Here is a 113,383-nt window from a genome sequence, read left to right on the forward strand (position 1 = left end):
CAAAGAAACGCACCAACGCAAAGGTCAGCCGGGGCGCCCGTCTCGCAAAATAGAATATCGTGTCCCAAAGCCCGTTAAAACAGATCGAAAACCTGCTCGCCTCCATCACGGCCAAGCCAGGCTTCACGCTTGTGCTGAAGGTAGTGCAGTTGTCAGCGGTCGCTGGCGTGCTTCTGTTCCTGTCCGGCAAACTGGGGCATATCGGGTGGGACAAAGTGATGGCCAGCCTGCCCACCACACCCTGGTTCTATTTCTTCTTCACCATCATGTATCTGGCCTACCCGATCGCCGAGCAACGGGTGTATCGCCTTATCTGGGCCGGTGAGACAGGGCCTGAACTGGGTGTTTTCCTGCGCATGCGGGTCTATAACTTCGCGGTTCTCAGCTATGCCGGGGAAGCCTTTCTCGGCCTTTGGGCACGGAAAAACCTGAAGCGCAAAAGTGGCCTGATCTTCTCCAACATCAAGGACAGCAATATCCTCTCGGCACTGGCATCAAACAGCTTTACCATCTTACTGCTTCTTGTCTTGTTCTCAAGCGGGCAGCTGCACCTGATTACCGATGCAGATGCCGACTTCCGCTACTATCTTGGCTTGGCTGTGCTTGTGGGCATAATCCTGATCCCCACCGTCATTCATTTCCGCGATCACCTGATTGCACTGGACGGCAGCACCGCCAAAGCCGTTTTCCTGACGCACCTGACCCGCCAGGTCGTGGTCCTTCTGGCGCAGGTGGCCATGTGGGCCGTGGCTGTGCCTGAGGTGCCGATGAGTGCCTGGCTGCTGCTGTTGACCGCCCAGATGGTACTGACACGCGTGCCTTTCCTGCCAAACACGGACCTGCTGCTGGCAGGGCTTGGGATCACACTGATCGGGTACCTGGCGGCCCCTGAAGGCAAGCTTGCCGGGATGTTTTTCGCCGCAGGCGTCCTTTCACAGGCTTCAAATCTGGTAGTTTTTGCACTGGCTTCCCTGCCAAAAACTGCATTGCGCAGGCGCGCGCGCGCCAAACAGGCCTGAGCCAAGCCTGTTTACCAATTCTTTGAATAGGGTATGATAGCTTCGCGACTCAATCAGAACGAGCGTTTGGATAGGATATACTGTCTTGCTGAAGCTGGATCATAGCATCCTGCCCCCTGGCACGGAATTCGGTGAATTTACAGTTCACGGTGGCGCCGATCTTGTGGGCAAAAACAAGATTGCCGATTTCTTCTATGATTATTGGCTTTCCAAGCATGATGGCGACCATTTGCCATGCCGCGCCGACATCAGGCCTACCGACATCCGCCAACATCTGGATCACCTCGTGATTATGGATATCGGTCGGGACAAGCAGCCCTTTTCGCTTAATGTGCGGCTGATCGGCACTCATGTTGCCAATTTCTATGGCGAGATTTCCGGCAAGGACATCAATGAGATGACCAACCAGATTGCCGCCGCCCGCATCTATCACACCAGCGCTTTGGTGTTGGAGCAAAGCCTGCCACAGCTTTGTATCACGCCAGCCGTTTCACCTGACCGCCAATATCTCGAGGCCTACGCACTATATCTGCCGCTTTATGATTCGTCCCGTGAAATTGAGAAAATACTCGTCGCCGTCGATGTTGCTTCGAAGCGTACAGGCCGTTCCCTTTCGGTCTGAATAGGGCTGAAACCTGTTGGAAATCAGCAGCAAAAATGCTTAACTGACCAAAGAGTCAGGATTGTCCGTTTGATCGGGCACCGACCTCCGGTTTATGACACAGTGGAACCCTGCCTGCGGGCGGGGGTTTTTATGCCAGCAACAGGAATTCATAGGGTCAAAGGTAGGAATCTGGTGTGACGGTTAAAGCGATCAAAGGGGCGATATTTCACCTGCTGGACGACCCCGAAACAATCGGGGCAGACCAGGCGACACAGTATTTCGCCGATGGCATGCTCATCCTTGAGGACGGTTTTGTGCGTGCCTGCGGCAAGCGCGCGGACCTTGAACCTGGGCTGGGCACTGGGGCGGAAATTGTAGACCACAGCGGCAGCCTTATTATGCCCGGCTTCATCGACACCCACATCCACTTCCCACAACTGGATATGATCGCTTCCTTCGGTGAAAAGCTGCTCGACTGGCTGGAGCGCTATACCTTCCCTGAAGAAGCCAAGTTCGCAGACCCGGCCCATGCCGAGGAATGCGCCAACTTTTTTCTTGAAGAACTGCTTCGGAACGGCACCACAAGCGCACTCGTATACGGCACGGTTCACAAGGAATCCATCGATGCCCTGTTTGGGGCTGCCTATAAGCGCGGCATGCGGATTGTGGCCGGCAAGGCACTGATGGACAGGAATGTACCCGAAGCGGTGCGCGACACGGCCGAAAGCGGGGACCTTGATAGCCGTGAGCTGATTGAAAAGTGGCACGGCAAAGGCCGCCTCGGGTATGCTGTGACGCCTCGTTTCGCCCCTGCCTGCTCCGATGACCAGCTCACTCGTGCTGGCAAACTGCTGGCTGAAATCCCGGACCTGTTAATGCATACCCATATGGCGGAAAACACCAGCGAGATGGACTGGGTGAAAACCCTCTATCCGGACGCCAAAGACTATCTGGATGTCTATGCCAAATTCGGCCTGCTGACCGACCGCAGCGTATTTGCCCACTGCATCCATACGGGGGGCGAGGTATTCCAGCGCATGGCAGAGCATGGCGCCGCCGTCAGCCACTGCCCGACATCGAACCTGTTTCTTGGGAGTGGTCTCTTTAATCTCAGGGAAGCGGAGAAATATGGCGTCAAGGTCGGCCTGGGCACTGACGTGGGCGCAGGGACCAGCTTCTCAATGCTGCAGACGCTCAACGAAGCCTACAAGGTAAGTCATCTGAAGGGCCACGCCCTTGACCCCTATAAGTCTTTCTTCCTTGCCACCCTTGGCGGTGCACGCGCGCTCAATATGGCGGACAAGGTGGGAAATTTCGAAGATGGCAAAGAAGCTGATTTCATTGTCCTCGACATGGCCGCGACACCGCTTCTGAAGCGGCGACTGAAAACCTGCACCTCTATCGACGAGACACTTTTTGTCCTGTCGATGCTGGGTGACGACCGCACTATCAGTCATACCTATATCGCGGGCGAGTGCCGCTACTCAAAATAAGTGCCCAAAATAAGTACAAGGCATACATTGCCCCTTAATCAAGTTACGTTATAGTGAACCTTTGACCACTGCATATGGGCGGGAATATAGTTGTTCACTGCATTTGCCTTACTTTCGACTGTTCTTTTGCAGTCTGCAGACGCACCCCCAACGCTCGAGCTTTATACCGAGCATAACCCGCCCTTTACCTACAAACAGGAAGAAACCGGGGAAATCGCTGGCGCCACTATGGCAGTCGTCAGGGAACTCATGCAGCGCGCAGACGTCCCTTACACGGTGGAGCTTATCCCCTGGAAGCGGGCCTATTCCGAAACACTTCGCCAGAAGAATGCCTGTGTCTTTGGCATGAACCGCACCCCTGAACGGGAGAAGAAGTTCCTTTGGGTGTCGCCTCTATTTGAAGGCCCCTGGTCCTTTTTCAAGCGGCCCGATGCCGCAATTGAGCTGACGTCCCTTGCAGATGTAGCGGCCTATAAAGTGGTCGCGACAAGTGGCTATGCGTCCGCGCTGGCGCTTCAGCAAACCGGGCACCAGAAAGTCCTGATGGCAACCAGCAACGAACGCGCGATGCAACTGCTATTTCATGGCAGGGTCGACCTGATGCTGCTCGGTGACTTTGAGGCGCCCTATGTGGCAAAAGCGGCAGGCCTACCCACTCCGACAAAAGCACTGCAGTTCAAGGAGGCCTTTACCGGCATGGGCTGCAATTTAGGGACTGACCCATCGATTATCGCCAAACTGCAGGCCGCAAACGCCACCATGGCCGACTTTCGCAAGAAAGCCTACAGCAACATCGACTATTAAAGCCATGTCGTGACCGGGTGGCGTGCTTCGTCTCTGGTGTCACTCTCAAAAACATGTAAACTGATTACCGGATGGGACAACAACAGCTGGAGCACTTTGTGTTCGCTGCCTTCGCCTTTGCTGCAACTGTAACCGCTGCTGAGCCAGTGCCCGCACCACTGCCTGAGGCACCGCAGCTGAGCCTCTATACCGAGCATAACCCACCCCTCACTTACCTGTCCGCAGACAGCCAGAAAATTGAAGGCCTGGTTTTCATCATTGTCGACGAAATGCTGAAACGGGCCAATATCAACTATACTATTGAGCTCTTGCCCTGGAAGCGCGCTCTGTCTTTAACGCGGCGCTCACCGAACACTTGCCTGTTTGCTATGGACCGCACCCCCGATCGCGAAAACAAATTCCTGTGGGTCTCTCCCCTTTATGAGGGGCGTTGGGCCTTCTTCAAACGACCGGATTCCCCCTTGGAGCTTGAGAGCCTGGCGGATATCGCCCCCTATCAGATCGCCACTGTATCTGGATACGCATCCGCAAACGCGCTTCAGGAAACCGGCCATGAAAGAATCCTGAATGCGGGCACAAATGTGGATGCTGTGCGGCTTCTTTTTCATGGTCGAGTCGACCTTTTGTTGACCGGCGCCGTTGAAATTCCCTACATCGCCAAGGAAGCAAACACACCTTTGCCGCTAGAAGCCTTGCCTTTTAAAAATGTATCCACAAGCATGGGCTGCAGCCTGGACACTGACCCTGACCTTATGCGTAAGCTTCAACAGATCAATGAAGAAATGACGGACTTTAAAAGACAAGTCATGGGACAGGCCACCCCGACAGATTAAATCTCCAATGTGACCTGCTCGCTTGCCTTCAGGTGGTATTCCACGCAGTTGTCATCATCCGCGATCCGGTCAATCACCAGAAAATCACTGATATCCTCAAGCGCGAGCGAGAAATGATGCCAGGTACCAGCATGATAGTTCACACCTTGATCGCCGCTTGCCAGAAAGGCCCGCATACCCCGCGCTTCAAACGGTCCCTTCGGCGCCACAACCACCAGATAGGATCGGGCGGAAAGCGGCACAAACGCCTGTGACGACTTGGGGTGATATTCCATCACCTCAATCATGATCGGCATCGGAAGCGGTGCCGAGCGAAAGATGCTGATGCCAGCCTTCGCACCGTCCGCCGTTACATTGATGGTCGCCAGATCATGAAAGCGCGTAGTGTTGCCGTAATTGATTGTGTGCTTTTCGGCATCATCGGACGCCTCAATCACATCGCCAAAAGGCGCAAAAGCTTCACGTGTCAGTGGTTCGACCTTTAGTTTGCGCATGGCTTACCTTCTCGCTCCGTCTTCGATCCATTTGCCAAGAAGCGCGCGTTCCTCGTCCGTCATACCCGTCTCGTTGCCAAGCGGCATGATATCGGACATCACAGCCTGCTCCATGATCTTGGGCGCATATTGAACCACCTGATCAGCGGTGTCGAACATCACGCCGCCCGGTGCTTCCGGGAAAAATTCGTGGGTTGGCGCCGCCGCGTGGCACATATTGCAATGCTTCCCCAGAACCGCCTGAACCTGCCCGAACGTCACAGTCTCTTTCACCTCCACACGACTTGCTTTTTCAGCCTCTGCGGCAAAGAAAGCAATGGCGAGGAAAAGCACCACCGAGGCCACAACAAGCGCCGGGCTTGTCTTGCCCTTGTGGCGCAAGTTGAAGAAATGCCGCACCATCACACCCACAAGGCCAATGGCCGCCACAACCACCCAATTGTAAGGACTTGAGAAGGTCATTGGATAGTGGTTGGAGATCATCAAAAACAAGACTGGCAGAGTCATATAGTTGTTATGCAAGGATCGTTGCTTGCCCATCTGGCCAAGTTTCGGGTCCGGCGTCTCTCCCGCCGTCAAGGCGGACACCACCTTCTTCTGGTTCGGGATAATCACCATGAACACATTGGCCGCCATGGCGGTGCCCACAATGGCACCGATATGGATGAAGGCCGCCCGGTCAGAAAAAATATGCGTCAGCGCATAGGCCGCAGCGGTCAGGGCCGCGAACCAGATGATGCCCGTAAGCGTATTGTTCGTGCCAAGGGGTGACCGGCAAAGGCCATCATAAAACACCCAGCCGCCAACCAGGAAAGCCAGGCTGATACCGATTGCCTCAAACTGCGTCAGGTCCATCTTTGATTTGTCGATCAGGAACAGATCAGCGCCCAGATAATAAATCACGGCCAGAAGCGCAAAGCCGGACATCCAGGTGAAATAGGCTTCCCATTTGAACCAATGCAGGTTTTCGGGCATCTGTTCCGGCGCTACGGCATATTTCTGCTTATGGTAAAAGCCACCGCCATGCACAGACCACAGCTCACCCGACATACCTTTCTTGGGCTCTTTCGGGCTTTCAAGGTGGTTATCCAGCCAGATGAAATAGAAACTGGAGCCAATCCAGGCGATGCCGGTGATGAAATGCAGCCAGCGAATGGCCAGATTAAGCCAAGGAGTAAAATCGAATTCCATCGTCCCGTCTTTCCTTCATACTTCTGGCAAACCACCTGTCGCCCGAGCGGGCCGTTACAGATGCTGCAACAGCTGTGCGGCGATGCCGGCGGCGATAATCTCGGGTTCCTTACCCGTGACACCTTCAACCCCAATAGGGCAGATGAGCCTCAGCAAGTCTTCTTCCGCGATCACACGTTCCTTGAGCATGCGGTTTTCAAACCGCGCGCGTTTGGTCTTTGACCCAATCAGCCCGCAATAGCGTGCGTCACCGCGCCCCAGTACCGCGGCCGTGATGGCGTAATCCAGCTGGTGGCTGTGGGTGAAAATCAGGAACAGGCTGCCTGGGGCTGCGCTTTCCACCACTTCGACGGGGTCGCGGTCTGTCACCCTTTCTGCATGTTTGGGCATAAAACTTGGGAACTCATGCGCGCGCGCGTCCACCCAGGTCACCTGAAACGGCAGCTTGTGGATCGCAGCCATCACGGCCTTGCCCACATGCCCTGCGCCGAACATATAGAGCGGTGTCCGTGCGCGGCGGTCGGTCATCAAAGCCATGCGCTCACTGAGCGGTTTTTTGGTGAGTTTCAGCGTCACGCTGCCGCCACAGCATTGTTCGAGCAAAGGGCCAAGCGCGTAATTCTGGCTGAGTTCAGTGAGCGCATCATCCGCCAGCAGCTTATGCGCCTGTTCAATCGCCTGATATTCGAGGTTGCCGCCGCCGATGGTGCCCTGGATGCCGCGTGCATCCACCCACATGGTCGTGCCCGCCTCACGCGGCACTGAGCCTTTGGTCTCCTCGACAACAATCAGAACGCCATACTCGCTACTCACCGGCCTACCCCTTAAGTGCCCGTACCGCCATCAGCACCTCTTCAGGCGTGGCGGGCGCGTTTAGCTTTGGCGAAACCTTATAGTCACCTACAGACGCTACCGCGTCGCGGATCGCCAGGAACACACTGTTCGCCAGCATGAACGGCGGTTCGCCGACCGCCTTTGACCGGTGGATCGTGGCTTCCACATTGCGACCTTTACTGTAAAGCTCGATATTCATCACTTCCGGCCGGTCGCTGCAGGCTGGGATTTTGTAGGTGCTGGGGGCGTGGGTCCGCAGGTTGCCCTGCCCGTCGAACACCAGCTCTTCGGTTGTCAGCCAGCCCATGCCCTGGATGAAGCCACCCTCGATCTGGCCCTTGTCGATCGCCGGATTGAGCGACCGGCCGGTGTCATGCAGGATGTCAACTTGGGTAACCTTATATTCACCCGTGAGCGTATCGATCATCACCTCACTCACAGCCGCACCGTAGCAGAAATAAAGGAACGGCCTGCCTTTGTGGGCCGCGCGGTCATAGTGGATCTTGGGCGTTTTATAGAAACCGGTGGCGGACAGCGACACCCGGTTCAAATAGGCCGCTTTCGTTAGCTCCTCAAACGCCAGTTCGTTGTTTTCCACGTAAACCTTGTTGTTCCTGAAGGTCACCCGATCAGTCGGGCAGCCATACCTCGAGGCCGCGAAATCCACAAGCCGCGCCTTAATTTTGCGCGCGGCATCCAAGGCCGCCATGCCGTTAAGGTCAGACCCACTTGACGCCGCCGTCGCCGACGTGTTGGGCACCTTCGCGGTCGTCGTGGCAGTGATTTTGATCTTGTCCACGTCGATCTGGAATTCTTCGGCCACCACTTGGGCTACCTTCACAAACAGGCCCTGCCCCATTTCCGTGCCGCCATGGTTCAGGTGCACACTGCCGTCGGCATAGACATGCACCAGCGCGCCCGCCTGGTTAAGGTGGGTCGTGGTGAAGCTGATGCCGAACTTCACGGGTGTCAACGCCATGCCTTTCTTCAGCACCGGGCTCGCGGCATTGAACTCCCGGATCGCCGTCCGGCGCGCCTTATAGTCGGCGCTTTCTGCTAGCTCAGTGATCAGCTCCCCGGCGATATTGTCTTCAACCGTCATGCCGTAAGGCGTGATATCCCGGCCTTCGCCGTAAAGGTTCGCAAGCCGCACTTCCGTGGGGTCCTTACCCAGCGCGCGAGCGATATCGTCGATGACATACTCGATGCCGATCATGCCCTGCGGGCCACCGAAGCCGCGGAAGGCGGTGTTCGACACCGTGTGGGTTTTCAGGCGGTGCGACCTGATCGTGCTGTCCCCAAGGAAATAGCAGTTGTCAGCATGGAACATGGCGCGGTCGTTGATGGCGGGCGACAGGTCGGTGGACCGGCCACAGCGCGAGGCCATCTCAATCTCAATGCCGAGGATGTTGCCGTCGTCGTCGAAGCCCACGTCATACCCGTACTTGAAATCATGACGCTTGCCGGTCATAACCATGTCGTCGTCGCGGTCGAGCCTCAGCTTGGCAGGCCGTCCTGTCTTCACGGCAACGAGCGACGCCATCGCTGCAAACATGGCCGGGTGGGTTTCCTTACCGCCAAAGCCGCCGCCCATTCTGCGCACTTCAACCGTCACTGCATTCGTCGGGCGGCCAAGAACCTGGGCCACCAGATGCTGCACCTCTGATGGATGCTGGGTACTGGAAAACACATGCACATCGCCGTCTTCCTGTGGGGTCGCGTAGGCGATCTGGCCTTCAAGATAGAAATGGTCCTGCCCGCCAATACGGAAGCTGCCCTGAAGCCGGTGGGGGGCGGAGCCAAGCGCCGCTGCAGCATCACCCTGCCCCATGGTCTGCATGGGCTCTATTGCACTTTCCGCTTCCAGCGCGTCATCGATGGTGATCAGCGCAGGCAGTTCCTCGTAGGTCACATCCGCCAGCTTCGCGGCGGCGCGGGCAAGGTCAACGCTTGTGGCGGCTACGGCGAAAATCGGCTGGCCAACATATTCCACAAGGCCTTCCGCGAACAGTGGATCATCGCCCGCGAAGGCGCTGACGTCATTGTGGCCGGGAATATCCTCAGCCGAAATCACGCAAACCACACCTTTGGCCGCCTTCACCGCGCTAAGATCCATTGCTGTAATGCGGGCGTGGGCCTTCTTGCTCATGGCCACATAAAGATGCAGCAGGTCCTTCGGCTCCGGCAGATCGTCGATATAGCGTGCCTCACCAGAGACATGCTTGTGCGCGCTGTCGTGGCGTAACTCCTTGTGCACGGCACCCTTGATATCCGAAAGCGTATCAGACATGCGCAAGTACCTTATCGCCCACCAACCGCGTCGCGATATCTGTCGTAGTCTCAAGATAGGCCCGCATCAGCAGGTTCTGGGCCACTTGCATGCGGTACTCAGCACTCGCCCGCATGTCGGAAATCGGCGCATAGTCCTGGCGCATCGCTTCCATCGCGGCTTGGGCAGCTTCCAGGGACCATTCCTTGCCCACGAGCGCTGCCTCTGTCGCGGTCGCGCGCTTCGGGGTCGCAGCCATGCCACCAAAAGCGATGCGGGCGTCCTCGACAATGCCGTCCACAATAGTCAGGCAGAAAGCCCCACACACGGCAGAGATATCCTGGTCGAACCGCTTGGAGATTTTATAGGCCCTGAATCGGCGATTCTCCTGGGGTTTCGGCACAATGATGCGCACTAGGAACTCGCCTGGGGTGCGGTCCTGCTTGCCGTATTCGATAAAATAATCCTCAAGCGCGATGGTGCGTTCATCCGTGCCTTTCCTGAGAACCAGTTCAGCCCCTGCCGCAATGAGGGCAGGTGGGCTATCCCCGATGGGTGAGCCGTTGGCGATGTTGCCGCCGATGGTGCCGCTGTTTCTGATCTGCACACTGGCGAAGCGGCGATAAAGCTCCCCCATATCCGGATAGTATTTCGCCAGGACGTCCATGCCGTCAGAGACACTGACACCCGCGCCAATCTCAATCGACTCGCCAGACTCGCGAGTCTCCTTCAGGGCCGCCACCGCGCCGGTATAAATCACAACCGACAGTTCCCGGTGCTGCTTCGTGACCCACAGGCCAACGTCCGTCCCGCCCGCCAGGATCGTAGCCTTTGGATACTGCTCAACCAATTCTGCCAGCGCCTCAGTTGTTACTGGAGCGAAATATTTTTTTTCAGCCCCGGAAACCGGGTCTTTTGCTATCAACTCCAGCGTCTCGTGCCGCTTAAGCGCCATCAGCCCTTCGATCTTTTCCTTCAGCGCCATATGGTCCATAGGGACACGCGCTTCCTGTGCCCGCATCCCGGCCTCAAGGAGCGGGCCATAGCCGGTGCAACGGCACAGGTTGCCCGCAAGCGTGTCATTAAGCCCCTCGCGCGTTGCGGTAACACCGTCCTCATACAAGGCATAAAGGCTCATCACGAAACCCGGCGTACAGAAGCCGCATTGGGAGCCGTGAGTATCCACAATCGCCTGCTGCACAGGATGCAGCGTGCCATCAGCACGCTTCAGGCTTTCAACCGTAATCAGCTCCTTGCCGTCCAGCGTGGGCAGGAAAAGGATGCAGGCGTTTACCGCCCGGTAGCGCATTTCCTCGTCAACCACTTCACCAAGCACTACCGTGCAGGCGCCGCAGTCGCCCTCCGCGCAGCCTTCCTTGGTGCCGGTGCGCGCCAGGCGGTAGCGCAGGAACTGGAGCACCGTTTCCGTGGGATCCGGGTTCACAAGCTCATGCAGTTCACCATCCAGAAGAAATCTGACTGTGCCGTACATCAGGCCAAAAACTCCCTAACTGCCACGATAGGTGCTGTAGCCAAAGGGCGAGATCAGGAGCGGCACATGATAGTGCGCGCCCGCGTCCGCAACACCAAAACGGATTGGCACGACATCAAGGAAAGCCGGATCAGAAAGCCCGGTGCCGCGCGCACGGAAATAATCGCCCGCTGCGAATTCCAGCAGATACTCACCTTTGGCGAAATCGGCCCCTTCCAGAAGCGGTGCATCCACCCGACCGTCATTGTTGGTGACAGCTTCCCTCAAGAGCGTCATGCCATCAGACTTGAGCGCATAGAGCTTGATATGAATGCCTTCTCCCGGACACCCATTTGCCGTGTCCAGGACATGGGTGGTAAGCCTTCCCATATTGCCCTCGTGAAGTCAGTTGAAATTCGTCATGCTCAACCCTGACCGAAGAATCAGGATTTGTAAAGTAGATCATCGACACTTTTGATATGAAATTGTTGACAATCTTGCCAAATACGCGACAATCCAAAGGAATTTGGTGCCAAGAAAGCCCCTAAGGCGCCACTGAAGCTACCGACAATGGATCACAAAATTATGTCAAAGAGCACAGCCTTTACCGAAGAGGATGTCTGCAAAGCCATTCGTGACCGTGTGCTGGAACAGCGCCTGGCGCCCGGCACCAAGCTGACGGAAGATTCGCTTTGCTCCATCTTCGGCGTGGGACGGACCACCGTCCGCCGTGCCTTCCTTTTGCTGACCCGCGACAACATCATCGAACTGCAGAAAAACAAGGGGGCCGTGGTCGCAACGCCAAGCCCCGAGGACGCCCGGCAGGTGTTCGAGGCGCGCATCGTGCTTGAGCGCGCCATGCTGGAAAAGGCGACGGCGAATGCGACCACTGATGACATCACCCGCCTGCGCGCCCACCTGGCAGATGAAGAACAGGCCTTGAAGGACGCAGATATCGCCCGCTGGATCCGGCTGACAGGCAAATTCCATATCCTGCTATCGCAGCTTTCGAAAAATGACCTGATGTGCAATTTCCTGGAGCAGCTGGTGTTCCAGACCAGCCTGATCATCGCGCTTTATGGCCGCACAGGCACCGCCCCCAACTGCAAGGGTGGCGACCATGAGCGGCTTGTCGATGCGATCGAGAACCGCAACGCAGTTGAGGCCGGTGATATCCTGACACGCCACCTGGAATCCATTGAGGCCCAGCTGGTGTTCGAAGCCCGGTCGGGTGATCAGGACCTGCACACAATTTTCGCCACCGCGAACGATTGAGGAAACGGCGATGACCGGCGACTATCCACGCGATCTTGTTGGCTACGGCCAGAATGTACCCCAGGCTTCCTGGCCCGGCGGCGCGCGCATCGCAGTGCAGATGGTATTGAACTATGAGGAAGGCGGCGAAAACTGCGTCCTGCACGGTGACAAAGGCGCGGAAACCTTCCTGTCGGAAATCATTGGCGCGCCAACCATTGAAGGCGCCCGCCATATGAGCATGGAATCGCTCTATGAATACGGCAGTCGGGCTGGCGTATGGCGGCTTCTGAAACTGTTTGACGACCACGACATCCCGATCACGGTGTTTGCTGTGGCGACCGCGCTTGAACGACACCCGGATGTAGCACGCGCAATTGTTGCAGCAGGCCATGAAGTCTGCAGCCACGGCTATAAATGGATCAATTACCAGGATGTGCCAGAGGAAGTGGAGCGCGAGCATATCGCCAAGGCGGTCGATATATTGACCAATCTGACCGGGGAACGCCCGCTTGGTTGGTATACAGGCCGCACCGGCCCCAACACCAGCCGCCTGGTGGGTGAATATGGCGGTTTTCTTTACGATTCCGACGACTATTCAGACGACCTGCCCTTCTGGAAGGAATTCGCGGGCGAGCCACAGCTGATCATTCCCTACACACTGGACGCCAACGACATGCGCTTCGCCAGCCCACAAGGTTTCAACTGCGGCGACCAGTTTTTCACCTATCTCAAGGACACATTCGACACGCTGTATGAGGAAGGCGAAACCCACCCAAAGATGATGTCTGTGGGGTTGCACTGCCGCATTGTCGGGCGCGCCGGACGATTCCAGGCACTGAGGCGCTTCATTGAATACGCCAAAAGCCATGACGCTGTCTGGTTCACCCGCCGGATCGACATCGCGCGCCACTGGCGCAAGGTTCATCCCTACAAGGGAACTGATGAAAGGTCTGGCGCATGACAAGCATGAAGCTCAGGGCCAGCCAATGTGACAAGGCCACCTTCATGGCGGCTTATGGCCATATCTATGAGCATAGCCCCTGGGTCGCGGAAGCGACGTGGAAAACAAACGATCCGCAAAACCTCGATACACTCGAAGACCTGTCCGCGGCCATGGCAGCCGTGGTGGACGGTGCAGACGAGGCCGCAAAAATGACGCTGATTTGCGCGCACCCGGATCTGGCGGGCAAGGCTGCGCTCAGGGATGAGCTAACAGCGGAATCCCGGTCCGAGCAGGCTGGCGCAGGGCTTGACCAGTGCAGCGCCGAGGAACTTGAAGAATTCACCCGGCTCAATAGCGCCTACAAGTCCAAATTCGGTTTTCCATTCATCATCGCGGTGAAGGGGCTGGACCGGTATGACATTCTGGCCGCCTTCCGCGCGCGCCTCAATCATGACCGGTCGCAGGAGTATGATGCCGCGCTTGAGCAAATTCACAAGATTGCCCGGCTCCGCCTGGCCGAACTGACATAGTTTTGAGGATCAGCCGATGACACGCATGGATTTCAGCAAGCTCGTTAATCTGGCGCAGCCACGCCTGGGTGCCAAAGTCACCTTTGCTACCGACGATTTCTTCGCCGACAAGGCGCGCCTGATCGACCCGGCGGACCCGGTTTTCATCCCCGGCAAATATGACGATAACGGCAAATGGATGGACGGATGGGAAAGCCGCCGCAAACGCGGCATGGGCCATGACCATGCCATCGTCCGGCTTGGGCAGGCGGGCATCATCCATGGCGTGGATATCGACACCAGCCACTTCACCGGCAACTTCCCGCCAGCCGCGTCCATTGATGCCTGCGTGGCAGAGGGCGATATACCGGGTGAAGATACAGCATGGACAGAAATTGTACCTGCCACGAACCTCAAGGGTGATAGCCACCATATGATCGCGGTCTCATCCGACCAGCCATGGACGCATTTGCGGCTGAACATATTCCCCGACGGCGGCGTGGCGCGCCTGCGCGTGTTTGGCATGATGCACAAGGTCTGGGGCCAGGCGGACAAGGGCAGAACCGTTGACTTGGCGGCCCTAGAAAACGGTGGCCGACCCGTGGTGGCCAATAACGAGCATTTCGGCGTGCTGGCCAACATCATGGCGCCTGGCAGAGGTATCAACATGGGGGATGGCTGGGAAACCCGCCGCCGTCGCGAGCCCGGCAATGACTGGGCCATCATAGCGCTTGGCCACAAAGGCACCATTGAGGACATTCTGGTGGATACTGCCTTCTTCAAGGGCAACTATCCCAGCCATGTCTCGCTGCAGGCAGCGCTGGTGACCGGCGGAACGGACGAAAGCCTGACGGTGGAAAGCCAGTTCTGGCCGGAGCTGATGTCCAAACAGGACTTGCGGGCAGATGACGAACACCCCTTCAAGCCAACAGCAGAGCTTGGGCCCATCAGCCATGTGCGCATCAATATTTTCCCGGACGGCGGGATCAGTAGACTTCGCCTGATGGGAAAACCACATCTGGACTAGGTGACCTGGCGTTCACCGCCCCTTCATCTGGACTGCTTATCATCAATCTCCTGTTCGTGCGTTGTCATGTGCTTTTGTCAGCGTTATGGTATCGACCTGACATGGTTAACAGCGTGATGGAGATCCCGGTGTTCAGAGCATACAGCTTGATTACAGCTCTTCTTTTAGCGACGCTTGGCATGCCCGCCAAGGCGGATGAAATCTTTATCACCGATGATAAGTTCACCACATACATGAAAGACGCCAAACCGGGCGATGTCTTTATCATCGCGCCAGGCCGCTACACCATCAAGCGCTATATCGAACTGACGGCAAATGGCACAAAGGCAGAACCGATTACCATCAAACCATTTGAAGGCGGCAAAGTAATCATTGAGACCGTCGGCGCCATCGGCTTCAAGATCAGTGGATCCAACTGGATCATCGAGGGGCTGGAGTTCAATGGAACCTGCGGCAATCACCAAATGTGCGAACATGCGCTGCAGATCGCCAGCAAAGCCGACAACACAATTGTCCGCCGCAACAAATTCGTGGATTTCAACGCTGCAATCAAAGGCAATGGCGAAATCATCGACGGCCGTCAATATTTCCCGGACGACGTGCTGATCGAAGACAATATTCTATATAACACCACACCGCGGATCACCAACACGCCCGTGACACCGATTGATGTGGTGGGTGGCAGACGCTGGGTGGTCAGGGGCAACTTCATTGCCGATTTTGCCAAAGTTGCCGGATCACCGATAAGCTATGCGGCGTTCCTGAAGGGCAACTCGGATCACGGCCTGTTTGAGAGAAACCTGGTCATCTGCGAATGGCGCCACAGCGGTGGTGTCCGGTTGGGTCTTTCCCTTGGCGGCGGCGGGGTGACTAACCCGGATTATTGCCAGGGTCGGTCCTGCAAGATTGAACACTATAAGGGTGTCATTCGTGGCAATGTCATCATGAACTGTCCGGCCGATGTGGGTATCTATCTGAACAACGCTGCCAGCACCGAAATCACCAACAACACTCTGGTCAACACCGCTGGGATCGATGTGCGTTTCAACGGCAGCTTTGCCACCATCGTCAACAATGTGATCGAGGGCCGCATAAAGGAACGCGACGGCGGTCGTTTTCGTGGATTCGGCAATGTTGTCGTCGAGGATATCGAAGATATCTTTCCCCGCGCAGAGTATTACGATCTGACACCGGAAGATATTGATGATCTTGAAGAGGCCGCATTCGGTTTTGAAGGCCGGGATTATTGCACCGGAAAGCCGCTCGAGAAATGGGTCGGTGCGTTTGACCAGCCGATGAGCTGCAAAATTGCAGATATTTTGCAACGGATTGGCGACGAACGATAAGTTGACCCACCAACCCGTATAAAAAACACTTTCGTCGATTTTCCTGCTTTACCTCTGGAATCGCTCTTTCTAGAGTATCGCCATGATGGGGGCGTTTCAAAAAGGCATCAGGAAAAACTGGCGGTGGCTGTCCATCGCGGCAGGCGCGGCTATTTTGCTGTTCGGCGCGGCCTACTGGTGGAATGATGCCCGCCACAACACACCTGAGGAAGCGGCCTCCACGGAAACCGTGAAACTTAAAGCGCCGCTCCCGGACACAGACCTTGGCCGCCGCATCGACAAGATGCTGGATAAGGGCGATTATCAGCGCGACTTGCCGGAAGTACCGAAACCCCAACAACGCCAGAAGTCCAGCCCGATGCCCGCCTGGCTTGGCAAAGCCATTCTCTATACGCTGGTGGCTCTGGGTATTTTCGCCATCGCAGTATTGATCTGGATTCTCGCAACCGGCAGCACCGCGCCAAAAACCAGAAACTCGATGAGGCAAAGGCCCAGCGCAAAGCCACAAACGCAAGCGACCGGCTCTCACGCCCTGGCACAGCCCGCCTCTCTTGAAGAGGCTGAGCAAGCTGCAAAGGCTGGCAATTTTGGTGAGGCGGTTCGGATGCTGCTGGCCACCGCATTGCTCAGCCTTGCCAAGCGCGAACTGGTGCGCCTTAGGCCCTGGATGACCGGTCGCGAAATCGTGCGGGAATCGAAGCTTGCGACAAAGCCAGCCGATGCGCTGCATTGTCTGGTAGCCACGGTTGAAGCCTATGCCTTTGCCGGCCATACCATTTCACAGCAGACCTATGAGACCTGTTTCCAGCATTATCAATTGCTGATCGGGACCGGAAAGGAGGCGGTGTAATGCAGGCGAACACCAACCAGGCAGCTCCCTTTTCCAACAAGGCCCTTTTCTGGATTCTGTTCCTGGGGATTCTGGCAACTCTTGGTCTGGCAGTCACATCCGTGTTCCAGGGAGACGGTCAGTATGAAACATCTAGCGGCGCCAACAGCTTTTCCAAATCGGCAATAGGCCATGCCGCCTTCGCAAGCCTCGCTGAAAGCGAAGGCTGGCACAGCCTGAAAAGCCAGGGCAACACCAGTGACAAACTTGGCACAGACACGACACTCCTTCTTCTGGAACCCCAAGGCAACAACCGGTCGGGCGAAAGAATTGAGACGTTGATCGACTGGGCCCCGATGCTGGTGGTACTGCCAAAACGGAGAGGTGCGCCTCACCCCTTCAAGGCAGGATGGATTGGTGCGGAATTCCTGATGTCCATGGCCAGCCCACAGAGGGTGGCAGGCTTTCTTGCTGAAGACATCGACGTACTAAGACCTGAAGAGTCCATCAGTGACTGGCAGCACAGCTTTGACCCACAGGCCACACCAGACATCGACAATCTGCAACTTCTGAAATCCGATGCCATCACGCCCATCATCTGGAACGAACACGGCATATTGTTCGGTCGGCTGAACCGGGAATATGAGGAGGAACCAGTCTGGATTCTGGCGGACCCCGACCTGATCGCAACACACGGCCTCGCGCGCGGCTGGAATGCCGCTCTGGCGCTTGACGTGCTTCGCACGGTTTCAGAAGGACGCCAGAGCCTTGTGATCGACGAAGTCATCCACGGCTTCCAGCGCGACCCAAGCCTGGCGCGCGCCATGTTCAGCCATCCCTTTGTTTACGCCACTGTTGCCGCCCTTCTTGCGCTTATCGTGTTCCTTCTGGCGCTCACACGCAGGTTTGGGGCGCCCTGGCGGCGGATGGCTGATGTGAACGACACAAAGGCTGTCTTCATTGAAAATGCTGCCCGTATCCTGCATATCGCGGAAAAAGAACAGGAAGCCCTTGTGCGTCTTGTCGATGACCAGGCGCTTGCAGTTGCACAACACCTGAATGTGCCAGCCGACCTGGCCCGCAACCAGCTGGACCGGTGGCTGGACGAACAATCATCCAAGCGCGGGGTCAACCCCGGCTTCACTACCATCAAACGGCGTATTCTGAGGGTGCGAGACGACGATGACACCAAAAGAAACCGCCTCCTTAATCTTGCCAATCAATTTTACACCTGGAAACAGGAGATCATGAATGACACCAAGTGACATCAAGGCTGCCGGCGAAAGCCTGCGCTATAACGTGAAGAAGGTCATTGTCGGCCAGGACGACGCCGTGGACCTTCTGCTGATCAGCCTGCTTTCAGAAGGCCATATCCTGTTCGAAGGCGTGCCCGGTGTGGCAAAGACCCTGCTCGCACAGGCGTTCTCCGCCAGCCTCGACCTGAAGTTCGGCCGTATCCAGTTCACCCCGGACCTGATGCCCGGCGATGTGCTCGGCACCAACATCTACAGGTTCGAAACCAATGAATTCGCGCTCACCAAAGGCCCGATCTTCACCGACCTGCTGCTCGCGGATGAGGTGAACCGGACACCGCCGAAGACCCAGGCGGCACTGCTGCAGGCGATGCATGAACGCGAAGTCACAATCGACGGCACGGCCTACAGCCTTGGTGACGGTTTCATGGTGATCGCTACCCAGAACCCGATCGAGCAGCAAGGCACCTACCCGTTGCCGGAAGCCCAGCTGGACCGGTTCCTGTTCCAGCACATCCTGGAGTATCCGGACCGCAATGAAGAACGCCGCATTCTAGGCCTGCATGGCCACCGTGCGACCATGCCGTCGGTATCGGAAATGAATGTACATCCAGTCCTCAATCTTGAAAGCCTGCAGGCCATGCGCCGCACCATCGCCGGGCTACAGATCGCTGCCGAGCTTCTCGATTATATCGTGGATCTGGTGCGCGGCACGCGGGAGCATCCGGCTGTACGAGTCGGCGCCTCACCGCGCTGTGGCACCATGATCGCCCGCGCCTCCCGCGCCTCAGCCGCCCTTGACGGCCGTGACTATGTCATCCCGGACGATATCAAACGCATCGCCCTGCCCGCCCTCAGGCACCGCCTGGTCCTCAGCCCTTCGGCAGAGATTGAAGGCATCCGCGCCGGCGATGTGGTCCAGCAACTTCTGGAACAGGTGAAGGCACCCCGCTGATGCGCCCTACCCTCAGGACATTCTGGCTGATCCTGGCTGCGGTCCCGCTGGCGGTGACCCTGCTTGCGATCTCGCCGAGCCTTGTGAACCTGACGGGCTATTATCTTGCACTTTTGGCGTTTCTTTTCCTGATCGACTGGCTCTCCTGCCCACGATCTTCAAAAATCAGCTTCTCGATAGAGGAGCCTGCACAGATCTTTATCGGCGACAGCCGGCCGCTGGTGGTCAGTGCCGAGCGCCACGACGGCACCCCGCTCCCGAAAGTGCAGGTGGCCGTTGAGGTGAGCGATATCCTCGACCAGGAAGCACAAAAGCCGGTGACCATCCCACCCGGCGGCGGCTGGGCTGAGGTCAGCCTGATCCCGCTCAGCCGCGGTACAGCAGTGATCCCCACTGTCTGGTTCCGCTGGTGCGGCCCGCTTGGGCTGGTGCAGCGACAGGTTATGGAAGAACCGGACCTGAAAATTCCGGTATTGCCGAACTTCCAGCTTGCCGCCAAGGGCGCGCAGGAACTGATGGGGGCGGCCTCGGAAGATTTCGGGCCCCGCCCTCACCCGCGCCAAGGCGACGGCAGCGAATTTTCATCGCTTCGGGAATATGTCGCGGGGATGGACCCCAGAACGGTGGACTGGAAACGCTCCGCACGCTATCGCGGGCTTCTGGCCAAGGAATTTGAAGCCGAGCGCAACCACCAGATCATTCTGGCGTTCGACACCGGCCATTTGATGGCGGAACGGCTGGGTGGCCTGACCCGGCTTGACCATATGGTAAATGCAGGCCTTGTGCTGGCTCACTCGGCGCTCAAGGGCGGCGACAGGGTCGGCCTCTTTTCGTTCGACAGCCAGGTTCGGTCATTCGTCAAGCCACTGTCTGGCATTACATCCTTCGCCCATTTGCAGCATTATATGGCAGCCATGCAGTGCGACGTGAGCGAAACCAATTATACGCTGGCGATGACCCGGCTTGCGGAACATCTGACCCGCCGGACACTGGTGATCCTGTTCACGGACTTTGTCGACACCACAACAGCAGAGCTGATGCGCGAAAACCTGAGCCACCTGGCGGTGCATCATTTTGTCGTGTTCGTGGCGCTCAAGGACCCTTATCTGGAACGCGTGTCAAACCGGCCGGTCGAGGATGTGAAGGATATCTCCCGCGCGGCCACCGCAGCCGAGCTTCTGAAGGAAAGAAGACTGCTGTTTTCCAATCTCAGGCGCCAAGGCGTGCTGTGCCTGGAGCCTGAGGCCGCCCATCTTGTCGGTGACGTGATTAACCAGTATCGCACAATCATTAATCAGGAGCTGGTCTGATGGCGCTTGAAGGGACCAAAAGCTTCCAGTTCAGGCAGGAGCGTGAAGCCGGGTGGCAACAGCTCGAAAAGCTGGTGATGCAGGCCGAAAAAAAAGGCATCCGGTCCTTAAGCGCGGCGGATGTGTTTGAACTGCCGCACCTCTATAAAGGGGCGCTTTCAAGCCTGAGCGTGGCGCGGTCGATCTCGCTCGACAAGAATGTGGTCGACTATCTGGAGAATCTCACCACCCGCGCCTATTTCCTTTTGTATGGCCACCAAAGGCCCGCCGGAAAGGCTTTCGCGCGGTTGATGCAATTCTCGGTGCCCGACGCGGTGCGGTCCCTGAAGCAGGAATTTATTGTTGCCTTTGTCGTGATGTTCCTGGGCGTCATGGCCGGCTTTTTCCTGGTGCTACAGAACCCTGATTGGTTCTTCACCTTTATGAACAGGGAACTGGCGGACGGTCGGGTGCCCCGCGCATCGGCGGAAGAGCTAAAGGCCGTCATCTACCCCGCGGAAGACAAGCTGAACAGCCTGGACATTTTCGCCACACAGCTTTTCACCCACAACTCCCAGGTCGGGCTGCTGGCGTTCGCTCTTGGCTTCGCGCTTGGGCTGCCCACTATCTGGCTTCTGTTCCAGAACGGCACCATGCTGGGTGCCTTCCTGGCGCTCCACTATGAAAAAGACTTGCTTTATGAGCTGGGCGGCTGGCTGATCATCCATGGTTCTACCGAGATACTGGCCATCATCCTGTGTGGCGCCGCAGGGCTTGCCATCGCCCGGCACTATGTATTCCCCGGGAAACTGAGCCGAATGGAATCCCTTGCCATATACGGCAAGAAAGCCGCACTCGTGGCATTTGGTTGTATCCTTATGTTCCTTGTCGCTGGCCTTCTCGAGGGCTTTGCCCGGCAGCTCGTCAGCAGTGATACGGGTCGCTACACGATCGGCCTTGGCTTCTTGTTTATTTGGGCACTCTATTTCCTAGGCGTGGGCCGCAACGCGCCCGAAGATGCGTCTGATGATATTGGTGGAAAAGCCTCATGAGCAGGAAACAGCGCAGCTACCGCCCGGCCAGAAAGTCGCGCCGCATCCTGACACCGGAAGGCGTGGCGCTGAATGTGGAACTGGCAGACCGCGGTGACCGGGCAGGCGCCGTGGTGATCGATCTTTTGATCTTGTTCGGCATCATGATTTTGGGGTCGATCGCAATCGCCATCACCACCGGCTGGGCCAACCTTGGGCGGTTCGGGATCATCATGTTCCTGTTGTTCATCTTTGCGCTGAGGAACTTCTATTTCATGTTTTTCGAGCTGAAATGGCAGGGCCAGACACCGGGGAAACGACGCCTGGGCATCAAGGTGATCGACCGGTTCGGCAAGCCGCTTTCATCCGAGGCCATTTTCGCCCGCAACATGATGCGCGAAATCGAAATTTTCCTCCCCATGGGCATTGTCTTTTCAGGCGGCGCGACGGGCGTCTCCGGCGTGATGCAGTTGTTCGCCTTTATCTGGGCTATGCTACTGGTTTTCCTGCCCATGATGAACAAGGACAACCTGCGCGCAGGCGACCTGATCGCTGGCACCATTGTTGTGCGAGAGCCCAAAGTGCTGCTGGCCACCGACATGCTGGATGCTGACGAGAAAATGGCAAGCGCCAAGGAAGCCTACAGCTTTACCACCGCGCAACTGAACGCTTACGGCATCTTTGAACTTCAAACGCTTGAGGAGCTATTGAGGAACCAGTCGGCAGGTGCGTCTGAGAAGCTGAAGACCGCGGGGGAGACCATCATCAAAAAGATTGGCTGGGAAGACCCCGTACTGCCACACCAGATGGACGCTTTCCTATCGGCCTACTATCACGCGCTTCGGAAACACCTTGAAGGCAAGCTTCTGATGGGCAACCGCAAGAAAGACAAGTTCGACACCGGTAATAAAACGACCGACCGCACCTAACGATCAACTGAAGACGTCTTCGATATCCTTGCCGCCTGAGCCGAATTTTTTCCGGTATAGCGACACATAGAGACTGCAGAGCACAGCGGCCTCAAGTGACGCAAGCAAGACAACTAGCACAAGGTCCCGTGCCTGTGCGAGAAAGGGTGTCCACATCATCTTCACCAGAAGCGCTGAGCCGAAGAACATTAGTATCCGCAGGACAAGCAAAACCGCCAGAATGCCGAACACGGGCCAGCCATAGCCCGACACCATCTGCCATGACCACAGACGCCCTCCCCGCCGCCGGTCACCCGATACCAGGGCGGGGATAAGGACGGCTGCGAAAGTCGCGATCATCAAGCCTGGAACAACAAAGAAAACCAAACCAAGCGCCAGTGCAATCTTGTAAATCAGCAGTACCCCAAGCCCAGGCAGCAAATACTGCAGCCCCTGCATCAGTTTTTGTCCGGTAGTTTGGTCCGTCTGGCGCATGGCGTCGAGGCACCATACCGACGCAAAGACCAGATAGGCTGCTTCAAGTAGAGCCCACTGAAGCCCGCCGCCACCGCTGGCCACAATCTGGACAATGGCCGGCATCGAAAGCCCCGGGCCCTTGAAGCTGTCCAGGAAATAGACATAGGAGGCCGGCAGGTAAATGATGAGTGCAAGTCCAATCAGCACGGGAAATACAGACCCGTAGAGTGCCCAGGCTTCCGCGAAAACTGTGCCGATCCGAAGCGGGCCGCCTTCGCCCTCTGCCGAAGCATAGGGCTTGAAGGTGGTTTCCCGCCTGATCTTGCGCTGCACCGGCGGCGGCGCGTCCGGATCTCGAATCTGATCAAGAAAACCTGTGCTCATGCTATTGCTCCGGCTTAGGCAAACACGCTGGCGATTTCGTCAACCGACGTGCCTTCCTTGGCTGCCCGCAAATTGGTGTAAACAGCCGCAACAGCCGACCCCATCAAGCCGTAGACCAGGCTGCCCATGGCGATAGAAATAATCATTATAACCACCGCCAGCGCCGAACCGCCACTGCCCCCAGCAGAGGCCGTCGTACCTAACCCAACCAGGAGCATGCCCAGAAAAATCTGGAACAGCCAAATGGCAATCATGACCACAATAAACGCGCCAAAAACCTGCCACTTGAAGCCGGTCGTCAGATCCTGACTGCGCTTCAGGCCATCAGCCATGCCAAGTTTCTCAGACACGATGGCCGGCACGGTCACCGACAGCATCAGCCAGATAATGATACCGGGAACGAGCAGGAAGATGGACCCGATAAACACAAACACAGACATGACCACGGTAGCAAGGACAACCGGAATTGCAGACCGGACGCCAGCCTTCATCATACCCACTACGGAAGCAGCCCGACCGGCCTGATGCTCGACCGCACCAAAAGTGATGCTGGCCTGGATAACCGCTGCCGCAACCATCATGAGAAGAAAGTTCAGAAAAAACTGACCGGGTGCAACAAGTGGATTAGCGGCCGCTGATTGGCTGATCATGAGGCCGCTTCCCGTGATCAGTCCCACACCGCCAATGATAACCACATAGCCAATGAAGCTTACGACCAGGAACTTGAAGAAGTTGCCAAAATAGGTACCGAATGTTTGCGAAAGGACCTCGCCAATGCGAAATTCCGGTTTTACAGACTCGGCTGAAACGGAGTCGGTCATCGTCTTGTCTCCCCCTGCGACAGAAGACGAATGTTCCCCCCTCGTCTTCGTGTATATTTAACATAACCAAAAAAAGCTTAGGCAGATGTTACAGGATTGGCAAGGGCCCTATGGGCAGGCCGCCTTCACGGCTTCGCGCTTGACGAAAAGGAGCATCCGCAGGTTAAACACATGCGAACCATCTGTTGCGCTCTGGAACGCTGCTCATATTAGGGTAAATACAGCCATGCCACCCAGGCCCCAAGGCAGAGGAAGGGCCCGAAGGGTATTTTTGATGTCGCAATGGGCTGCTTGGTGGCAAACGCAAGGCCGCCGCCATACAGAAGCCCAGCGATAGAGGCCACCAGCAGGACAGGCGGCAACAAGGCCCAGCCCAGCCACATTCCGATGCCCGCCAACAGCTTGGCGTCCCCAATGCCTATGCCATCCCGGCCGCGCACTAATTTGTAGACAGCATTGACCGCCGGAAAAAACACCAACCCGACAACCGCACCGATGAAATGGTCCCAGACAAAAAGACCTGGGCTGGTCGCCACATACATGGCGCCGGTTATGAAAAGGGTCAGTGTCAGAAGGTTTGGCAGGCGAAAGCTGACCAGATCATAGCAGGCTAGGACCCAAAGATTGAAAAACAACAACAGCGATGGCAGCCCGGGAGGGGCTGCCTGAAAGAACAGTAGGCCCGGCAACAGGCATATTAGGCCTGGAACGATTATGACGCCACTTCCCCACCTTGCTTCTGTCATGAATATTCCCTGCGTGACCTGTGTGCCTTTGGTAGCCAGCTTAGACGCTATAAGAAAGCATGAAAACCCTTAGACCCGGCATCGAGTGTGAACAGCACTCACTCCACTAACCAATTCTGACAATTAATGATTATTGGGAAAAATGGCGCACCCGAGAGGATTCGAACCTCTGGCCTCTGCCTTCGGAGGGCAGCGCTCTATCCAGCTGAGCTACGGGTGCGCGGACAGGCTTATATCGGCGCGGACACTACACTCCCCCCCTAGCCGTTGCAAGCCTAAATGCGCTTGCCCGCCAACCTCCGCCGAATCTTTGCGCCATCCCGCCAACAACCGCTCACTCGAAACAGCTGAATCATTTTAACGACTGTCATTAATTTAAAGTTTTACGCGGGGAATCACCCTATTCCGGGCGCATAATACAGGCGTGAGACCAATTTTTTATTCAATCAATTCAGTGCCTTGCACCCAATTTTCCCCATTGGATAAAATTTTATCTTTTTTATTACCACTGGTTAACGGGCTATCACTATAACACACGGTTAAATATCGCGGTTTTCAGTCTTGCTCGTGAGGCCGCATGGAACATTCTAGAATAATGGATGGAAACATGTTGAAGAATTTTAGCACTTTCTTGGTTGCGACCCTGGTTCTGAGTTTCACTTTCGCGTCTGCGCCTGCATCGGCCGCTGACGACATGAAAAGCTGGAAGATCGCGGTGATCAAAGCGGTCGCAAAAAATCAGCGTTACCCACGTTCCGCCATTGCGCGGGAAATCGAAGGCAAGGCAAAGGTTCGCCTCGTTGTTTCTGCGGACGGCACGATCACCAGCCACGAAATTCTGGAAGAAACCGGCCAGAGCATTCTGGACAGTGAAATCCCGAAACTGGTTGAAAAACTGAATCCGCTGCCTGCGCTGCCTGGCGGCGAGCAGGAACTGTCCTTCGTTCTGCCTCTGAACTGGACACTGAACTAAGATTTTTCGTTCCGAGTAAAAATACTATTCGTTTCGAGTAGAAAATGGCTTCCGGTTCCGGGAGCCATTTTTGCGATCCCTCCCCCAAAGGCCGCTTTGAAAAATTCAGCGGCACAGTAGTGAGTATACCCAAATGTTTGTTACCAACGCCCTTAAATCTGCCGTTGTGGCGGCAACAGTCCTGGTCGCCGTCAGCTCTCAGGTGACAGCCGCCGACACCATGCAAAGCTGGAAAGTCGCCCTGCTGCGTGCCGTCTCCCAGAACCAGAGCTACCCTCGTGCCGCACTGATGCGCGAAATCGAAGGCAAAGCCAAAGTCCGCCTGATCGTCGCGGCAGATGGCACCATCACAGCCCATGAAATTCTTGAAGCCACCGGCCAGGACCTTCTGGACCGTGAAATCCCGAAACTGGTTGCCAAGCTGAACCCGCTTCCAGCGCTGCCGGAAGGCCAGACCGACATGAAAATCGTTCTGCCACTTGAGTGGGCGCTGCAATAAAGCGGTAGCCTACGGGCACAAATGATTAAGGCCCCGCCCGGTGTTCCGGGTGGGGCCTTTTTTCATACCGTACAGATCGCGGCACGGCAGGAGGTCAGGCAAGGATCACTCCGGCGAAGAAGAGCCAATTTCCTCAACGCTGACCTCGCCTTCCTTACCTGAACGCCGACGTTCCTCTATCGTCTTCAGATATTCGACAACATGAATAGGGAACCTGCCGCCATACTGGCTCTGTCCCTGCAGGTATGGTGTGACCCCGGCTGCAAACACGGCTCCATCATTTGCGACGTATGACGTCGGGCCAAAGTGGCCTTCGGCCGACGTCCCATCATCTCCCGCTGAGCGAATGGCGCCTAAAAGCGCTGCAGGGTTGGTGCTGACAGAGGTTCCGCGCCCCTTGTAACCGTTATAGATATCCGCAATGCCATAGTTGGTGATGCTCGGTGCAAACCGCGACGCCGATTTGACTCGTTCCTGGTAAACGTCATCCGCATAGCGCCGTAGGTGCCGCCGCAGATCCGCATCCCAGTTAGGAAACAGATCCCGGTTGACCTCATAGAGGTGCGAGACCTTCATCAGGCGGTCACGCCGATGCATGCCCCGGTTCGAATTGACGAACTCTTCGGCATTGTCCGTGAGCTGCGCCATAACACGCGGGCCCTCAAAGGCCTCGGGGCGAATGTTGGGCCCCCCGGCAAAGCCCTGGAACAGGCCGTACATAACGAGCGGGTTCCGGTATTTGGGCACCAGAATCTTGTGGTGGATGTCGTTGAGCGATAACGGCACACCGGCAACCTTCAATATCTTCTGGTCCCATATCGAACGGCTGCCACTGTAGTGGCGCTTCAAACGCGTTTCGGGATAGATGGTGGCAATCTGTTCGATCACCGTCACATTATAAAGGTTAAGCCAATAGGCCAGTTGTTCGTCCCGGGACAGCATCTTGAGCGGCAAAGTGTCCGGCACGGCTTCAAGACTTTTTCTGATGGCAATCAGAACGGCCAGGTTTCGGTCTTCCTCAAAGGCGGAGAACATCACGCGGTTGCCTTCAAGCGAATAGTGGCTGTTTGAAGCCCGGATGATATGCGATGCCGCCGCCGGCTGCGCCCGCGAGCCCCGTGACCGGTCCGAACGCCCTGCCTCCAGTACCACCGCCTCTAAGACCTGGCTCAGGTCATCATACCGGATGCTCAAGATCGAGGCAGGATCATCCCCCCGGAACGGAGTCGGTACATGCGTTTCATCGGCAGCTATCGCGGGCATGGACAGCCCAAGAAACAACACGCAAAGCGCGGAAAAAAATACACGAAATCTAAGAATAAATGCCTCCCCTGACATGATGGGAGGCCAAACCGAACGCCAGCCCCCCTAATCTTTAGGACAGGGAGGCGAAAGCAATTCCTCAGCAAAACTTAGGAAATAAGTTCAGCAGTTCGGTAAAACCCGCCAAGGGGTATCACTTTCGTCCCTATAGGGGAGCAATTGGTTTTCATCTACGCAACCCGGTCCGAGACCGCATGCCCGAACGGGATCAATGTGGTGTCACGCGGCTCGTCGGCAAGCTTCGGGTAGTCAGCCGTAAAGTGCAGCCCACGGGATTCCTTGCGCATCTGGGCGGACCGCACGATCAGGTCGGCCACCGTCACAAGGTTCCTGAGCTCCAGAAGATCTGCCGTAACCCGGAAGTTACCGTAATATTCCTGGATTTCCGCAGCCAAGAGATCCACCCGCCGTTTGGCGCGCGCCAAACGCTTGTCGGTGCGCACGATGCCCACATAGTCCCACATGAAGCGGCGAAGCTCCTTCCAGTTGTGGGTCACGACAACCATCTCGTCACTGTCCGATACCTGGCTTTCGTCCCAATCGCGGGCGATAGCCGCAGACGGCAGATCATCAATCTTGTCCAGAATATCATCAGCCGCCGCATTGCCGAGCACCAGACATTCAAGAAGACTGTTGGAGGCCATGCGGTTGGCGCCGTGCAGCCCGGTGTGGGAGCATTCCCCGGCGGCATAGAGCCGGTCGAGCCCAGTGCGCGCGTGCATATCCACATGGATACCGCCACAGGTATAGTGGGCCGCCGGCACCACCGGAATCCAGTCCTTGGTGATGTCGATGCCAAGCCCCAAACAGTGGCGGTAGATGGTCGGGAAATGCGAAATGACGAAATCCGCATCCTTGTGGGTGATATCAAGCCACACGCATTCCTCACCCGTACGTTTCATCTCACTGTCGATCGCGCGGGCGACAATGTCACGCGGCGCAAGTTCCTCGCGCTTGTCATAGCCGGGCATGAAGCGCGTACCGTCCTTCAGCCTCAGGACCGCTCCTTCACCGCGCATGGCTTCCGTGATCAGGAAGGTCTTGGCATCAGGGTGATAAAGGCAGGTCGGGTGGAACTGGTTAAACTCCATGTTCGTAACCCGGCACCCCGCGCGCCACGCCATGGCGATACCGTCACCGGTGGAAGCATCAGGGTTCGAGCTATAGAGATAGACCCGGCTGGCGCCCCCGGATGCGATGATGGTCGCGCGCGCAGAGAAAGTCTCAACGCGGCCTTTTTCCAAGTTCAGCACATAAACGCCGTGCGCCTGATCATCATAGCTACCTGGGTTCTTCAGGTGCCGGTTGGTGATCACGTCGATAGCGATATGATGCTCATACACATCGATATTGGGCTCATCCAGCACGCGCTGGTTCAACGTCTTCTGCACCGCCTTGCCAGTGGCGTCCGCTGCATGGATGATCCGCCGGTGGCTGTGGCCGCCTTCGCGTGTCAGATGATAGTCATAGCCGTCTTCGTGAACCGAATTCGCCCTGTCAAACTCGACACCCAGGTTGATCAGGCTCTCAATCGCATCCCGACCCCGTTCGACCACAAACCGAACGGCTTCTTCGTCACAAAGGCCCGCGCCCGCCACAAGCGTGTCGTCAATATGGCTCTGGATACTGTCAGTGGCTTCAAGCACGGCCGCGATGCCGCCCTGCGCCCAGCGCGTGGACCCGCCTGACATCTCGCCTTTCGAGAGAACAGCAACGCGCATATGGGGGGCAAGCTTCAGCGCCGCCGTCAGACCCGCCGCGCCAGAGCCTACAATCACTACATCATAGATGCGTCTCATTCCGCTGCGTCCTTCGCCTTGCTGCTGGTGAGCTGCAGAAAGATGTCCTCAAGGTCTGTCTCGTTGGTGGAAATATCGGTAATTGTCAGCCCGGCTTCCTGTACCGCGGCCAGAACTTGGCCGACATTGGCTGTTGCCTGGCTGATCTGCACCGCCAGCTTGTGGTCGCCGCGCACGTCGCTGTTGAAGGGTTTGAGCACATCCGGCACGCCCGAGAGCTTCTCGGACACAGAGATGACAATCTCCTTTTCGTCGATGCGCTTCAGAAGCTGGTCCGTTGGCTCACAGCAAACCACATCACCATGGTTGATGATGGCGATGGTGTCGCAAAGCTCTTCAGCTTCTTCCAGATAATGGGTGGTCAGCACAATGGTAGTGCCGCGCTTATGGAGCTCGCGCACATATTCCCACAGCATTTGCCGAAGTTCGATATCCACACCGGCCGTCGGCTCATCCAGCACCAGGATTGGCGGGTTATGCACCATGGCCTTGGCGATCAGGAGCCGCCGTTTCATGCCACCAGACAGCGTGCGCGAATAAGCGTCGGCCTTGTCAAACAGATGCACCGCCTTCAAGAGTTCTTCGGTGCGGCGCTCTTCCTTGGGCACGCCATACATGCCAGCCTGCACCTCCAGCATCTCGCGCGGGGTGAAGAAGGCATCAAATGTCAGTTCCTGCGGCACGATACCGATATTGGCGCGCGCGTTCCGTGGGTTGTCGTCAATGTCGAAGCCCCAGATTTTGGCGCTGCCTTCGGTTTTGTTAACAAGGCCCGCGAGAATATTGATGGTGGTGGACTTGCCGGCACCGTTCGGCCCCAGAAGGCCAAACATGGACCCCTGCGGGATATCGAGATCGATCCCCTTCAGGGCCAGCTTGCCGCCGCCTTTCTTGCCACCGTAAACCTTTTTCAGTCCCCTGATTTCAATCGCGTTTTTTGTCACAAATCGATCCTGCTTATTTTTGCGTCCGACAATATTACCGTCTTTTCGGACATTGTACCACGCTGCCGCTTGTTCGCGGGGCTCACCCCCGCTATATAAGGCTAAATCCCAATTTGAGTTGGGGCAAATTCAACCAGACCCAAGCCAAAAGAGACGCATCATGACGGCAGACGCACCCGAAACAAAACTGGTCTCCACCAAAAAAGTCGCCTGCGACGGCGACGAAGGCGCCCTCGGCCACCCACGTGTATATCTGACGATGGACGACGAAGGCAAAGTAGAATGCCCATATTGTGATCGACTTTATATTCTGCAAGGCGGTCCGTCAGACAAATCTAAGTGATCTGACTGCCTTTTTTCTTATCTGACCGCCAAACAAATTTATTCCGGAAAGCCATATGCCCGAACACACAGATCAACAGAAACACCTCTATCTGATCGACGGTTCGGGCTATATCTTCCGCGCCTATCATGCGATGGCCTATTCAAAGCGCCCGCTGACACGCGCTGACGGTACGCCCGTGGGCGCCGTGTATGGCTTCTCCAACATGATCATGAAGCTTTTGCGCGACCTTTCAGACGCGGAGCGACCAAGCCACCTGGCAGTGATCTTCGACGCGTCAGGGCGGACATTCCGGAATGATATCTACCCGGACTATAAAGCGCACCGGCCGCCGGCACCCGAAGACCTTGTGCCCCAATTCCCGATCATCCGGGAAGCCACTGAAGCCTTCGGCCTGCCCTCGATCGAGATGCTGGGCTATGAGGCCGATGACCTGATCGCCACCTACACCAAGCAGGCGCGCGAAAAAGGCTGGAAGGTCACCATCGTCAGTTCTGACAAGGACCTGATGCAGCTTCTGGACGCTGAGACCGACATGTTCGACACCATGAAGAACAAGCGGACACGCGCCGAAGACGTACCGGAAAAATTCGGCGTCGGGCCGGATAAAGTTGTTGATGTTCAATCACTTGCGGGTGACAGCGCGGACAATGTACCGGGCGTGCCCGGCATTGGTGTCAAGACCGCCGCCCAGCTGATTGAAGAATTTGGCGACCTGGACACGCTCCTTGAACGCGCGGGCGAGATCAAGCAGAACAAGCGCCGCGAAAACCTGATCGAATTCGCGGACCAAGCCCGCGTCAGCCGCCAGCTGGTGACGCTGGAGCGCGACGTGCCGATCGAAGTTGGACTCGATAGCTTCGAGGTCAAGGACCCTGACCCCGCAACACTTGTTGAGTTCCTCGACGCACAGGATTTCCGGTCCCTGAAGGCAAAGGTCATCAGCGCCTGGGACGGCGACATCCCTGAGGATATGGTCACAGAAGCCGTGACGGTTGAAAAGGCGGCTTACGAGTGTGTGACGGACATGGACACACTGAAGGCCTGGATCAAAAAAGCCTATGACGTTGGCTATGTGGCGGTTGACACCGAAACCACAGGCCTTAACCCGGCCAAGGCGGACCTGGTGGGCATATCCCTGTCATGCGAGCCCGGCAAGGCCTGTTATATCCCGGTAGGACACGGCACCAACAGCGACGACCTGCTGGCGGAAGTGCCGAAGCAGATCGCGAAAGCGGATGCGGTTGATGTACTGAAGCCACTCATGGAAGACCCGTCGGTCCTGAAGATTGGCCAGAACCTCAAGTATGATATGTCGATCCTGGCGCGCGAAGGCATCACCCTTCACCCCATCGACGACACCATGCTGATGTCCTACGCGCTGGACGCGGGCGTTCACGGCCACGGCATGGACGAGCTGGCGAGCATCCACCTGGACATGACCCCCATCAGCTTCAAGGAAGTGGCTGGCACGGGCAAGAACCAGATCACCTTCGACAAGGTGCCGCTTGATAAGGCGACCGACTATGCAGCTGAGGACGCGGACATCACGCTTCGTCTCTGGCACGTGCTGAAGCCGCGCCTGGCAAAGGAAAAAGTCACTACCGTTTACGAGACCCTTGAGCGCCCGATGGCGGCTGTGCTTTCGGCCATGGAACGCGAGGGCATCAAGGTGGACGGCAGCGTCCTCAACAAGCTGTCGAACGAATTTGCCGTGGGCATCGAACGGCTCGACCGCGAAATCCAGGACCTTGCGGGCCGCCCCTTTAACGTGAACTCGCCCAAGCAGTTGGGCGAAGTGCTGTTTGACGACATGGGGCTTGAAGGCGGAAAAAAATCGAAGAAAACCGGCGCCTGGCAGACGAACGTGGATGTGCTGGAAAAGCTTGCGGCTGAAGGCCACGAACTACCTGCCAAGGTCATGGAATATCGTCAGTTTTCCAAACTGAAGAGCACCTATACAGACGCGCTTCAAAATGAAGTGAACCCGCGCACGGGCCGCGTGCACACCAGCTATCATCTGGCGGCAACCACCACCGGACGCCTGTCGTCAAATGACCCGAACCTTCAGAATATCCCGATCCGCACCGAAGAAGGCCGCAAGATCCGCCGGGCGTTTGTGCCAGAGGACGGCAATATCCTGATCGCTGCTGACTATAGCCAGATCGAGCTTCGCGTGCTGGCGCACATGGCGGATATCGACGCGCTCAAGAAAGCATTCGCCGACGGCACGGACATTCATGCCATGACTGCAAGTGAGGTGTTCGGCGTGCCGATTGAAGGCATGGACCCGATGGTCCGCCGGCAGGCCAAGGCAATCAATTTCGGCATCATCTACGGCATTTCCGCTTTCGGGCTGGCCCGCCAGCTGGGCATCAGCCGCACGGACGCCCAGGGCTATATCGACGCTTATTTCGAGCGTTTCCCGGGCATCCGCCACTATATGGACACGACCATCGATTTCGCCCGCGAACACGGCTATGTGGAAACCCTGTTCGGCCGCAAATGCCACATCACGGCGCTTGCGGACAAGAACCCGATGAAGCGCGGCTTTGGTGAACGGGCGGCAATCAACGCGCCGATCCAGGGCACTGCCGCGGACATTCTGCGCCGGGCGATGGTGCGCATGCCTGGGGCGCTTGAAGAAAATGGCCTCACGGACGTGAAGATGCTCTTGCAGGTGCACGATGAACTGGTGTTTGAAGCCCCCGAAGGCCGCGACGAAGCCGCGATTCCGGTGATTGAGGACATCATGGCAAACGCCTGCCAGCCGGTGCTGGAGCTTTCGGTGCCGCTGGTGGTCGACAGCGGCATCGGCAAGAACTGGCAAGAAGCGCACTAAGCGCTACTCCCAATCCAGAAACGGGCACACATAGGGGCACCATAGTGCCCCTGTGGCACAAAAGGGCACACCCATAGGGCCCAAAAGTGCCCTAAACAGATCAACCAGACATTATAAAACACCGGACGAAATCCCCTTGGCCGATTCCATTGATCAAAACCTGCACGGGTATGGTCGATCATCGCACATTGTTGACATGTTATAATATTTCACATACCTTCCTCCAGGTAGTGTGTGCCTTACCTTAACACTGTGAGGGGGTTTCATGCGTTTCCTGCTTTTCATCCTTTGTCTGGTTTGCACCAGCACCGCCGCCATGGCTGGGCAACTTTCCGCCAATATCCGTATCGCCAGTAAGCACCTGGGGTACCACCTGCAATATTGGGTTTATTATCCCACAGGCGTTAAGACCACAGACAAACTGCCAACCTTATATCTGGCAGATGGACAGCTGTATCTGGAATACGGCAAACTGCACGGCCTGATCGATAAAGAAATCAAAGCAGGGCGGATCAAACCCATCATTGCTGTTTTCATCGACCCACGTGACCCGACCTACCAACAAAATAACCGCCGCGCTCATGAATTTGTCTGCAACCCGGACTATGTGAATTTCTTCAAGGATGAATTGATCCCGGCCGTGGAGCGCCAATTCCCCGTTAGTACCAGACGCGAAGATAGAGTGATCGCTGGCCTGTCTCTGGGTGGCCTGAACGCTGGCTGTTTCGGTCTGATGGCATCAGATAAATTTTCAGGCATCGCCATGCAATCCCCTGCCTATTATCCCTTCTCGGATTTGAAGGAAAGATATGAAGCCGCCCCTGTGCAGCCCATCAAAATTTTCTTCAGCGTGGGCAGAAAGGAAACAAGCAACACCTCAGCACGCCGACTACGCAAGGTGCTTGACGACAAGGGTTACGATTTGATCTACCGCGAAGTTCATCATCGGCACGACTGGAAAAACTGGGGGCCGCTGCAGGACGATATTCTGCGTACCTTCTTCGCCCCTGCCCGGTGATGTTGCGCTGATCGCGACATGGTGTTGCCGCATGCGCGCTTGAGGATATATCCAGAAGCATGCTAGGCCTTTACCGTCGGTCATGCCTTCGGTGTGGCCGGTCCCTGTTTCATACCATGAGTGCCCGATGATACTGAGCAGCAAAAATACAGTCGGCCTGGCGCTGATCCTGGGCAGCGTCACGGCGATGACGCCGCTTGCGGTTGATATGTACCTGCCTGCCTTCCCCACCATTGCCGAGGACCTGAAAGCCCCGCCTGCGGGCGTGCAGCTCTCGCTGACATCCTTCTTCATCGGGCTTGCGGTTGGCCAGCTATGCTATGGCCCGGCGGCGGACAAGTTCGGCCGCAAGATACCTCTGCTTGTTGGCCTCATGATCGCTGTGTTGGCGTCGCTTCTGTGCGCCACAGCCCCCACCATCGATGCGCTGATCGTCTACCGCTTCCTGCAGGCGCTGGGTGTGTGTTCGGGCGCCGTGATCGCGCGCGCCATCGTCCGGGATGTTTTCGAACCCCGCGAAGGGGCGCGCTTCTTTTCGCTTCTGATGGCCATCATGGGTGTCGCCCCGATCCTGGCGCCCCTGGCGGGGGCAGTTGTGGCCAGCACACTGGGCTGGCCCTGGATTTTTAACCTGATCAGCGCCTTCGGCTTTTTGGCCCTGATCGCGACAGCCCTTCTTTTGCCCGAAACCCATGCAGGCAATTCAGGCGTCCGGTTCAGCCGCGCCTTCCATACCTATGCCGATATCCTAAAGAACCGGTCTTTCCTGAAGTATGCGCTCGCGGGCGGCATCGCCAATGCCGGCATGTTCGCCTATATCGCCGGGGCCACCCTGGTGATCCAAGGCTATTACGGCATGTCAGCAGATTTCTTTGCAGTGGCCTTCGGCTCCAACGCCTTTGGCCTGATCGCGCTGACGCAGTTGAACCGGTATCTGCTGAAGCGGCATCCTTTTTCAGCCATCCTGAAGGTTGGCTTTACCATTCTGCTGGTGGCAGGGCTTGCGCTCTTGGTCGCAGGCGCGCTTGATGCGCCGCTCTATATCTTCCTGATGCCACTCTTTTTGTTCCTGGCGTCCCTGGGCATGGTTATGCCCAACAGCATGGCTGGTGCGCTGGCAACGGAAGATACGCGGGCTGGGGCTGCATCGGCCCTTTCGGGCGCGCTGACCTTTTCGTCCGCCTTTGTCTCGTCCGCCGTTGTCGGTATGGTCCCGGACAAGACCCCCCTGGCGCTTGCGTCCGTGATGGGCGCCTGCGCCGTGATCGCTTTCCTGGTGTCCCGCCTGCCGGAAAAGGTACCTCCCGAATAAAAAAGGCGGCCAAGGCCGCCCTTTCATGTCGTTATAGCCCGCCCCTAGAAGGCGTTTATCATGGCGTAGAAGAGTGCGGCAGACAAAAGACCAGAGGCCGGCACCGTAATCACCCAGGCTGCCGCAATGGTCAGAAGCTCACGCCGACGTACCAGGCGGCGATGCGCAATCTTCACTTCCTCAGAGCGGGTCAGGCGCCGCTTCTTGCTTTCGCGGCTGTTGAGATATTCCCGCAGGAAGCCCACGCCGAACACACCGCCCACAGCGATATGGGTTGAAGACACAGGCAGGCCAAGCCAGCTGGCTGCGATCACGGTGATAGCGGCAGACAGCGCCACACAGAAGGCCCGCATCTGGTTCAGCTTGGTGATTGTCTCACCCACCTTGCGGATCAGTTTCGGGCCATAAAGCAACAGGCCAATCGAAATCCCGATGGCACCGATAGCCATAACCCAGAACGGCAGGCTGACCTTGCCTGAGCCCATGTCAACCTGATGCGCTGCGCTGACGATGGCTGCCAGCGGGCCAACTGCGTTTGCCACATCATTGGCCCCATGCGCAAAAGACAGAAGCGCGGCTGAGCAAATAAGCGGAATGGTAAAGAGCTTGGCAACTGATTTCCGGCGGTTTTCAAGGCCGGCCGCAGCCCTTTTCACCAGCGGCTTGGTAATGGCCCAGACAAGCGCCGCAGAACCAAAACCGATCATCCACAGCATCGCCGTGTCTGCCTTCCAGATTTTCTTGAGGCCCTTCATCACCAGATACATGGAGAAAGCCCCGGCCATGATGCCCACGAGAACCGGCACCCAGGTTTCCGCAGCTGCGATCTTGTCTTCCTTATAAAGGATGTTCCTTTTGATGAAGAACAGGAACAGAGCTGCAATAAGCCCACCAAGAAGCGGGGAAATTACCCAGCTTGCCGCGATAGCGCCCATCTGGCCCCATTCCACGCTGGCGGCACCGGCAGCCGCAATACCCGCGCCCACGACACCACCGACGATCGAGTGTGTGGTGGAGACAGGCGCACCAAGCCAGGTGGCCAGGTTCAGCCACAAGGCGGCAGCCAGAAGCGCAGACATCATGGCCCAGATGAACGTCATCTGGTCAGCCATCGCGCTTGGGTCAATGATCCCTTTGCGAATGGTGGACACCACGTCCCCACCGGCAAGGAGCGCGCCTGCAGCTTCAAATACCGCTGCAATCACAAGGGCGCCAACCATTGTCAGCGCCTTGGAGCCCACAGCCGGGCCGATATTGTTCGCCACATCGTTGGCACCGATGTTCATCGCCATATAGCCGCCAATGACAGCTGCAGCGATCACGAAAATACCGGTAGAACCTTCGCTTTGGGTCATCGCCGTGTAGATCAACACGAGAACAAGGAACACAAGGGCAACCCCAAGGTTCTCGATGGAGCGGTTTTCTTTTGCCACGCCTTCGCGGAAGGCCTGGACCTTTTTCAGGTCTTTGTTCACCGGGTGGTTATTAACCATGGACGTTCCCTTTCCCTTCATTCTGTTGGCAAAGGTTTTCCAGAGCCCCAAACCTTTCCCTTGGGCGCTTATAGCAGGCTGTCACAAAAATGTAATGAAAATGTCACAAAGAGCCAGAGACAAAGGCATCGGCAAAAGAAAAGGGCGACCGAAGGCCGCCCTTTGCACAATCATATGATTGGTGTTTTAGAACTTGTAGCCAAGTGTTGCGCCGTACATCCGCGGTGGGTTGGCATAGGCATTCACTGTGCCCGGCTGGATCACGCCTGGGAAGGCACTCAGGTAGAACTCGTCGTTAAACAGGTTCCGGCCCCAAACAGTGAGGCTCAGGCCGTTTTCCCACTCAAGACCAGCGCTGGCGTTAAACAGGCTGACTTTACGGAACACGCCATCGACGTTGTCCACAACCTGGGTTTCGCTTTCATACTGCCAGTCACCGCGAACGAAGCCAGTCATGCTGTCACCCAGTTCGAAGAAGTAGGTTGCTGCGGCTGAGAGGCTTGTTTCGTGAATACCTGCTGGCTTTTCACCGGACAGGTCAATCACCGTGCTGTTCGGGCCAGCGGCACCTGGGAAGCTGTCATAGACAGGATCAAGGAACGTACCGGCGAAGCGGAACTCAAGGTTCTCCGTTGGTACCCAGGTCGCATCAATCTCAAGACCTTTAGTGGACTGCTTACCGGCGTTTGCCAGAACGAAGCCGGTGCCCTGGAAGATGTTGGACTGGAAGCCCTTGATGGTCTGGTCGAAGAGCGCGATGTTGATCGCCCCTTTCGAATAGCGTGCCTTGATACCGATCTCATAGACGGTCGAGTTTTCCGGACCGGCATAAAGCGTACCGTAGCTTTGGTTTGGCAGCGTCAGGCCAGCCGCTTCAAGTGCTGCCTGGTTAGCCGCAAACGGACGAGCATCCCGCGACAGGTTCCAGCTGGTGGACTTGAAGCCCGTGCCGGCGCTCAGGTAGACGTTGATGTTGTCGTTAACCTCATAGGACGCACGCGCCTGCCAGGTCACCTTGTCATCGTTAGTCTTGGCATCCTGAACCGAGTTCGGGAACGCCAGGAACTGCGGCTGGAACTGCAGCGCCTGCAGGCCCTGAAGTGCCGCCGTTACGCCGGACTGGATCGCAGCTGACGTGCCCGGTGCAACGCTTTCAATGAAAGCGATGTTCTCAGGCGTGGGTGCAAGACCGGTATTATCGGCAAAGGCCTGACCAAACAGGGCCGTCGGGATAAAGCCGCCGTTCACAGTGAACAGGTCGATGCTTGAGAAAGCGTCGCCATTAACGGTGCTGCCGGTAACGGTTTTCTTGTCCTTCGTATAGTTGATGCCGCCGGTCAGCGTCAGCCGGTCTGTGATATGCAGATCAAGCGATGCGAAAAGCGAGAAGGCCGTGTTGTCCTGGGTGAAGGTTTCCCGCGTCGCTGTATCGGCCGCGAAGAAAGAACCGGACGGCATGCCTGAGAGAAGCTCAAGCGTTGCCAGCGTACCCGGCGCACCTGTCAGGAAGTCGATATAGCTGCGGGTATCCGCACCGTATTTCAGGCCCTGGATCTGGGTGATGTCTTCTTTGAAGAAATACCCACCGACCATCCAGTCCAGCGTGTTCACGCCCGTGGAAGAGAGCCGAATTTCCTGGGTATAGGTGTCAATATCAGCGTCATTATAGGCGCTGTCCAGCAGCTCACCGCCCGTATAGTCAGGCTCGGTGTCGTTGAAGCTTTTGTTGCTGCGGTACGCCGAGATAGACGTCAGCGTAAAGCCTTCGAAATCAATATTAGCTTCGAGCGAGATGCCGCCGTCCTTGATTTCGTTCACCGGAACCTCGTTGATCGGCGACTGATATGCGAACGGGTCGCTGTCGTCGAGCACTTCACCGCCCAGAAGCTGGATAATGCCAGCTGTCGGGCCGTTGAGGACGTTGGTCACGCCGCAGCAAAGCTCGTCCAGTTCGTTATAGTCTGCAATCATGCGGACAGAAACAGTCTCGGACGGCTCCCACAGCGCCTGGCCACGAATGTGCCAGCGGTCGCGGTCGTTGATGTCGTCGATGTTCGGGTCGCTGGTTTCAATATAACCATCGCGCTTGTTCACACCGCCAGAGATGCTGACAGCGAATGTGTCGGTCAGGCCCGTGGTGTAGTAAGCCTTGATCTGGCGAGCGTCATAGTTGCCGTAAGTGGCCTCGATGCCACCTTCCGCTTCAAATGACGGCGCAGCGGTCACAATGCTGATCACACCCGCGGATGCGTTCTTGCCGAAAAGCGTACTTTGTGGGCCACGCAGGACCTCTACGCGTTGCAGGCGCGGCAGGTCGCCGATCTGGGCTGCAGAGCGGGAACGGTAAACACCGTCGATGAAAACACCAACAGAAGGCTCGATACCGGCGTTGTTGGCACCGTTACCAAAACCCCGGATCGCGAAGTTGGTGTTGGATGACGTCTGCAGCGTCCATACGCGGAGTGACGGCACAACAGACTGCATGTCCGAGATGTCCAGCATATGGGACTTCTCGATCGTGGCAGCGTCTGTCACGGATACAGCAATCGGCGTTTCCTGCAGCGTCTGAGGCCGCTTCTGCGCCGTTACCAAAATCTCTTCAAGTGAAAATTCGGAGTCGTTGTCCTGCGCTTGGGCAGAGAGGCTGGCTCCGGTCACGACAGCGGCGGCCGCAGCCGTCGTCATCAGAAATGCACGGGTTTTATGCCCTAAATTCTTGCTCATTGGTTTCCTTCCCATTCCCTTCGACTTTTGCTGAGACACATGAAAACCCTTTTTTCCTCTGATGTTTGTCTGGGGCACTTGTCTGGCAACAGTGCTCCCCTACATAGGAACCGGGCCCTCATGGCAAAAGCCAAGATCTTCACAATGCTTACGCTTACAGGTGGGAAAATAGCCGGATAGCGGTGGCCAGATGACCATGCCGCCGAGTTGCTCCCTTTTGTCCTCCCACAGTCAAATCATCCTGGCAAACCCAACCGATAATGTCGGCGCCTTCCTGAGCCAGATCTGATCTCCCGGTAATTGTGCCTCCTGATTTACGTTAACGTCAAGCGGTTCAAATCAGTTTTCTAAAGATTTCAGGTAATTGTGTAACGTCAAAACAACAATAGAAAGTCCCGGATATCCGCCATTTTCTTCTTGAACACCATAATTCCGTAACGTCAACCAGGCGCCTGAAACACCCGTTGCTGCTACCCGTCAAATGACTGGGCGGAGCCAACTTTTTTCATACCGTTTTCTGGCTTGGCGAATACTCCGATAAATACTCTGGCCTTAAACGGAAACCGGGGCGAAAGATTTCGCCCCGGTGTCTCTGTTTTACTTTTTAGAATGCTGCGGTCAGCTTCGCGTAGACCATTCGGCCACGCGGATCGTGTGTCCGCGATTCATAGCCCCCGTTTGTCGAAACATATGGTGGCTTCTTATCGAAGGCATTGATTACACCCACCTGGATGCTGGAGCCTTCACCACCATCGAACAGGCTGCCGATGTTGAAGGTATATTGAGCATCAACCGTGGTCATCGCACCGACGCGGCTTCCGGCATTCTGGTCGTCGTCCATACCGCCGATATGACGCACATAGAAGCGCAGGTCATGATCTTCTGTGGTCCAGGACACACCAGTGTTGAAACGCCAGCTTGGCGTTGGGCTGCCGAAGTTCGCGAAGTTTCGGTTGCCTGCACCGTCAACAGCACCGGCTTGTGGATCCACCAGGTCATACTTCAGGACATGCGTTGCCTCGAAGAATGGCTGGATGGTGCCATAGTCGGTGTCGAAAGCATAGCGAGCATTGACGTCGAAGCCTTGCGTTTTCACGCTGGAGGCATTCAGGAAGTCAACAATCACCATGATGATCGCGTTGGTGCCAGGGGCACGGATAACCCGGTCTGGGTCATCGCTGAAGCCGTTCACTACCGATTGCGAGTTCTCTTTGATGATCACGTCGGTAAAGCTGTAGTTCCAGTAGTCGACATCAACCGAAAGGCCGCTGTCGCCAGCATAGGACAGGCCAAAGTTCCAGGCCTTGCCAGTTTCCGGACGGATCGTCCGGCCGCCTTCTGGGGCAATCGCCCGAATCGCAGCGAACGCTGTACCACCGCTCGAGGGGTCAGAGACCTGCTCAAGCGATGTCGTACCGCCGGCCACCTGCAGCACGCTTGGTGCCCGGAAGCTGGTGGAGTAGCTACCGCGCAACGACAAGCTGTCGGTTGGACGATAGAGAAGCGAGACCTTCGGATCAGTGGTGCTGCCGATGTCGCCGCCATAGCTTTCATGACGCAGAGCAACAGACAGGTCCAGCTGGTCTGTGATCGGGATCAGTGATTCCGCGAAGATGCCAACAGCAGAACGGCCTTCGCTGAAGTCCGGGTTACCAACCAGGAACGCGAAACCGTCACTGTTCGAGACATCGTCATAATCACGACCCCAGAACTCGTTCCTGTACTGCATGCCCACCGCGATACCGATATCGCCCGCTGGCGTGGAGCCAAGCGTGCCAGACACTACCGCATCAAACACTTTGGTGTTCGAAGAACCGTCGATCACCTGGGTGCCGATGATATAGTCAAGCACTTCAGGGCTGTTTGGCAGCGTCGTGAAGCTGGATGCAAATGGGTTATAGAACAGACAGCCGTTCGCACCCGGTACACCGGCAGCAAGATCACAGCCGTCGCCACCGAAGCCCGCCAGCGCGCGCTGGAAGTTTGCAGTCAGTACGTCTTCTGTATTGATGACATACCTGTTGTCAGCGATGGTGAAGCCAACGTCGTAGCTCCAGACATCGTTGATGTCGCCTGTCAGCTCAACATTGAACCGGTAGGTGTCGGATGTGCTGAGGTTAGGTGATACCTCGCCGCCGTTACCGATGGCACGGCCGAGGAAAGTCACACCCTGACCGAACGGGTTCGCAGGATGGTAAGCTGGCACGCCAGCCTGGCCAAGTTGCAGGTATGGGAAGGTTGGCGAGTTACCGCGGATTGCTTCCGTTTCTGCCCAGCCGCCTTCAATACGCAATTGGTGGCTGTCCCCCAGTTCCTGGGTGATCACAGCATAAGCCTGCTTGCGCTCTTCTTCCGGTACCAGGCTGAAATAATCACCAAAGTCGAAACCACAGGTACCGATGCGGGCAACACCGATGTCCACGGCAACATTCGCCTGGCCGCCAAATTCTTCACAGCCCGTCGGGTCAATCACCGGAACCACCGCGCCAACAACGCCGATGATGGACGGCACATAATAAGCGCCTGGGTTACCCAGGACCGAGCTATCGTCCGAGACCTGGCTCAGGCGACGCTCCGCTGTGGTTAGTTGCGAACGGTCATAGTAGCTGAACGCACCCATGAAGTGGGTGGTGTCGTTGCCCCAACCGAATTTGGCCTGATAGAGCTTGTCGGACTGGCTGCCCTGATCCGTGAGCGTCTGATATTTGACAGATGCCTCAACGCCTTCGAAATCATCGTCGGTGATGAAGTTCACCACGCCGGCCACGGCGTCGGTACCGTAAATGGCGGCCGCGCCGTCTTTCACGATTTCAATCCGGCGAACAGCGATCTGCGGCACCAGCGAGCTGGTGTCGACAAAGGCGATACCGTCGTTTGTCACCGTACCGGCAACCACCTGACGGCGACCGTTCAGGAGCACCAGCGTTGAAGCCACACCGAGGCCGCGCAGGTTAAAGTTAGATGTACCCGTGGTGCCGTTCTGCGTAAAGGCATCCGGGTTGTTCTGAGCACCGTTGTTGATGGTCAGCGTCTGAACCAGGTCCGCCACGTTGCTGGCCCCGATCTGGTTCAGGTTTTCGGCGCCAATCACAGCAAGTGGTGATGGGCTGTTAAACTGTGATTTACCTTTAAGGTAGGTACCCGTAACAACTACTTCTTCGATGGTAAATTCATCGTCGCTTTCGTCCTGGGCCATAACTGCAGAGCCCGAGGCCAGGAAAGCAAGACAACCGGCCGTTAGCGCGGTTGATTTAAACAAGCGGTTCTGGCGCATGTTTCCCCTCCGTGATGTTTAATACAACTTCATTAGTCCTTCCCACTTATATGGGATAGGACGATTGCAAGAGGGGTCAAGTAATTAGCATCATTATTTACGGGATTTGATGAGGTGTTACTTTTTCACCACAGCCCAAAAATCTGGCATCCCCGGGTCAGTCTGGTTCAATCAGTGCCTGCTTGACGTAAATAGAGACCACGCCCGCACCCAGGCGCCGGTCGGCATAAGGGGTCAGATAGGCTTTCACGATATCAGGATTGATCGGGCGGCTGACACTGAAACGCTGGCGGGCCAGCACGGTCAGCGCGCTGTTGAAATCGGACCGGAGTTGCGGCAACCGGGTGCGGACAAATTCGTGCCCGCCACTCTGTTCAATAACCAGCACCAGATAGATAGTCACCTTCCCGCGCACGCGGCCACGCTCCAGCAGGGCCATGTTGAAAGGCTTCATCTCTATCTTGGGCTTGCCAAACTCCTGCAACTCCTCAGCTTCTTGTTCTTCTTCCTGCACAGCCTGAAGGGGCTGAGCCGCGAAGCCGAGCAGCGTGAACAGCAGCATGAAATAAACAGCCAATGAGCGCATATGGTCTTTATCCTTAAAAATCCCACCACAGCCAGCCGTATCAGGCTCCGGCCTTATAAGTGTAAGGCATAGTGTGTGAATATCGCCTGAATGACAATCGTAGAGCATGAATTAAATAAATGTCTCTATTTGCAACATAATTGCATATTGCGGCATTTATTGATGCAATATGCGATAAACGCACCTCCCGAAATGACTGTGAACTTCATTGTAAAACCATAAGCCATTGTTTCAAATTGATAATTTGAGAATTACAAAAAGTGGCACAGGGTTTGTATAGTATAGAGTACCTCTCGAGCAGGGGTGCGGGAATGGGTAAATTTATTTACTCGACCCCCAATCGTGCACCTGTTCCCGCCAACCCCGCCGAGGGAGGTTTTCTGATCCACAGCCGCGCAAACGTGCGGCTTTTTTTATGGCCTCCTGAAACATCAACGACGCCAAAGATCATGCGGCCGCAAAGTCACGCGGAACGACGGCATGAGGCTGAACCAGCTATCAGATGACCAGAAAAAGGGCTCAGACGAACAGGCTGAGCGAGGGCGAGGAAGCGCCTGACTGCAGGCGTGCAAGACCGGTCTGGAAATTCGCCAGTTGAGCCTGCAGGTGCGCGGGAACTTGCCCCTGAGTGGAAGACTTTCCTTCCTGTATCAAGGCTTTCAGTGGGTTATATTCCAGCGAGCGGAATGCACGCTGTACCGAGCTTATGGCGCCATCAAACAGCCCAAGCACATATTTGGCCGTGGCTTTATCCTTGATATGCAGTTCACCTTTGAGTCCAAGACCGAACGCACCCCCCAGGTTATCCGGGTCGGTACCGTCTTTCTCTTCATCCTCGCCAAGGCCGAAAACCTCATTCTTGGGCAGCAGCTTCCCTGGCTCAAGCCCGATACGCTCCAGTAGGTCCCGGTCCCCATTGCCAGGCAGCAAGTCAACCGACACGCCGTCATCAAGGGTTGAAATTTTCAGCTTGTCGCCTTCTGCCGTGGAAGAGACATCCACACTAATTTTGCCAAAACCGGCGATACGCAATTTACGCTTGAGATCATCGAAAGTATCGCCTTCGCTCAGCGTGATCTTTTTCTTCGTGCCGCCATCGATCGAAATATAGAAATAGTCACCAACCTTTGCCGACGTCTGCGTCTGCACATCAAGCGTCTGGTCAATGGCAATGGTGCCCGTTGGCAGGCCAAGCGTTTCAAGGACGGAATTGCCCTTTGTGGTAAAGGCCAAGCCGCCAACAGCAGACTTGGACAGGCCCTCGCCATACTGCTCCATATCCTGAAGCGCGCCGGTCTTACCGTCAACACGAGCGACAAAGGCATCCACGGAGCCGCGCGATGTCTCACCCGAAAGCGTGCCTGCAGTGGAGCCCGCCACATAAACAACCTGGTCAACGACGACCACGTCATTGATGCGGTCTGTGCCGCTGGTAGACAGATAGGTGGTGCTTTCAGCCTTCAGGTTCGTTTGGCCGTTCATGCTTAGCGCGCTGACAAACCCTTCAAAACCGCCCGCAGCCGTACCCACAACAGACGCGGTGCCGCCGGCATCCAGAGATGCATTTGTAGTAACGCCCGCGATATAGACATCGTTATTAAGGTTGTCGATCGCGATGCTCTGAATAGACCCACCCGTGCCAAGGCTGCCAAAATCAAGGCTGTTGGACGTATCGGCCAGGTTGGTTGAATCAAGCCGGTACACAACCGCATTACCGCTCTGCTCAGTCGCAACAACCAGGTTGTCGTTGCCGTCAACCGCAATGCCCTTGACCACATCATTGCCGGCTGTGCCGAACACAGCAGAATCCTGCAGACTGCCGTCAGCACCCGAAAGTTTCAGGACCAGCGCGTCCTGACCACCCGAGAAACCGGACGTGGAGCTGATGGCCGATTTGGTATAGCCGCCAACAAAAATATCGTTGTTGCTGTCGACCGCAACGCTATATGCAGCAGATTCGCCAAACGTATCAAGCTGATAGCGGAACACTTCGTCACCGCGCTTGCTGATCTTGGTAACAAAGGCATCTGTGCTGTCGATCACGTCGCTGGTGGACAAGGCGCTGTCGGTCTTGCCGACAACGATCACATTGTCTTCACTGTCAACCGTGATGCCGTATGCATCCGCGTCACCTGCCACACCCAACAGGCGCGAGAAGACAACATTGCCCTCCGTGTCAAATTTGGTAAGGAACACATCCTCGCCCGACGCGGTATTCAGCTGGTGACCGAAACTGCCCTCAGACGTTCCAACCACATAAATGCCGCCTTCGCTGTCAACCGCAACCCGGCTGGCCTTGGTGTCTGAATTGACCTGATAGTCGGTGTTGACATTGGTGATTGAAAGCTCGTTGTCTGTTGCATCGACTGTATCCGAGCCGGTGGTGCCCGTCACATCGGCCTTGGCGTCCGCAAGAAGCTTATCGCGCAGGCCAGCGATTTTAGGGTCCAGGTCATCCTCTTTTTGCTCGGCCACCTGTTCCTTCACAGCCGTGGCTTCATAGTCGATGCCGGCGAAAGACGTGGTGTCATCCACAGTCAGGGTAGCATCAAGACCGTTAATCTCCGTGATCCTGCTGGTAACGGCAAAATCATCATCCAGTTGCGATACCGCCGATGCCACATAAAGCGTGGGCGTGGTCACCGCCGCAGACAACTGGACCTCTTCCGTGATCGTTCCGTCTATCTGCAGGCTGTACCGGCCTGACTCACCGTCGCGGCGCACATCAAAACGTGTGCCGTGCTTGATATATTCTGCACCCTGATCATCAATTGCCGTAAGGGCCTCGATCTGGGTGTTGATATAGTCCTTGATATTATTGAGCGACAGCGTGCCAGTTACACCCGACAGATCAATCTGGATATCGTCGGTCACGCCACTTTTGGTGATGGAAACAGTGAAGACCTCATTGCCCACCAAGCCGGTAATAGCGGCATTAGGGTCGTTGGTGATCAACGTACCGTTCGATTCCGTACCGTTCTTGCCCAGGCGGGTTGTCGCCTCGGTTTTATATTGCTTGTCACCCAGAAACAGATCCAGCTTCTGCAGATCCGCCGTCGACAGGAAGTCCCGGACTTCCGCAAGGCCCTGCTGAAACTGGTCATTAAGGCGCGACAGCGACGAGGCAGACGTGCTGTTCTGGGAGGCATATTCCGCCAGAACCCGCAGGTTGTTGAGCGCTTTGTAAAGCGCGAACGTCGCCTTTTTGTCTGCATCGTCCACGCCGTCCAGGTCATTGGCCTTCAGGTCGATGAATTTTGTCAGCTGGCGGACTTCACGAATCTGTTGGTTGAGCGTCTTTGATTCTTCGGGCAGTTGCCATGGCGGGATGACCGCGTCACCACGATCACTGAAATTATACGCCGACCGCTGCTCCGGCGTCAGCAGGGAGAGCTGCCGCTGAGTAATTTTGGCATCCACCGACAAGGCAATAAGCGACGTATCAATCCCCACAATCTGCGGACGGAATGTCTGCTGTTGTGCGGGACCGAAAAGTCCACCAAAGCTTGTGCCACCAAAAAACGCCATGCGCTAACGTACCAGCTTTCTGCCTCTGCCAGAGGGGGCAATTTTTGCCCCATAGGCAATTCTTACCCACAAGCGTCTCATTTTGAGCCATTCGACTCGGAGCCCCAGGGTATTTTTTGCCGCTTAATTGCATTTCGCGGCCACTCACCTTACATGTCTTGCAATAACTGTGACAATTTACAGCCTGTCCTGATAAGGATCAGTTAACAGGAAAAAGGGATCGAACATGGTCGTCATTGATGCATTGCTGCAAGTCTCCTATGTCGCGCTCGACATCTTCAAATGGATGCTGATCATCAGCATCGTCCTGGGCTGGTTGATCCATTTTGGTGTGGTCAATGCCTACCAGCCGTTTGTGCAGGGCCTGGGGCGCTTCCTTTATGCGGTCACGGAACCGGCACTGAGGCCGATCCGCCGCTTCATTCCCAACATGGGCGGCATGGATATCTCACCCATCATTCTGTTTCTGGTGATCCTGTTCCTCCAGAGGCTGATCGTGAACATCCTCTATAATGTCGGATAGCCTGCTGACCCGCGTTCCCGAGGGCGTCAGGCTGCACATCCGCCTGACCCCAAAGGCTTCCGCGGACAAGCTCGACCGGGTTGATAAGGACGCGGACGGCATGCCGCGCCTGCGCGCAACCGTCACCGCCATACCGGAAAACGGCAAGGCAAATGCGGCTCTCATCAAGCTTCTTTCCAAAAAACTGAGGTTGCCCAAATCCGCCATTCGCCTTATAGCGGGTGACCAGAACCGGAATAAAACGATCCTTTTTGAAGGTGCGCCGGTCGAACTATTTGATGCGCTCGACGCAAAGCTTCGCGAGCTGGGCCTTTTGGGTTAAGGACCCCGGCGTTCGCGACCACCGCACGGAGACACCCATGCCCACCGAAACCACCGCCAAAATCATCGACGGCAAAGCCTTTTCCGCCAAAGTACGCGAAGGCGTTGCAAAGGACGTTGCCAGCCTCAAGGAAAAACACGGCATCACGCCTGGCCTCGCCGTTGTTATTGTGGGCGAGGACCCCGCAAGCCAGGTTTATGTCCGTAACAAGGTTAAGCAAACCGGCGAGACCGGCATGAACAGCTTCCACTTTGAAATGCCGGACACCACAAGCCAGGAAGAGCTGCTGGCCAAGGTAAACGAGCTGAACGAAGACCCGGCGGTGAACGGTATCCTGGTTCAACTGCCGCTGCCGAAGCAAATTGATGAAGCGTCGGTGATCAACGCGATCGCCCCCGAAAAAGATGTGGACGGCTTCCATGTGATCAACTCCGGCCTCTTGGCGACCGGTGGCGACGCCATGGTGCCCTGCACGCCGCTTGGCTGCCTTCTCATGCTGCAGGACACGCTGGGCGACATGAGCGGCAAGAAAGCCATCGTTGTGGGCCGGTCGAACATCGTCGGCAAGCCGATGGCGCAACTGCTGCTGGACGCAAACTGCACCGTTACCATCGCCCACAGCCGCACCAAGGACCTGGCCGCGGAAGTGGCGCAGGCAGACATCGTGGTGGCTGCCGTTGGCCGACCGGAAATGGTCAAAGGGGACTGGATCAAGGAAGGCGCTACTGTCATCGACGTGGGCATCAACCGCATCGATGCGCCTGAGCGCGGTGAAGGCAAAACCCGCCTTGTGGGCGACGTGGAATTTGAAACAGCAGCTGCTCGCGCTGGTGCCATCACGCCGGTTCCTGGCGGCGTTGGCCCCATGACAATCGCATGCCTGCTCAAAAATACCGTGACAGCGACCTGCCGTCAGAACAATATTGACCCAGATACGCTTTAAGCCAGATACGCTTTAAGCCAGGTACGCTTTAAGAACGGCAGCCCGTAAGCATCCAGCTTTCAGAACAGGCTGATAACCGCGTCAGTTAAACGGAGCATGCAGTATGTATGAAGCCTTTATCGCCGCCTTTATCGGCCTGTTTGTCATTGTCGACCCCATCGGCATCGCACCGGTTTTCGCGGGCCTGACCCAGGGCGCCACCACAAGCCACAAGCGTACCATGGCCATCAAGGGCACCATTGTGGGCACGCTGGTGCTGGTGTTTTTCGCCCTTGTGGGGAAACCGTTCCTGAACGCGCTTGGCATCTCCATGGACGGCCTTCGGGTTGCGGGCGGGTTGATGCTACTCATCATCGCACTTGAAATGGTGTTCGAGAAGCGCACCGAACGAAAGCAGGAATCGGCTGAAAAGCTGGACGAATATTTCGAAGACATTTCCGTCTTTCCCGTCGCTATTCCGCTCCTGGCAGGCCCCGGCGCCATCGCCACCATCATGCTGACCATGTCCAACTATGAGCATGATATGGCGGCCCAGGGGGCTATTCTGGCCGCGCTTGCGGTCGTGATGCTGATCACGCTCATCATCTTCTTCGCCGCCTCCAAGGTGATGGACTGGCTTGGCCCCACCGTGAACGCGGTACTGACCCGGCTTCTGGGCGTCATCCTGGCGGCCCTGTCGTGCCAGTTCATGCTGGACGGCATCAAAAACACCTTCATCGGTTAAGCCCAAGCCAGTCAGAACAGCGCCATGAGACGTTGGCGCCTTTGCGGTGGCAAATCGCGCCGACTGGGCTATGGTCTGTCCATGAAACGGTTCCTGACATATCTGGTGGTCCTTTGGGTGGCTTGTTCACCTACAGCGCTGGCAGTTGAGCTGGAAGCCGTCGCGCCCCCCATGCAATTTGTCCCGACAGTGGATAAGCCCCTGCCCGGACCGGAAGACTGGAAACCCTTCACGGGCCGGGTGCCCCACAAGGACGCCACCCTGGTTTTCCGGCAGGAAATCCTGGTCCGCGACGGCCCGGAAGAGGCCGTCACCAACCCGCTGGCCATGAGCGTCAGCCTCTATGGTGTTTACGACTTCTACTGGGACGGCGCTCTCATCGGTTCGAACCGCCAGAGGGGTGAAAGCGCCAACCGCCACAGTCGGGTGATGATCCCCGCAGGGGCCCTGGAGCCGGGAAAGCACCTCTTGGAAATGCGGATCAACGCGCTTGGCCTTGAGAAGGGCGCAGGCCTCGACCTGTATGTCCGGACGGCGGCGCTCCAGTCAGACTTTTTCGGCGTCCACTGGTCGGTTATCAGCACCTTCTTCGTGGCCACCGCATCCTTCCTCGTGGGCGGCTATCTTCTGGTGCTCACCTTCACCGGTGGCCGGTCCCCCACACTTCTGGCAGCGGCGGTCACCTGCTTCGCCATCTTTGCCGTAATCCTGTTGGAGGAAGGCCAGTTCCTGTTCAGCTACCCCTATGGCTGGCAGCCCCTTCTTGACCGAATGATCGTGCCGTTTGCCCTGCTTGTCTTCGCCCTGCTGGCCTGGGTGACGCTGGTCCGCCTAGGCCTGAAGAATCGCGCCCTATGGATGGGCGCGGCAGGCCTTGCATTGGCCCTGGCCCTTGTCGCCGCACCGGATGGCCGGGAAGACATCTGGGCCTTCGCCGCCCTTCAGTTGCTGCTGATGGGCGCGGCGGCCCTGGCCGCCTACAGGGGCCGCACCGCACCGGGCCTGTATTTCTGGGGTCATGGCATGGCCCTGGCCGCCCTTGCCGTCGACCCTCTGGGCAAACACCCCTACCTGATTGCCGTCACGCTTTTGCTTGCCATCGATCTGGGACTGGACCTTCGGCGCAGGACCAGGGAGGCGCAGCAACTGGCGCTCGTATCAGAACGCCTGCGCGCCGACCTGATCAAGCGCAACATCCAGCCGCATTTCCTGATGAATTCCCTGACGGCGCTGATGGAATGGGTGGAAACCAGCCCCGAAGACGCGGTCGATTTCATCGACGGACTGGCGACCGAATTCCGGCTGCTCGCCGACTTTGCAGAAAGGCAATCCGTCACGCTGAGGGAAGAGCTTGACCTGTGCCGTGTCCACCTCAGGCTGATGGAACAGCGCTTCGAGGCAAGAATGACCATCGAGACAACGGGCGTAGACCTGCAGGCAAATGTGCCGCCGGGCATCCTTCATACGCTGATGGAAAACGCCTTCACCCACAATAACTACACGGGCCGCGATATTTGCTTCCGGCTGATGGCCGAAGAGCTGGCCTCCGGCACGCGCTACCACCTGCGCTGCCCGGTCACTGCAGGCGCTGTCGGCACGGGGCTTGGCACAGGTACGGGCACCCGGTATGTCATCGCGCGGCTTGAAGAATTTTGCGGAAAAGCTTTTCGCTTTGACGCCAGGCAGGTAGGCTCGGCGTGGGAAACCATCATTGAAATTGGCCGGAAGAATGAAAAGGGCGGAACCAGATAACCCATGCCCTACCGCATACTGATCGTTGAGGATGAACCACTTGTCGCCCGGCGGCTTCAGCGCCTGAGCACCGAGATATTGGGCGACAGGCTGGCAGCCTGCGCGCTGGCAACCAGCGTTGAGGAGGCGGACCAGCAACTGGCTGGCATGGACGCCGACGTGATCCTCTTGGATCTCAACCTGGCGGGGGAGGACGGGTTCGACCTTCTGAAGCGTTTCACGGCCAAGGCAGCCCACACCATCATTGTGTCAGCCCAAACCGACCGCGCGCTTGAGGCGTTCGAGTATGGCGTGCTGGATTTTGTGCCCAAGCCGTTCACCAGGGCGCGGCTGTCGAAGGCCTTCACCCGACTGTGGGACAGTACGCCAGACAGGCCCGCCCAGCCCAGGCAGCTTTCTTTCGAGACCCGCGGCGGCTTCGAGGTGGTGGAGCTTCAGGACATTCTCTATTTCAAGGCGGCGGACAAATATTCAGAAGCCCTTCTGGCAACTGGTGACACGCGATTCCACGACAAGTCGCTGAACCGGCTGGAACATATCCTGGCAAGCGCCTTCGTCCGCACCCACAAGAGCTACCTAGTCCACCGGACAGCCATTCTGGACATCAAATCGCTGGAAGGCAGTCGCTATGCCCTGCATCTCAGCAACGGTACTGAGCTGCCCGTTGGCCGGACACGGATTGACCATGTCCGGCAACTGCTGGAAGCCCGCCTAGAAGCTTAGCCGCGCGCCCAGTCGCGCCCGGCCCGGTTTGCCAAATTCGTAATCCAGCCCGAACGCGAAGCGTTTATTCAGACGGTAAAGCACGCCTGCGCCTGCCCGTACCTTGCCAGAAAAATCAACCCTGTTGCCACCGTCACTTGTACCGATGTCGCCGTTGCCGTGGTAGCGGGCAAAACCTGTCACCTCGAACCGTTCGCTCACCATGGCACGGACACCAAGCTTGGCATCCACCGATGTTCTGGACCCACTGGCCTCACCAAGGTCTGCGCTGGCGGTGCTGCCACCAAGCACCAGGGCTGCGGTGCCGAAATCAACCTTGCTGTTCACCACGCCCACTTCCGCAAACAGGCTGACTTTTTGCCCCACAAGCGTGTGATAGCCGATGGCGGCGCGCCACTCTTTCTGTTTCGCATCCAACACACCCGATGCCGACCAGCCCTGCAGGCTGGTAAGGTTCAGAACCGGAGCATGGCTTGTCTGGATATAGTCGGTGACGATATGGAAACCGCGATCACCGTCCCCGAAAAGTTCGAACGACAGGCGCGCGGAAGCGCCATTGCCGGTATCGCCCGAGAGCGTGCCGAAATTGTCGTCTGTCGTATCGCCAACACCGTCACGGTCTGTGATCTGAAGGCCCCCAGTGCGCAAATCGTCATGCACGAAGGCGCCTTCGAAGAAGCTGTAGCTGAAGATGGTTGCCTCGTCTGCCGCGACTGCAGGGCCGGTCCAAAGGGCACAGGCAGCTGTCGCTATCATGACTTTTTTCTTGGATTTCATTCTTACCTCCTGAATCCATTCGCTTTGTCTGAATGGACCGTGCACCCGGCAAATCAATGAAAGCGACAACCGGACCGCGAACGCCTCAAATGGCGACGCGAACGCCTCAAAAGCACTCGCCAATTCCATTCGGCGAACCCAAGCCGCATTGACAGCGCCGCCGCTACCAGCCACTCTCCGTCACAAATATAAACGGGGAGTTTTCCATGAAGAATTTTGCATTAACAGGGGCGCTTATGCTCGCCCTCGCGGCCTGCGGCGACAGCCAGCAGGCGGAGGAGGCAACCGCCCCCTATGCCATGAACACAGAGGCGCTGAAGGGCCATATCACCACTCTGGCGTCTGACGAGTTCGGCGGCCGCGCGCCCGGCAGCCCGGGCGAGGAGCTGACAGTCCAGTATCTGGAAGCCGCCTTCAAGGACGCAGGCCTGAAGCCCGCCAACGGCGATAGCTACACCCAGGCCGTGCCGCTGGTGTCGATTGAGACCAAAGGCGCGCCTGAGATGACAGTCACAGGCGACGGCGGCGAGCTGAAGCTTTCTTACCGCGCTGACCATGTTGTCTGGACCCGACGCGAGCAGACCGACAGTGAAGTGCAGATGAGCGACATGGTATTCGTGGGGTACGGCATCAACGCGCCAGAGCGCGGCTGGAATGACTATGAAGGCGTGGACGTCAAGGGCAAGACGGTCGTGATGCTGGTCAACGACCCCGGCTATGCGACCCAGGACCCCGAGCTGTTTGCTGGCAACACCATGACCTACTATGGCCGCTGGGACTATAAGTTCGACGAAGCCGCCCGCCAGGGTGCTGCCGCCGCCATCATCATCCATGACACCAAGCCCGCCGCCTACGGCTGGCAGACGGTCGACAGCAGCTGGACCGGCCCGCAGTTCGGCCTTGTGCGCGAAGACAAGGGCACCGGCTTTTCCGAGGCCGAAGCCTGGATCACCAAGGAAAAAGCCGCAGAACTGTTCACTATGGCGGGGCTTGACCTCGACACCATGTATACAGCCGCCAAAACGCCGGGCTTCAAGGCCGTACCGATGAACCTGAAGTTTTCAACCGGCTTCCGGTCAGATGTGGCGCACATGGACAGCCGCAATGTGGCCGGTTTTATCGAAGGCTCGGAAAAGCCGGACGAGGTTTTCGTCTATATGGCGCACTGGGACCATATCGGCACCGACCCGACCGTTGAGGGCGACGGCATCTATAACGGCGCGCTCGATAATGCCACCGGCACCGGCGGCCTGATTGAGCTGGCACGCAAATACGCGACCGGCCCCAAGCCAAAACGCTCGGTGTTGTTCCTGGCCGTGACGGCAGAGGAACAGGGCCTTCTGGGTTCAGCCTATTATGCCGAACATCCGCTGTTCCCGCTCAAAAACACTGTGGGCGGCATCAATATGGACGGCCTGAATTTCTATGGCCCCACCCGGGACGTGACGGTCGTGGGGCTCGGCAACTCCGAACTGGACGACTACCTGAAGGCCGCCGCCAAGGCGCAGGACCGTATTCTGGTGGCGGACCAGGAACCGGAGAAAGGCTATTTCTACCGCTCCGACCACTTTGAGCTGTCGAAAAAAGGTGTGCCGATGCTTTACCCCAACTCGGGCTATGACCACCGGGAAAAAGGCCGGGCCTATGTGGAAGCGATCGTCGCCGAGTATATCGAAAAGCACTATCACTCGCCGTCTGACGAATATCGTGAAGACTGGGACCTGACGGGCGCTGTCGAAGACCTCAAGCTATACTACAGCACGGGCCGCAGCCTGATTGATAGCGACGCATGGCCAAACTGGCGCGAAGGCACCGAGTTCAAAGCCACACGTGATGCACAGCGCGCCAACTAACAGGCGCGTCGGCAAAAAATACAAAAGGCCATTCGGTACGCCGGGTGGCCTTTTTCTATGGGGCTCAATCGCGCGGGTTGGTGGCGGTGAAGTCAGGGTTTGTGGCCACTTCATCAAACCAGGTGGCGAGCGCCGGGTGCGCCTCGCGCCAGCTGATTTCCGGCAGGCGGAACGAAAGGTAATCCAGCGTGCAGGCCGCGGCGATGGACGCACTGTTCCAGGCGTGGAGCTTATCGAGCCAGGTGGCTTCCAGTACGGCCAGCGCCCGCTTGATTGCCCCGTGCCAGCGTTCCTGCCAGTAAGCAGATTTTTCGCTGTCCTCGCGCCGGCTTTCCATCACAAGGCCAAGGGCGGCATCCAATATACCGTCTGTCAGGGCCTGAATCTGCAGGTCTTCGAAATACTCATCACCCGCGCGCGGCTGCCCGGCCATATCCAGCAGGGATTCCATGATCACGGGGCTGTCGAACACGCAGCGGCCATCGTCCAGCATCAAAGCTGGCACCTTATTGAGGGGGTTGGCCGCCAGAAGCGCATCCTCGTTCGCCAGCGGGTTGGCCATCACCACCTCAAGCTGGTCGCCAAAGCCAATCGATTTGGCAAGCAGCAGCACCTTGCGGGCATAAGGCGATGTCTTGGAATAATAGAGCTTCATATGGGTCCTAACGGTTCAGCACGCCGGTTGTGACGTAGCGCAAAATCTCTATCACTTGTGTGACAGTTTCGCAGGTGGCCATGGCCGCGCCGTCCACTTCCTTGAGTGCGTGGGTGAACTCAACCGGGTGCTGCACAATCAGGCTTTTGCCCAGCGCCGCCGCATAGCCCGCGTCGAAGGCGGCGTTCCACTGCCGGTACTGTTCGCCAAAACGCACCACCACAATGTCTGCAGCCTCAATCAGCGTGCGCGTGCGAATGGCGTTCACCTTCGCGCCCATATGGTCGCGCCAGAAGGCGCTTTCCGGTTCGCCCATGATCACCGCGCCGCAATCGTCCGAGTCGCTGTGGTCGGTATTGGGGCCCATCAGCTCGATCGGCAACTCTGCGTCCTTAACCGCTGCTGCGATTTCAGCGCGCCAGTCACTGTGGATCTCCCCCGAAAGATAAACCTGCCAGATCATTTTCATCACAGACCTCCCGCACGAATAAGGTAAAGCACCACCGAAAGCGTGAAGGCCGACGCTGCTGTCGAGATCAGCACCGCCGTTGCCACACGCCGGGCACCAATAGCATATTTGGTGGCGAAGCTGTAGGGGATCATGCCCGACGGGAGCGCCGCCATCAGGGTTGCCACCACGCACCAAACGGGTGGCAGGCCGACCAGATAATAGGTGGTGACAAAGACCGTCAGCGGCAGCACCGCAAGCTTCAGCGCCACCGCAAGCACAGCGTGGGTGATGTTACCCGCGATCTGCACGCGCGAAAGCGAAAGCCCCACAGAAAACAGCCCCACGGGTGCCGCGGCCACAGCGGGAAGCTCCAGCACCTTGTCCAGCCAGTTGGGCACGGGTATTTGCAGCGCCGACCAGCCAAGCCCCGCCACAAGGGCGATAATGATGGGGTTCTGGCGCACGCTTTTGAAGGTTGTCGCCAGGATGTTGGTGCCGTTGCCGCGGTTGAGCGCGCGCTCCACCACCATGGTGGTGACAGGCAGCAGCGTCAGCGAATGGAAGCTCACCAGCATCAACAGCATCCGCACGCCTTCTTCGCCGTAAACGCCTTCGACAATCGGGATGCCAATGAAGCCCGCGTTGCCGAAACAGGTGACAAAGGCGAAAGTGCCCTGCTCTGCCGTTGTCAGGCCAAACAGGAGGCGGGTGAGCAGCATGGCCAACATATAAACCACATAAAGCGCGCCATAATAAGCCAGCACCAAGAGCATCTCGGACGCATGCGGCAGCTCCTTCGGCGCCAGCGCGCGGAACAGAAGCGCCGGGATCGCCACATACCAGACGAAGCTGATCAAAATGGGGGCGGAGCCTTCGGGGAACAGCTTGGTTTTCCCAAGGCCAAAGCCCAGCATCATGATCAGAAAGACCGGTGCAATGATAGTGAAAATGTCGGCCACAAACGCTCCTTTGATCTGTGAAACTGCGCCAGCTCGGCACCTTTTCAACTGCAGGCATGAAAAACCGGGCCACGACATCCGTCAAGGCCCGGTTTCGAAAGGCTGCTATGCGCGTGGCTGTCAGCTTACTCGTAAGCTGGCGGCTCAGTCACATTACCGCGGCGCTTCAGAAGCTGCAGGCGAAGGGCATTCAGCTTGATAAAGCCAGCCGCGTCGCGCTGGTCGTAGACACTGTCTTCCTCGAACGTCACATGTTCCATGGAATAGAGGCTGTAGGGGCTTTTGCGGCCAACGACATGCGCGCTGCCCTTGTAGAGCATCAGGCGCACTGTGCCCGCCACGAACTCCTGGCTCTTGTCAATCAGCGCCTGCATCATCTCGCGCTCTGGGCTGAACCAGAAGCCGTTATAGATGCATTCCGCATACTTGGGCATAATCTCGTCCTTCAGGTGCATGGCGCCGCGGTCGAGCGTGATCTGCTCGATACCCCGGTGCGCGGCCAGAAGGATCGTGCCGCCCGGCGTCTCGTAAATCCCGCGGGACTTCATGCCGACAAAACGGTTCTCGAGTAAGTCCAGGCGGCCAATGCCGTGTTTCTTGCCGTAGGCGTTCAGCTGCTCAAGCAGCGTCGCCGGGCTCATGGCCACGCCGTTGATGCCCACTGCGTCACCCTTCTCGAACTCAACCTCGATATATTCGGGCTCATTGGGGGCCGTCAGCGGATCGTCTGTGCGGCTATAGACATATTCTTCAGCAGCCTCCCATGGGTCCTCAAGCGCCTTGCCCTCACTGGAGGTGTGCAGCAAGTTGGCGTCGACAGAAAACGGGCTTTCGCCGCGCTTGTCTTTTGGCACCGGAATCTGGTGCTGTTCAGCAAATTCAAGGAGCGCAGTCCGGCTGTGCAGGTCCCACTCGCGCCAGGGGGCGATCACCTTGATATCGGGGTTCAGGGCATAATAGCCCAGCTCGAACCGGACCTGGTCGTTGCCCTTGCCGGTTGCGCCGTGGCACACCGCGTCCGCGCCCACTTCTTTCGCGATCTCGATCTGGCGCTTGGAAATCAGCGGCCGGGCGATGGATGTGCCCAGAAGATACATGCCTTCATAAACCGTATTGGCGCGGAACATGGGGAAGACATAGTCTTTCACGAACTCTTCGCGCAGGTCTTCAATGAAGATATCCTTGATGCCCAGCATCTCGGCTTTTCGTCGTGCCGGCTCAAGCTCTTCGCCCTGACCCAGGTCAGCCGTGAAGGTTACCACTTCACAGTCATAGGTCACTTGCAACCACTTGAGAATGATCGAGGTATCCAGGCCACCAGAATAGGCCAGTACCACCTTGTTGATCTTGTCCGACATATAGGAACTCCAGGATAAAAATTGTCAGCGCGAGTATGGGGGCGCAACCACCCCCGGGTCAATTGCTTCGACGAACATGCTTTCTCATTTGGGAACGCAGAAATTCTATCGAATCGCGGGGGTGTAAACAGCAGATTCTGCAGTTTTTGTCAACTGAAACTAAATATTCTGCAGATTGCAGTGCCGATTGCGGCGTCAGGCGCTTTAGTATATTCTACCTATGGGTGCCCTAACGGGTGGTCTGCCAAAAAAGCGGGCCGAATGCTGGAGAAACTGGCAATGCTGAGCGTTAACACAAACGCGGGCGCGCTTTCCGCGCTGCGTAACCTTGAAGCCAACCATAAGTGGCTCGAGACTCTTCAGGAACGAATTACCACCGGGTACAAGGTCGGCTCCGTCACCGATGACGCTGCCATCTATTCGATTGCCCAGCGCATGCGGGGCGACCTGTCTGGCCTGCGCGCGTCCATGGACAGCCTGGACCGGGCCACAAGCGCTGTGGATGTCGCCCTTGTCGCGACCGAAAGCATCTCTGACATCCTGATTGAGATGAAAGGCAAGATGGCGTCGCTCCTGAGCGCGCAACAGAATAATGATGACGCTGCGATTGAAGCCTACACGGCTGACCTGGATGCCTACCGCGAGCAGATCAAGCTGATGATCTCAAGCGCCAGCTTCAACGGCACCAACCTGATCGACAGCGGCAATGACATTATCAGCGCGCTGGCGAACTCCGACGGTAGCGAAACCCTGGATTTCGACCATCAGAGCCTGGCGTTCGGCGGGGCGCTTATCACGCTGACCGATGACCAGAATTATTCGATGGATAAGATCAACGAGTCGATCGACAATGTGAACCGCGCCATGGGCCACTTCGGAACGGCATCAAGGCGGCTTGAAATCCAGCGCGAATTTGCCAGCAAACTGCATGACGTGATCGAGCGCGGCATCGGCCGCATGGTGGACGCCGACCTGGCCCGAACGGCAGCAGACCTGCAGGCCGCGCAGGTGAAGGAACAACTGGGCATCATTGCGCTCAATATCGCCAACCAGGCACCGAATAGCATCCTCGCGTTGTTCGGCAGACGGTGAGTGAAGCCCGGGTGCGGCCAAATGCCGTCCCCCGCCCGGCCTTGTGCCCTTTGACCCACTTCCCAATTCAGGCTATGAGGCTCATAGGTCTGAAACGGGAAGGCGCGCATGTCCGCACTCAATCTTGAACTGTCGAACGAATTGCAGGCACCGGCGCTGGCTGCCACCTACAAGCTGGCGGGGCGCATCCATATTCCGGGCGTGCTGACGGACCAGTCGGCCAAGGACCTGTTTGACGCCATCGCAGACTTCAAAGAATGGATTTTGCACCTTAACCAGGGCGACAAGCTTTTTGACGTGTTCCCCGAACAGCGCAAGGCGATGACCGACCAGCAGCTTCACGACATCCGCATGGCTGCCTATGCGGGCGCGCAAAAGGGCTTCCAGTATATCTACGACAACTATCCCATTTATGATGCCTACCACGCGGGCGAATGCGCAAAGCCGTTCAATAAACTGTTCGAGTTCATCAACAGCAAGCCGTTCATCGAATTTGTCCGCACCGTCACGGGCCACGCGGACATCACCTTCGCCGACGCCCAGCTGACAAAATTTTCCCCGGGTGACTTCCTCACCATTCATGATGACAATGTCTACGGCAAGGACCGCCGCGCTGCGTTTGTCCTCAACATGACGCCGGAATGGCAGCCTGACTGGGGCGGGATTTTACAGTTCTTCGACAAGAAAAAGCATGTGGAAGGCGGCTTCACGCCCTCGTTCAACGCGCTCAATATCTTCTCGATCCCCAAGCCGCATGCGGTGAGCCAGGTGTCCACCTTCTCGCGCCGCGCACGCTACAGCATCACCGGCTGGCTCAGGACCGGTACAGACCCGAAGGCATAAGGGCTCAATTCACAAGCAGGACGTTTCTCTGGTCGAGATCGTTTCTATTCCCACAACCACCTGAACCAGACCATCCCCTGCCTTGAGCACCACTGATCCATCTGAGCCCAGCATGATGACCAACCGTTTGCTCCGTCGCGGACTTCGAGTGTGGGAATGTTGCGTCGCTCACCGTGGCCAGCGACTCGTGCCCTGCGGAGTCGAGTCGCCGTTAACCTTTTCCGTCTGAAAAGGTTAACAGTTAGTTAAAATCAGACCCCGTCTATCCCAACCAGAGGGCCTAGGTCAGGCCGGTTGAGGTGTGGTGCGGCTCGGTGGTCGCAGTCGCCGCCGCTGCGGCCTCTGCTTCCCGTGCCAGCGCAGCTTTCGATTTCTTCTCAGATGCCGACTTCAGCTGCCCGCATGCCGCCATGATATCGCGCCCGCGCGGGGTGCGGATCGGGGCGGAAATGCCGCCTTCATAAACAAGGTCAGAGAAGCGCTGGATCTGGCCCCAGTCGCTGCATTCATAGTCCGTGCCCGGCCATGGGTTGAACGGGATCAGGTTCACCTTCGCCGGCAGCTTGTATTTGCGGATCAAACGCACCAGCTCGCGCGCGTCGGCGTCGCTGTCGTTCACGCCTTTGAGCATAGCATACTCAAACGTGATACGGCGGGCGTTGTGCGCACCGGGATAGTTGGCGCACGCCTTCAGCACTTCTTCAAGGCCGTACTTCTTGTTGATCGGCATGATCTCGGACCGCACATCATCGCGCACCGCGTGCAGCGATACTGCCAGGTTCACGCCGATTTCCTTGCCGCAGCGCTCCATGTGCGGCACCACGCCGGATGTGGAAAGCGTGATGCGGCGGCGGGAAAGCTGGATGCCTTCCTCGTCCATGATGATCTCAAGCGCTTTCTTCACATTGTCGAAGTTATAGAGCGGCTCGCCCATGCCCATCATCACGATGTTGGTCACGCGTCGGCCTTCGGTCGGGTTTTCCCACTCGCCCAAATCGTCGCGCGCGATCATCATCTGGGCCACAATCTCGGCCGCCGTCAGGTTGCGCACAAGCCGCATGGTCCCCGTGTGACAGAACTTGCAATTGAGCGTGCAGCCCACTTGTGATGACACACACAGCGTGCCGCGATCTTCCTCGGGGATATAAACAGCTTCGGCCTCATTGCCATCAGCGAAGCGGATCAGATATTTGCGCGTGCCGTCGTTTGAATATTGCGCTTCGACAATCTCTGGCCGCGTGATGGTGAAATGCTCCGCCAGCTTCGCGCGCACATCCTTCGAGATATTGGTCATATCGTCGAACGAGGATACGCCGCGGTGATAAAGCCAGTGCCACACCTGCGTGGTGCGCATGCGCACCTGCTTTTCGGCCACGCCGATCTCTGCAATGGCGGCTTTCAGCTCATCGCGGTCGAGCCCAAGGATATTGAGCTTGTCGTCAGCAGCTGGAATACGAGGGGAAACGATCGGCTCCTGGCCGTTCGGGGTAATCTGCATCGTGTTAACTCCTGCCTTTTCCGGGGGTATGTCCCGGTCCAGGGCGTTTCAGGCTGCGGGCGTTCCACCACACAGCGGGTTATCCTGTTGGCGCGCCTTATACGCCTGCGCCCGGCGTTTGTAAAGAAAAGGCGAGGCCCCGGTTTCCCGAAGCCCCGCCCCTTGATTACGCCTGCCGGAACAGGCCCCACTTCAGCGCTTGCCGCTTGCGCGCGTTATTCAGCGTGACCACCGCCAGCAGCAAAAGGCACAGCTCCGCCACCGGCCCGGCCCACCAGATGCCCACCTCGCCGAACAGCTTCGGCATCAGGAACACCAGCGGGATGGCGAACAGATAGGGTTTCGTGAGCCCCAATAGTGCGGCCTGCGCCACCTTGCCGATGGCCTGGAAATAGTTCGCGAGCAAGAGAAGCGGCCCGCCGATGGCGAACATGGACACCATCACCGGCATGATGCGCACAATCTCCGCCACTACGCTGGCATCATCCACGAACATGTATCCGATGCGGCTGGCGAAAGTGATCAGCGCGGCTTCCACCAACAGGCAATAGGCCAGTGCCACCGCAATCGCGAGACCGAGGCCGCGGTTCGAGCGGTGCCACAGTTCAGCGCCGTAATTGTTGCCCACAATCGCCTGCATGGCCTGCGACAGCCCAAGAAGCGGCAGGATCACAAAGGTGGTGGTGCGCGTGATGATGCCGTAGGCCGAAACGGTTTCGCCATACTGGCTGGTTTCCACCAGCTGAAGCGACGCCAGAACCGCCGCGGAGACGAGCGACACCCCCAGGAAATTGAGGCTGGGCGGAATGCCAAGCGCAAGCGTTGCCCGCCAGCGCACGTGCAGGCCGTGCGCCAGGAAGGCAGATGGCCTGATGACTGTGCGGCCCCATGTGCGGTAGGCGATCACGCAGGCGAAGGCCACAAGCTGCGCCAGCACCGTGCCGTATGCAGACCCCGCCACGCCAAACTCAAGCCGTGCGATCAGCACATAGTTGAAGACGATATTCAGCACCGAGACCATCAGGCTGATGCCCGCCATCAGGCCCAGGTGCCCTTCGCTCCGCATCGCGTCAGAATTTAGCGACAGGGTGAACATGATGGGCGATGCGACAATCATAATGCTGATATAGGTATGGCCCATATCGGCCATCGGCCCCGCGCTGCCCGCGAACAGGCGCGCCATGTCGGTGCCAACCACACTGAAAGCCGCGATCAGCACGCAGCAGATCAGGAACGCAAGGCCGTGCGCGCCCACAAAAACCGCCTGCGCGTCATCATGATTGCCCGCGCCAAGGGCACGCGACACCTGGCTGGCCATGCCGCTTGACACCAGCGTCGAAAGCGCAACAAGCAGCATGAAAATGGGGAACATCAGCGTCACGGCGCCAAGCGCCTCAGGCCCCACATAAAGACCGAGGAACAAGGCATCGATAAGCGTCACCGCCCCGTTCATGCCCATGACAATGATGATGGGGAGCGCCGTTCTTGCGAAAACGCCGCCCAGTGATCCAGTGAGATAAGGGTTACTGGATGAGAGATTATTAGACACGGAAATTTCCTTTGTCTGGCCTCTCAAATCAGGGATGGTTGCCCGCATTGCCACCGGCTTGAAAGGCCGTATGGAAATTCATGTCCATGAATCCAGCACTTCACCAAGACAATGTCCGCGGGCGGCGGGCGGCTGGAGCCCATGCGCGGCTTATACGCCCGAAAAAGCCGATTGTAAACCGGGCGCGGGCGAGTAGGCAAGTCCAGCACCTGGGCACCGGGCGGGGAATTGGTCGCGCAGGCTGGCGGCATAGAAGACGCCCTCGTCTTCGCCCGCCGCCAGAATGGCGGCTGGCAGGGCAAGACAGTCGGCCTCTAGACTTGGCCTGCCAGCAGTTCTTCAATGTATATGGGGTTTGGGTTTTCTGCTGGTCGCAGGTCCACGCGACCATTTGACCGCCTGTAATGCGCTTCGATCTCGTCGAGCGTCTCTTGATCCGCGTCTCTAGCCAGGCTTCTCACTTCCTGCTGATGCCACCGACAGAAATCGGCACCGTAGTCGTTCGGCGACACCTCCAGAAAATATGCCGCCAGAGCGATAAACTGGTCCTTTGAAAAGCGCCACCTTACCACATACAAAAAGGAACAGTGGGGTTCATACGCGGTCTCAACCCAAAGTGCGCTGCATTCTGGGCACTCGAGCAAAATCAGCCAGCCACCGCACGCCCGGGCCAGTTCTTGCCCATCAGGAACAGGACCGGTCCAAAGACTTTTTCGATCAGACAGGCAGGTACCACACATGTTACCGACAGGCTCTCGACGCCGCATTGTAGGCGGCGGTGAAGCCGCGCAGGCTGAAGGTGTCTCGGGTGTTGGTGCCGCGCTGGCTGGTGGCGCGGACTTCGAGGTTGATGCCCGCTTTCATGGCGGCCACGACGCTCCTATCATCCTTCGGGTCATAGGCCCAGGCGCCCGAGCCTTCGGTGAAGAACTGGTAATTCTTCTGGCCGTCCACGCTGATGCGCGCTTCGCTGCCCTGCCGGATCGGGTAACCCACCACCACATTCACTTCATCCGTCACGCCAAAGGCAGGCCGGTGAGAGACTGTCATATAGATATCGCCACGGCTGGCGCCCTTGCGGCTGATCCAGGTTTTCTTCGGGACAGAGATCACATAGCAAACCTTGCTTGAGCCCGAGCCCGCAACCATGGCGTCCCAATCCTGATGGGTGGAAAGCTTGCGCGGGGTGCCCTGCGCAATAGCCGCTGCGGTGAAGCTGGTGACAAGAAGTGCCGTGAGTGTGAATGCCTTAAGCTGTCTCATAGGTTCCCTGTTTTCCCGGTTTACTCTCAAATCTGCGGCGTGCGCCCTAAAGCATATGCCTTACTTGGTCTCATTCTTCAACCGGCGTTCAATCCGGCTGAAACGGCCGCCATGCACATGGGCCGGCTTCTCTATCGGTTTGCCGCCCGGCATCACCGGCCTTTCGGCGAAACCGCCGAGTAAGCGCAGGCGGTCATACATGACTATAGCACCTGCAGTGGCCACGTTAAGGCTGAACTTTGTCGGGATTTTGATCATATAGTCGCAGCGCTCTGCCATGGCGGGGGAAAGACTGGTGCGCTCACCCCCCAGCACATAGACAGCCTGCACCGGATGGCGAAAGCTTGGCAGGTCCACGGCATCGTCTGTCATCTCGATGCCCACAAGCTGGCAGCCCTGCGGCACATGCACATCTGCCGCCGTTTCATAATTATAAAAGGGGATCTGCGTGCTGCTTTTTGACGTGTCGGCGAAATCAGCGGTCACGAGCTCGCCAGTGTGGGAGATTTTCATCGGGTTCACAGCAAAAGCGAAAGACGCGCCAAAGGAATGGGCCGTGCGCACCAGATTGCCCACATTGCCCTCTTTTGACGGGCCGTCGATCCCGATCCCGAAATAGCCGCGCATGGTCACTCCAAGCTTAAAATTGCCGCCACGCTTTCCCTGAGGATGGTGACCAGTTCCTCATCCATGTACCCATAGTCGTCCGGGATATCAAGGACGTGAGGATATTGGTCACACACCAGTGACCTCGTCCTTCACCCCTTCAGGAACGCTGAAGCGGCTGGCATAGGGGTGGAAGGCGCCCACGCCGCAGGCCAGCATGATGGCCGCCGAGGCAACAAGAAGCGCGCCTTCAAGGTTGATCTCGAACGCTGTGCCCATGATTACTGCGGCGATGGGCAACAGGCCGACCGACATGAACATGAGAAGGCTCATGACCCGGCCCAGGAGTTTTTCCGGCGTACGGTTCTGCAGAAGCGTGGTGAAATGCACCCACACCCAGCTGTCGCCACTGCCCGCGATAAAGAAAACCACCATGCCCCACCAATAGGGCGGGTAAAGCACAATGAGTGCAATCGTCGCGCCCGAAAAGCAGAAGAGCGAGAACATGATGCGGATGACACTCTCATCCCGAGGTGCCTTGAAAATCCCGGCCGAGGACGCACCAAGGAAGGCCCCGCTGCCATATGCCGCGATCTGCAGGCCGTAAATATAGGCACCTTCTTCGAACCTGAGGTCAGCAAGCGCGGGCAGGCCCACGAAAATCGGCGCCTGGAAGAAGAACTCAAGCGCGGCGATGCCCAGGAACCCCAGCCGGAAGGCGGGCACGGACCAGACAAAGCGGACAGCCACCTTGATCTCCTCCAGCATGGAGGTGCCGCCCTCATCTTCTTTCTCCAGATTGCGCGTGCGCACAAAAAGGAGCGTGAGCGCAGAGGCAAAGAAGGTCAGGCCGTCAAGCGCGAAGGCGCGCGCCAGCCCCTGCTGGTCGTCGCCCAGGCCAATCGTGTGGGCGGCCACGGAATGGGTGCCCAGGCTAGCTTCGCCCGCAATCACGAACCCTGCGATCAGCGGCCCGATGATCACGCCCAGCCACATGGTGGTCTGGACAAGTGCGTTGCCTTCCTTCAGCTGGTCTTTCTTGACCAGGCTGGGAACAATCGAAGTGGTCGCGGGGTAGAAGAAGGCGTCGGCCACGCCGAATGCCAGCGCAATGGCGAAAACAATCACGATCGTGACGCTGCCTATGAACAGCAGATAAGCAAGCAGCGCCATCAGCCCCATGCGGATGACGTTGGTATAAAGCATCACCTTGCGGGGGCTGGTGCGGTCCACCACCGCGCCGCCCATCAGCATCAGGATCGCGCGCGGCAGGCCCTGAGCCGCAAACACCAAGCCCATCATGAATTCACTACCTGTCAGCTGCAGCACCAGCCAGGGGAAGGCAAGCATGCTGATATGATCCCCGATCACGGAGATAAATTCCCCGATCCAGAAGATACGGAAGTTGCGATCTTTCAAAACCTGCAGCATAACTAGCCTGCTTTCCTGCGTTGGTGGTGCGCTATCTAGCCAGCATGCCCGCGAACCGGCAAGCGAGAAATGTGATCACAAATTTGCGATGAGGCACCGAAACCACGATGGATGACAAAAAGGCAACAGCTGAACTGACCCCAGAAGGCAAGCCAAAGCTGACCGGCTGGCGCAAATTCATGCTGGATTTCGGCCCGCTCCTGGTGTTTTTCCTGGCGTTCCGTATTGGCGAGGGCGACGAGCGTATCATCAACGCCACAATCCCCTTCATGATCGCGATTATTGTTGCCGCCATCTATTCCAAAGTGAAACAGGGCCATGTCAGCGCCATGCACAAATTCACGCTTGTGGTGGTGATGGTGATGGGCGGCTTGACCCTGTGGCTGCAAAGCGATGTCTTTGTGAAGATGAAGCTGACGCTGATCAATGGTGTGTTCGCCTCTATCCTGCTGTTCGGCCTTTTGACCGGGCGGCTTTACATCAAATCGATCATGGAGCTGGCCTTCCACCTGCCGGATACGGCCTGGCGGACGCTGACACGCAACTATGCCATCTTCTTCATCGCGACCGCGCTTCTGAATGAGCTGATCTGGCGCACCCAAAGCGACGATTTCTGGATCAATTTCAAGACATTCGGCTATATAGGGCTGAACTTTGTCTTCCTGATGGCGCACATGCCCATGCTGATGAAGCATATGCCGGAAGAAGACGATCCCGATTCTGACCAGCCAAAACCCTAGGGTTTCAGGCGCTCGATCCAGCTGTCATCCTTTTCATAGCCCAGGATTTCAAGGGACTGCTGGTGTTTCTCCGCAAAGGCACGCCCCAGCGCCTGGTCAAACACAGTTTTCCATTGCTGCTTCTTGCCCGACCGCCCGTGCCCACCGACTGCATTCTTGTTATTGAACAGTGAATGCTTGAGAAAGGCGGGCGACGCTATCCTGAACGGCAGCTTCAGATACCGGCAGATTTTCCGGAACTCGGCAAGCTCGGTGTCCTCAATCAGGTCCTCATATCTGACCGTCAGGAAATTCCTGTCCAGAAAGGCTTGTTGCGCGCTGTCGCCTTTGGCGTCAGTCATGGCCGCGATGGTATCGGCGGCCACATTGTCCATTTCAAACCGGTAGCGATCTACCATCGCGTCAAAGCTATTGATCATCTCGGCGTAGGTCTTGCCATCAAAAAAGGGCTTAGCTTCATGAAGCCAGGGCTCAACCGATTTCCCATGATAGTGCGCGCCGGAGATCACCACATCCCGCGGGTCCCGGATAATACGAATGCCCCGCACCTTCTTGGTCAGGAAGGGTTCGGGAAAAGCCGTGTGATCTTCAAGATAGATGGTGCCGTGGTCCGGCTCAAAGGCAGTGTCCTGCACATCCCGCAAATCCACAAAGCCTGCACCAGCAGCCTTCGCAATATCCTTGAACACCCGCCTCATCCAGACCGTGCCTGTCTTGTGGTAGGTACCAACACAGCGGATTGGTGGTTCGGACGGGAAAATCAGGTCAGCCAGGCGGCGCAGCATAGGAATTCAACATTTTTTGGGAACATCAGGTTCCTGACATACACGCATTAGAGGCCCAAATAAAGCCTTCCGAGCAGACTTCAGGGTGATGGCCCGCCTTGGGCGCTACACAGGATTGGTGAAAGGCGCGAAACCGGATTTCCCCATGGCCTCCCGATAGTGCGCAAGCACCCAGTGCACGCTTGGGAAAGCCAGATCGTCCCAGGGGATGTCTTCCCACGCGAACAGGCCAACCTCCAGGCTTTCAAACCCCGGTGCGAAGTCTGGCGCATTGAGCGTCGCCCGATACATCATGTGTACCTGACTGATATGCCGGACCGAATAGATGGCCAGAAGGTCGCGAATCTCAATATGTGCTGTTGCTTCCTCATAGGCTTCGCGCACAGCGCCCTCGTCCGGGCCTTCGCCCATCTCCAGAAAGCCGGCTGGGATGGTCCATTTGCCTTTTTGCGGATAAATGGCGCGCTTGCACAAAAGGATTTTGCCGTCATGCTCCACCACTGCGCCCGCAATGATGCGCGGGTTCTCATAAGCGATAAAGCCACAGTCACGGCAGACAAGCCGTTCACGCTCATCGCCGTCAGGGACGGTATGATGGAAATTCTTCGGTGGTCTTGTTGGGTCAGCCATACCCTGAAATCTAAGGCGGACCGGCGCCCTGTCCAGCCCTTAATCTACGCTAGACCCGAATATCAATGATCTGCCCAAGCGGCACATCGCGCTGGCTTGATAATTGCTCGGAAAGCCGCCCGATAGGTGCTTCGCGCTGGCCCGTGCCAATATCGCTGACGCGGCTTTGCGCAGCCTCAAGCTCCTGCGCGGACGACAGGTTTCCACTGCGGTTCGATTTTTCCGATTGCTGCGCCGGTGCCTGACGGTTGCCTTCGCTCTGGCGCGCGCGGATGCGCTCCTCGATCACGTCCGTCGGGCGGGGCGTCAGGTCGAGCTTGTTGACTGCTGCCCGCTGGCCGCGGCCACTTTGAAGCTGCGCCTGCAGTTGGGACTGGAGCCCAGAGGCGTTCGGGTTAATGTCGACCATGGTCTTTTGACCTCAATCTCACGGGTAAGGCTATTTTAGCGCTTGAATCTGGCAGACGAATTCTTCGGGCCGATTGATGTTCCGGTTTCCTCAGGAGCCTTTTGGGTCAAAGCTCCTGACGCGCAGCATACTGCGCAATTCTGACCAGAGTGTTAAAGATTGGGGTCCGAACGCAAATTGTCAAGAAACGCCTGCAGGCCAGCTGCCTTTTCGCCCGAAACATGGCTCAGACCGCGTTCAAGGGCGTCAATTGCCGCTTCTTTGTCGCCCAGCGTCAGGTGTGACCGCGCCAGCATGAGCCAGCCTTGAGGGTCATCCGGCGCCGATTCGAGCCGCGCTTCAAGCCGCTCCATCATGCTGGCGATAAAGGCCTGGCGCTCTTCTTCGGTCATGCCCTCAACCGATGCCATCTGGTCCTGCGTCAGCTTCGGCGGCGCCACGCCAAGGGTTGAAAGCTGGCGCTGGAGCATCGGCATCCAGGGCGCGTCAGGCGAAGACCTGTCAGCAAGCGCGGTCCAGGCAGCCTTCGCACCCATTTCGTCACCGGCCTGAAGCCGGGCAAGGCCCAGATAATATTGCCCCGCCGCGTGATCCGGGAAATCCTGAATCAGACCCGCGAGCACAAGGCGCGCGGACGGCGAAATCTGGCCAGACGACATGGCGATCATCGCCTCAAGCTGCTGCGCGCGCCACGTAGCGTTCGCAGGGTCCAGCTCTGCCAGTTTACTGAAGGCGTTTGCGGCTGTTGAGAAATCCCTGACTGACCGTGCGGTTTTTGCCAGAACCTCCCAGGCCTTCATATCCAGCGGGTTGTCCCTAAGGTGCTTCTTGATGGTCTTTATGGCTTCACCGAAAGTCATGCCGCCTTCTTCAACCAGTTGGTCAAGCCCGCTGACCACCATGCCGGGTTTGGCCGGCAGCGTCGGGCGGCCCATAAAGCCGTATAGCGCAAAGGCGGCAACAAGGGCAGCGCCCGCAATCAGGAAAGGCAGGCGCCCATCTCCTGCAGCGGAGCCAGCCCGCGTCTGCTGTTTGGCAGCCTTTAGGATGCGGCGCTCGACCTCCAGCTTTGCCGCACGCGCGCTTTCCGCATCCACCATGCCGCGTGCCTCGTCTTCCGAAATCTCTTCAAGCTGGGCACGGTAATGGTCCAGCGGATCAACGGTTTCACCGCGGCGACGCCCCATGATCAATGTGGCTGCTGCCAGAAGTGCGGTCAGGACAAGAAGAAGCCAAATCATTTATCTTCCTCCCGCTTGCCAAGGATTTTTTCGAGCTCCGCCTGCTCATCCGCGCTCAGCGGCTTTGGCACCACGGGCGCTTTCCGCGAGCGAAGCACCATATAAAGCACCAGCCCAAGGAAGATGAAGGGCGATCCCCACAGGAAATAGGTGCTTTTCTTGAAGGGCGGCTCCAGGAGGACATAGTCGCCGTAGCGGTCCACCAGATAGGCCTTCACATTGTCGGGCGTGTCGCCCATGGCGATCCGTTCGCGCACAATCTGCCGAAGGTCGCGCGCGATATCGGCGTTTGAATCCTCAATCGACTGGTTCTGGCACACCACGCAGCGCAGCTCTTTCATCAGGTCGCGCGCCATGGCTTCCTTGGCCGGGTCCGCAAGCGGCTTTTCGTCCACCGCGACAGACAGCGCCGCCACGGACATCGCAATCGCGATCAGAAGTGCAGTAAATGCCCGCATCATTTGGCTGCCTCCAGGGCTGGAAGCACCTTGGCTTCAAGCCCGTCACCCACAATCGGGCCCCAGTGGCGGTAGACAACCGTGCCGCTGCCGTCCACCAGAAACGTCTCCGGCACGCCGGTCACGCCCCAGTCAATCGCCACGCGGCCATCAAGGTCAGCGCCGGTTTTGGTGAAAGGGTCACCCAGTTCATCCAGGAAGGCGAGCGCCCGGTCAGGCGTATCCTTATAGGCAATGCCGATCACCCTTGCGCCATGCTCACGCGCCAGCGCCATCAGGCTTTCGTGTTCGGCGCGGCAGGGCACGCACCAGCTGGCAAAGAAATTCACAAATACAGGCTGGCCGGTCTTGAGGTCCGCACTTGAAAGCGCAGGCGCGTCCGGCTCAAGGCCCGGAATCGAGAAGGTCGGCGCGGGCTTGCCGATGATCACGCTTTTGATCTCATTCGGGTTGCGGTCTTCGTCTGTCATCATGAAGAAGAACAGGCCGAACATGGAAAGCACAATAACAAGGGGAACGAACCGCTGCATGATCAGGCCTCCGCTTTCACTTGCTTCGCCTTGGGCGCGCCGATCCGGAGCCGGCGATCACTGAGCGACAGGAAGCCCCCCAGCACCATCAGCGCGGCACCCAGCCAAAGGCCGGAAACGAAGGGCTTGAAATAAAGCCGGACAGACCAGCGCCCGCCGCCCGCGGCTTCGCCGATCACGGCATAGAGGTCCCCCGACGCCAGCGACAGGATCGACGCTTCGGTCGTGTTCATCACCGGGTCCGTATAAAGCCGGTCCTGCGGGTCCAGCGTGCCAATCGCGCCCTTGGTTTTGTGGCTGGCGAAGAAATAGCCCTCAATGGCGGTAAAGTTCGGCCCGACAACCGGTTTCACACCGTCAAAACGGATGTCATAGTCGCCCACTGTAGCTGTGTCCCCGGGTTCCATTACCAGAAGCTTTTCTTCGGTCCAGGCCTCGGAAATGGTGATGCCGAACAGGAGCACGGCAACGCCAGTATGTGCCAGGCTCATACCCCAGCTGGCGCGCGGCAGGCCCTTGACCCGACGCAGGAAGGCGGATGGGTTTTTGAAAAGCTGCGTGCGCTCAGCGATTTCCAGAACCACTGACGCCAGAAGCCAGGTGGCCAGCACCAGACCGAAAGCTGTCATCAGGATACCGCCCGCCGACTGCCAAAAGACGTAAAGCCCAACCACCAGCGCCACAATCGCGGCGGGCAACAGCGTTGTGGCCGCGCGCGGAAGTCGCCCACGCTTCCAGGCCAGCAAGGGCCCGAAGCCGAGTGCGACGATAAGGGGGCTCATCAGCACCACAGCGCCATATTCAAAGAAAGGCGCCCCCACACTGATCTGTCCGGCGTTTGCCGCTTCCAAAAACAGCGGATAAAGCGTGCCCACAAGCACCACGCCCGCAAAAGTGGACAACAGGACGTTATTGAGCACAAGCGCGCTTTCGCGGCTCACGAGCCCAAACAGGCCACCCGGCGTCAGCTTTGGTGCGCGCCAGGCATAAAGCGCCAGCGATCCACCGACCACCACCACCAGGAAGCCCAGGATAAAGACACCGCGCGCCGGGTCATTGGCAAACGCATGCACGCTGGTGATCACGCCCGAGCGCACAAGGAAGGTCCCGAGAAGGCTGAAGGAAAAGGCAACAATCGACAGCAGGATCGTCCAGCTTTTGAGCGCGTCGCGCTTCTCGACCACGATAGCGGAATGCAAAAGCGCAGTTGCCACCAGCCAGGGCATGAAGCTTGCGTTCTCGACCGGGTCCCAGAACCACCAACCGCCCCAACCAAGCTCATAGTAGGCCCACCAGGACCCAAGGATGATACCGGCTGTCAGGAACATCCAGGCCACCAGCGTCCAGGGCCGCACCCAGCGCGCCCAAAGGGGGGTCACCTCACCTTCAATCAGCGCTGCGACCGCAAAGGAAAAGGCAACCGACAGGCCCACATAGCCGAGGTACAGCATGGGTGGATGAAAAGCGAGGCCGGGGTCTTGCAACAAGGGGTTCAACCCATTGCCTTCAATCGGCGCCGGGTCAAGCCTGAGGAACGGGTTGCTGGTGAAAACGATGAACAGCAGGAAGCCAAGCACCAGGGCGCTCTGGACCGCGATCACCCGCGTACGGAAGCGTTGCGGCAGTTTCTTACCCTTGACCGAAAGCGCGGCTGCGAAAAGCGTGAGCATCAACACCCACAAAAGGAGGCTGCCCTCGTGGTTGCCCCAAACACCCGCGATTTTATAGAGGAGCGGCTTGGCCGTGTGCGAATTGGCAGCCACAGCATAAACGGAGAAGTCCGAGATCAGATAGCTGTAGGTCAGCGCGCCAAAGGCGATCAGGGCCATCAGGAACTGGCCAAGGGCCGTGTTGTCGGCCACCGTCATCAGGCGGCTGTCGGCGCGGGCAATGCCCACATGCGGCACGGTTGCGCCCAGAAGCGCCAGTATCAGCGCCATGATGGTGGCGAAATGGCCGAGCTCTGCGATCATCGGCCGGTCTGCCCCGCTGTCAGGGCTTCGGGGTGGCTGCAGGCCTCTTCATTCTTTGGCATGGTGCCGGGGGCGGCGTAGTTTTCGTCATGCTTGGCCAGAACCGTATCGGCCACAAACACGCCTTCAGCATTCAAGGCGCCTTCGGACACCACGCCCTGGCCTTCGCGGAACAGGCTGGGCAGCATGCCGGTGAAGCGCACCGGAATATCCGCCGCACAGTCCGTCACACGGAACTCGTACGTCAGGCCATCGTCCTTGCGCTCGAACGTACCCGTTTCCACCAGACCACCCAGGCGGAAGCGCTGGCCGGGGGCGACTTTTTGCTGGAACACTTCGCTGGGCTGCAGGAACAGATTGAAGCTGCCCGTCTGGCGCCCGGCGAACACAATCAGGAAGGCCGCAAGCGCAAGCACAGCCACGGCCACGATCATCACCACAAGGCGCTGTTTCTTCCGTGTCTTCAAGCCCGCCATCAATTGTCTCCCGCCGTCGGTTTCTTGCGCCGCTTGGGTCGCATGCGTTCCACCTGTTCAGCTGCCGCCTTGTTGGCGCGCAAGCTCATGACCAAAAGCGCCACCAGCCCAACCGCGGTCACGCCGTAAGCGCCCCACACGAAGGGGCCAACGCTGCCCATGTCGAAAAGGTCTGTCATCAGCCGTTCACCCTGCTCATGCGCAAAACACTGAGTTTGCGGCGGTTGATCTCAAGCTTCATCCTATAGAGAAACACGACGACAAAATAGGCCTTGAAGGCGATGGCCATGGTGAACAAGGGCCACAGCATCTCACCGCTGATGGTCGGGCCATCCAGGCGGAAGACGCTCGCTGGCTGATGGAGCGTGTTCCACCATTCGACCGAGAATTTGATGATCGGCAGGTTGATTACGCCCACAAGCGCCAGAATCGAAGCCGCGCGGCCCGCCTTTTCTTCCTCATCCATGCTGCGCCAGATGGCCATATAGCCAAGATACAGGAAGAACAGCACTAAGACCGATGTCATGCGGCCGTCCCACTGCCAATAGGTGCCCCAGGTGGGCTTGCCCCACAGCGCGCCGGTGATCAGCGCAAGGGCCGTAAAGGTGGCGCCGATGGGCGCGGCGGCCTTGCCTGCCAGGATCGCCAGCGGATGGCGCCAGACAAATTCGGTGAAGCTTGCGCCCGCCACCACCAGATAGCAGAACATGGCCATCCAGGCTGCAGGCACATGCACATACATGATGCGCACGCTTTCGCCCTGCTGCCGGTCCGGCGGGCTGCCAAAGAAGGCCAGATAGAGGCCGTAAATCAGGCATGCTGCCAGCACAAGTTTCGCCCATGGCAGAATCTTGTCTGCCAGGCGGTTGAACTGGGCTGGATTGGCGAATCTATGCATGGCCCTTACCTATAGTGAACCCCCTTTGGCCGCAAGTGCGACTTGATGCCTCACACACCCTTGTTATCCCCAGCGCTATTCAAGCGATAGCCGGAGCGCCTGCGCGCTGACGAACGGCCCCACCACAAGCGCCAGCAAACTGGCGGCCCCCAGAAGCGCAAGCGGCTGGGTAGCGTCCACCAGCCCGGCTGTTGCGTCCACCGCGCCAACGGCGAAAATCAGCGTTGGCACATATAAGGGAAGTACGAGAAGCGACAGCAGCACCCCTCCCCTGCGCACCGATACCGTCAGCGCCGCGCCCATGCTGCCGATCAGACTGAGCGCGGGCGTGCCGACCAGGAGCGATATCAGCAGCGTACCATAAGCGCCGTCCGGCAGGTTCATCAGCATGCCCAGGATGGGCGAGACGACAACAAGCGGCAGCACAGTGGAGACCCAGTGCGCCAAGATCTTGGCCGCGGCCACACCTGTCAGCCCGAGGGGTGACAGGGCCAGATCATCCAGGCTACCGTCCTCAAAATCCGCCTGATAGAGCCGATCAAGGCTGATCAGACAGGCAAGCAAAGCCACCACCCAGATCACGCCCGGCGCGATGCGTGCCAGCACCTGCGGTTCCGGCCCCACACCAAACGGGAACAATGTGACGGCGATCAGGAAAAAGCTGAGCGCCATGGTGCCCGTGCCGCCCTGCGACCAGGCAAGGCGCACGTCACGCCTGACGATGCCGAAGAAAATGCCGCTAAGGGAAGTTTCCTGAGCCGAGGTCACAACCATTCCTCCTCAAGCTCGATTTCCGGTTGGTAGTCGCGCATGTCGATCATCGCACCCTCAACGCCAATCGGGTCATGGGTCGCGGCGATGATCATGCCGCCCATGTCCAGATGCTTGCGCATCAGAGCCGCGAGCGCATCGCGGTTCTCGGCATCCAGGCCCACGGTGGGTTCATCCATCAGCCACAGGGGGCGCGAAAGGTACGCAAAGCGCATCAGGTTGGACCGGTGCCGCTGCCCGCTTGAAAAATAGCGCACAGGCTGGTCCAGAAGCCCGGTCAGTGCGAACACTTCAGCGGCTTCAGCGAGCGCTACGTCGCCCACCGCACGGCCGGTCATGAGGCGCATGAGCTCACGCGCGTTTTCCCGAAGCGTCAAAACGGGCTTCAGCGCATTGTCGTGCCCGGCGTAAATCAGCGCTTCCGAAAGCGCCGCGTCGCCATGCGCCCAAGCCTCATCGCCATACTTGAGCGTGCCGCCCTGGGCGCGCAAGAACCCCGCAATCAGGCGCAACAGCGTCGATTTGCCGCTGCCGTTTTTGCCCCTGAGGTACAGAAGCTCACCCGGTTTCACTTCGAAAGAAAGATGGTCGAACACCATTCGCCCGCCCCGGAAACAGGCAAGGTCGTCTGCCCGCAAAGGCTTGGGCGCGGTCGCGAATGTTGAAGTCAAGGCCATTGGCGCACGCTAGCGCCATTCAATCCCCCGCTCAAGCAAGAAATCAGCCAGCAATTTCAGCTATCTAAGGTCATGCACCGAATTCCTTATTGGCCCTTCACACCGTGGGCTAATCCCCTATATGGTGTTGTAGCGACTACGGGAATGGGGATGTATGAATCTGGAAGCACTGATATGGCCTAACGGCTGGCTGATTGTGGGCTTTGTTTTCCTGGCCCAGATTTTGGCCAGCGTCCACATTCTGCGCACCAAAGACGATGTGCGGTCGGCCATCACATGGATCGGCCTTGTCTGGATCGCGCCCATGCTGGGGCTTCTGAGCTACTTCCTGTTCGGCATCAGCCGCATCCGGCGCCGGGCCCGGCGCGTGCGGGAACGCCAGGGCATGGCGCCCCGGTCCGCCGACACCCACGACCCCGAAGGCCCGTGCCTGACAGAAGGCGTGCCCGAAGCCCCCAATCGCTGGCAGGCTCATGCGCGCCTTGGCGGCAGGGTGACCAACCTGCCGCTGACCATGGGCAACAGCATTGAAGCCCTGGCCGGTGGGCGCGAGGCCTATGACGCCATGATCCAGGCGATCGATGCCGCAGAACGCACCGTGGCACTCACCACCTATATCTTCCAGGCCGACCAGGCCGGCAGGCGCTTTGTCGCGGCGCTGGCTCGCGCGCACGAACGCGGCGTTCAGGTGCGGGTGCTGGTGGATGCCGTGGGCAACCTTTATGGCCTCAAGCCTGTGTCGAACCTTCTCAGGCGGCGCGGCGTGCCCGTGGCGGTGTTCAACCCCGCGCGGCTGTCCTGGCGGCTGGCCTTCTTCAACCTGCGCACCCACCGGAAGCTTCTTATCGTTGACGGCAACACAGGCTTTGCCGGCGGCATGAATATCCGCAAACACCATCTGGAACGATCAGACGGCAGCCCGCGTGTGCGCGATACGCACTTTCGCCTGAAGGGCCCGATTGTCAGCCAGATGATGGAAGCCTTCGCCGATGACTGGGCCTTTTCCACCAAGGAAGACCTGGATGATGACGTGTGGATGCCGCCAGCTGAGCCGCAACACCCTGGTGTAACGGCCCGCGCCATCCCGGATGGGCCGGACGAATATTACCACAAAACCGCGATGATCATGGAAAGCGCACTGGGGGGCGCGCGCAAACGCGTGCAGCTGGTGACACCCTATTTCCTGCCTGAACCGGCGCTGATCTCTGCGCTCAAGCAGGCGGCGCTCAGGGGCGTGCAGGTGGACATTCTGGTGCCCAGCCAGAACAACCTGCCCTTCTTTGCGCTGTCGTCGCTTTCAGGCGCGCGGCAGCTCGTGCAGATCGGCTGCAATCTGCATCTGTCCGATCCGCCGTTTGACCATACCAAACTGATGATCGTGGATGACGACTGGGTGCTGTTCGGGTCATCGAACTGGGACGCGCGGTCACTGAAGCTGAACTTCGAATTCAATGTGGAATGCTATGACACGGCGCTGGCCATGACCATGACCAAATGGGTGCGCAAGCGCATGGCGGGCGCCACGCTGATGACGGCGGAAGACTTCAAGAACCGCTCCACCTTCAAGCGTGCAATGGGACGCGTGCTGTGGCTTCTTAGTCCTTACCTTTAAGGTTATTCACCCTTCGGCAGATATTTGACAGCGCGGGCTTCCACGTCTGCCTTCAGCGCCTGCTCCAGCCCCAGCATGAACAGCACCTCTGCGATCAGGAAGGCTGGCGCAATGAATACCTGGGTCAGGTTGTCAAAAAGCGCGGGCTTGCGGCCTTCGAAAATATGGCCGGTGAACTGGATGACCCAACCAACAAGGAAAAGAACCACAAAGCTTTTGACGGCAAAGACTGTGCCTTCAAGCGCCATCACTTCCGCGAAATACAAAAGCGCTCCATAGATCAGCACCGCGATCGTGCCGATAAGCGGGGCATTGACGATATAGTATAAAAGGAGCACGCCGATAAGCACGGCGGCAAGCGTGAAGCGCCCGACCTCGAAGGTCATCAAGGGCACGGTGCTGGCAAGCACCAGAAGCGAGAAAACGATCATCGGCACGCCGATATGGTGCGTTGCCTGGTTGCGGCCGTCGCGGTGATAGGCCGAATACATCGCCAGTTGTTCCAGAAACCAAGTTTTCATGCGTGCCTCCCTCCCACAGGATTTCGCCTAAAATGGACTGAACAGTCTTGAAAGGCAAGCGCTACCACCCTTCCCAAATGCGCCCTGCGCCCTAGTCTCTATGACAAACAGGGAGCACCATAATGAGCTATGAAACGCTGACATACGAACAGGACGGCCCGGTTGTGACTGTAACGCTGAACCGGCCAGACAATATGAATGCCTTCACCCCGACCATGGGGCGGGAGATGGAAGAGGTGCTGGACCGCGCGGACGCGGACGACAGCGTGCGCGCCGTCATCTTCACCGGGGCCGGGCGCGCCTTCTGTGCGGGCATGGATCTTTCGGCAGACGGCAATGTGTTCGGGCTGGACGAAAGCATCGACCCGCTATCCCCGGAGATGGAGCGGAACCGGGACACCGGCGGGCGCGTGGTGCTTCGGATGTACCGCATGAAAAAGCCGCTGATCGCAGCCATCAATGGCGCAAGCGTGGGCGTGGGCACCACCATGCAGCTGCCGATGGATGTGCGCATCGCATCGCCCTTCGCCAAGTTCGGTTTCGTGTTCGCAGAGCGCGGCATCACGCTGGAGAGCTGCTCAAGCTGGTTCCTGCCGCGCCTTGTGGGCATCGCGAAAGCCGCCGAATGGTCCTACACCGGTCGGGTATTCAAGGCTGATGAAGCACTTGAGGCCGGGCTGATTTCAGAGATTGTCGAACCCGACGCGCTGCTGGCCCGCGCGCGGGAGATCGCGGAGAGCTTTTCCGCCCGCACCAGCGCGATGTCGGTGGCGCTCAACCGCCAGCTTCTGTGGCGCATGATGGGCGCGAGCCACCCGATGGAGGCGCATAAGGCAGAGAGCCGCACCATGCTGCACACCAGCATCCGCGACGGCAAGGAAGGGGTGCAAAGCTTTTTGGAAAAACGCGACCCGGATTTCAAAGACCCGATCTCTGGCGGTGCGCCCGCGGGTTTCGACTGGGACGCCGAGCCCGATTTTTCCTGAACGGCCACCTGTGGCAAAAAAAATGGGCGCCTCGCAGGGCGCCCAAGTTGGATAGGAAGAGTGAATTACTAGGCCGGTACAGCTGCGCCAGACAGCGTATCGGTTTGATCTTTTTCAATCAGGTTGGCCGCTTCCTTGAGAGCCACCTTGCGGTTGTCGAACCAGTGATCGTCCGACATGGCCGTTGCAATGGCCAGGCCATCGATCACGGACCGGACCTCTTTCGAGGCACCAACGAAGAACAGGCCTTTGCCGGCGTGGGTGGCATCTTCAACGATGGTTTCAACAGCCTTCGCAGCCGACAGGTCCAGGAACGGTACGCGGGTGAAATCCATGATCAGGATACGCGTGGAGCCGTCAGCCTTTTCCCGTACGTGGTGACCAAGGTCAGCCGCCGCACCGAAGGAAAGCGGGCCGCCAAAGTCAAAGAGGGATACACGGCCGCCAAGCTGGGTCAGAAGCTCACGCTCTTGTGGGTCAACCACTTCGCGGTCGATCACCTGCAGGTTTTTGATCTGCTGCTCGGAGAGCTGCTTGATGAAGGCGAGAGCCGCCAGCACCACACCCACTGCAACAGCGGTGATCAGGTCAACGAATACAGTCAGGCCAAGCACAACAGCCATCAGCGCCAGGTCCCAGCGTGGGCCCTTGTGGGCACGCTTGAGGTACGTCCAGTCGATAATGTCGTAGCCAACCTTGATCAGGATGCCCGCGAGTGCGGCGTGTGGGATCAGGGAAGCCACAGGGGCAAGCACCAGCGCAATCGCGAGAAGCACAATACTGTGCATCATGCCGGAAAGCTTGAACTGGCCACCAGAACGGATGTTCACAACCGTCCGCATGGTGGCACCGGCACCAGGCACAGCACCAAAGAGACCGGCAACCGCGTTACCAATGCCCTGGCCCACCAGTTCCTTATTCGAGTCATGGCGCGTACGCGTCATGTTGTCGGCCACAAGGGAGGTCAGCAGGCTGTCGATCGCACCAAGAAGCGCCAGAAGGATAGCCGCTTCAAAAACGACGAAGAGCGAATCCTGCGAAAAAGCCGGCATGATGAAGGACGGCAGACCCGTTGGCACGTCACCAAGGATCGGCGCACCGGAGAACATCACCGACAGGCCAGTCGCGATGGCGAGGGCCGCAAGTGGTGCGGGGATCCATTTGCCCAGGTTTTTCGGCCAGAAGAAGACGATGGCAAGCGTCAGCACACCGATGCCGAGAGCAACCAGGTTCGGGTCCATCACAGCACCCGGAATGGAGGCAATGGCCGGAATCGTGCCGCTGCCTTCTGGCTCGTGACCAAACAGGCGCGCCATCTGAAGTGCAATGATGATCACACCGATACCGCTCATGAAGCCCGATACAACGGGATAGGGCACAAGCCGGATAAACTGGCCGAACTTGAAGATCCCGAACAGGATCTGGATGATGCCTGCCAGTACAACCGCGGCAAACACAAGCGCCGGGTCACCGGCGAGGGTTGCAAATACGCCAGCGAAAACAACAACCATCGGGCCGGTTGGGCCGGATACGTTACTGCCTGTGCCGCCGAACAGGGCAGCAAAGAAGCCGACGATAATGGCGCCGTAAAGACCCGCAATCGGGCCAGCGCCGGACGCTTCACCAAAGGCAAGCGCCAGCGGCAGCGCCACGATGCCGGTCGTCAGACCGCCCATCACGTCGCCGCGCAAATTGCTAGTGGGGATGAATTTCATTTTCTTGTCCTGCTGTCTTTTGTGAGACCGCCGCGTTACGCGACGGCTTTCTGGTCAGCCAGCGATGTGAAGTTGCCAGTGTCCGCGTCATAGGCATGCACTTCACCGTGACCAATGTCATAGACCCAGCCGTGCAGCTTGATCTTGCCTTCAGCCAGGCCTGCTGCCACCACAGGGTGGGTGCGCAGGTGCTGAAGCTGCAGCAATACGTTTTCTTCCGTAACCGCCTTCAGGAAATCCTTGCCTTCAAGGTCAGGGTACTTGCGGCGGGCAACAGCAACGGCAGCGCGACTGTGCGCCAGCCAGTTGGACACGTGCGGGAGTTCAGTCAGCGCCTCAGGGTTGATGGCACCTTTCATGGCGCCGCAGTCAGTGTGGCCGCATACAACAATGTCGGTCACGCCCAATACTGCCACAGCAAACTCGATCGATGCCGTGTTGCCGCCGGTGTGGGTGCTGTGGGGAGGCACGATGTTACCAGCGTTCCGGCAGATGAACAGGTCGCCAGGCTCAGCCTGGGTGATCATGCCTGGGTCGATACGGCTGTCAGCGCAAGTGATCATCAGCACTTCAGGGCTTTGGCCCGATGCGAGATCCGCAAACAGCTCTTTGCGCTCTGGGAAAACTTCGTGTTTGAACTTCAGTACGCCGTCAACAATTTTGTCCATCATACTCTCCTGGGAATCTGGGCCGCCCACCCGCTGGGAAGAAACCGGGTGAACGGCAGAAATACTTCGCTGGATACGATGTATTGAGAGTCATGTGATAATTCAATTGCCATATTTTCATATTTTATGATAGATAATAGCTATCACATGAATGAGGCAGCCATGGCAGACATCGGACACCCAACGCTTAAACAGCTCAATTACCTTCAGGCGGTGATCAAGGCGGGCAGCTTCCGCGGCGCGTCCCAGAAGCTGGGGGTATCGCAGCCCACTATCACGTCCCAGATCGCTGCCCTTGAGGAAGCGCTGGGCATGACGCTTCTGGAGCGGTCGCGGTCAGGCACGATTCCGACGGCCGCAGGGCGGGACCTGATCCCGCACATCACCAATATTGAGACGGAGGTGAATGCGATCCGCGAGCAGGCACGCTTTGCCAGCACTGGCGGCAGCGGCGTTCACCGGATGGGCGTGCCACCAACGCTGGGCCCCTATTTCCTGCCAGAGGTGCTCTCCGAAGTTCATGCTGCAGACCCGACGCTGAGGCTTTATGTGCGTGAAGCTACCCCCCGGGAACTGGAAAACGGCCTGATCGATGGACGCTACGACCTGATTCTCACCACCATGCCGGTTGAGATCGGCGGCCTGGTGGTCGAGCCCCTGTTCGGCGAGCCGTTCAAGCTGTGTGCCCCACCGGACCACCCCCTTGTCGGCAAGGGCATGGTGAATGCCAGCGCCATCCGCGGGGAACGGCTTCTCGCGATTGAAGAGCGGCACCGGCTGTTCGAGCAAATGCAAGCCATGGCGAACCAGTTCGGGGCCCATCTGATGCGCGATTATGAAGGCACCAGCCTGGATACCGTGCGGCAGATGATCGGCACAGGCTTTGGCCTTGCCTTTCTGCCCGCGCTTTATATCCGAAGTGAGATCGACCCCAGAAATGACGTCACGGTATTGGAACTGAGCGAAACCCCATCCGACCGGGACGTGGTGCTGGCCTGGCGACCGACAGCAGCAAAGCGACAGCTATACCGCTCGCTCGCCAGCCAAATGCGCCGCGTCTGCCGCGAAAAACTGTCGGAATGCCTGCATGTGGCGGCGCCCCAATCCGCAGGCGGATCTGCTGCAGCGGACTGATAGCCGTCACGTCACAACCAAGGGCATGCCGGCTCTTTTATCATACCGCCTGTACCGAAGGCACATGCGGGACAATAGCCTATTTGCGCGACTTTCGAACAATAAATAGCGTGAACCAGACAAAAAGCCTGTACTGAGCATCCAAATCCATACTAAAATTATATAGTTTTTCTCGGACACATCCCAATTAACGGATGCATTAGTTGCGAAATACCAAAAAAAATGAGGGCTTTATCAAATTGTTTTGCTAGATTGGCTTCAAGAAGACCTTGGTGGGGGCATCAACTTTCGTATGAGGCCGGATTGGGAACCCTTGTTCCTGCTTGTGATGAATAAAGTGTGGTAAAGCGACTATGGCTTTTTGGAAATTGATGCTGGCATCCCTGTGCTTTGCGCTCTTGACGCTGTCGCAGTCAGTCCAGGCTGCAGCACCTGTGGAGATAGACGGCCTCCGGTCAGTCATCGATGTTACGCCGCATCTGGATATCCTGGAAGATACTGACTATCAGTTCAGCGAGACCGACCTCAGGGACGCTTTCTTCGATGCGCGGTTCGAACCCCTATACAGGGGTGCTGCCAACTATGGTTTTTCGAAATCCGCCTGGTGGGTGCGCTTCAGCGTGAAAAATAGCGGCGACAAGGCCGACAAGGTGACTTTCAAGCTCGACTATCCGCTCCTTGACTATGTCGATGTCTGGGTTTTCTCCGGCAAGGAACTGATTCAAAGCTGGGAAACTGGCAACCGGCGCGCCTTCGACAGCCGCCCCATCGGCCACCGCGATTTCCTTTTCCCACTGACGGTTGAGGCCGGCGAACAGCAGACCATCTACATGCGGGTTCGTACGGACGGGCCTGTCAATATCGGCCTGTCGCTATACGGCCAGCATTCCCTGTTACCCAAGATCGAACTTGAGTATCTGGCCTTCGGTGCCTATTTCGGCGGCTTCCTGTTGCTGGCGCTGTGTATTTCACTTCTATATCTGGTGGATCGCCATCTGGCGTTTCTCTATTACCTGACATACATCTTGAGCTATAGCAGCTACATGATGGCTTTCAATGGCCTGGCGTTCCAGTATCTGTGGCCAGACGCACCAGAATTTGGACAGATCAGCCGACCTATCCTGCTGACGCTGTCGATTATATTCCTGCTGCAGTTCTCAAGGTCGCTTCTGGGCATCAAAAGCCTGTCGCCGTTTTTACATCGCGCCGTTACCGGCCTGCAGCTTGTCCTGATGCCAATCCTTCTTTTGGTGCCTTTCGTCGGCTATGGCGCCCTGGTGATGCCGCTGGCAATTCTTAACCTGGTTGCTCTTGGCCTCGTGTTGGCGATGGGTGTCACAGCCCACCTGCGCGGCGAAGCAGCGGCACGCTATTATCTGATGGCCTGGTCTGTGTTCCTTGTGGGGCTTCTGCTTTACCTGCTGAAGGTCTTTGGCCTGTTGCCGCACAATTTCATCACCCATTACGGCTTCCAGGTCGGGTCTTTCTTCGAATTTATCTTCCTGTCTGCAGCCCTGGGCGTGCGGGTAAAGCAGCTCAGGCACCAGTCGCACATCGACACGCTGACGGGCCTTGCCAATCGGCGCCATTTCGATGAAGAGCTGCAGGCGGAATTCAATGTCAGTTCCCGCCCCGAAGCTGAGCTGTCGCTTCTTGTCATCGACGTGGACAACTTCAAGGATTTCAACGACCAGTTCGGCCATGCCGCTGGGGACGAAATTCTGCGTCACCTCGGAGAGGTCTTCAATACCCAGATCCGCCGCCCAGGAACGGCATACCGTTATGGCGGAGAAGAATTCACAGTGCTCTTGCCCCGTACTAGCAAGGAAGCAGCAATCCTTCTGGCCGAGCGGCTGCGGGAACAGGTTGCCGGGGACCCGGCGCTCAAAACAGTGTCTATCAGCATCGGTGTGGTCAACTGCCATGACAGCAAATTCGCCACCGCCGCCGACTTTTTCGACGCCGGGGACGAGGCGCTCTACCGGGCCAAGGACGCAGGTCGCAACTGTGTAGCCACCTATCGCCCGCAGGCCAAGGACCAGCCTGCCCCGGCAAGCGCTGCCGATACCGCCCCCGCCTGAAAATAGACAAGATAGACAACGGGGGGCGTCATGACATCGGGCGACACCAGGATTGAAAATCTGGTTTTCGAAGGTGGTGGTGTGCGCGGCATTGCCTATGCCGGCGCGCTGAAACTTCTTGAAGAGCGGGACCTCATGCAGGGGGTGACAAAGGTTGCAGGGTCATCGGCAGGCGCGTTTGCAGCTCTCCTCCTTAGTCTTGGTTATTCATCGGACGGCCTTCGGGACGCCCTTAAGTCACTTCAATTCAAAACCCTTGAAGACAAGCCCAATCCGATCCGCATTGCCACCCACTATGGGCTCTATAAGGGTGAAGTGCTATATGACTGGATCGCGAGGCAAGTCACCAGCCTGGACCTACCGGAAAATATGACATTCGCCCAGCTGGCGAACGAGGGTGCGCGAGACCTGAAGGTTTTCGCGACTGACCTGAATATCCGCAACACCCGCGAATTTTCGGCCGCAGCAACACCTGATGCGTCTGTTGTGGGGGCTGTACGGGCCTCCATGTCGATCCCGCTGATGTATGCCGCCTGGCAATTCCCCGACAGCATCCCGAACAACCATATCTATGTAGATGGCGGCACTGTCTATAATTATCCGATCAATGCCTTTGATGGGCCCGGCGGCGTGGACGACCGCACGCTTGGCTTCTGTTTCAGTGGTCGCAGCTACGAACGCGAAGACCTGGAACTGGACAATCTTTTTGAATTCACCAAAAGTCTGTTCGCCACGCTCCTGAGTGCCCAGACAATCGATTTCGACCGAGACCCTGAGCAAACCCGTCGCAGCGTGATGATTGACGATCTTGGGTTCAAGGCCACAGACCTTGGCCTTTCTGCAGAGAATTTTGATCAGCTCTATACCGCCGGTTACCAAGCAACAGAGCGATATTTAAAGGCGCGGTCAAGCCTGGATACAACCCTTTAAGCTGACCGCCTGTTCAGGAAACTGGACAGGCTCGCGCAGGTTGGATAGTCTCATCCTGTGACGGAAAGTCACAAACATGCCGTGGGGGCGGCATATGGATAGGCACATATCAGGGGGTTACCGCATGAAGCCAGCTGCGGGGACAGAGAAGCTATCCAGCCATCAGGATAAACGACCAGGACCAATAGCCCAGTTCCTGACCACACTCGTTGTCCGCCGGATCATTCCAGGCACTTTTGCCATTCTCAGGCGTTTCGCGCCCGCGTTCCGGTTTCCTTTCACCAATACCGTCATCGTCACCAGCTTCGACCTGGTGCAGGAAGTATTCAGCCGCCAGAAGGATTTCCCGGTGCCCTACCAGCGCCAGGTGGACTATCTGGACTGGGAACCAACCTTCCTTCTGGCGATGAAAGACACGCCCGCCTACTGGGAAACTCTTGAAAATGTGAAAAAGCTGTGGCGCACCGAAGACCTGAAGTTCGTTGGCGAGATCGCGAATGAGGTCAGCAATGACCGGCTTGATAAGGCAAACGGCAAGATCGACGCGATCCAGGACCTGATGGTGCCGGTGACCGAAGCAGTGATCGACCGCTATTACGGTGTGCCCATCCCTTTGGAAAAGCGCGCAGCCTTCTTTAATGGCTGCATGCATGTGGCAGGCTTCCTTTTTGGCGCTCAGTCCACCGCACCCAAGGTGGTCGCTGCCGCACAGGAAGCGGTAAAGATCGTGTGGGAAGTGATCGACGGCGCCATCGCCGCCGCCCATAAGAACCCGCTGCCGGACACCACGATTATCGGCCGCTGCCACAAGGACAAGATCGTCGACGACCAGGCGCTCAGGTCCTACCTGATGGGCATGATCATGGGATACCTGCCCACCAACACGCTGGCGAACGGCCATGCGCTTGACGTCATCATGAACAACCGTGACGCTTATGCGACCGCGATCGGTGCCGCCGAAGCAGACGACAGCGACCTGATGCTGCGCTCGGTCCATGAAGCGCTGCGGATCAGCTATATCCTGCCCGGCCTGTGGCGCACGGCGCCCGTGGACCAGGAAATCGGCATCGGGTCCAAGAAGACATACAAGATCAAGAAAGATCAGTTGATTTATATCTCTGGCATGTCAGCCATGAAGGACAAGCGCCGGATTGTCGACCCGAACAAGTTCGATCCGAACCGGTCGCCCGACGTCTATATGGTTTATGGCTATCACTTCCATTACTGCGTGGGCGACAAGATCGCCGACACCATGATGGAAGAGATTTTCACCGCCATCTTCAAGCGCAAGCCGAAGGCTGGGGGCAAGATGATCTATAACGGGAATTTCCCCTGGAACTTCAATCTTTCTTATAAAAATTAAGGGGGTGCGCCATGCCGCTTGTTCCCATTCATTTCAAGGGCAAGTCCAACCCCCTGACCGTGATCACGCCGGTCAAAAAGGGGTGGGGCCGCTTCCTGACGAACGCCATCCTGTTCGTGTTCCATCACCTGCCGCTCGGGGTGGTCAAACAGCTGGCCTTCATCCATTTCGCCCGCTGGATTCTGATCAAGGGCAACAAGCTGCCGCGCCTGAGCGAAGACCAGCCGGTTGAAGACAACTGGCCCTACGATTTTTATGTCTTCACCACCAACTTCAATGGATCGTGGGACCAGTATATCGACGCTTTCGGCCGCATCCATGCGGTCTCCAAGGGCCTGAATATGCTGTGGTACACCAGCGAAGGCTTCCCCGGACCCTGGCCGATGCGGCTTTTCAAGCGCTATATCCATTATTTCACCGCGCCACAGCATCTTTACTACAACGCCTACCCAGGCGCGACCGTGCGCGATATCGATGCCGCCACCAAGCTGAACGCTGAACTTGAAGCTTTCCTTGAAGACACGAAGGACGAGATGGACGACGCCGAGTTCGGTCGCCGCTACCGCGCCTTCGTCAATCAGGTATCGCCGTGGCTTGGCAAAACCGGGCTTGAAGAAAAACACGAGGCGCTTGCCCACCGCGCCGTGCCGATGGAGCTGAGCCAATGACCGATCACAGTTTCCTGACCGTCATCTCACCCATTGAGCATCGCCGCAATGACCCGGACGGGCGTGAGGCCACCATTCGCAAAACGCTGCTGGCGCATGAACAGGACGATAGCCCCTTCACCGATTGCCCGATGGTGCATATGGCCCGTATCCAGATTCTGGATCAGGCTGTGCCGCCCATGGGCGACACGTCAGGTGCTGCGCTCAAAAGCAAATATCTTCTGTTCGCGATCGATATCGACGGCCGCGTGGATGACTTTCTCGACAGCCTCTACAGGCGCGATGCTGACTTCGTCCACAATGTTTGGGGCCAGTGCATCGGCTACCCGGACTTCAAGGGTGCTGTCTTTTTCCGGCGCTATATTGACGCCTGCAGCTTCAGTAACCCGCTTGGCTATGCGGGTTTTGACTTGAGCGTGGGGGACACGCTTCTGATGCTCACACGCAAGAACGCGCTCGCGGACTTTGTCTCGGCCCATCAGGGCAAGAGCGACAAAGAGCTGCAGGCCGCCTGGCGCAAAAGCCGCGCGGACCTCGCCACCCCCAATCTGCCAAAGCCGGGAAGTTTCTGATGAGCAGCACAACGATCAACACCAAAGACATCCAGGGCATTTTCAAGGGTTTTGGCCTGGCGTGGCCCAAGGGGCGCTTTTTCTTCCTGAACTACAAGAGCGACAAGGCGGGGCGCGCGCTCCTTAAGCACCTCTGCCCGCTCACCAGCTTTCATGACCTCAAGACAGTCAAGCCGGATGTGTGCGTAAACGCCGCCTTCACGTGCGCAGGCCTTGAGGCGCTCGAGCTCGATAACGACCTCCTTTATAGCCTGCCGGAGGATTTCCGCGACGGCATGCGCAGGCGGGCCAGCATCAATGGCGACGCGGGCGACAGCGCCCCTGAACATTGGGAAGACATCTGGGAAGGTCACCAGGTTCACCTGTGGGTTGGCGTCTATGCTCGCACCGACGCCCAGCTCAAGGACTGGGACAAGGCCTTCACCACCTGGGTATCCAAGACAAAAGGTATTTCCATTGTCGGCAGCCAGGATGTCAGCCGCCTTGTCTCCAGCCCCGATGTGCCGGTCTATCTCGAAGACAAAGACAGCCAACCGCAAAAACCTGTGCTGCTGGAGCATTTCGGCTTCAGGGACGGCATCGGCAACCCGCCGATCAAAGGGCTGAATGACAAGCACATCACCGGCGGCGGACGCATCAATGCGAAAGGCGAGTGGGAGGACTTCCCGGCGGGCGAGTTCCTCCTGGGCCATGTGGACACCAATGGCGAGATCCCGCTCGCGCCCAAGCCGGACGGCTTTTCAAGAAACGGGTCCTTCATGGTGCTGAGGAAGCTCGAACAGAATGTGGACTTGTGGCGGGACTATATGAAGGGCCAGGCCAAGAAACTGGATGCTGACGCAGATGATATCGCCAGCCGCATGGTGGGCCGCCGGCGCGACGGCACGCCGCTGATGCCAGCCCATGACGATTTCGATTTCAAATATTCATCAGACCCCGAAGGCCGGGTGTGCCCCCTGGGCTCGCACATGCGGCGCACCAACCCGCGCGACAGCTTCGGCGCTGATTTCGGCTCGCTGCTGGTGGACCGGCACCGCATTCTTCGTCGCGCCATCACCTATGGTGAGCTGGTCCCCACCGGCAAGACACAGGCGGAAGTGAACGGCGAGGAGGGCCAGGGCCTGATGTTTATTGTGCTGAACGCCAGCATCTCGCGCCAGTTCGAATTTGTGCAGCAGCAGTGGGTGAACTACGGTAATGAGTTCGACCAGGGCAATGACCGCGACCCCATTATCGGCACCCAGTGCGGGCACGACCAGATGGTGATCCCGGGCGACAATGCCGCCGGACGCGAAACAATGGTGTGCGACGCGCTGCAACAGTTCGTGGTGTGCAAGGGCGGGGACTATTTCTTCCTGCCAAGCATCAGCGCCTTCACGGCCCTCGCCTCCGACGCGGAAGGCTGGCGGCGGTAAGCTTTATATGGCTCCCCAAACGACAAAGAAAATGTGGCGGAACAATCTAAAGCTTTTTGCTTATGGGTGGGTGCTACTGTTTATCTCGATGGTACTAATCAGTAACGGGTACAAATGGGGTTTCCTGGTTGTCGCAATTGGTTGGCTTGGTGGGGGTAATTTACTGGTATTTACGGTCTGGGCAACTCGTTGCCCAGCCTGCAACAAACACCTTGTACTGAGGAACGCCTTTTATTCGAACCCCTTTTGGGCACCGAAACACTGCCCTCGCTGCCAAAAAGAATTGCCATGAACTTTCACCTGGTCCTCGATGAGTTCCTCAGAGAGTTTTAGGAAATACATGGCCAACTTCGACCTGAATGCGGATAAAATTATCGCATTCTAGATTGGGGGACATCATGAATTTCCGTGAAGAAATTAAATGGGGGAAACAGTGAACCGAATTGAACGGTATCTACTCAACGAAGCCAAGAAGCTGGGCAAAGGCAAGCTCTGGCTGGGAATTGTTGCGTCAGCGTTCCTAGGAATTGTCATGCTATTGGTGGACGGGGCCAAATCAAACAAGGCTTGGCCCGAAGAACAAGAGCTAGATATTGCGACAGGCAGCGTAACTCAAATCCAAGAACAACGAAAAGATGTCCTCTTCAATCTCTCAAATAGCCCGTATACTTTTCAGTATATGCCACTCTATGGCCGCAAACGACAAGCTATCGAAGATGCGCTTCGGCAACCAAACGGGGTTATAACCGTCCGCTTCCAACTGGACACCAGCATCAATGAGCTTGGCATTCAGCGAAAATACCAAACAGTCCTTGCGCTCAGTAACGGTCAACAAGAGGTTTTGAGCTACGCCGATTCACAAGCCACTTTCGCATCAGACCGCAATTTATTGCCCTGGTTAGTAGGACTTGCACTGTTCGGGCTCGTGGTTTTCGCCTACCAGTTGCGGCTGCTTAATAGAAACGGGACTCGATGAACCGCCCCTGTTAAAATAGTGGTGACCCCGACAGGATTCGAACCTGTGGCCCCCAGATTAGGAATCTGGTGCTCTATCCTGCTGAGCTACGGGGCCATGCCATGGCATGCCTATGCGGTTTAGCCGCAATCCAAAAGCGGGTCAACCATGTCGAAGCAGGCACGCGGCGGCAGGCGCAAAAAATGCAGAAAACTGCGCTCTTCTTACAGAATATTAACCTATTCCGCGTCTGATATCCTTGTAGCTCCTGTTGAGGAATCACTGTGGATTTTCACCGACTTGTCGCACCGGTCTTCATTGCGGTTGCCGCCAGTATCGCGGCGTTCGTTGGTGTTGTAATTGTTGCCGCATCACTGCAGGACGACGCGGCACTGGATGCTGAAGCCAAAGTGATTGAGCAGGATATCGCCTCCCTTCCCAAGTCCCTTGGGGTCCTGGCTGAAGACAATGCCTGGTGGGACGAAGCCGTTACCAACATCACGCTTGAAGAAGACATCGAATGGATGGACACCACCATCGGCGAGTCTGTCAGCGGCATTGAGGATATCCATGGCCTGCTGGTTGTCCGGCCGGACGGCAGCCTGGTCTATTCCAGTTTTGTTGAAGACCTTCCAGCGCCCCATGTGCTTCTGGATGGCGGCTTTCAGGATCTGGTCCGGTCGCTGCCGGAACCCAAACCACGGGAACCGGTCAGCCAGTCCGGCTACCTCCTGGCTGACGGCCAGTTGCTGGCGTTCGGCGCGAGCCTTGTCCAGAACACAGGTACAAATGACCTTGATGACGAGGTGGCAAAACATGGTCACCCGGCGATCATTTTCATCGCCCACCTGTCTGAAATGCGCCTTCAGGGGATGGGCGCGGCCAACGCCATTAAAGGCCTGTCTCTGCTCGACCACCCGGGACGCGCGGATACAACATTACCGGTCATAGATTTCACCGGTAAACCTGTGCGGTATCTGACATGGCAAACGGCGGCGCCCGGATCAGAGATGATCAGTAAGATGCTGCTGCCCGCCGCCATTCTCTTGCTGATTGTGGTGCTGGCCATGGCGCGTTTCATGCGCCGTGCCAACCAGCTGTTCCGGGAGCTTGAAGGCGCCAACAAAGCCAAGTCAGCCTTCCTGGCCTCCACCAGCCATGAAATCCGCACGCCGCTGAATGCCATCCTTGGCTTTACCGAGCTGATGTCGCTTGAGCTTTACGGCAAGGTGGAAGGCGAGAAGAACAAGGAATATCTGACACTGATCCGCCAAAGCGGCGAGCATCTCTTGTCTATCATCAACGATATCCTTGATATTTCCAAGCTCGAGGCCGAACGGTTCGATATCTATGCCGAGAAGGTCGACCCCATTCTGGTGGTGGACGCCAGTTGCAAGATCATCCAGGCGCAGGCCAATGAAAAGCAGATCGAACTGACCAAAGTTTGCGAGCCGGCAGAGCTTTATAGCGACGAACGGATCATGCGCCAGGTGTTGATCAACCTACTGTCTAATGCGGTGAAATTCACCGAACCCGGCGGACAGATCATGGTTTCCGGCCATGTCGTGAAAGGCCGCTACCAGCTGGTGGTACGCGATACCGGGATCGGCATGACACGCGAGAACATCCAGAAAGCCCTGTCTCTCTTTGGTCAGGTGCAGGGCGAATATGCGCGCAACCACACCGGAACCGGCCTTGGCCTGCCGCTTGTCAGCCGATTTATGGAACTGCTTGGCGGCGATTTCGCCATCAGCTCCGTGCCGGGCGAAGGCACCACCGTCACGCTGGGCTTCCCACTCTACGGCACCAAAGATCAGGCCTGACCAGCTGCGCGCAGGGCCCGGTCAAATCCGGTAGCGGCCCATTTCCTCATAGATGGGCATGGCGGCGTCAGCGATGCGCTTGAGGCTGTCGTCCAGCTTTTCAAATTCTGCCTCGCGGGAGGCATCATTCCGGCCGGCAAAGCCGGTTGACCGTTCCACCCCCGCATACCACCAGGGCGCCCAGACACCGTCACTATCGCGCGGCCCCTTGGGCCACGAAAGCATGGCCGCATCAAATGGGATATCGAGCGCCTCGCAAAGCCGCATGAGCGCGCCTTTTGGCTCCGCCTGCACATCGGCGCTGTCGATCACCGGCGGCGCCTTGCCGATACGGTCCGCGACCATGTGGAACAGCTCCAGCTGGCGCTCCAGGCCCAGGTCCTTCAGCGTCACGTCCGGCCGCGATTTGATATAGCTCGCCAGCATATGACGCGGGTCCCGCACCAGGAAGGCGTTCCTGAAGCCCTTCGTCCAGTCAAGGCCGATCGAGGGCAGCATATGGTGGCACATATGCTTTTGGTAAAAGATGCTTCTGCCCGCCGGCAGGGGCGCCAGAAGGTCATCCACCACCGCCTGCCAGCTGGTGGGTTGCTCCTTCAAGATCAGGTCACGCCCCGGGTGGTCAAGCCCCGTTTCCTTCAGGTAAACGGCATAGAAGGGTTCATCCACCACGATGGTATCGGCCCGGTTTTCAAACGACCGCATCATGGCGGTCGAGATATTCCGGGGGCCGGACCACATGGCGATGCGGATGCTTTCGCCGGTCATCTGGTCTGTCATCAGCTGCGCCCCTTCGCGACCTCGGCCTCAATCCGCGCCTTGTATAGCCCGCGCAAGCGCTCAACCATCGGGCCGGGCATGGCGGCGCCCTCATCACCAATGGTGCGGCCGTCCACATCCCCCACCGGTACAAGGCCCGCGAAGGTGCCAGTGACAAATGCTTCGTCCGCGCCATATACATCGGTCAGGCTGAAATCTTTCTCGTACACCGGGATGCCCGCGTCACGCGCGCATTCAATCACCATGGAGCGGGTGATACCGCCCAGGCAGTATTTCCCGCTTGAGGTCCAGACCTCGCCGTCACGCACAATGAAGAAGTGCGTGCTGTTGCAGGTGGCGACAAAGCCGTGCGGGTCCAGCATCAGGGCTTCGTCCGCGCCCGCCTTGGCGGCCTGGATGCAGGCGGTAATGCAGTTGAGCTTCGAATGGCTATTGAGCTTCGGGTCCTGCACGTCCGGCGCGCCGCGGCGCACATGCACGGTAAAGAGCTTCAGGCCTTTCTCCAGCGTGGTCTTGAGCGGCGATTTGAACTCAGGAATGATCACGATGGTCGGATCACCGATGGTCACGCGCGGGTCCTGGTAGGGCGTGGCCTTGATACCGCGGGTAACCATCAAGCGGATATGGCCGCCCTCCGTCATCTGGTTCCTGTCTATGGTCTCATAGAGGCGGGCCTTGAGCTCAGCCGGCGTCAGCCCGATATCCATATCAATCGCCTTTGCGCCTTCATAAAGCCGCTTCATATGCCGGTCGAGGAACGCAATCACACCGCCATGAACACGCAGGCCCTCCCACACGCCATCACCCAGAATGTAGCCACTGTCGAAGACCGAAACCTTGGCGTCTTCGCGGGCGAAATAATCGCCGTTCACATTGATCTGAATATCGCGGTTGCGGGGGTCGTCTTCATAGTCGTGCGTACCGTGCGCCATAAGATTTCTCTTTATGCTTTCTCTTTTGTTTTCTGTTTCTCGGCCTGGCCCAAAAGGGCTACAGTCATCCAGGTCCGATGGGCAAGTCAGGGGGAGGATGAAACATGATGCCATCAAGGGCAATCCTTATATTGGTCGCGATGCTGTCTGGGCAAGCCGCTGGCGCGGTCGAGCTTGACCGAACGGGCCTGGAGGATTGCGGCAAGGTCACCGGGACGGGTGCCATTGGCGGGGCGCGCTTCACCACCACCGACGGCCAAACCGTCAAGCTGGCGCTGGTCAAGGGGCCGGAGCTATGGAAAAAGGGCGACCCCTACAAGAGCTGGCCGCACGCCGAAGCAGCGCGCGCGGCACTCCTCGCGCTGACCGATGGGCAGGAAATCACGCTTTACTGTGAAGGTGCGAAGACCAATCGCGAAGGCGAATTGGTAGCACATGCGCTGCTGGCAGACGGGCGCTGGCTACAGCATATGCTGGTTGAAGACGGCCATGTGTTTGTCTTCCCGCGGCCCACGCGCAGACGGGGGCTGGAAGTGCTCTATAGGGCCGAAGACCAGGCCCGCGCGGACGGCAAGGGCCTGTGGGCCTATGATAACCTGAAGGCGGTCGATGCACTGGGGCCGGATGTGCGCACCGGGTGGTTCCAGATCGTACGCGGGCGGGTTGTGGGCGCCAATGAGGTTGGGCCCACCATCTATCTGAATTTCGGTGAGGACTGGCGCACAGACTTCACCATTGAAATCCCGGGCTCCGCCAAGCGGCACTTTGACAAGGCCGGGTTGGATCCGTTGGCGCTGGAAGGCAAGGACGTGGAAGTGCGCGGCTGGATCGATTTCAAGGGCGGGCCCAGGCTCCTCCTTCAGGGGCCGGGGCAACTCCGCACCATCGCGCCATAAGCCGGCAAATAAAAAGCCGGGCGACGAGCCCGGCTTCTGTGAATTGTGGGAGAGGCAAAAGGCCTAGCCGCTGGCAAGGCCCGCCATGCGTGGGTCGCCCACCTCAGAAATCAGCGCCTGCTTCAGCTTGCCCAGCGCCTGCGCCTCCAGTTGGCGAACACGCTCCTTGGAGATACCCAGCTGATTACCAAGCACGGCCAGCGTCACACCCTCTTCGCGGAGCTGACGCTCGCGAATGATGAAGCTCTCACGCTCTGTCAGGCTGCCCATGGCGCGCTCGATCAGCGCGGCCTTCTTGGCCCCATCGACATTTTCCATATATTCCTGATCCGGGCGCGGGCTTTCGCTCACCAGAAGGTCCTGCCATTCCTGGGCGCTTTCATCCGCCACCGGCGCGTTCAGCGACCGGTCAACACCCGACAGGCGGCCTTCCATGGCTTCCACGTCCTTCAGGCGCACGCCCATTTCGTCCGCGATCTGGTTGCGGGACCCCATGGAAAGCGGCCGGTCCGGGTCAACACCCATGCGGGCCTTCAGGCGCTTCAGGTTGAAAAAGAGGGCTTTATGGGCGCTTGTTGTGCCCGTGCGCACGATCGACCAGTTCCTGAGAACATAGTCCTGCACAGCGGCGCGCACCCACCAGCTTGCATAAGTAGAGAATCTCACATCCCGCTCCGGCTCAAACCGGTAGGCGGCTTCCATCAGCCCCACGGTGCCTTCCTGGATCAGGTCAGCGACAGGCAGGCCGTAATGGCGATATTTGCTTGCAGCGGCGATGGCCAGGCGGAGGTGCGCTTCGGTCAGCTTTTTCAGCGCGTGTTCATCGCGCTCCTGCTGCCAGGAAAGCGCCAGTTCGCCTTCCTCATCCCGGTCCAGCATAGGGACCTTCATAGCAAAGCGAATAAGCTTCCGGTCATCACCGGTGGCCCAGTTTCCACGACTCATTCATTCCCTCCCAAGAATTAATGTGATCGATTAATGTCGCGCATTATGACCCTAAAAGATTCAAATTGCAGCAACTTTTTTGGGGATTCTTAGTTTAGCGTTCCTTTGTCACGGGATTGTGTCTTTCCATACGAAAAAGCCCGCCCCCGGGATCACCAGGGACGGGCTTTTTGAACGTGGTCTGAGCCGTTTGCTTAAGCGGCCAGCTCTTTTTCGAGCTTCACCATTGCTGCGGCTTCGTCGATGTCTTCGACCGCAGCCAGTTCACGCGCGAGGCGACCAAGGGCCGACTCGTAAATCTGGCGTTCGCTGTAGGATTGCTCGGGCTGGTCAGCGCCGCGGTGCAGGTCGCGCACCACTTCCGCGATGGAAACCAGGTCACCGGAATTGATCTTTGCTTCATATTCCTGCGCCCGGCGACTCCACATCGTGCGTTTGATGCGCGCTTTGCCCTTAAGCGTCGTGAAGGCTTCCTTGAGCGTTGCGTCCGAAGACAAGCGACGCATACCACTGGCTTCCGCCTTGGTCGTTGGAACGCGAAGCGTCATGCGCTCTTTTTCAAAGCGGATGACATAGAGCTCAAGTGCGAGACCGGCGATTTCCTGGGTCTCAAGCTCGGTAATGCGGCCTACGCCGTGCTTCGGGTAAACGATATAGTCGCCAACTGCATAAGGATGTTTTGATTTTGCCATAGTGGTCCTTAGTCCTTCTTTACATTAGCCGGCCTACCTGTGTAGGGTTGGACGTCCTCTCGGGCATGCACGTTTCCCCATTTGGGGTCGGCAGAGGCTGTCCGGGCGGGCAATAAAATTGCGCCGACCCTGCACTGGGCCAAAAAAAACCGTTGCTGCCCCAGCTCCGGGAGCGCAAACAGGCTTTAAAAAGCGTTTCAATTATAGGCGGTTCCAGCCACCACACAGCTAAAGGCTTGGCGCCCTTATTGCCGCGTCAATCACCGTCTTATACCACAAATTTCACTAATATGACAGTGGAAAGATGCCTGTATTTGGCTCTATTGCTGGATTTTAGACGATTTTACACGAAAAAGGGCCCCGCCGATATGGCCGAGCCCCTCAGGAATCATTGCTGCAAAAGCAATAAATCAGGCGAAAAATCAGTCGCCCTTGCCTGGATTGGTCGACAGAAGCTCTTTCTTGCCTTCCTTGCCTTTCCAGTCATCCGCGTCAGCAGGCGTTTCGCCCTTGACCGTGATGTTCGGCCATTCCTCGGAATATTTGGTGTTGATCTCGAGCCATTCCTCGAGCCCGTCTTCGGTATCAGGCAGGATGGCTTCGGCCGGGCACTCAGGCTCACACACGCCGCAGTCGATACACTCGTTCGGATTGATCACGAGGAAGTTCTCGCCCTCGTAGAAACAATCCACCGGGCAAACCTCAACGCAGTCCATATATTTACATTTGATACATGCCTCAGTGACAATATACGTCATGAGTGTCTCCTTAACTGTGCCTGTTCGCATTCAGCCGGGCTGGAAGGCGGCTGTGCGATATAATCATTAGTTCGCTTTATGCCCAAAACAATCCCCCCTCGCAACGCCTTTATGTGCAAGCGATTCTTAACTCACGCGAATGTTTGGCTTGCCTAGCGGTCCAAACGTATGACTGGACATGTTAATGTTATGATGTAACATTAACATTCTTAAAAGATGGGGGCACTCATGAATCGAAACCTTCGTTCATTCACAGCAGCATTTTTGTTATGCCTTTGCTTGTCCGCATGTGATTGGTCGGAGGAAGACACCTACAGCCAAGTCTATGCCGATAGTGGCATCAAGTTTGGCGGGACATTTATACACATTAATCACCCAGTCACGGGCATTGAGATCACTCACGGCATAGATTCATCGAATCTTCGTCTCACAATAGCCGAATGCTCAGGAATTTCCATTGACGGCACCTATAACCCCTTTGCCTTCCTGGGGAACTTTAAGTCTCAGCTATCCCGTGAAATCGGCGAAGGAGTGTATGAAGGCACCGCGCCTGGGAGTTTTATATTTGTGCGCGAGATGGGACCTCGCAAGGGAACAGTCAACAAAACAACCATCAGCCTCTCGTCGCAGGAGATGAGCTGTGGCCTTCGCTGGTTTCACGAAAACGTAGTACTTTATGAATAAGGCGGCCTAACGGTCCATCAGCTTGTCGATGGCGCGGCGTTCGGCCTTGGTGGGGCGGCCGGAGCCTGCTTCGCGGAGCGCGGGGGCGGTTTTGGCTTCCTCGCGTTTGGCCTTCACCTGTTCTTCAATGGGCGACAGGTCTTCATAAAGCGCCTGGGCTTCCGTGGCTGGCCCGCGGCGCTCACCACAGGCCAATACCTTCACCACGCGCACGTGCGGGCCTTGCGGGAAGGTCAGCACATCCCCGGGCGTAATAGTGGTTGAGGCTTTCTTTGAATGCTCGCCGTTGACGCGCACCTTATGCGCCTTGCAGACCTTGCTGGCGAGCGAGCGGGTTTTGAAGAAACGGGCGTACCAGAGCCAGAGGTCCAGCCGGATTTTATCGCCCGTTTCAGTCATTCAGAATGCTCCACAGTTTCGTCATTCGCCAACTTGATTGGCGAATCCATGGACTCGCCGGTCAAGCCGGCGAGTGACGATGGTAGTTACAGAGCGCATGCTGCCATAACAATGACGACCAAAGCGTGCTTATTTCTTTTTCTCAAGGGATTCCTTGAGGCCCGCGAGGGCTGCGAAAGGCGAATCCGGATCGGCTTTCTTTTCGCGCTTCGGTGGACGCGCCGTGTGGGTGCGTGGACCGGATGGCTTGCCACCCTTACCTTTACCCCGACGATCGCCGCCTTTACCCTGTGGCTTGCCACCACCCTTGCGTTCACCCTGTGGGCGGCCGCCTTGTGGACGTGCCTTGCGCTTTGGTGCCCAGGCGAAGAAATAACGCTCAACCAGTTCGGCATCGCCTTCAGCGGCTGCTTCAGCCTCTGGTGCTGCAGCCTCGGCTGGAGCCTCTTCGGTTTTGGTTTCTTCTGCGGGGGCTTCCTCAGCCTTGGCATCTTCCGCAGGCGCTTCAGCCGTCGCCTCTTCAGCCTTCTCAGCTTCCGGCGCTGCCTCTGGCGTTGCTTCAGCAGCAGCTTCTGGCGCGGCTTCTTCCTTCGCTGCTTCTTCTTTGGATGGCGCCGGCACCTGACGCACTTCGTGCTTGTAGCCCGCAGCCGCCATCACTTCGGCGAAGTCTTCGCCAGACAGGCCCACAAGGCCCATGATCTCTGGCGTTACTTCGAACCAGTCGCCGCCCTGGCCCAGCGGCCGCACGGCGTCTGCGAGACGCTCGAGCATGTCCATACGAACGGCTTTCTTGCCCACAACGGTAAAGCCCGCGAGTTCATAGAAAGTGTTCGGGGCCGTGGCTTCCGTTTCCACCCACACCATGCCCGGTGTCGGCAGGCCCGGCAGGCCGTTCAGCTTGCCTGCCATCGCCCACATCATCAGGCGGAGCTCGATGGCGTGTGGCTTCAAGACAAGTGGAATGTAAAGCGAGGACGCACCAATGCGGATACCGAACCGGCGCAGGCCCTTGCGCGCTTCCTGGTCCAGCTGGCGAAGGTCGCCGTCCACTTCCGTGCGTTTCATCACGCCGTAGTTTTCAAGAAGGCGGTAGGCCACGCCGCGCGCCAGGCCCGAGAGCGGCGCCGCACCTTCAGGGGCCTCGGTCTCGCCGTTCAGTTCCTGCGCCAGCTTGATAAGCGGCTCAAGCTTTTCAGCGATCCGCGTGTCCAGCCATTCCTGGGTCTTTTCAACAACCAGGTCGGCGTTTTCACCCTGCAGAAGGCTTGAAGCAACCAGCTTCACGCGCGGGCCAAACAGGGCGCCGCTGTCGTGAACGGTCGCGATCGGCGCGCCTTCCCACATGATTTTCGGGTTTGCCAGGCCTTCGGAAAAATCGAAGGAGAGCGTTTTATAGCCCACATTGGCGAACAGTTTCGCCCGGCGGGTCAGCTCTGCCTGCAGGGCGGTTTCCGCTGCAGCCTTCAGTGTCTTTTGTTCGTCCGGGGCGGCAGAGGCCTCCACGCGGAAGGAAAAACCGTTCAGTTCGCCGATTTCATGTCCTTCGACAGAAACCTGGTTCGTCTCGTTATCAATGCTCACGCTAAGCGTATCCCTGTGCCTAAGCGAGCGCATGAGGACCGCCGTGCGGCGATCCACAAATCGCTGTGTTAACTTTTCATGCAGCGCGTCCGACAAGCGGTCTTCCACACTGCGCGTTACATGGGCCCAATGGGCCGCATCCCGAAGCCAGCCTTTCCGGTGGGAAACGTATGTCCATATACGGATACTGGCAATTCGACCGGCCAAGGTATCTATGTCGCCGCTTGTATTGTCAAGCCGCTTGACCTGCCGGGCAATCCAGTCATGCGGGATGGTACCGGCCGGCCCCATCAGGTCGACGTATATTTTGCGCAAAAGTGAAGTATGATCTTCCACGCTCAGCTTGCGGAAATCAGGAATTTGGCAAACATTCCAAAGCCTTTCGACAGATTCCTTGGTCGTGGCAAGCCTTGATATCTCATCGTCGGCGCCCAGCTTCTTCAGCGCCATCAGGTCAACCGTGTCCCTGACCCGGTGCAGGCCTTCGGTACTGACAGGCGCCTCCAGCGAGCGCACAAGCCGGGGAATCGTCGAAAAATCAAGCCGGTGATTCCGCCAGTAAAGCCGTTTGACGGGCTCGAACTCATGCTCTTCGATCTGGGCGATCATCATCGGATCCATGGGTTCACCCCCACCCCCGAGTGTCGAGAACGTCCCGTCCTTCTTATAGCGGCCGGCGCGACCGGCGATCTGCGCGGCCTCAGCAGCTGTCAGGTCACGGAAGGTGCGGCCATCGAATTTACTGAGCCCCGCGAAGGACACATGCCCGATATCAAGGTTAAGCCCCATGCCGATGGCGTCGGTGGCCACAAGGTGGTCCACTTCGCCGGAGGCATACATTTCCACCTGGGCGTTCCGCGTGCGGGGCGAAAGCGCGCCCATCACGATGGCGGCGCCGCCCTTCTGCCGGCGGATCAGCTCTGCCATGCCGTAAACGTCAGATGAGGAAAACCCGACAATGGCGCTCCTGCGCGGCAGGGCGCGCATCTTGGCTGGCCGGATATGCTTCAGCTCTGAAAAGCGCGGGCGGGTAATGATCTCGGCTTCGGGGATCAGCTTCCTGATGAGCGGGCGCATGGTCTCCGCACCCAGAAGCAGCGTTTCGTGACGCCCGCGGCTGTGCAGCAGATGTTCAGTAAAAATATGGCCGCGCTGTGGGTCTGCGGCCATCTGGATTTCGTCAATCGCGATGAAATCGGTGGCGGCCATTCGGGGCATGGCCTCAGCTGTGCAAAGGAAATAGCGCGCGCCCTCGGGCACAATGCGCTCTTCGCCCGTCAACAGCGCGACCTGATTTTTGCCCTTGATCGCCACCACACGGTCATAGACCTCGCGCGCCAAAAGCCTGAGCGGGAAGCCCATCAGGCCGGAGGCATAGCCCATCATCCGGTCCACCGCATAATGGGTCTTGCCCGTGTTGGTGGGGCCAAGTACTGCTTTGATGATGCCAGCCATAAACTACGCCTGTTGGAACAATGGAATGGGCCGAGTTTTAAAGAACCGCGCCGATAGGCACAACGGAATAATAAGGTTGCATTTTACCCATTAATTGAACCTTCATACTGTGCGCGTTAGTCTGTTGAAATGAATATGGAAATTCAGCCATAGCCCCTGTGGGGCATGTGTGCAGAAAAAAGTGCAAGCGAATGAGCCAGGATAAAAAACTGAACAGACGCCAGATTCTGAAAGGCGCCTCCGCGCTTGGCGGCATTGCCGTGGCCGGGGCAGCGCTTGGTCAGGACACCCCAGCGCCCCAATCCGGCGAACCCCCATTGCCGCGCCCGCAGGACCTGGCAGGTGCAGAACGGGTTTTGGCCGTTCAATATACGCCCGAAGAGCGCGCGCTACTTTTTGACAAGCTTGAGAATATGATCGACCGGGTGCGCGCCCGCCGCGCCAAGGTGCCGCTGGATAATGACGACGCACCGGCCTTGGTGTTCGACCCCCGTCTGCCGGGCGAAAAATACCTGATACAGGAAAACCGCGTGGAACTGGGTTCGGTTGATTTCGGGCCGATACCCGCAAGCGCGGACGACATCGCCTTCGCTCCACTGGCGGCACAAAGCCATTGGCTGAAAACCGGGCAGCTGACATCCAGCCGCCTGACGGACATTTACCTTGGGCGCATTCAGGCGCATGCGGGCAAGCTTGAATGCTTTGTCACACTCCTCACGGACAGTGCACGCGAAGCCGCCTACCGGGCCGATATCGATATTCGGTCGGGGCGCTACAAGGGGCCGCTGCATGGTATCCCCTATGCGCTGAAGGACCTTCTGGATACCGCCGGTGTGCGCACCACCTGGGGGGCCGCCACCCACAAGGACCGGGTGGCCCTGACAGATGCGGTTGTAACAAAGCGGCTTGAAGAGGCTGGCGCCATCCTCCTGGGCAAAACAACGCTTGGCGCGCTGGCGTACGGCGACAAATGGTTTGGCGGCATCACCAGAAACCCCTGGAACATGGCCGAAGGCTCATCGGGCTCAAGCGCCGGATCGGCGTCTGCAGTGGCGGCGGCCCTGTGTTCGTTCGCCATCGGCACGGAAACCCTGGGGTCAATCGTGTCACCGTCCGCGCGCTGCGGCACCACCGGCCTCAGGCCCACCTTCGGACGCGTCGCGCGCACCGGCGCCATGGCGCTGTGCTGGAGCCTGGACAAAATCGGGCCGATCTGCCGGGGCGTCGAGGACACCGCGCTGGTGCTGGGCACCATCAATGGTGGCCACAAAGATGACCCGAGCTCCTACGACTGGGGCTTCCGCTATGTTGGCCGGGAAGCCGTGGCGGAAACGCTGCGCGTTGGCTATGACCCCGCCTGGTTCGGCGAGGATGCAACAGACCTGGACCGCATGGTGCTCGACCAGATCAAGGAACTTGGCTATGAACTGGTCCAGATTTCACTGCCGAAGCTGCCCTATAGCTCGCTTCTTGGAACGCTTGAGGTGGAGGCTGCCGCAGCGTTTGAGGATCTGACGCTGACAGGCCGCGACGATGAGCTCAGCTGGCAGGAGGCCCGCGCCTGGCCCAGCACGTTCCGCGCGGCCCGCTTCCACTCGGCTGTCGAATATCTGCAACTGACCCGCTTTCGCCGCCAGGTGATGGAAATGATGGCCGAAAAATACCGGCAAGTGGATATCATTGTCTGCCCGAATTTCGCGGGCGACATGCTGATTACCACCAACTATACCGGCCATCCCAGCCTGACCCTGCCTGTCGGCATGACAGAGCGACCCACCATGCCGCTCGCGGGCCAGGAGATAAAAGCCGGCAAGCCAAGAACTGTGCCGCACACCATCACGCTGTGGGGCAATATGCTTCGGGAAGACCAACTGATCGGCCTTGGCTGGCTCCTGGAACGCAACCTGAATTTCGCCAAGAACCGCCCAAGCCTGACCCTGCCATCATGATCCGCGTGGTTGTGGGCGACATCACCAAGCTGGAGGTGGACGCCATCGTCAACGCCGCGAATGAGGCACTGGCACCGGGCGGCGGGGTGTGTGGCGCCATCCACCAGGCGGCTGGGCCGGGCCTTGCGGCGGAATGCCAGGCTATCGGACACTGTGAGACTGGCCACGCCAAAATCACCGGTGGCCACGGCCTGCAAGCCCACCATGTTATCCACACAGTCGGCCCCGTCTGGCACGGCGGCGATCAGGGCGAGGCCGATTTGCTCGCCAGTTGTTACCGCCACAGCCTCGACCTTGCGGACAGGCACAAGCTCATATCCATCGCTTTTCCCGCCATCAGCACCGGCATCTTCGGTTATCCAATTGACAAAGCTGCCCGCGTGGCTGCGAACGCCATACAAGGCTGGCTTGATGAGCACCCCAGCACCAGCCTTTCAGATGTACGGATGGTCTGTTTCAACGATGCCGACGCGCATCACTACAGCACGGCAACCGCAGAAAACAGCCATTAAGGCTTGACCCCCCAGTGCGAATCGCTTAATACCCCGCGAGCTAATGCCGAAACGGTCTTAGCGATATTTGGTCATAAAGATTCGTCGGTTATGCCTAAGGCATTGAAAAACCGATAGAAAAACAAGGATAAAGATCATGTCGCGCGTATGTGAACTGACCGGCAAAAAAGTAATGACTGGTAACAATGTGTCTCACGCACATAACAAAACTCGTCGTCGCTTCCTGCCGAACCTGACTAAAGCAACTCTCCTGTCCGACGTTCTGGGTCGCTCCGTTAGCCTGCGTATTTCCACGCACGCTCTGCGCTCCGTTGAACACAACAACGGTCTGGACAACTTCCTCCTCAAGGCTCGCGACGCAGACCTGTCTGCGAAGGCGCTGAAGCTGAAGAAGGAAATCAAGAAGAAACAAGCTGCTGCATAAGACCTTTTGGTAAAGCACAAGTTTCATGAAGCGCTGCGGCTGAGATGCTGCGGCGCTTTTTCATTATGAGTGTTCAGCCTTCAAGGGCAAACATCAACAGAAGCGTTCGCTGGCTTGAGCTGAAATTGTCGTCGGACAGCATATAGACGAGCGTCGTGCCATCAGGGGCCACACCCACATCAAGGCCTTCCAGATTGTCCACCGTCAGCGGCGGGGATAGGTGCGCAAGTTCCGTCCCCACAAGCGTGGCGCCGGGGCGAATATCTTCTGCCGAAATGCGCAGCAGCTTGATCGCCACACCGTCGACAACCGAGTAGAAGCGTGTCAGCAGCAGGATATCCCCGTTCGGAAGCAAGGCCGCATCTGTGGGGGCAAAATTCTTCGGGCGCTTGAAAGAGAGCAGATCGACACCATCTTCACCCACCAGCCACACGCGCGACAGACCATTCACATCCACACCGCGTTCAGCGAATGCCAGCAGGCGGCCATCCTGAGTCCAGCTGATGGCTTCCATGCCGCCGTTTTCAGTAATACCGGCGAAATCCATAATGGCTGCGGGTGCCCATGGCGTGGGAATGCCGCCCGGCCTCGCCATTTCCAGCCTGTGGCGCTGTTCGAACGAAACCAGGAAGCCGTCGCCCGCACGAACCAATCCTTCGGCATCAAACTTCTTCTTGCTGTCTTCGGGTATATTGAGATCAAAGGGCACCAGCTCGGCATCCGTGACGGGCTCACTGGTCGCTGGATTGAAACCGGCGATGAACCAATCGCCCTGGTCGCTGATGGCAACCAGTTTACCATCCTCCGAGATCGTCAGGCCGGACAAACCGCCAAAGCGGTCATGCGGTGACGTCAGGGCCCAGCCCGCAACGTACGTGAGGGCACCAACACGCTTTTGTCCCGGGTCGGCTTCATTCAGCGGTACCGGCGTAGCCCGCAGCTCGATCCCAGCAGGTGCCGCCAGCGCCTCCCCCAGGTCTGGCGCAAGCAACTGGCTTTTAAAGACAAATGCCAACCCCGCGACCACAAGGACCAGAGCCAGCAGGATATTGGAACGATGCTGTTTCACGGGCGCTACCTGATCAGTTTCGGTTTGGGTGGCGTTTCTTCAAAAAGTGCCGCCAGCTGTTCCGTCATGGCGCCGCCAAGCTGCTCGGCATCCAGGATGGTAACCGCGCGCTTATAGTATCGTGTGACATCATGGCCGATACCGATGGCGATCAGCTCCACAGGCGAGCGGTCCTCGATCCAGGTAATCACCTGGCGTAGGTGATTCTCAAGATACGTGCCTGAATTGACGGAAAGCGTGCTGTCATCCACCGGCGCGCCATCAGAGATCACCATCAGGATGCGGCGTTCTTCCGTGCGCGCCATCATGCGATTGTGCGCCCACATGAGCGCTTCGCCGTCGATATTTTCCTTGAGGAGCCCTTCGCGCATCATCAGCCCCAGGTTCCGGCGCGACCGGCGCCAGGGCGCATCGGCCGTTTTATAGATAATGTGCCGGAGGTCATTCAAACGACCCGGGTTCTTGGGCCTGCCGGCCTGCAGCCATTTCTCGCGGCTCTGGCCGCCCTTCCAGGCCTTGGTGGTGAAGCCGAGGATTTCCACGCGAACACCGCAGCGTTCCAGCGTGCGCGACAGGATATCGGCGGAAATTGCCGCAATGGATATCGGCCGCCCACGCATGGAACCGGAGTTATCCAGAAGAAGCGTCACCACCGTGTCTTTGAACTCAGTATCGCTTTCAAGCTTGTATGAGAGCGGCTTGGTGGGGTTCGAGACCACGCGCGCCAGACGGCCGCTATCCAGGATGCCTTCTTCAAGGTCAAACTGCCAATGACGGCGCTGCTGCGCAAGAAGCCGGCGCTGCAAGCGGTTCGCCAGCTTCGACACCGCGCCCGACAGGTGCGCCATCTGCTGGTCGAGATACTTCCTCAGCCGCTCCAGCTCCTCGGTGTCACACAGCTCTTCAGCCTTGATGACCTCGTCGAACTCTTCCGTGAAGATATTATAAAATGGCGTGTTCGGCAGATTGTCGAGCGGGCGGTTCGGCCGCCACGGAATGGTGCCTTCCTGCTTGCCTTCTCCGGCCTCAGCTTCGCTGTCGTCCACTTCGTCCATCGCGGCTTCGGAGGACTGCTCATCTTCCGCGGTTTCGCCTTCCTGCTCATCAGACCCTTCGGCGCCGTCTGCGTCGCCATCCTGGTCTTCGCCTGGCTCGCCGTCTGGGGTATCGGGCATGCCGTCCTCAGCGTCATCAGACGGTTCATCCTCTTGGTCGTCGTCTGATTTCTCGCCCTCATTATTGCCGATCAGCTCGGCGATGATGGTGCGGGTCAGCACTGAAGCGCCCTTCTGGTCTTCAACCTTGGTTTCAAGCTGGTCCAGAAGATGGCCGACCGATTCTTCAAGCCATTTGCGCTGGCTTTCAACCGCAACCTGGGCGCTTTCCGGTGGCGTGGCACCCGTGAGCCGTTCGCGTACCAGAAGGCCCAGCACGTCGGCCAGCCGCGAACTTTCATCGTCGGTTGGGCGCGCGAGCCCGGTTTCAACCGCTTTCTTTTCCGCAAGGGCTGCCAGGTTGGCCTTCATACCGGGCATCTGCCTGGCACCGATGGCCTCCACCCGCGCGCTTTCGACCGAATCGAAAATGGCGCGGGCCAGCGCACCGCCCGGGGCCAGCTTGCTGTGCAGCTTGGTGTCATGATAGCGGTGACGGAGCGCGAGCGAGTCGGCAAGGCCGCGCACTTCAGCCACGTCTTTCGCCCGCACCACATGCGGCAGGTAGGGCACGCGGGCTTCGCCAGCGACAATCCCCGGCACGTCAGCCGTGAACTTGACCTCAAGATTACGGTCTTCCGCAATCGCGCGCGTCACGGCCGCGAGCGCATGCTCGAACGTCTCTTTTGCTGACTGGCTACCGTCTGCCATGAGAAGCTACTCCGGCGGTGCTCAGGACGCACCACCCATCACAAGATTGGACGCACTTTCCTTCAGGTCCTGCCCGAACGAGCGCTGGTAATATTCGGCCACGATCGGACGCTCGGCTTCATCACACTTGTTGAGGAAGCTGACACGGAAGGCAAAGGCAATGTCGCCGCCCAGGATCGCCGCATTCTGCGCCCAGGTCAGGACCGTTCGCGGGCTCATAACGGTGGAGATATCACCCGCCATGAAGCCTGCGCGGGAAAGGTCCGCCACGCGCACCATGTTGGAGATGATCTCCTGGCCCTCAGGCGTGTTGTAGGCTGGCTCCTTGGCCAGAATGATTTCCGTTTCCGTGTCATGCGGCAGGTAATTGAGGGTCGCCACAATATTCCAGCGGTCCATCTGGCCCTGGTTGATCTGCTGCGTGCCGTGATAAAGACCTGTGGTGTCGCCAAGGCCCACGGTGTTAGCCGTGGCGAAAATACGGAAGGCCGGATGCGGGCGGATCACGCGGTTCTGGTCCAGAAGCGTCAGCTTGCCTTCCACTTCCAGCACCCGCTGGATCACGAACATCACGTCCGGGCGACCGGCATCATATTCATCGAACACGATCGCAGTCGGGCTTTGCAGCGCCCACGGCAGGATGCCTTCCTGGAATTCGGTGACCTGCTTGCCGTCCCGAAGCACGATGGCATCCTTGCCCACCAGGTCGATCCGGCTGATGTGGCTGTCCAGGTTTACGCGGATCGTCGGCCAATTAAGGCGCGCCGCGACCTGTTCGATATGAGTGGATTTACCCGTGCCGTGATAGCCCTGGATCATCACCCGGCGGTTGTGGGCGAAGCCTGCAAGAACGGCCAGCGTAGTGTCGTGATCGAACACATAGGCTTCATCGATATCAGGCACATGCTCGTTCCGTTCCTCGAACGCAGGCACTTCCATATCGAGATCAAGCCCGAACGTCTCCCGCACAGAAACCTTTTTTTCCGGAAGGGTCAGATTGGGCAATTTCTCAGCAGTCGCGGCACTCATACGAGACATCCTCTTGTCTTATAAACTCTTGAAAGCCATTCTAAAGAATGAGCATTTGCATTACCAGTGGGGTCTCAGGCCCTTTGGGTCAACCGAAAACCACCGGGATCGGGCGAAAATTCTTCAACCTTTTGTGTAGAGAAAATAAGGCGTTTATGGGCAAAGTCACCGAAACAATTGTAAAAAAACTGAATGACAGCCTTTCACCCACGCATCTTGAGGTGATTGACGAGTCAGAAGGCCACCGCGGGCACGCAGGATACCGCGACGGCGGCGAAAGCCATTTCCGCGTAGTGATCAAATCAAAAGCCTTTGAAGGCAAGAACCGGGTTACGCGCCAACGCATGGTCATGCATGCACTGGCGGATGAGCTGAAAGAGCAAATTCACGCGCTGTCGATCCAGGCGGATGTACCGGACACAGATTAAGGATTGGCGGCTTTTGGGGGTCAGGCATCACATACTTTTCGGGCTTGTTGGGCTTTCGGCGGGGCTTCTGGCCCTGGCGGCACCCGCCCGCGCGGGTGAGCCCATTTCCATTGTGGTTCAGGAAATGCCGGGACTGATTGAACCCGGGAAAGCACTGCCCTACAAGCAGCTGCTTGATGCGCTCCTCGAGGACGCGCCGGTCGCCAACACTGTCACCATCCTGCCGGGGTACCGCGGGCCGCGCCTGTGGCTTCGCCGCGAATATCAATGCATCTTCGGCGGCGTCAGCGCGCCGGGGCATGCGAGGCCGCGCGACACGGCCATCTCACCCACTGACTGGTCCAGCCTGCATATTTCAGCGCCCTTCAATGTGCTGGAGGTTCATGCCTTCACGCGCGGCAATGAAGCACCTGCGCGTAGCTTTACAGACCTTCAGGGCCAGAAAATCGCTGTGGACCAGGTTCTGTTTTTCGACCTGCGCTTCCATTCAGACGCGCTGAAGGCAAGCGATTTCGTTAAGGTCGGTACAGCCGAGGAAGCGCTTGGCCTCTTGAGCGACGGGCGCGTGAACCATGTGTTCGCCTATGATAACGACGTGGCCCTGCTGCAGGATAAAACTCATGCGCTCTTTGCCTATGACGCCAGCTTCACCCTGCTGGAGCTTGAAGAAAGCATGATGTGCTGGTCCGGCGGAGATGTTGCAGAACTGGTTGGCCATATCAATGGTCGGCTTGCGGAGTTGAAGGAGACGGGCACGCTGGAAAGCCTGCTGCCAAAACTGCGTTAGGGCCTGCGCTCTGCCGCCAAAGGGATGATTTCGAAGTCGACCAGGTCGCCCCACTTGTCTGTCCAGGCCTTGAACAGATCCGGGTCCTTCGTTTCCATCAGTTGGTAGCAGACCAGGCGGTCTTCCGCGAGCCAGCTGTCGATATACTCAAGCCCCAGGGGCATCATGCGGCCCTTCGCATGAAAGCGCTCATAGACCGGCCCGGCCCCGTTTTTGAATTTTTCAATCACCATATAACGCATCTGACCATCCTACTGCACCGGCGGCAGCGTTACCGGCTTATACCCCAGTCGCCGCATCGCGCCCGATAGTGCATTCACGATTTCAGGGGCAACGCTTCGGCTGCAGACGACATAGAGATTCTGTTCTTCAATCGTGCCCAGACCGTCAATGGCAATGAGGTCGAGGGGCTGGTCAAACTTGCTCCGAAAAGCATCCCAGATATGGATGGGCACAAGGGTAAAGTCCGCCCGCTTCATCCGCACCATATCCAGCGCCTGTTCAATTTGTTGCGGCCGATAAGAGACTTCGGCCTTTGCACTGTCCAGATACGGATCAACATTCGGGCCGTAGATGAACTCTTTAACAAAAACACCCCGAAGATTGCTGTCAGACAGCATCGTCTTCACCGAGCCATGTTGCACGACCTTCGCGGCTGACACGCGGCTTGCCACCAGAACATGCCTTGGCAGCAGGTCCAGCGCATAGGGCACATAGGTCCACAGCCTCGCTCTTTCGCTATTGTATGCCCTGCCCGTCGCGCAAAACTTCCTGAGACCGGCATTCAAAAGGTCGGCTTCCGTCTTCAACGTGGTTTCAACCCAAGTAACACTGAGCCCCGCCTCATCGGCGATGCGGTTCATCTCGTCAAACCGTATGCCGGACATCTTACCGTCCTGCATCAGCATCTTGGGCGGAAAATCATAAAAGGTGATTGTGATAGGTTGATCGTCGGATGCGGTAGCCGTCAGGGAGCTCAGCAACAGCGCCAGTCCTGCCTGAAAGCGTCCGCCGAGTTTCATTGAATTCCCCTGAGCGTCATGATCGCATTTTGCGGTAATGCTACCAGACCCACGGCTAAAATGCCATCAATAGGGCTTTGGCCCCTTGGTGCTCATAAAGTAACGCTTGGCATGGTGGCGGGAAAACACCAGCCCCCCAAAAGTTGTCGCCAGAAGAAGGAGCGCCATCAAAAAATCTGTGCCTGCCATATCCGCCATGGGTCTTTTCCTTAATTATGACGCGATCAGTCTCGCGTCCAATTAAGGCAGACAGATGAAAAAAATGAGGTGATTTGGTAACGCCGGAATGAAAACCGGCAGCGCATTTGGAGACACGCTGCCGGCTAATTTTTGATGTCAGGCAATCAAGGGACTGCCCGATATCTTAGAGCTGATGCGTCACCGGTGGTTTACCAAGCGGCGGTGCGAAGTGGGTGAGGTTGATGCCCTCAACCGCGGCTTCATACTCTTCGATCTTTGGCGTGCGGCCAAGAATGGTGGAAAGCACCACAACAGGGGTGGACGCGAGCAGGCTTTCGCCCTTCTTCTCGTCGCTGTCTTCCACAACACGGCCCTGGAACAGGCGCGTGGATGTTGCCATCACGGTGTCGCCCTTCTCCGCCTTTTCCTGGTTGCCCATGCAGAGGTTACAACCCGGGCGCTCAAGATAGAGCGTGTTGTCATACTTGGTGCGAGCCGTGTTCTTTGGCGCGTCGTCGTTGAACTCGAAGCCTGCATATTTCTGCAGGACTTCCCAGTCGCCCTCAGCCTTCAACTCGTCAACGATGTTGTAGGTTGGCGGCGCGATCACCAGCGGTGCCTTGAACTCCACCGTGCCGTTCTGCTTCTCGATATTCTTGAGCATCTGGGCCACGATTTTCATGTCGCCCTTGTGCACCATACAGGAGCCAACGAAGCCGAGATCGACTTTCTTTTCGCCGCCATAGAAGGAAACAGGGCGGATCGTGTCGTGCGTATAGCGCTTGGATACGTCTGCGTTATTCACATCAGGGTCAGCGATCATTGGTTCAACGATTTGGTCCAGGTCCACAACGAACTCCGCGAAATATTTCGCGTTATCGTCTGGGCGGAGCGCAGGACGCTCGCCGGATTTGATCTCGGCGATCCGCTTGTTGGCGATATCGATCAGGCCCTGAAGGGTCTGGGCCGCATTGTCCATGCCCTTGTCGATCATGATCTGGATACGGCTTTTCGCGATCTCAAGCGACTGGATCAGCGTCTCGTCTTCAGAGATACAGATGGACGCCTTGGCTTTCATCTCCGCCGTCCAGTCGGTGAAGGTGAAGGCCTGGTCAGCCAACAGGGTGCCGATATGCACTTCGATCACACGGCCCTGGAACACGTTGTCGCCAAATTGCTTCAGCATCTGCGCCTGGGTCGCGTGCACCACATCGCGGAAGTCCATGTGGTTCTTGAGCGTGCCCTTGAAGGTCACTTTCACTGATTCCGGGATCGGCATGGTGGCTTCACCGGTTGCGAGCGCAAGCGCCACGGTGCCACTGTCGGCACCAAAAGCCACGCCTTTGGACATGCGGGTGTGGCTGTCGCCGCCGATAATCACAGACCAGTCGTCCACCGTGATGTCATTGAGGACCTTGTGGATTACGTCGGTCATGGGCGCATAAACACCCTTCGGATCGCGCGCGGTAATCAGGCCAAACTTGTTCATGAAGCTCATCAGCTTCGGGATATTGGCCTGTGCCTTCTTGTCCCACACAGACGCGGTGTGACAGCCTGACTGGTAAGCCCCATCCACGGTTGGCGAGATCACAGTCGCGGCCATCGCCTCCAGTTCCTGGGAGGTCATCAGGCCTGTGGTGTCCTGCGAGCCAACGATGTTCACTTTCACGCGAACGTCGGAACCGGCATGCAGCACCTTGCCCGGTGTGGAACCAACAGCGTTGCGGTTGAAGATTTTCTCAACAGCCGTCAGGCCCTGGCCTTCATGCGATACTTCCTTGGAGGTCGCATAAACTGCAGGTGCCTCAACACCCAGCGTTTCGGCTGCGAATGTTTGCAGCTTCTTGCCGAACACAACAGCGTAAGAACCACCGGCCTTGATGAATTCAACCTTCGGGTCTGTCAGTGCAGAAGAGATATCAACAAGCTCTTCGCCGGTTTCGCTATAGAGCTTCTTGGTTTTGGTGTTGATCGTCAGCACCGTGCCGTTATCGACAGAATAGACCTGCTCCAGCACCGGATCGCCGTTTGCATCCAGAACCGGTTTGCCGTCTGCGTCCAGCTTCTTGACCCAGTTCTTGAGATCAAGGCCGATACCGCCCGTCACGCCAACTGTTGTCAGGAAGATTGGCGAAATACCGTTGGTACCGCCAACGATGGGGGCAAAGTTCACAAACGGAACATATGGGCTGGCC

Annotated in this window: 107 protein-coding genes and 2 tRNA genes (2 of these 109 running past the window's edge); 51 read left to right on the forward strand and 58 right to left on the reverse strand. The window is 57.7% G+C overall.

The genetic code is table 11. The annotated features are described in order from the left end of the window. The 6 genes from ACFO5Q_RS00765 to ACFO5Q_RS00790 all read left to right on the forward strand — a co-directional run. Positions 1–53, forward strand: partial view of a glycosyltransferase family 4 protein gene (locus tag ACFO5Q_RS00765; protein WP_068150772.1) — the 3' end only. 1,159 nt of this gene lie to the left of the window's left edge; only the last 53 of its 1,212 coding nucleotides appear in the window; its start codon lies off the left edge, out of view; it ends in the stop codon at positions 51–53. Positions 54–59: 6 nt separating this feature from the next. Beyond that, positions 60–1,019, forward strand: coding sequence for a hypothetical protein (locus tag ACFO5Q_RS00770; protein ID WP_068150775.1), 960 nt, complete (start codon positions 60–62; stop codon positions 1,017–1,019). Positions 1,020–1,104: 85 nt separating this feature from the next. Next, positions 1,105–1,641 (forward strand): PAS domain-containing protein, encoded by a 537-nt coding sequence (locus ACFO5Q_RS00775; protein ID WP_068150781.1) that lies wholly within the window; start codon positions 1,105–1,107, stop codon positions 1,639–1,641. Positions 1,642–1,817: 176 nt separating this feature from the next. Then, a complete protein-coding gene (guaD, locus tag ACFO5Q_RS00780; protein ID WP_068150783.1) occupies positions 1,818–3,116 on the forward strand; it encodes a guanine deaminase in 1,299 nt (432 codons plus the stop codon). Positions 3,117–3,206: 90 nt separating this feature from the next. After that, positions 3,207–3,920, forward strand: coding sequence for a substrate-binding periplasmic protein (locus ACFO5Q_RS00785; protein ID WP_068150786.1), 714 nt, complete (start codon positions 3,207–3,209; stop codon positions 3,918–3,920). A 98-nt stretch (positions 3,921–4,018) separates the two neighbouring features. Further along, positions 4,019–4,753 (forward strand): substrate-binding periplasmic protein, encoded by a 735-nt coding sequence (locus ACFO5Q_RS00790; protein ID WP_068150790.1) that lies wholly within the window; start codon positions 4,019–4,021, stop codon positions 4,751–4,753. On the opposite strand, the gene ACFO5Q_RS00795 is transcribed toward ACFO5Q_RS00790, so the two are convergent. From ACFO5Q_RS00795 to uraH, 6 genes are read right to left on the reverse strand one after another with little or no spacing between them, the layout of a single operon-like run. Beyond that, entirely contained in the window at positions 4,750–5,247 is a 498-nt protein-coding gene (locus ACFO5Q_RS00795; RefSeq protein ID WP_068150793.1) for an ureidoglycolate lyase, read from the reverse strand. The two genes, ACFO5Q_RS00790 and ACFO5Q_RS00795, sit on opposite strands and share 4 nt — an antisense overlap. Positions 5,248–5,250: 3 nt before the next feature. After that, on the reverse strand, positions 5,251–6,438 hold the full coding sequence (locus ACFO5Q_RS00800; RefSeq protein ID WP_068150796.1) for a urate hydroxylase PuuD: 1,188 nt from the start codon (positions 6,436–6,438) through the stop codon (positions 5,251–5,253). 54 nt (positions 6,439–6,492) lie between these two features. Beyond that, positions 6,493–7,251 (reverse strand): xanthine dehydrogenase accessory protein XdhC, encoded by a 759-nt coding sequence (gene xdhC, locus ACFO5Q_RS00805; RefSeq protein WP_068150799.1) that lies wholly within the window; start codon positions 7,249–7,251, stop codon positions 6,493–6,495. A gap of 4 nt (positions 7,252–7,255) precedes the next feature. Continuing rightward, positions 7,256–9,562 carry a xanthine dehydrogenase molybdopterin binding subunit gene (gene xdhB, locus ACFO5Q_RS00810; protein WP_068150801.1) on the reverse strand — a complete coding sequence of 769 codons (2,307 nt, stop codon included), beginning with the start codon at positions 9,560–9,562 and terminating at the stop codon, positions 7,256–7,258. Beyond that, complete coding sequence (xdhA, locus tag ACFO5Q_RS00815) at positions 9,555–11,033, reverse strand: xanthine dehydrogenase small subunit (RefSeq protein ID WP_068150804.1); 1,479 nt, start codon at positions 11,031–11,033, stop codon at positions 9,555–9,557. The genes xdhB and xdhA overlap by 8 nt, the downstream gene beginning before the upstream one ends. 15 nt (positions 11,034–11,048) lie before the next feature. Next, positions 11,049–11,402: a hydroxyisourate hydrolase gene (gene uraH, locus ACFO5Q_RS00820; RefSeq protein WP_068150807.1), complete on the reverse strand. Its 354-nt coding sequence runs from the start codon at positions 11,400–11,402 to the stop codon at positions 11,049–11,051. Positions 11,403–11,597: 195 nt separating this feature from the next. Here uraH and ACFO5Q_RS00825 point away from each other — a divergent pair, with 195 nt between their 5' ends. The 11 genes from ACFO5Q_RS00825 to ACFO5Q_RS00875 all read left to right on the forward strand — a co-directional run bounded on the left by ACFO5Q_RS00825 (position 11,598) and on the right by ACFO5Q_RS00875 (position 22,380). After that, positions 11,598–12,287 carry a GntR family transcriptional regulator gene (locus ACFO5Q_RS00825; protein ID WP_197421224.1) on the forward strand — a complete coding sequence of 230 codons (690 nt, stop codon included), beginning with the start codon at positions 11,598–11,600 and terminating at the stop codon, positions 12,285–12,287. Between the two features lie 10 nt (positions 12,288–12,297). Continuing rightward, positions 12,298–13,230, forward strand: coding sequence for an allantoinase PuuE (puuE, locus tag ACFO5Q_RS00830; protein WP_068150812.1), 933 nt, complete (start codon positions 12,298–12,300; stop codon positions 13,228–13,230). Then, on the forward strand, positions 13,227–13,742 hold the full coding sequence (uraD, locus tag ACFO5Q_RS00835; RefSeq protein ID WP_068150815.1) for a 2-oxo-4-hydroxy-4-carboxy-5-ureidoimidazoline decarboxylase: 516 nt from the start codon (positions 13,227–13,229) through the stop codon (positions 13,740–13,742). Before puuE ends, uraD begins: the two co-directional genes overlap by 4 nt. 16 nt (positions 13,743–13,758) lie before the next feature. Further along, positions 13,759–14,748: an allantoicase gene (alc, locus tag ACFO5Q_RS00840; protein ID WP_068150818.1), complete on the forward strand. Its 990-nt coding sequence runs from the start codon at positions 13,759–13,761 to the stop codon at positions 14,746–14,748. Positions 14,749–14,876: 128 nt separating this feature from the next. After that, positions 14,877–16,094 carry a right-handed parallel beta-helix repeat-containing protein gene (locus ACFO5Q_RS00845; RefSeq protein WP_197421226.1) on the forward strand — a complete coding sequence of 406 codons (1,218 nt, stop codon included), beginning with the start codon at positions 14,877–14,879 and terminating at the stop codon, positions 16,092–16,094. Positions 16,095–16,176: 82 nt separating this feature from the next. Continuing rightward, positions 16,177–16,944, forward strand: a complete 768-nt coding sequence (locus ACFO5Q_RS00850; protein ID WP_068150823.1) for a DUF4129 domain-containing protein — start codon at positions 16,177–16,179, stop codon at positions 16,942–16,944. Beyond that, positions 16,944–18,188 (forward strand): DUF4350 domain-containing protein, encoded by a 1,245-nt coding sequence (locus ACFO5Q_RS00855; protein ID WP_068150826.1) that lies wholly within the window; start codon positions 16,944–16,946, stop codon positions 18,186–18,188. The genes ACFO5Q_RS00850 and ACFO5Q_RS00855 overlap by 1 nt, the downstream gene beginning before the upstream one ends. Next, on the forward strand, positions 18,175–19,131 hold the full coding sequence (locus ACFO5Q_RS00860; RefSeq protein ID WP_068150832.1) for an AAA family ATPase: 957 nt from the start codon (positions 18,175–18,177) through the stop codon (positions 19,129–19,131). Before ACFO5Q_RS00855 ends, ACFO5Q_RS00860 begins: the two co-directional genes overlap by 14 nt. Next, positions 19,131–20,441, forward strand: coding sequence for a DUF58 domain-containing protein (locus ACFO5Q_RS00865; protein WP_068150835.1), 1,311 nt, complete (start codon positions 19,131–19,133; stop codon positions 20,439–20,441). Before ACFO5Q_RS00860 ends, ACFO5Q_RS00865 begins: the two co-directional genes overlap by 1 nt. Continuing rightward, entirely contained in the window at positions 20,441–21,472 is a 1,032-nt protein-coding gene (locus ACFO5Q_RS00870) for a stage II sporulation protein M (RefSeq protein ID WP_068150839.1), read from the forward strand. The genes ACFO5Q_RS00865 and ACFO5Q_RS00870 overlap by 1 nt, the downstream gene beginning before the upstream one ends. Then, positions 21,469–22,380, forward strand: coding sequence for an RDD family protein (locus ACFO5Q_RS00875; RefSeq protein ID WP_068150843.1), 912 nt, complete (start codon positions 21,469–21,471; stop codon positions 22,378–22,380). Before ACFO5Q_RS00870 ends, ACFO5Q_RS00875 begins: the two co-directional genes overlap by 4 nt. A 3-nt stretch (positions 22,381–22,383) precedes the next feature. Here ACFO5Q_RS00875 and ACFO5Q_RS00880 read toward each other — a convergent pair whose 3' ends face one another. The 4 genes from ACFO5Q_RS00880 to ACFO5Q_RS00895 form a co-directional block, all read right to left on the reverse strand. Beyond that, a complete protein-coding gene (locus ACFO5Q_RS00880) occupies positions 22,384–23,220 on the reverse strand; it encodes a hypothetical protein (RefSeq protein WP_068150845.1) in 837 nt (278 codons plus the stop codon). 14 nt (positions 23,221–23,234) lie between these two features. Next, positions 23,235–24,041: a hypothetical protein gene (locus ACFO5Q_RS00885; protein WP_068150847.1), complete on the reverse strand. Its 807-nt coding sequence runs from the start codon at positions 24,039–24,041 to the stop codon at positions 23,235–23,237. A gap of 209 nt (positions 24,042–24,250) precedes the next feature. After that, the gene (locus tag ACFO5Q_RS00890; RefSeq protein WP_068150852.1) at positions 24,251–24,787 is read right to left on the reverse strand and encodes a prepilin peptidase; all 537 of its coding nucleotides are present in this window, start codon (positions 24,785–24,787) and stop codon (positions 24,251–24,253) included. 143 nt (positions 24,788–24,930) lie between these two features. Then, positions 24,931–25,007 (reverse strand) — tRNA-Arg (locus ACFO5Q_RS00895). 387 nt (positions 25,008–25,394) lie between these two features. On the opposite strand from ACFO5Q_RS00895, the gene ACFO5Q_RS00900 reads away from it, so the two are divergent. Continuing rightward, positions 25,395–25,760 carry an energy transducer TonB gene (locus ACFO5Q_RS00900; protein ID WP_082720027.1) on the forward strand — a complete coding sequence of 122 codons (366 nt, stop codon included), beginning with the start codon at positions 25,395–25,397 and terminating at the stop codon, positions 25,758–25,760. A gap of 133 nt (positions 25,761–25,893) precedes the next feature. Next, positions 25,894–26,259: an energy transducer TonB gene (locus tag ACFO5Q_RS00905; protein WP_068150858.1), complete on the forward strand. Its 366-nt coding sequence runs from the start codon at positions 25,894–25,896 to the stop codon at positions 26,257–26,259. A 105-nt stretch (positions 26,260–26,364) separates the two neighbouring features. Here ACFO5Q_RS00905 and ACFO5Q_RS00910 read toward each other — a convergent pair whose 3' ends face one another. The 3 genes from ACFO5Q_RS00910 to ACFO5Q_RS00920 form a co-directional block, all read right to left on the reverse strand. Then, entirely contained in the window at positions 26,365–27,522 is a 1,158-nt protein-coding gene (locus ACFO5Q_RS00910) for a DUF547 domain-containing protein (RefSeq protein ID WP_197421228.1), read from the reverse strand. 230 nt (positions 27,523–27,752) lie between these two features. Then, positions 27,753–29,381 (reverse strand): L-aspartate oxidase, encoded by a 1,629-nt coding sequence (gene nadB / locus ACFO5Q_RS00915; protein WP_068150863.1) that lies wholly within the window; start codon positions 29,379–29,381, stop codon positions 27,753–27,755. Further along, positions 29,378–30,325 carry an ABC transporter ATP-binding protein gene (locus tag ACFO5Q_RS00920; protein WP_068150867.1) on the reverse strand — a complete coding sequence of 316 codons (948 nt, stop codon included), beginning with the start codon at positions 30,323–30,325 and terminating at the stop codon, positions 29,378–29,380. The genes nadB and ACFO5Q_RS00920 overlap by 4 nt, the downstream gene beginning before the upstream one ends. Positions 30,326–30,485: 160 nt before the next feature. On the opposite strand from ACFO5Q_RS00920, the gene ACFO5Q_RS00925 reads away from it, so the two are divergent. From ACFO5Q_RS00925 to ACFO5Q_RS00940, 4 genes are all read left to right on the forward strand, one after another. Continuing rightward, positions 30,486–30,668, forward strand: a complete 183-nt coding sequence (locus ACFO5Q_RS00925) for a zinc-finger domain-containing protein (protein WP_068150869.1) — start codon at positions 30,486–30,488, stop codon at positions 30,666–30,668. A 55-nt stretch (positions 30,669–30,723) separates the two neighbouring features. Further along, positions 30,724–33,510, forward strand: coding sequence for a DNA polymerase I (gene polA / locus ACFO5Q_RS00930; RefSeq protein WP_068150872.1), 2,787 nt, complete (start codon positions 30,724–30,726; stop codon positions 33,508–33,510). A gap of 265 nt (positions 33,511–33,775) precedes the next feature. Further along, positions 33,776–34,528 carry an alpha/beta hydrolase gene (locus ACFO5Q_RS00935; RefSeq protein ID WP_068150875.1) on the forward strand — a complete coding sequence of 251 codons (753 nt, stop codon included), beginning with the start codon at positions 33,776–33,778 and terminating at the stop codon, positions 34,526–34,528. A gap of 127 nt (positions 34,529–34,655) precedes the next feature. Continuing rightward, a complete protein-coding gene (locus tag ACFO5Q_RS00940; RefSeq protein ID WP_068150878.1) occupies positions 34,656–35,840 on the forward strand; it encodes a multidrug effflux MFS transporter in 1,185 nt (394 codons plus the stop codon). Positions 35,841–35,884: 44 nt separating this feature from the next. Here the strand turns inward: ACFO5Q_RS00940 and ACFO5Q_RS00945 are convergent, their stop codons facing one another. The 5 genes from ACFO5Q_RS00945 to ACFO5Q_RS00965 form a co-directional block, all read right to left on the reverse strand. Beyond that, complete coding sequence (locus ACFO5Q_RS00945; protein WP_082720019.1) at positions 35,885–37,333, reverse strand: inorganic phosphate transporter; 1,449 nt, start codon at positions 37,331–37,333, stop codon at positions 35,885–35,887. Positions 37,334–37,519: 186 nt separating this feature from the next. Beyond that, on the reverse strand, positions 37,520–40,057 hold the full coding sequence (locus ACFO5Q_RS00950; RefSeq protein ID WP_068150884.1) for a TonB-dependent receptor: 2,538 nt from the start codon (positions 40,055–40,057) through the stop codon (positions 37,520–37,522). A 604-nt stretch (positions 40,058–40,661) separates the two neighbouring features. Next, on the reverse strand, positions 40,662–43,331 hold the full coding sequence (locus tag ACFO5Q_RS00955) for a TonB-dependent receptor domain-containing protein (protein WP_068150888.1): 2,670 nt from the start codon (positions 43,329–43,331) through the stop codon (positions 40,662–40,664). A 157-nt stretch (positions 43,332–43,488) separates the two neighbouring features. Then, complete coding sequence (locus ACFO5Q_RS00960; protein ID WP_068150893.1) at positions 43,489–43,917, reverse strand: hypothetical protein; 429 nt, start codon at positions 43,915–43,917, stop codon at positions 43,489–43,491. Positions 43,918–44,436: 519 nt separating this feature from the next. Continuing rightward, positions 44,437–47,445, reverse strand: a complete 3,009-nt coding sequence (locus ACFO5Q_RS00965) for an SBBP repeat-containing protein (protein ID WP_068150895.1) — start codon at positions 47,443–47,445, stop codon at positions 44,437–44,439. A gap of 226 nt (positions 47,446–47,671) precedes the next feature. Between ACFO5Q_RS00965 and ACFO5Q_RS00970 the strand changes: the two genes are divergently transcribed. From ACFO5Q_RS00970 to ACFO5Q_RS00995, 6 genes are all read left to right on the forward strand, one after another. Continuing rightward, a complete protein-coding gene (locus ACFO5Q_RS00970; RefSeq protein WP_197421230.1) occupies positions 47,672–47,968 on the forward strand; it encodes a YggT family protein in 297 nt (98 codons plus the stop codon). Beyond that, complete coding sequence (locus ACFO5Q_RS00975; RefSeq protein ID WP_068150898.1) at positions 47,958–48,290, forward strand: DUF167 domain-containing protein; 333 nt, start codon at positions 47,958–47,960, stop codon at positions 48,288–48,290. Before ACFO5Q_RS00970 ends, ACFO5Q_RS00975 begins: the two co-directional genes overlap by 11 nt. A 37-nt stretch (positions 48,291–48,327) precedes the next feature. Then, the gene (gene folD / locus ACFO5Q_RS00980) at positions 48,328–49,233 is read left to right on the forward strand and encodes a bifunctional methylenetetrahydrofolate dehydrogenase/methenyltetrahydrofolate cyclohydrolase FolD (protein ID WP_068150900.1); all 906 of its coding nucleotides are present in this window, start codon (positions 48,328–48,330) and stop codon (positions 49,231–49,233) included. 103 nt (positions 49,234–49,336) lie between these two features. Beyond that, positions 49,337–49,957: a MarC family protein gene (locus ACFO5Q_RS00985; protein WP_068150902.1), complete on the forward strand. Its 621-nt coding sequence runs from the start codon at positions 49,337–49,339 to the stop codon at positions 49,955–49,957. A gap of 24 nt (positions 49,958–49,981) precedes the next feature. Next, a complete protein-coding gene (locus ACFO5Q_RS00990) occupies positions 49,982–51,709 on the forward strand; it encodes a histidine kinase (RefSeq protein WP_068150904.1) in 1,728 nt (575 codons plus the stop codon). A 3-nt stretch (positions 51,710–51,712) separates the two neighbouring features. Continuing rightward, positions 51,713–52,432 (forward strand): LytR/AlgR family response regulator transcription factor, encoded by a 720-nt coding sequence (locus ACFO5Q_RS00995; RefSeq protein WP_068150906.1) that lies wholly within the window; start codon positions 51,713–51,715, stop codon positions 52,430–52,432. Here the strand turns inward: ACFO5Q_RS00995 and ACFO5Q_RS01000 are convergent. Next, positions 52,421–53,209, reverse strand: a complete 789-nt coding sequence (locus ACFO5Q_RS01000) for a hypothetical protein (protein WP_068150909.1) — start codon at positions 53,207–53,209, stop codon at positions 52,421–52,423. The two genes, ACFO5Q_RS00995 and ACFO5Q_RS01000, sit on opposite strands and share 12 nt — an antisense overlap. Positions 53,210–53,415: 206 nt before the next feature. Between ACFO5Q_RS01000 and ACFO5Q_RS01005 the strand changes: the two genes are divergently transcribed. Beyond that, positions 53,416–55,062, forward strand: a complete 1,647-nt coding sequence (locus ACFO5Q_RS01005; protein ID WP_068150912.1) for a M28 family metallopeptidase — start codon at positions 53,416–53,418, stop codon at positions 55,060–55,062. 64 nt (positions 55,063–55,126) lie between these two features. Here the strand turns inward: ACFO5Q_RS01005 and ACFO5Q_RS01010 are convergent, their stop codons facing one another. From ACFO5Q_RS01010 to ACFO5Q_RS01025, 4 genes are all read right to left on the reverse strand, one after another. Next, positions 55,127–55,717 (reverse strand): glutathione S-transferase N-terminal domain-containing protein, encoded by a 591-nt coding sequence (locus ACFO5Q_RS01010; RefSeq protein ID WP_068150914.1) that lies wholly within the window; start codon positions 55,715–55,717, stop codon positions 55,127–55,129. Positions 55,718–55,724: 7 nt separating this feature from the next. Further along, positions 55,725–56,186 carry a YtoQ family protein gene (locus ACFO5Q_RS01015; protein WP_068150917.1) on the reverse strand — a complete coding sequence of 154 codons (462 nt, stop codon included), beginning with the start codon at positions 56,184–56,186 and terminating at the stop codon, positions 55,725–55,727. Next, positions 56,186–57,127, reverse strand: a complete 942-nt coding sequence (locus ACFO5Q_RS01020) for an AEC family transporter (protein ID WP_068150918.1) — start codon at positions 57,125–57,127, stop codon at positions 56,186–56,188. Before ACFO5Q_RS01020 ends, ACFO5Q_RS01015 begins: the two co-directional genes overlap by 1 nt. A 125-nt stretch (positions 57,128–57,252) precedes the next feature. Then, positions 57,253–58,485, reverse strand: a complete 1,233-nt coding sequence (locus tag ACFO5Q_RS01025; protein ID WP_068150922.1) for an argininosuccinate synthase — start codon at positions 58,483–58,485, stop codon at positions 57,253–57,255. Between the two features lie 261 nt (positions 58,486–58,746). Between ACFO5Q_RS01025 and ACFO5Q_RS01030 the strand changes: the two genes are divergently transcribed. Both ACFO5Q_RS01030 and ACFO5Q_RS01035 read left to right on the forward strand, forming a co-directional pair. Next, entirely contained in the window at positions 58,747–59,577 is an 831-nt protein-coding gene (locus tag ACFO5Q_RS01030) for a flagellin (protein ID WP_068150925.1), read from the forward strand. A gap of 108 nt (positions 59,578–59,685) precedes the next feature. Beyond that, positions 59,686–60,420, forward strand: a complete 735-nt coding sequence (locus ACFO5Q_RS01035; protein WP_068150929.1) for a 2OG-Fe(II) oxygenase — start codon at positions 59,686–59,688, stop codon at positions 60,418–60,420. Between the two features lie 280 nt (positions 60,421–60,700). On the opposite strand, the gene rlmN is transcribed toward ACFO5Q_RS01035, so the two are convergent. The 5 genes from rlmN to ACFO5Q_RS01060 form a co-directional block, all read right to left on the reverse strand. Then, positions 60,701–61,918 carry a 23S rRNA (adenine(2503)-C(2))-methyltransferase RlmN gene (gene rlmN, locus ACFO5Q_RS01040; RefSeq protein ID WP_068150931.1) on the reverse strand — a complete coding sequence of 406 codons (1,218 nt, stop codon included), beginning with the start codon at positions 61,916–61,918 and terminating at the stop codon, positions 60,701–60,703. Positions 61,919–62,084: 166 nt separating this feature from the next. Next, positions 62,085–63,467: an MATE family efflux transporter gene (locus ACFO5Q_RS01045; RefSeq protein ID WP_068151158.1), complete on the reverse strand. Its 1,383-nt coding sequence runs from the start codon at positions 63,465–63,467 to the stop codon at positions 62,085–62,087. Between the two features lie 741 nt (positions 63,468–64,208). Further along, on the reverse strand, positions 64,209–64,730 hold the full coding sequence (locus tag ACFO5Q_RS01050; RefSeq protein ID WP_068150936.1) for an invasion associated locus B family protein: 522 nt from the start codon (positions 64,728–64,730) through the stop codon (positions 64,209–64,211). Positions 64,731–64,790: 60 nt separating this feature from the next. Further along, a complete protein-coding gene (locus ACFO5Q_RS01055) occupies positions 64,791–65,357 on the reverse strand; it encodes an RNA methyltransferase (protein ID WP_068150939.1) in 567 nt (188 codons plus the stop codon). Positions 65,358–65,465: 108 nt separating this feature from the next. Further along, positions 65,466–66,767 carry an MFS transporter gene (locus ACFO5Q_RS01060; protein WP_068150942.1) on the reverse strand — a complete coding sequence of 434 codons (1,302 nt, stop codon included), beginning with the start codon at positions 66,765–66,767 and terminating at the stop codon, positions 65,466–65,468. Between the two features lie 107 nt (positions 66,768–66,874). Here ACFO5Q_RS01060 and ispZ point away from each other — a divergent pair, with 107 nt between their 5' ends. Continuing rightward, positions 66,875–67,507 carry a septation protein IspZ gene (gene ispZ, locus ACFO5Q_RS01065; protein ID WP_068150944.1) on the forward strand — a complete coding sequence of 211 codons (633 nt, stop codon included), beginning with the start codon at positions 66,875–66,877 and terminating at the stop codon, positions 67,505–67,507. Here the strand turns inward: ispZ and ACFO5Q_RS01070 are convergent. The 12 genes from ACFO5Q_RS01070 to ccmA form a co-directional block, all read right to left on the reverse strand. Then, positions 67,504–68,292, reverse strand: a complete 789-nt coding sequence (locus ACFO5Q_RS01070; protein ID WP_068150947.1) for a sulfotransferase domain-containing protein — start codon at positions 68,290–68,292, stop codon at positions 67,504–67,506. The genes ispZ and ACFO5Q_RS01070 overlap by 4 nt on opposite strands. A gap of 105 nt (positions 68,293–68,397) precedes the next feature. Then, positions 68,398–68,922: an NUDIX hydrolase gene (locus tag ACFO5Q_RS01075; protein WP_068150951.1), complete on the reverse strand. Its 525-nt coding sequence runs from the start codon at positions 68,920–68,922 to the stop codon at positions 68,398–68,400. Between the two features lie 49 nt (positions 68,923–68,971). Next, complete coding sequence (locus ACFO5Q_RS01080; RefSeq protein ID WP_068150954.1) at positions 68,972–69,331, reverse strand: hypothetical protein; 360 nt, start codon at positions 69,329–69,331, stop codon at positions 68,972–68,974. A 152-nt stretch (positions 69,332–69,483) separates the two neighbouring features. Continuing rightward, positions 69,484–70,572, reverse strand: a complete 1,089-nt coding sequence (ccmI, locus tag ACFO5Q_RS01085; RefSeq protein ID WP_068150955.1) for a c-type cytochrome biogenesis protein CcmI — start codon at positions 70,570–70,572, stop codon at positions 69,484–69,486. Beyond that, the gene (locus ACFO5Q_RS01090; RefSeq protein ID WP_068150958.1) at positions 70,569–71,033 is read right to left on the reverse strand and encodes a cytochrome c-type biogenesis protein; all 465 of its coding nucleotides are present in this window, start codon (positions 71,031–71,033) and stop codon (positions 70,569–70,571) included. The genes ccmI and ACFO5Q_RS01090 overlap by 4 nt, the downstream gene beginning before the upstream one ends. Further along, positions 71,030–71,560, reverse strand: a complete 531-nt coding sequence (locus ACFO5Q_RS01095) for a DsbE family thiol:disulfide interchange protein (protein ID WP_068150961.1) — start codon at positions 71,558–71,560, stop codon at positions 71,030–71,032. The genes ACFO5Q_RS01090 and ACFO5Q_RS01095 overlap by 4 nt, the downstream gene beginning before the upstream one ends. A gap of 2 nt (positions 71,561–71,562) precedes the next feature. Further along, positions 71,563–73,533 carry a heme lyase CcmF/NrfE family subunit gene (locus tag ACFO5Q_RS01100; RefSeq protein ID WP_068150963.1) on the reverse strand — a complete coding sequence of 657 codons (1,971 nt, stop codon included), beginning with the start codon at positions 73,531–73,533 and terminating at the stop codon, positions 71,563–71,565. Then, a complete protein-coding gene (ccmE, locus tag ACFO5Q_RS01105; RefSeq protein WP_068150966.1) occupies positions 73,530–74,009 on the reverse strand; it encodes a cytochrome c maturation protein CcmE in 480 nt (159 codons plus the stop codon). Before ccmE ends, ACFO5Q_RS01100 begins: the two co-directional genes overlap by 4 nt. Continuing rightward, entirely contained in the window at positions 74,009–74,188 is a 180-nt protein-coding gene (gene ccmD, locus ACFO5Q_RS01110) for a heme exporter protein CcmD (protein WP_068150971.1), read from the reverse strand. Before ccmD ends, ccmE begins: the two co-directional genes overlap by 1 nt. Continuing rightward, positions 74,188–74,907: a heme ABC transporter permease gene (locus ACFO5Q_RS01115; RefSeq protein WP_068150973.1), complete on the reverse strand. Its 720-nt coding sequence runs from the start codon at positions 74,905–74,907 to the stop codon at positions 74,188–74,190. The genes ccmD and ACFO5Q_RS01115 overlap by 1 nt, the downstream gene beginning before the upstream one ends. Before the next feature lie 75 nt (positions 74,908–74,982). After that, complete coding sequence (gene ccmB, locus ACFO5Q_RS01120) at positions 74,983–75,675, reverse strand: heme exporter protein CcmB (RefSeq protein ID WP_231727314.1); 693 nt, start codon at positions 75,673–75,675, stop codon at positions 74,983–74,985. Beyond that, complete coding sequence (ccmA, locus tag ACFO5Q_RS01125) at positions 75,672–76,355, reverse strand: heme ABC exporter ATP-binding protein CcmA (RefSeq protein WP_068150981.1); 684 nt, start codon at positions 76,353–76,355, stop codon at positions 75,672–75,674. Before ccmA ends, ccmB begins: the two co-directional genes overlap by 4 nt. 154 nt (positions 76,356–76,509) lie before the next feature. On the opposite strand from ccmA, the gene ACFO5Q_RS01130 reads away from it, so the two are divergent. Beyond that, positions 76,510–77,967: a phospholipase D-like domain-containing protein gene (locus ACFO5Q_RS01130; RefSeq protein WP_068150985.1), complete on the forward strand. Its 1,458-nt coding sequence runs from the start codon at positions 76,510–76,512 to the stop codon at positions 77,965–77,967. Positions 77,968–77,969: 2 nt separating this feature from the next. Here ACFO5Q_RS01130 and ACFO5Q_RS01135 read toward each other — a convergent pair whose 3' ends face one another. Further along, positions 77,970–78,488 (reverse strand): Mpo1 family 2-hydroxy fatty acid dioxygenase, encoded by a 519-nt coding sequence (locus tag ACFO5Q_RS01135; RefSeq protein WP_068150988.1) that lies wholly within the window; start codon positions 78,486–78,488, stop codon positions 77,970–77,972. Between the two features lie 122 nt (positions 78,489–78,610). Between ACFO5Q_RS01135 and ACFO5Q_RS01140 the strand changes: the two genes are divergently transcribed. Continuing rightward, complete coding sequence (locus ACFO5Q_RS01140) at positions 78,611–79,474, forward strand: crotonase/enoyl-CoA hydratase family protein (RefSeq protein WP_068150993.1); 864 nt, start codon at positions 78,611–78,613, stop codon at positions 79,472–79,474. A gap of 68 nt (positions 79,475–79,542) precedes the next feature. Here the strand turns inward: ACFO5Q_RS01140 and ACFO5Q_RS01145 are convergent, their stop codons facing one another. Further along, entirely contained in the window at positions 79,543–81,189 is a 1,647-nt protein-coding gene (locus ACFO5Q_RS01145) for a SulP family inorganic anion transporter (RefSeq protein WP_068150996.1), read from the reverse strand. 35 nt (positions 81,190–81,224) lie between these two features. Next, positions 81,225–81,857 carry a carbonic anhydrase gene (locus ACFO5Q_RS01150; RefSeq protein WP_068151000.1) on the reverse strand — a complete coding sequence of 211 codons (633 nt, stop codon included), beginning with the start codon at positions 81,855–81,857 and terminating at the stop codon, positions 81,225–81,227. Positions 81,858–82,019: 162 nt separating this feature from the next. Here ACFO5Q_RS01150 and ACFO5Q_RS01155 point away from each other — a divergent pair, with 162 nt between their 5' ends. The 8 genes from ACFO5Q_RS01155 (at position 82,020) to ACFO5Q_RS01190 (ending at position 90,996) form a co-directional block, all read left to right on the forward strand. Further along, positions 82,020–82,991, forward strand: coding sequence for a hydrogen peroxide-inducible genes activator (locus ACFO5Q_RS01155; RefSeq protein WP_068151003.1), 972 nt, complete (start codon positions 82,020–82,022; stop codon positions 82,989–82,991). A gap of 353 nt (positions 82,992–83,344) precedes the next feature. Beyond that, on the forward strand, positions 83,345–85,072 hold the full coding sequence (locus tag ACFO5Q_RS01160) for a diguanylate cyclase (protein WP_082720024.1): 1,728 nt from the start codon (positions 83,345–83,347) through the stop codon (positions 85,070–85,072). A gap of 30 nt (positions 85,073–85,102) precedes the next feature. Beyond that, positions 85,103–86,002: a patatin-like phospholipase family protein gene (locus tag ACFO5Q_RS01165; RefSeq protein ID WP_068151009.1), complete on the forward strand. Its 900-nt coding sequence runs from the start codon at positions 85,103–85,105 to the stop codon at positions 86,000–86,002. 124 nt (positions 86,003–86,126) lie between these two features. Next, positions 86,127–87,365 (forward strand): cytochrome P450, encoded by a 1,239-nt coding sequence (locus ACFO5Q_RS01170; RefSeq protein ID WP_068151012.1) that lies wholly within the window; start codon positions 86,127–86,129, stop codon positions 87,363–87,365. Positions 87,366–87,376: 11 nt separating this feature from the next. After that, positions 87,377–88,033: a hypothetical protein gene (locus ACFO5Q_RS01175; protein ID WP_068151016.1), complete on the forward strand. Its 657-nt coding sequence runs from the start codon at positions 87,377–87,379 to the stop codon at positions 88,031–88,033. Next, positions 88,030–88,605 carry a hypothetical protein gene (locus ACFO5Q_RS01180; RefSeq protein ID WP_068151017.1) on the forward strand — a complete coding sequence of 192 codons (576 nt, stop codon included), beginning with the start codon at positions 88,030–88,032 and terminating at the stop codon, positions 88,603–88,605. The genes ACFO5Q_RS01175 and ACFO5Q_RS01180 overlap by 4 nt, the downstream gene beginning before the upstream one ends. Beyond that, positions 88,605–90,020, forward strand: a complete 1,416-nt coding sequence (locus ACFO5Q_RS01185) for a Dyp-type peroxidase (RefSeq protein ID WP_068151021.1) — start codon at positions 88,605–88,607, stop codon at positions 90,018–90,020. Before ACFO5Q_RS01180 ends, ACFO5Q_RS01185 begins: the two co-directional genes overlap by 1 nt. 433 nt (positions 90,021–90,453) lie before the next feature. Next, positions 90,454–90,996: a hypothetical protein gene (locus tag ACFO5Q_RS01190; protein WP_156432032.1), complete on the forward strand. Its 543-nt coding sequence runs from the start codon at positions 90,454–90,456 to the stop codon at positions 90,994–90,996. A gap of 19 nt (positions 90,997–91,015) precedes the next feature. Here ACFO5Q_RS01190 and ACFO5Q_RS01195 read toward each other — a convergent pair. Then, a tRNA-Arg gene (locus tag ACFO5Q_RS01195) sits at positions 91,016–91,092 on the reverse strand. A gap of 167 nt (positions 91,093–91,259) precedes the next feature. Here ACFO5Q_RS01195 and ACFO5Q_RS01200 point away from each other — a divergent pair. After that, complete coding sequence (locus tag ACFO5Q_RS01200) at positions 91,260–92,798, forward strand: sensor histidine kinase (protein ID WP_068151027.1); 1,539 nt, start codon at positions 91,260–91,262, stop codon at positions 92,796–92,798. 21 nt (positions 92,799–92,819) lie between these two features. Here the strand turns inward: ACFO5Q_RS01200 and ACFO5Q_RS01205 are convergent, their stop codons facing one another. Together ACFO5Q_RS01205 and ACFO5Q_RS01210 are read right to left on the reverse strand one after the other, a co-directional pair. Beyond that, on the reverse strand, positions 92,820–93,578 hold the full coding sequence (locus tag ACFO5Q_RS01205; RefSeq protein WP_231727315.1) for a sulfotransferase-like domain-containing protein: 759 nt from the start codon (positions 93,576–93,578) through the stop codon (positions 92,820–92,822). After that, on the reverse strand, positions 93,578–94,510 hold the full coding sequence (locus tag ACFO5Q_RS01210; protein WP_068151030.1) for an aminotransferase class IV: 933 nt from the start codon (positions 94,508–94,510) through the stop codon (positions 93,578–93,580). Before ACFO5Q_RS01210 ends, ACFO5Q_RS01205 begins: the two co-directional genes overlap by 1 nt. Before the next feature lie 104 nt (positions 94,511–94,614). On the opposite strand from ACFO5Q_RS01210, the gene ACFO5Q_RS01215 reads away from it, so the two are divergent. Continuing rightward, on the forward strand, positions 94,615–95,406 hold the full coding sequence (locus ACFO5Q_RS01215; RefSeq protein ID WP_068151033.1) for a thermonuclease family protein: 792 nt from the start codon (positions 94,615–94,617) through the stop codon (positions 95,404–95,406). Positions 95,407–95,469: 63 nt separating this feature from the next. Here ACFO5Q_RS01215 and ACFO5Q_RS01220 read toward each other — a convergent pair whose 3' ends face one another. The 3 genes from ACFO5Q_RS01220 to fdxA form a co-directional block, all read right to left on the reverse strand. Continuing rightward, positions 95,470–96,351, reverse strand: coding sequence for an RNA polymerase factor sigma-32 (locus ACFO5Q_RS01220; RefSeq protein ID WP_068151036.1), 882 nt, complete (start codon positions 96,349–96,351; stop codon positions 95,470–95,472). 194 nt (positions 96,352–96,545) lie between these two features. After that, positions 96,546–97,043: a CarD family transcriptional regulator gene (locus tag ACFO5Q_RS01225; RefSeq protein ID WP_068151039.1), complete on the reverse strand. Its 498-nt coding sequence runs from the start codon at positions 97,041–97,043 to the stop codon at positions 96,546–96,548. Positions 97,044–97,465: 422 nt separating this feature from the next. Next, on the reverse strand, positions 97,466–97,801 hold the full coding sequence (fdxA, locus tag ACFO5Q_RS01230; RefSeq protein ID WP_068151042.1) for a ferredoxin FdxA: 336 nt from the start codon (positions 97,799–97,801) through the stop codon (positions 97,466–97,468). A 228-nt stretch (positions 97,802–98,029) separates the two neighbouring features. On the opposite strand from fdxA, the gene ACFO5Q_RS01235 reads away from it, so the two are divergent. Continuing rightward, positions 98,030–98,485 (forward strand): hypothetical protein, encoded by a 456-nt coding sequence (locus tag ACFO5Q_RS01235; RefSeq protein ID WP_068151044.1) that lies wholly within the window; start codon positions 98,030–98,032, stop codon positions 98,483–98,485. A 6-nt stretch (positions 98,486–98,491) separates the two neighbouring features. Here the strand turns inward: ACFO5Q_RS01235 and ACFO5Q_RS01240 are convergent, their stop codons facing one another. Both ACFO5Q_RS01240 and ACFO5Q_RS01245 read right to left on the reverse strand, forming a co-directional pair. Continuing rightward, positions 98,492–98,884, reverse strand: coding sequence for an RNA-binding S4 domain-containing protein (locus ACFO5Q_RS01240; protein ID WP_068151047.1), 393 nt, complete (start codon positions 98,882–98,884; stop codon positions 98,492–98,494). 129 nt (positions 98,885–99,013) lie between these two features. Then, complete coding sequence (locus ACFO5Q_RS01245; RefSeq protein ID WP_068151050.1) at positions 99,014–101,923, reverse strand: helicase-related protein; 2,910 nt, start codon at positions 101,921–101,923, stop codon at positions 99,014–99,016. A gap of 191 nt (positions 101,924–102,114) precedes the next feature. On the opposite strand from ACFO5Q_RS01245, the gene ACFO5Q_RS01250 reads away from it, so the two are divergent. The 3 genes from ACFO5Q_RS01250 to rpmB all read left to right on the forward strand — a co-directional run bounded on the left by ACFO5Q_RS01250 (position 102,115) and on the right by rpmB (position 104,808). After that, positions 102,115–103,872, forward strand: coding sequence for an amidase (locus ACFO5Q_RS01250; protein WP_068151054.1), 1,758 nt, complete (start codon positions 102,115–102,117; stop codon positions 103,870–103,872). After that, a complete protein-coding gene (locus ACFO5Q_RS01255) occupies positions 103,869–104,384 on the forward strand; it encodes an O-acetyl-ADP-ribose deacetylase (protein ID WP_068151056.1) in 516 nt (171 codons plus the stop codon). The genes ACFO5Q_RS01250 and ACFO5Q_RS01255 overlap by 4 nt, the downstream gene beginning before the upstream one ends. A 136-nt stretch (positions 104,385–104,520) precedes the next feature. Beyond that, positions 104,521–104,808, forward strand: coding sequence for a 50S ribosomal protein L28 (gene rpmB / locus ACFO5Q_RS01260; RefSeq protein ID WP_068151058.1), 288 nt, complete (start codon positions 104,521–104,523; stop codon positions 104,806–104,808). A 73-nt stretch (positions 104,809–104,881) separates the two neighbouring features. Here rpmB and ACFO5Q_RS01265 read toward each other — a convergent pair whose 3' ends face one another. From ACFO5Q_RS01265 to cobS, 3 genes are read right to left on the reverse strand one after another with little or no spacing between them, the layout of a single operon-like run. Next, positions 104,882–105,877, reverse strand: a complete 996-nt coding sequence (locus ACFO5Q_RS01265) for an esterase-like activity of phytase family protein (RefSeq protein WP_068151061.1) — start codon at positions 105,875–105,877, stop codon at positions 104,882–104,884. 5 nt (positions 105,878–105,882) lie between these two features. Further along, on the reverse strand, positions 105,883–107,742 hold the full coding sequence (cobT, locus tag ACFO5Q_RS01270; RefSeq protein ID WP_068151063.1) for a cobaltochelatase subunit CobT: 1,860 nt from the start codon (positions 107,740–107,742) through the stop codon (positions 105,883–105,885). Positions 107,743–107,763: 21 nt separating this feature from the next. Next, the gene (cobS, locus tag ACFO5Q_RS01275) at positions 107,764–108,771 is read right to left on the reverse strand and encodes a cobaltochelatase subunit CobS (RefSeq protein ID WP_068151066.1); all 1,008 of its coding nucleotides are present in this window, start codon (positions 108,769–108,771) and stop codon (positions 107,764–107,766) included. A gap of 155 nt (positions 108,772–108,926) precedes the next feature. Here cobS and ACFO5Q_RS01280 point away from each other — a divergent pair, with 155 nt between their 5' ends. Further along, positions 108,927–109,199 carry a BolA family protein gene (locus ACFO5Q_RS01280; RefSeq protein ID WP_068151069.1) on the forward strand — a complete coding sequence of 91 codons (273 nt, stop codon included), beginning with the start codon at positions 108,927–108,929 and terminating at the stop codon, positions 109,197–109,199. Next, positions 109,180–109,986 carry a type 2 periplasmic-binding domain-containing protein gene (locus tag ACFO5Q_RS01285; RefSeq protein ID WP_068151072.1) on the forward strand — a complete coding sequence of 269 codons (807 nt, stop codon included), beginning with the start codon at positions 109,180–109,182 and terminating at the stop codon, positions 109,984–109,986. The genes ACFO5Q_RS01280 and ACFO5Q_RS01285 overlap by 20 nt, the downstream gene beginning before the upstream one ends. On the opposite strand, the gene ACFO5Q_RS01290 is transcribed toward ACFO5Q_RS01285, so the two are convergent. The 4 genes from ACFO5Q_RS01290 to ACFO5Q_RS01305 all read right to left on the reverse strand — a co-directional run. Next, the gene (locus tag ACFO5Q_RS01290; RefSeq protein ID WP_068151075.1) at positions 109,983–110,228 is read right to left on the reverse strand and encodes a DUF3303 domain-containing protein; all 246 of its coding nucleotides are present in this window, start codon (positions 110,226–110,228) and stop codon (positions 109,983–109,985) included. The two genes, ACFO5Q_RS01285 and ACFO5Q_RS01290, sit on opposite strands and share 4 nt — an antisense overlap. Before the next feature lie 9 nt (positions 110,229–110,237). After that, entirely contained in the window at positions 110,238–111,008 is a 771-nt protein-coding gene (locus tag ACFO5Q_RS01295) for a type 2 periplasmic-binding domain-containing protein (protein WP_068151078.1), read from the reverse strand. 66 nt (positions 111,009–111,074) lie between these two features. Continuing rightward, positions 111,075–111,206, reverse strand: coding sequence for a hypothetical protein (locus ACFO5Q_RS01300; protein WP_269448987.1), 132 nt, complete (start codon positions 111,204–111,206; stop codon positions 111,075–111,077). A 166-nt stretch (positions 111,207–111,372) separates the two neighbouring features. Further along, positions 111,373–113,383: the 3' portion of a bifunctional aconitate hydratase 2/2-methylisocitrate dehydratase gene (locus ACFO5Q_RS01305; RefSeq protein WP_068151081.1), read on the reverse strand. 773 nt of this gene lie beyond the right edge of the window; the window shows 2,011 of its 2,784 coding nt (coding positions 774–2,784); its start codon lies beyond the right edge, outside the window; it ends in the stop codon at positions 111,373–111,375.

The organism is Kordiimonas lipolytica, from assembly GCF_042651265.1.
GTDB lineage: Bacteria > Pseudomonadota > Alphaproteobacteria > Sphingomonadales > Kordiimonadaceae > Kordiimonas > Kordiimonas lipolytica.

What these genes read in the sequence shown, in the direction of transcription:
- ACFO5Q_RS00795 (WP_068150793.1), bottom strand. Translation starts at nt 5,247, where the DNA reads ATGCGCAAACTAAAGGTCGAACCACTGACACGTGAAGCTTTTGCGCCT.
- ACFO5Q_RS00800 (WP_068150796.1), bottom strand. Translation starts at nt 6,438, where the DNA reads ATGGAATTCGATTTTACTCCTTGGCTTAATCTGGCCATTCGCTGGCTG.
- xdhB (WP_068150801.1), bottom strand. Translation starts at nt 9,562, where the DNA reads ATGTCTGATACGCTTTCGGATATCAAGGGTGCCGTGCACAAGGAGTTA.
- xdhA (WP_068150804.1), bottom strand. Translation starts at nt 11,033, where the DNA reads ATGTACGGCACAGTCAGATTTCTTCTGGATGGTGAACTGCATGAGCTT.
- uraH (WP_068150807.1), bottom strand. Translation starts at nt 11,402, where the DNA reads ATGGGAAGGCTTACCACCCATGTCCTGGACACGGCAAATGGGTGTCCG.
- ACFO5Q_RS00825 (WP_197421224.1), top strand. Translation starts at nt 11,598, where the DNA reads ATGTCAAAGAGCACAGCCTTTACCGAAGAGGATGTCTGCAAAGCCATT.
- puuE (WP_068150812.1), top strand. Translation starts at nt 12,298, where the DNA reads ATGACCGGCGACTATCCACGCGATCTTGTTGGCTACGGCCAGAATGTA.
- uraD (WP_068150815.1), top strand. Translation starts at nt 13,227, where the DNA reads ATGACAAGCATGAAGCTCAGGGCCAGCCAATGTGACAAGGCCACCTTC.
- alc (WP_068150818.1), top strand. Translation starts at nt 13,759, where the DNA reads ATGACACGCATGGATTTCAGCAAGCTCGTTAATCTGGCGCAGCCACGC.
- ACFO5Q_RS00850 (WP_068150823.1), top strand. Translation starts at nt 16,177, where the DNA reads ATGATGGGGGCGTTTCAAAAAGGCATCAGGAAAAACTGGCGGTGGCTG.
- ACFO5Q_RS00855 (WP_068150826.1), top strand. Translation starts at nt 16,944, where the DNA reads ATGCAGGCGAACACCAACCAGGCAGCTCCCTTTTCCAACAAGGCCCTT.
- ACFO5Q_RS00860 (WP_068150832.1), top strand. Translation starts at nt 18,175, where the DNA reads ATGACACCAAGTGACATCAAGGCTGCCGGCGAAAGCCTGCGCTATAAC.
- ACFO5Q_RS00865 (WP_068150835.1), top strand. Translation starts at nt 19,131, where the DNA reads ATGCGCCCTACCCTCAGGACATTCTGGCTGATCCTGGCTGCGGTCCCG.
- ACFO5Q_RS00870 (WP_068150839.1), top strand. Translation starts at nt 20,441, where the DNA reads ATGGCGCTTGAAGGGACCAAAAGCTTCCAGTTCAGGCAGGAGCGTGAA.
- ACFO5Q_RS00875 (WP_068150843.1), top strand. Translation starts at nt 21,469, where the DNA reads ATGAGCAGGAAACAGCGCAGCTACCGCCCGGCCAGAAAGTCGCGCCGC.
- ACFO5Q_RS00880 (WP_068150845.1), bottom strand. Translation starts at nt 23,220, where the DNA reads ATGAGCACAGGTTTTCTTGATCAGATTCGAGATCCGGACGCGCCGCCG.
- ACFO5Q_RS00885 (WP_068150847.1), bottom strand. Translation starts at nt 24,041, where the DNA reads ATGACCGACTCCGTTTCAGCCGAGTCTGTAAAACCGGAATTTCGCATT.
- ACFO5Q_RS00890 (WP_068150852.1), bottom strand. Translation starts at nt 24,787, where the DNA reads ATGACAGAAGCAAGGTGGGGAAGTGGCGTCATAATCGTTCCAGGCCTA.
- ACFO5Q_RS00900 (WP_082720027.1), top strand. Translation starts at nt 25,395, where the DNA reads ATGTTGAAGAATTTTAGCACTTTCTTGGTTGCGACCCTGGTTCTGAGT.
- ACFO5Q_RS00905 (WP_068150858.1), top strand. Translation starts at nt 25,894, where the DNA reads ATGTTTGTTACCAACGCCCTTAAATCTGCCGTTGTGGCGGCAACAGTC.
- ACFO5Q_RS00910 (WP_197421228.1), bottom strand. Translation starts at nt 27,522, where the DNA reads ATGCCCGCGATAGCTGCCGATGAAACGCATGTACCGACTCCGTTCCGG.
- nadB (WP_068150863.1), bottom strand. Translation starts at nt 29,381, where the DNA reads ATGAGACGCATCTATGATGTAGTGATTGTAGGCTCTGGCGCGGCGGGT.
- ACFO5Q_RS00925 (WP_068150869.1), top strand. Translation starts at nt 30,486, where the DNA reads ATGACGGCAGACGCACCCGAAACAAAACTGGTCTCCACCAAAAAAGTC.
- polA (WP_068150872.1), top strand. Translation starts at nt 30,724, where the DNA reads ATGCCCGAACACACAGATCAACAGAAACACCTCTATCTGATCGACGGT.
- ACFO5Q_RS00935 (WP_068150875.1), top strand. Translation starts at nt 33,776, where the DNA reads ATGCGTTTCCTGCTTTTCATCCTTTGTCTGGTTTGCACCAGCACCGCC.
- ACFO5Q_RS00940 (WP_068150878.1), top strand. Translation starts at nt 34,656, where the DNA reads ATGATACTGAGCAGCAAAAATACAGTCGGCCTGGCGCTGATCCTGGGC.
- ACFO5Q_RS00945 (WP_082720019.1), bottom strand. Translation starts at nt 37,333, where the DNA reads ATGGTTAATAACCACCCGGTGAACAAAGACCTGAAAAAGGTCCAGGCC.
- ACFO5Q_RS00950 (WP_068150884.1), bottom strand. Translation starts at nt 40,057, where the DNA reads ATGAGCAAGAATTTAGGGCATAAAACCCGTGCATTTCTGATGACGACG.
- ACFO5Q_RS00955 (WP_068150888.1), bottom strand. Translation starts at nt 43,331, where the DNA reads ATGCGCCAGAACCGCTTGTTTAAATCAACCGCGCTAACGGCCGGTTGT.
- ACFO5Q_RS00960 (WP_068150893.1), bottom strand. Translation starts at nt 43,917, where the DNA reads ATGCGCTCATTGGCTGTTTATTTCATGCTGCTGTTCACGCTGCTCGGC.
- ACFO5Q_RS00965 (WP_068150895.1), bottom strand. Translation starts at nt 47,445, where the DNA reads ATGGCGTTTTTTGGTGGCACAAGCTTTGGTGGACTTTTCGGTCCCGCA.
- ACFO5Q_RS00970 (WP_197421230.1), top strand. Translation starts at nt 47,672, where the DNA reads ATGGTCGTCATTGATGCATTGCTGCAAGTCTCCTATGTCGCGCTCGAC.
- ACFO5Q_RS00975 (WP_068150898.1), top strand. Translation starts at nt 47,958, where the DNA reads ATGTCGGATAGCCTGCTGACCCGCGTTCCCGAGGGCGTCAGGCTGCAC.
- folD (WP_068150900.1), top strand. Translation starts at nt 48,328, where the DNA reads ATGCCCACCGAAACCACCGCCAAAATCATCGACGGCAAAGCCTTTTCC.
- ACFO5Q_RS00985 (WP_068150902.1), top strand. Translation starts at nt 49,337, where the DNA reads ATGTATGAAGCCTTTATCGCCGCCTTTATCGGCCTGTTTGTCATTGTC.
- ACFO5Q_RS00990 (WP_068150904.1), top strand. Translation starts at nt 49,982, where the DNA reads ATGAGACGTTGGCGCCTTTGCGGTGGCAAATCGCGCCGACTGGGCTAT.
- ACFO5Q_RS00995 (WP_068150906.1), top strand. Translation starts at nt 51,713, where the DNA reads ATGCCCTACCGCATACTGATCGTTGAGGATGAACCACTTGTCGCCCGG.
- ACFO5Q_RS01000 (WP_068150909.1), bottom strand. Translation starts at nt 53,209, where the DNA reads ATGAAATCCAAGAAAAAAGTCATGATAGCGACAGCTGCCTGTGCCCTT.
- ACFO5Q_RS01005 (WP_068150912.1), top strand. Translation starts at nt 53,416, where the DNA reads ATGAAGAATTTTGCATTAACAGGGGCGCTTATGCTCGCCCTCGCGGCC.
- ACFO5Q_RS01010 (WP_068150914.1), bottom strand. Translation starts at nt 55,717, where the DNA reads ATGAAGCTCTATTATTCCAAGACATCGCCTTATGCCCGCAAGGTGCTG.
- ACFO5Q_RS01015 (WP_068150917.1), bottom strand. Translation starts at nt 56,186, where the DNA reads ATGAAAATGATCTGGCAGGTTTATCTTTCGGGGGAGATCCACAGTGAC.
- ACFO5Q_RS01025 (WP_068150922.1), bottom strand. Translation starts at nt 58,485, where the DNA reads ATGTCGGACAAGATCAACAAGGTGGTACTGGCCTATTCTGGTGGCCTG.
- ACFO5Q_RS01030 (WP_068150925.1), top strand. Translation starts at nt 58,747, where the DNA reads ATGCTGGAGAAACTGGCAATGCTGAGCGTTAACACAAACGCGGGCGCG.
- ACFO5Q_RS01035 (WP_068150929.1), top strand. Translation starts at nt 59,686, where the DNA reads ATGTCCGCACTCAATCTTGAACTGTCGAACGAATTGCAGGCACCGGCG.
- rlmN (WP_068150931.1), bottom strand. Translation starts at nt 61,918, where the DNA reads ATGCAGATTACCCCGAACGGCCAGGAGCCGATCGTTTCCCCTCGTATT.
- ACFO5Q_RS01050 (WP_068150936.1), bottom strand. Translation starts at nt 64,730, where the DNA reads ATGAGACAGCTTAAGGCATTCACACTCACGGCACTTCTTGTCACCAGC.
- ACFO5Q_RS01055 (WP_068150939.1), bottom strand. Translation starts at nt 65,357, where the DNA reads ATGCGCGGCTATTTCGGGATCGGGATCGACGGCCCGTCAAAAGAGGGC.
- ACFO5Q_RS01060 (WP_068150942.1), bottom strand. Translation starts at nt 66,767, where the DNA reads ATGCTGCAGGTTTTGAAAGATCGCAACTTCCGTATCTTCTGGATCGGG.
- ispZ (WP_068150944.1), top strand. Translation starts at nt 66,875, where the DNA reads ATGGATGACAAAAAGGCAACAGCTGAACTGACCCCAGAAGGCAAGCCA.
- ACFO5Q_RS01070 (WP_068150947.1), bottom strand. Translation starts at nt 68,292, where the DNA reads ATGCTGCGCCGCCTGGCTGACCTGATTTTCCCGTCCGAACCACCAATC.
- ACFO5Q_RS01075 (WP_068150951.1), bottom strand. Translation starts at nt 68,922, where the DNA reads ATGGCTGACCCAACAAGACCACCGAAGAATTTCCATCATACCGTCCCT.
- ACFO5Q_RS01080 (WP_068150954.1), bottom strand. Translation starts at nt 69,331, where the DNA reads ATGGTCGACATTAACCCGAACGCCTCTGGGCTCCAGTCCCAACTGCAG.
- ccmI (WP_068150955.1), bottom strand. Translation starts at nt 70,572, where the DNA reads ATGATTTGGCTTCTTCTTGTCCTGACCGCACTTCTGGCAGCAGCCACA.
- ACFO5Q_RS01090 (WP_068150958.1), bottom strand. Translation starts at nt 71,033, where the DNA reads ATGATGCGGGCATTTACTGCACTTCTGATCGCGATTGCGATGTCCGTG.
- ACFO5Q_RS01095 (WP_068150961.1), bottom strand. Translation starts at nt 71,560, where the DNA reads ATGCAGCGGTTCGTTCCCCTTGTTATTGTGCTTTCCATGTTCGGCCTG.
- ACFO5Q_RS01100 (WP_068150963.1), bottom strand. Translation starts at nt 73,533, where the DNA reads ATGATCGCAGAGCTCGGCCATTTCGCCACCATCATGGCGCTGATACTG.
- ccmE (WP_068150966.1), bottom strand. Translation starts at nt 74,009, where the DNA reads ATGGCGGGCTTGAAGACACGGAAGAAACAGCGCCTTGTGGTGATGATC.
- ccmD (WP_068150971.1), bottom strand. Translation starts at nt 74,188, where the DNA reads ATGACAGACCTTTTCGACATGGGCAGCGTTGGCCCCTTCGTGTGGGGC.
- ACFO5Q_RS01115 (WP_068150973.1), bottom strand. Translation starts at nt 74,907, where the DNA reads ATGCATAGATTCGCCAATCCAGCCCAGTTCAACCGCCTGGCAGACAAG.
- ccmA (WP_068150981.1), bottom strand. Translation starts at nt 76,355, where the DNA reads ATGGCCTTGACTTCAACATTCGCGACCGCGCCCAAGCCTTTGCGGGCA.
- ACFO5Q_RS01130 (WP_068150985.1), top strand. Translation starts at nt 76,510, where the DNA reads ATGAATCTGGAAGCACTGATATGGCCTAACGGCTGGCTGATTGTGGGC.
- ACFO5Q_RS01135 (WP_068150988.1), bottom strand. Translation starts at nt 78,488, where the DNA reads ATGAAAACTTGGTTTCTGGAACAACTGGCGATGTATTCGGCCTATCAC.
- ACFO5Q_RS01140 (WP_068150993.1), top strand. Translation starts at nt 78,611, where the DNA reads ATGAGCTATGAAACGCTGACATACGAACAGGACGGCCCGGTTGTGACT.
- ACFO5Q_RS01145 (WP_068150996.1), bottom strand. Translation starts at nt 81,189, where the DNA reads ATGAAATTCATCCCCACTAGCAATTTGCGCGGCGACGTGATGGGCGGT.
- ACFO5Q_RS01150 (WP_068151000.1), bottom strand. Translation starts at nt 81,857, where the DNA reads ATGGACAAAATTGTTGACGGCGTACTGAAGTTCAAACACGAAGTTTTC.
- ACFO5Q_RS01155 (WP_068151003.1), top strand. Translation starts at nt 82,020, where the DNA reads ATGGCAGACATCGGACACCCAACGCTTAAACAGCTCAATTACCTTCAG.
- ACFO5Q_RS01160 (WP_082720024.1), top strand. Translation starts at nt 83,345, where the DNA reads ATGGCTTTTTGGAAATTGATGCTGGCATCCCTGTGCTTTGCGCTCTTG.
- ACFO5Q_RS01165 (WP_068151009.1), top strand. Translation starts at nt 85,103, where the DNA reads ATGACATCGGGCGACACCAGGATTGAAAATCTGGTTTTCGAAGGTGGT.
- ACFO5Q_RS01170 (WP_068151012.1), top strand. Translation starts at nt 86,127, where the DNA reads ATGAAGCCAGCTGCGGGGACAGAGAAGCTATCCAGCCATCAGGATAAA.
- ACFO5Q_RS01175 (WP_068151016.1), top strand. Translation starts at nt 87,377, where the DNA reads ATGCCGCTTGTTCCCATTCATTTCAAGGGCAAGTCCAACCCCCTGACC.
- ACFO5Q_RS01180 (WP_068151017.1), top strand. Translation starts at nt 88,030, where the DNA reads ATGACCGATCACAGTTTCCTGACCGTCATCTCACCCATTGAGCATCGC.
- ACFO5Q_RS01185 (WP_068151021.1), top strand. Translation starts at nt 88,605, where the DNA reads ATGAGCAGCACAACGATCAACACCAAAGACATCCAGGGCATTTTCAAG.
- ACFO5Q_RS01205 (WP_231727315.1), bottom strand. Translation starts at nt 93,578, where the DNA reads ATGACAGACCAGATGACCGGCGAAAGCATCCGCATCGCCATGTGGTCC.
- ACFO5Q_RS01210 (WP_068151030.1), bottom strand. Translation starts at nt 94,510, where the DNA reads ATGGCGCACGGTACGCACGACTATGAAGACGACCCCCGCAACCGCGAT.
- ACFO5Q_RS01215 (WP_068151033.1), top strand. Translation starts at nt 94,615, where the DNA reads ATGATGCCATCAAGGGCAATCCTTATATTGGTCGCGATGCTGTCTGGG.
- ACFO5Q_RS01220 (WP_068151036.1), bottom strand. Translation starts at nt 96,351, where the DNA reads ATGAGTCGTGGAAACTGGGCCACCGGTGATGACCGGAAGCTTATTCGC.
- ACFO5Q_RS01225 (WP_068151039.1), bottom strand. Translation starts at nt 97,043, where the DNA reads ATGGCAAAATCAAAACATCCTTATGCAGTTGGCGACTATATCGTTTAC.
- fdxA (WP_068151042.1), bottom strand. Translation starts at nt 97,801, where the DNA reads ATGACGTATATTGTCACTGAGGCATGTATCAAATGTAAATATATGGAC.
- ACFO5Q_RS01235 (WP_068151044.1), top strand. Translation starts at nt 98,030, where the DNA reads ATGAATCGAAACCTTCGTTCATTCACAGCAGCATTTTTGTTATGCCTT.
- ACFO5Q_RS01240 (WP_068151047.1), bottom strand. Translation starts at nt 98,884, where the DNA reads ATGACTGAAACGGGCGATAAAATCCGGCTGGACCTCTGGCTCTGGTAC.
- ACFO5Q_RS01245 (WP_068151050.1), bottom strand. Translation starts at nt 101,923, where the DNA reads ATGGCTGGCATCATCAAAGCAGTACTTGGCCCCACCAACACGGGCAAG.
- ACFO5Q_RS01250 (WP_068151054.1), top strand. Translation starts at nt 102,115, where the DNA reads ATGAGCCAGGATAAAAAACTGAACAGACGCCAGATTCTGAAAGGCGCC.
- ACFO5Q_RS01255 (WP_068151056.1), top strand. Translation starts at nt 103,869, where the DNA reads ATGATCCGCGTGGTTGTGGGCGACATCACCAAGCTGGAGGTGGACGCC.
- rpmB (WP_068151058.1), top strand. Translation starts at nt 104,521, where the DNA reads ATGTCGCGCGTATGTGAACTGACCGGCAAAAAAGTAATGACTGGTAAC.
- cobT (WP_068151063.1), bottom strand. Translation starts at nt 107,742, where the DNA reads ATGGCAGACGGTAGCCAGTCAGCAAAAGAGACGTTCGAGCATGCGCTC.
- cobS (WP_068151066.1), bottom strand. Translation starts at nt 108,771, where the DNA reads ATGAGTGCCGCGACTGCTGAGAAATTGCCCAATCTGACCCTTCCGGAA.
- ACFO5Q_RS01280 (WP_068151069.1), top strand. Translation starts at nt 108,927, where the DNA reads ATGGGCAAAGTCACCGAAACAATTGTAAAAAAACTGAATGACAGCCTT.
- ACFO5Q_RS01285 (WP_068151072.1), top strand. Translation starts at nt 109,180, where the DNA reads ATGTACCGGACACAGATTAAGGATTGGCGGCTTTTGGGGGTCAGGCAT.
- ACFO5Q_RS01290 (WP_068151075.1), bottom strand. Translation starts at nt 110,228, where the DNA reads ATGCGTTATATGGTGATTGAAAAATTCAAAAACGGGGCCGGGCCGGTC.
- ACFO5Q_RS01295 (WP_068151078.1), bottom strand. Translation starts at nt 111,008, where the DNA reads ATGAAACTCGGCGGACGCTTTCAGGCAGGACTGGCGCTGTTGCTGAGC.
- ACFO5Q_RS01300 (WP_269448987.1), bottom strand. Translation starts at nt 111,206, where the DNA reads ATGGCGGATATGGCAGGCACAGATTTTTTGATGGCGCTCCTTCTTCTG.